The following is a 112113-nucleotide window of genomic DNA, read 5'->3' as shown; positions in this document are numbered from 1 at the left end:
GTCGAGGCCTATTTCGCTCTCGGGTGAGTAGAGCTGAGGACGGCTCGGCCTCTTGCACGGCCAGGGAAGGCCCGGCGGCCGCGCGGCGCCGTCCGGGCGCCGAAGTAGCGTCAGCCGGCCATCGGGTAACCAACAGGACGCCCTCTCGGTCCCGGGGACTCAACGGCGTAGTGGGTTTGTCGCCGACGCCAATTCAGGGTGATCGGAGCGCCGCTGTTGACTTTCGATGAACAGCGCCGTCACCTCTGCGCCCGATGATCTACGGAAGTGATCCGAGCTCCCAGTCCGAGGGCCACGGCTTGCTCAATGTCAGCTGCTCGACCGGTTTTCGCTGGTAGTCCTGGTGCGGGCCGTCTGGGCTCCACCCGTCGAGAAACGGTCGCAAGTCGTCGACGCCAGGCTCGATATCGAACGCTATGTTGGCAAGAGAGGTCGGACCCGTCGTGGGGTCGAGTCGGTTGGCCAGCTCCCGGCCGACGATGCACCAGTTGCGCAGGTTCGTCGCCGAGTGCGGGTCGTTCGCGTGCTCCGCGGCAGCGGCGGTGTCGTCGAGGATGGTGCAGATTTCACGCAGGGCCTGGGCATTGCGCCATGCGTCCAGCGCCGCGACCATGGTTCTGCGCTGCAGCATTGCTTGTGCCTGCGGCCTCGCAGCAGCGGTGATTTGTCCCCATTGTCGACGCTCCTCCATTCGTTTGCGATTCGCCTCAGCCATGTGTGCTTGATGTTTCCGGTAGTTGTCCTCTGCCGTGCGCGCCGCTTCCTCGTGGCTGGCTTTGATTTCGGCGATGATCGAGCGGATTCGTCGTTCGAGTGGTGAACGCTTCTGGTCCTGCCACGTGTGGGTGTTCGTAGACCCTTGGTACGCGCCGATCTTCAGTCGGAGCTTTCCTGTAGGCGTCGTCTCGCTACGTGGACTTGATCTCCCAGTAGTCAGCAGGGCGGCCGAAGGAGTTGAGATGCTCCTCGGTGAGTGTCAGCTCCCATTTCTCGGTGCCGATGCGGTAGCCCAGTTTGGCATGCTCACCGCGACGAGTCAGTCGAACTTCTTGATCGTGTTTGGCTGCTGCGACATTGAAATCGATCAGGAACTGCATCGCCCGCTCCCGCTGTCCGTTGCTGACTTGCAGCGCTGCCGGATTGTCGATCAGCAGTTGGCGCAGATCCTGCGGCGGAACCTTCTTGTTCTCCGCCTTCGACTTTCGTGCCTGTTGTCGTATCCGGTACCAATCGATCTCGTTGTGCTCATCGGTGGCCAGCAGGCGTACGACGATGTCACCCTCTGATCGACCGGTGTAACGGAGCGCCTGGCCCTCCGGGACGAGTCCTCGTCGCCGCGCGGCGTTTACGGCACCCCGATAGGCGTCCCGCGTCTTCTCGTCCGGTTCCACGATCCGTACGGTCCTGTCCGCTGCTTTGTCCAGCCGATTGATCAGTCGCTCCGCATTCTCGGAATCGCTGGGGGGTACCAGCTCGACGGTCGATCGTTCTCGGGATGGTAGCCATGCCTGAGGTAGTACTTACCGGCGTCGGTGATGCGGGCCGCGAAGAATCCCTTGCGCTTCGAGATCGTGACCAGGCCGCGGGACTGTAGTGCTTGGGCCGAGACTCGGAGGTGTGTCTGCTCCGGGCTGCTCAGGTCGTCGCCGTCGGCAATCCGCTCCAGGAGATCGCCTTGCCGGTCATTGAGTTGGTCGCTTCGCCGCGTCATCTGACTATGGTGCGCGGCCAGGCTTCCCGACGTTCGGAACTTCGCTGGACCGGCCCGGGGTCGCGGGATGACGAAGCGATGCCGACCGTAAGGTTGGTCGACGCAACCAGGCGTAGTGGTGAGTCCTCTGGATCTGGTACCACGAACGGCTAGTGCCGCTGGACCTACCGGTGTCGCCGAGCGCAGGGTTGCCGCGGTGATCGGGATCACCGCGGCAGTCGCGAGCGCAAGGTCGTTGGCCCAGTGAGGCGGATCGGACGGTGATGAGCTAGTTGATCGGCTGAGGACCCTTCGACCACCAGGGCGCGACCTGATGACTACCCAAGCCTGTTGTGCTGTTGAGGAACTCGAACAGTTCGTACTCCCTCTCCGGGTTGTATGAGTCTGGCGAGGAGGGGACGAGACGATCGATCTCGACATACCCACCCCGCAGGTCTGCCTCCGGGATGGGGGTGTTTGCCGTGGCAATCGCACTGAGGTGGGTCGCCGATCGCTTGGGCGTTGACACCCCGGGGACGACCCGCATCGCGGGAAGAAGATACTTCCAGCCGAATCGCTCGATCGCACTGCGGTCGCGCGCGAGTCCGGTGCCGGGCATCATCCCCGGGTCGTAGCAGATCGCGTCGATGCGCTGGGGGGCACGCCTGGCGAGTTCGTGTACCCAGTACAAAGTTCCGAGTTTGCTGGTGGAGTAGGCGCGGATGCCGTCGCCGGCCCGGGGCTTGGCCAGCATCTCGGGCGCCTCCCACCGTGGCGCGGCGACCATGCCATAGGAGCGCCGAAACTTGCCGTAGTGGGTTCCCGATCCGATGCACAGAATCCGGGTCGGTGCGGTCAAGACATCGCTCAGCAACCCGACCAGTACGTGCGGTCCGACGAGGTTGGTGCCGAAGGTCAGTTCGTAGCCGTCGGCTGTAGCCGAGTCGGTGGAACCGGTCTGAATTCCGGCATTCAGGACAAGGCTCCGCAGTGGCGGAATCGACTGCGCCGCAACGAGCTTCTTGATCCTGCTGCCTGCGTCGTGAACGCTGTCGAGGTCTGCTTGATCGCAGACGACGTAGTGGAAGTTGGCCGGATCGCCGACGAGCGTACGAAGCTCATCGGCGCGCGCCTGGGAGCGCGCGGTGGCGACGACGGTCCAGTCGGGAGTAGTGGCGAGCATGTGGGCCATTGTCAGACCTAGGCCAGATGTAGCTCCGGTCAGCAACATTGTGGCACCATTAGTTGTCGGGTCCAATTTGTTCCCCTTCATTTTTGTTGCCTCGTCCAAGTCTGGGCGTTCGAATTCTAGCGAGAGGTTTGGTGCCTCTTGACAGTCTGCACAGGTTGCCTTCGCAATTTTGCGTGACCTGAATCACATTGTCATCTTTGAATTCAGCATCCTAAACTCAACGCAAGTGGGGCAGGGAGGCTCCCGGGGGGTTCATGATTTTCGACTCCTCGTGCTTGAGTGCACATCGACGTGCCGATGGTATAAATTCGTTCTACTATTCCGCATCTTCATGCTGGAATTGTTGCGTAGGGGGATGCTGTAATGTTCAACCCTTTTGATTCCGACGATCCGAGCACTCTAGTAGAATTGATAAACACTCGTGCCGATCGAGATGCTGATCGTGTTGCGTACCGATTCTTGGAACCTTGCGGCGACGGTGTATTCGACTCCGCTGAGGTGACTTTCCGGCAACTGCGTGCACTGGTTGCGGCGGCGGCGGCAACCATTGCCGACCGTAGCGCCCCCGGGGCTCGGGTGGTGCTGCTGGCTGCCCCTGGCCTCGACTATATTGTTTCATTCTTTGGGTGCATATATGCAGGTAGAGTGCCTGTTCCGGCGTATCCGCCGACGTCGGCGCGGCACCTTCCTCGGCTCTTCGCGGTCGTGCGATCGGCGAGAGCGCAGCTGTTGATCTGCGACCAGCTCTTCTACGAAAACCGTCTAAGGGTTGTCCCGTAAGTCTGAGTTGTTGACGGCGAGAGGTCCACCGGCCAGGAATCAATAGGCGTGGGCGAGGTTGGCCAGAGTCGCTACCCCAGCCATCGCGACACCCACCCCGTCACCACGTAAGCGGCAGTCGCGCCGGACCTTCCAGGTCTTCATCCGGGCGAAGGCATGCTCGACACGGGCACGGACTTTACGGTGAGACTGTTGTGAGCCTGTTTCCATTCCGGCAGCTCGACACCGGGTGAGCGGCGGTGCGGGATGATCAGACCGGTGCCCTGGTAGCCGCCATCAGCGATCACCACCGCGTTACGGCAGGTGTGGGCGGCACCGGACTCGGTCCAGGCTCGGCAGTCGTTGTGGTTACCCGGCAACGGTTTTCCGAGCGCGACGACCAGTTCGGTGTCGGCGTCGATGACGACCTGGTGGTTGGTGGAGTACCGGTAGTTCTTGCTCTGGGCGGCGAGGTTGTGATCACGGGTCGGGGCCAGGGTTCCGTCCACGATCAACACCGCACCACGCGGGAACCGGGCGCGGGACCGTAGCGCCAACGCCGGTCCCAGGTCTTCGATCACCCGGGCCGCCGCTGATTTCGATATCCCGAACACCGCCGCGAGTTGACGCATCGTGAGGTTGGTCCGCCAGTAGGTGGCCACCAGCAGCACCCGGTCTTCGAAACACAACCCCCAGGGCCTGCCCCGCAACGGCCGATCAGCGCCTTCGCGCCGCAGCCGGGTGATCAGGCGAGCGAACGTGCGTGGCCGCAGCCCGGAGAACAACTCCACCATCACCGGGTCAGCCGCCGAGATCACCACCGGTGACACGATACCCGTTGCCACTCAACAACTTACGGGACATCCCTTAGGCCCTGGCACTGCTACCGGAGTGTGATGCAGCTGGTCCACGGCGCACGGCTGATGCTGATCCGGCCGTGATCGGCGCCAGCGGCGAAGCTGAGTCCGCGGGTAGAGAACCGCGCGCAGCGCCGCCACCGCCCGAGCGCACCGGACATATGTTGATGCGCCCCCGGACTTTTCTCCGCAGAGACGGTGTGTGAATAGGGTTGTGTTGCAATCGGAGTGGGCGACCTGCGTGGGTTGATTTTGCTGTGAGCTGCTGGTCTCGATGCCCTGACCCGCAGGGGAACGACGAACCGCCACGGGTCGGTTCAGACTTTCTTCACCACGCTGGACTTCAACTGCATCGGACCGATGCCGTCCACCTTGCAGTCGATGTCGTGATCGCCGACGCCCTGCACCAGGCGGATATTGCGCACCTTGGTGCCCGCCTTGATGCCAGTCGGGCTGCCTTTGACTTTGAGCGTCTTTACCACGGTCACGGTGTCGCCGTCGGCGAGCACATTGCCGACGGCGTCGCGGATCACGTCGTCCGCCGTATCGGCCGCGGCGGCGGGGGCCCATTCGTTGGCGCACTCGGGGCACACCAGCAGGGCGCCGAGCTCGTAGGTGTATTCGCAGGAGCACGTGGGACAGGGCGGGAGCGAGTCGCTCATGAGGATCCTTCGAGTTGGTGGGTGATCAAGCGGCGGAGAGGAATTCGACGAGTACGCGGTTGATCTCGTCGGGCCGTTCGAGATAGCCGTAGTGCCCGCAGCGTTCGATCTCGGCGTAGCGGGCGCCCGGGATCGCCACGGCGTGTTCACCGCCTCGGTGCTGTCCTCGGAGACCACTGCCGCGGCGACCGGCGTGGTCGGCGTGGTCCCGGACGTCGAATTGGTTCGCCACGGACACGGAATGTGATAGTCCCCACGCGGCAGACGATATTCGCCGCTCATGACCCTGTCCCCACCGAGCCGATCGGCATCGGTTGAGTCGCCCGGCGCATGCAATCACCATTTGGTGCGAGTGTTGGCGAGTCGGCCGAGTAGATGACTCGCGACGCCGAACTTCTGCGGGACTCGGTCGATCATGGACCTGTGTTGCGCGGATGTCACTGCGCGAGAGTGTAGGTAGAAGTTTGCGTACGCGCGATACCTGTGTCAGGCGGTGCGGGAATCTCGACCAACTTTCAAGCATGCGTTGGCAATCGGGAGCGCCGGACTTTCCGGGCACCGGGCATGTAGATCGTGCTGGACGACACACTAGACGCTGGCACGGCGGCGATATTGAGTGAAGAACTTTCGGTCAACATGTTCGGCTGCTCGCGACTATGTGCCCAAATACAAAGGACCAAATACTCTATTTGCCTGAAAGTTGCGGTGGTGGGATCGGGGTCCGTGAAACGCTTCGCACCTCACAATGGGAGGTTTCCGTTGGCTATTGTAAGACCGTTCGGTCTGATTTGTTGCGGATCCGATTCCGTCATTGATGACCCGTTGTCGACGTTTGGGCGACTGCGGTCCGGTACCGGAGGCCGATGGCGCTGCAGCGATGACAGGCCGGCCGCAGCGGGTGTCGGCGCAGATATTGGTTCCGGGATGTTCCCTGCTGTCGAAGCGATTTCGGAGACGGTCACGACGACGTGGCTTCTCGACGTCGGTATCGGACGTGGGCGGTGACGGCGCGGGCCGATCTGTATGTCATCGCCCGGCTCGACATCGGAGATGCCGCAGTCGATGTCTACTGCTGCGAGGTCTATTTCAACCAGGCCGTCGACGGAACTCTCTGCGGCCGCACCAGCGCAAGCTGGTCCAGGACACTGCAACTGGGACCGGACGTGTCGGCCGACCTCGACGGGCTCGACCGGGCAATGGCCGCTGCCAGGTATTTCCGTACCAGTAGCTGGCGTGTGCGGGTCACGGCCAGTGGTGCAGTGCGCTACTTCGCAGACGCAACAGCTGGCCTTCGATCAGCTGTGGACGGCCCCGTTGCCTCGGCTCGCGATGCCCCCGCGTAACGGTGTGGCAGTCCGGAGATGCGCTTTGTGGACCGGTCACGGGTGAATGAACCGAGCCGGAATCCCAGATGTGAGGTCGAGGTATCGACAGCTCGGGTCATTCCGGCCGCCGGCCGATACCGTCGACAGTAGTTCGGGGCGCACAGGTGCGAGCCGCCTTTGATGACGCAGCGACCTGTGTTCGATCGAGCATGATCGCGGCTGCTGACTTCGGTGCCACCGCACGGCTCTTCGGGGACGCAGCAGGCGGGTCCGTCCTAACCCGGTGATGAGGACGGCTCCACCGGCCACGCCGAGACCACCGGCAACGACGGAACCGCCGCCGATCGCGGCCAAACCAGAAGTAGCGACCGCTCACGGATCACCGAGAACAAGCACCCCGTACGCTCCGGCAATTGCTGGTGCGGCAAGGCCGCCGGTCAGGATGCCGAGTCCGAGGCCGGCCGTGATGTTCGAGGCTGCCTGCACATCATGATCGTCGGTCTGGGACGGACTGCGCGAGCCTCTCGGCTCGTTGCCTGATGTTGCCTGGCGGCGAGTTTCGATGCCGTCGCTGGCATGGCTTCTCCCTTCGAACGGTGGTCGAGCGTGTTACGCCGGGGATGTGTGGAAGGGAAACCTCGGAAATCCGTCTCTCGATGTCGGCCGCGCCAGCCGCCAACCCAGCAGACACACGATGGCGCCGAGCAGCCCGAAGACCGGTTGCAGCCAGTTGAACTGCCCTATCACCAATGGTTGGACCAGGACCCAGCCCAGCAGCAGCAGGCCGCTGCCGATACCGGCGAGCGTGGCGCGCGGGTGTGACCGTAGGGCGAGTATCGCGGTCACCGTCATCGGCATGCCGACGATCGCAGCCAGTAGTAGCCCAGCCAAGGCCGGGCTGTTCAGCGGTAGACGGGCGATGATCTCGTCGCCTAGATCGACGCCGCCGCCGATCAAGCCGACGGCGCCGGCGAAGGCCCAGAATGCGATGAAACCTGCGGTTCCCACCAGGGACGCGCGACGAGCGCGCTGGAGCCGTCGTTGTTCAAAGGTGGACATGTGTTGCTCCCGTTGTTGATTGGTCCAGGCCGGTTGTGGAGGGGCAAGGCCCAGGAAGGTGATGCGCGCTGGCGCCATCCCCAGCGCAAACAGCAGCACCGCGAGCGTGCAGTAGAGCGCGAAAGCTGTGGCGACCAGTGGGCTGCCGTAGTCGTGTGCCCACAGCGGTGGCCGGGCACCGCAGCCAAGAGCTGCGCACACGCCACCGCAATGGCGGGATGCGCCAGCGGTGCCGCTGCAGGGTCCGGCGCCCAGGGATCACGCTGTGATGACATATGCCGAGTCTCGTCGGCCGAGGCCGCCCCTGTCAGAGTCGCACTGCTGTTCCTGACGGGACCAAAGTAGGCCAGGACGCGGGCCGGGGTGTTCGCGGATCCGGCCGTGGGACGCCTGTGCGGCCGCACAGCGACGGTGCGGCCGAAGCGGCAATCGCATTTGTGATGCATGGGCAGCCCTCGCGCCTCGCGGGCCTCCAGGTGTCGGCGATTGAGGGATTGTCGCTGGTGAACCTCAATAGTGGTCGCACCGGATCTGTCTCAGCCGAAGAGATCTCGGCGCTGCGTGGTCGCCGTTCGGGACGATCACCGATGTTGCCGCCTCGTCGGCAGAGCGATCCACAGCGAACATGATGTTCGATCGCCAGGTCGAGCACCGATGGGTATCCGACACCCTGGAGTCGGGCGCTCGGCATCGACCGAGGTGCCGGGATCTGGGTCAACCTGGGACCGCTGGGGCAGGGGCTGGGTGTCGACTCGATCGGCCGGTCGTCGGCTGGCGGCGCAGGTCGGGTGGTCACTGATCGGCTCCTTCAGCGGCCGGCAGGTATTTGGTCCAGTCGACTCGAGCTAGCAAGACGACACCGATGAGCACAGCGAGCTGAATCGCGATTCCGTAGGGCGAGGTGAGCGAGGAGGTCGGTGTCGCACCGAGACTTCGCTCGGCGAGTACGGCCACGCCCATGTAAAACGAGAAGCTGACCACTGCCGTAGGCGCCCCACAGCCTCGAAAACGGATAGGCCGCTCAACGACAGAAGCTGACGTTCGCCGGACGCGGTAGGCGGCAGATGAGTGTGTTTACCCGGCAGACGACAACGAGGCGCGAACTGGCCGACACGCGCCCGAACTCTGTCCAGTAGGGTCGAGACGGTGGGCAGCGGTAGCCGTTATGAGGAATATGAAGCTGACCTATGGGAACGATTGGCTGCGCTGCTGCCCTCGACGGAGGATGCCGAGAACTTCCGCGACTGCCGCGAATCGGGACATCAGGAGGCCGGGCTGTGGATCTTGATGCAACGGCTTCTCGAGCATCGAGTTCCGGTCAGCGATCGAACGCGCGCCGAGATCGAAGTGCTTGCCGAGCATTGGGGTGAACGATGGGCTCGGCATGACGAAATCACCGCGTGTGTCAGGGATTCCGCTGATGAAGGTTCCCTAAGACTGCTGCCCGATGATTGCTCGACCCCGGTCGACTCAGCTCAGCTCGGTATCCCGGACTCAGCCCTGACGGGCTTGCTCGTCGTCCCGTGGCTCGAATGCATGCGATGTGGCCGCGTGCTGGCACGGGTCCACGCGCGGGAGCCGTGGGGAGACTCGAGTTATCTGGCGGCTCACTACATCGTTTGGCATCGCGCTTCGAACGATGAACTCGAGATTTTCGACGAACCCGACCTGCATAATGCCTTCGAATTGCTTTTGGGCTGTAAGTGATCTGGCCATCGCCCTGAACTCGGCATGAGCGCGCAGGGCGGATAGCGCGGGCTGAGGGGCGGCGCTATTGCGTCAATTGTTCAGGGCCAGAGCAGCTTCGGTGCTGCCAACGCGGCAGAATGATAGGTCGGTAGAACAGCCTCGGCAGGGTATGCCTCGACCAGCTGCGCTTCTTTCAACTCGTGCCACAGCCGAGAACTCAGGTAGTCGGACAGTTTCGCCTCCTCCACACCGACCTCGGTCTCGACGATACAGCCAGGACGCTGGATTCGCCGCCGCGTGTTTCCCTGGTCGCGGGTTGGTGATGTCCAGTCAGAGGGACAGCAGCTGGGACTGCGGGGTCGTGGTCGCGTGTGGTGGTGATCTGGACGGCGGCCCCGGCGCGGTGGAAACTCCGATCCGACGTGGGCGCCGAGGGTTGTCAGCGTTCCTCGGGGGATGATGGTGCCGTGCCCTCCTGACCCACCGACCGAGGAGTGCGTGGTCCGGCTCGATAGGTGCAGACATGAGCTACAGTTCCGACTCCGGGAATGGGTTCGGGCGACCAACGGCGGGAATCGAATTCGGCGCCGTGGCTGCTTTCGCCGCCGCGTGGGAAGCCGATGTCCAGCCGCCGCTCATCGCCGACTATCTGCCCGGCGCACGCCTGGATGCGCTGATCGAACTGATCCGGATCGACCTGCGGCATCGGTGGCTGCGCCGCCCGGCCGCGACCCACCCCGACGAACCGGTCGCGGCAACACTCAAGCCCAAGCCGCTGCGCGAATACTGTTCCGACTTTCCCGAGCTGACGCGGGATCGAATTCCGGCCAGTCTGGTGTACGACGAGTTCGTGATCCGCCGCCACAGCGGCGAATGCGTGGATCTGGGCGAATATCTGCGGGAGTACCCCGAGCAGGCGGCGCAGCTGCGCGAGCTGCTCAACGCCGACGACGAAGACCAAAGCACCCGGCGCGGCGGCCCGGAACTTGCCGCCGAGATCTCTGTCGATTCGATCACCTCGTCGGGGGATGCGACCCGCACTGCCGCCGACCCCCGCACCGCCCACGACACGACCGGAACCCAGGCCACCAGACTGGACCGTATCGTGATCGGCGATCGCATCGATGATTTCGACCTGCTCACGGCGCTGGGCCCAGCGCCATCACATCGAGCACAATGCGACGCCGATCTTCGAACGGCTGAGCCTCCCGGCGCAGCACGCGGCACGATTCACCGCAGCCATGTCGAACGCGGTGTTCTTCCCGTTGGGCATCGCCCTGGTGCTGTACATGGCGCGGAATCTGCTCATCGTCCCGCGCGGCCTGCTACGGGGCCGGGAATACGACCCGCGGGTGCTGGCCCCGGCACGATCGGATGCCCTGTTGTTCGGCGATCGTGCTGTGCTGGTGTCGTTTTCGCTGTGGACTCTGGCGGCGATCATCATCCCGCTCGTGATGCACTTCACGACCAAAGAGCTCACCGGGGAGGCGCTGCTGCACTACCTGGGCGGAGCAGTGGTCTGCGGTGCGATGGCCGTGGCCTACCCATTCTTCCTGGTGACGTTCTACATCGTGCGCTGTATCTATCCGATGCTGCTCCCACACGGCGACATCACGGCGGTCGATGCGCTGCACCCCGCGGACTCGATCGCCGGTGCACCGTGTATCTCGCCGTGGCGGCGGGGTGCCGCTGCTGGCGATTGCCGGGGTGACCTTGCTTCCGCCGGACGACATGCCGTTGGTGCTCCTTGCCGTGTGGGTGTTGTGCGTCGGCGCGGTCCTTGCCTTCATCGTCGTGTATGTGCTGTTCCGGGCGATCGAGGCCGATCTGAGGGCGCTGCGACGTGTGGTGGATCCGGTCGGCGGACAGCGGGAGCCGAACGCTGCCAGTCGACTGTGAGCGCACACGGTCGGGGACTCTTACCACCTCGATGGTCACGTGATGCTGTGCAACGGCAGCGGATTCGACATCGGCTGCCGGTTGGGTGGGGCCCAGGCCCAACCCCGGCAGCCGCCGGGCACCCGGAAACGGTGCGTGCCCGCCCGATACGTGGCCACCAGCAGCCGCTGGCGATCCGAGCGCCGCAGCTCCTCGGGCAATCCGGCCGGCGCCGTGCGCCATGGCTACGTCGGTGAACCCTCGACGTCGTTCATCGGTGAATCCTGACGTCGGTCTGAACGACCAGGATGCTGTAGCGGTGAAATCTGACGTCAATGTTGTCGCTAGAGGCGAATCGCCGTACGGACGAGGTCGGCGACGGCTTTGGATCTGCTGTGTGGTGGCCAGGCGATGACGGTCGTGACGGCCGGTGCGTCCGGCACCGGCACGGTGGCGTGATCGTCGCGTAGCTGGGCGCGGAGCGACTCCGGCACGACCGCGCAGGCCCGTCCGAGCGTGATCAGCTGGGTCAACTGGGTGTGGTCGCGAACCTGCGGGCCGGGGCCGTCCGGATAACTTCCATCCCGTCGGGGCCAGCGCGGCAGGGGCAGGTCGGTCAGGGCGTTGACCTCGGCCATCGATATGTGGGGTCGGCCGGCGAGGGGATGCCCCGCGGGCAGGACCACGATCTGCTGCTCGGTGTGCAGGTCCTCGGTGTCGAATCCGGTCGTCATGTCGTAGGGCCGGTGGAGCAGAGCAACGTCGGCACTCCCGTTGCGTAGCAGTCTTTCCGGTTCGCCGGGTCCGCAGAGCACCATCTCGACTGCGACAGCGCAGGGATCGGCGGCGTAGGCGTCCAGCAGCTTCGACAACAGTTCGCTGGAGGCTCCCGCCTTGGTGGCCAGCACGACACCGGGCAGGTCGTCAGCGGCGCGGCGAGTGCGGCGCTCGGCGGCTTCGACCGCTTCGAGAGCGATCCGGGCCTCCCGCAGCAGCACCGACCCGGCCTCGGTCAACCTGATCGCGCGAGTATTGCGGTGCAGCAGAACGACTCCGAGTCGCCGTTCGAGCTGCTGGATCGCCCGCGACAGCGGTGGTTGCGCCATCGTGAGTCGTTGTGCCGCCCGCCCGAAGTGCAACTCCTCGGCGACCGCGACGAAGTATCGCAACTCCCGCGTCTCCACCAGGTGATCGTATCCGGCGCTCACAGCGACCAATACCCTGGCGGTATCGCCGCCCACCCACTCGGTCTTGGACGCATCACCCGAGTCCGCAACATGATCAACGGCATGAGTGAACCGACGATCGCGCTGGTGACCGGCGCGAACAAAGGAATCGGATACGAGATCGCGGCGGGCCTTGGCGCCCTCGGCTGGCGAATCGGTGTGGGCGCGAGGGATCGACAACGCCGCGACACCGCGGTGGAGAAACTGCGCGCGGCCGGGACCGACGCCTTCGGCGTGCCGCTCGACGTGGACGACGACGCGAGTGTCCTCGCCGCGGCTCAGCTGATCGCCGACCATGCCGGAGGGCTCGACGTCCTGGTCAACAATGCCGCGATCACCGGCGGTATGCCACAGACGCCCACAACGGTCGATCCCGCGACCGTGCGAGCCGTCGTGGAAACCAACGTGATCGGCGTCATACGGGTCACCAACGCGATGCTGCCCATGCTGCGCGGCTCGGCGTCACCGCGCATCGTCAACATGTCCAGCAGCGTGGGCTCGCTCGCCCTGCAGACCACGCCCGGCATCGACATGGGCCCGGTTCCCGCCGCGTACTCGGCATCGAAGACCTTCCTGAACGCCGTCACCATCCACTACGCCAAGGAACTGAGCGACACCAACATCCTGATCAACTCCGGCTGCCCAGGTTTCACCGCCACCGACCTCAACGGCTTCCGAGGCGTCCGTACGCCACAACAGGGCGCGGCGATCGCGATTCACCTCGCGACCCTGCCCGATGACGGACCGACTGGCAGATTCTTCGACGACGCCGGAACAGTGCCCTGGTGACGGGCACACCGATGCGAACCACCAACTCGCGGGCGAGGCCACATGATGGACGCGTTCCCGAATGTCCTTGCCGTCGGCCAGGCACGTGCGGGCGACGAGGGTTCCCAGTGGGCGGGACTGTATCGGTCAATTGTCCAATTTGCCGGGCATCGGGGCCGCTCGGCAACTACGGTGCCGCGCATGTCTCGCACTTACCGCATACTCGCGGCCGCCGCCCTGGCCGCTGTCCCACTCGCCGCGGCAGCGCCGGCTCCGGCGGCTCCGGTCGTGAACAAGGTCGTGGTCATCGGTATCGACGGCACACTGTGGAGTGAGGTGTCGGCGGCCGATGCCCCCAACCTCGACCGCCTGGCCGCAGAGGGCACTCTGGCACGCACCTCCATCGCCCCGCACACCACCATGTCGTGTGTCTCGTGGGCGACGGCGCTGACCGGCGTGTGGGATGACAAGCACGGGATTCAGGACAATGGATCCACCTGCAACGCAGGACCTTTCGCGCAGTATCCGACGGTGTTCACGCAGGTGGAGCGGGAGCGTCCGTCGTTGTCGACGGCCTCCATCGGAACCTGGGACAAGATCGGCATGATCGCGCGCACCGGCAGCCCGCAGGCCGACCGGGTGGCCGTCACGCAGATCGATCCCACCGGTGCGGGCGTCTGTGAGACCACCGCCGATTCCAATGCCACCGCGCAGGTTGTCTCGGCCATCACCGAGGACGGGACCGATCTGCTGTTCACGCACCTCGATCAGGTGGACATCGTGGGACACACGCTGCGCGGAATCTGGCCGCAGGCGTATCGCGATGCCATCGGCCGCGCGGACGACCTGGTCGGGAAGATCACTGCCGCGGTGGACGCGCGGGCGGCTTCGCATGCGAACGAGCGGTGGACGATTCTGGTCACCACCGACCACGGGCACAAGCCGGATGGTGGGCATGGTGGGCAGAGCGCCTACGAGACGGCCAGTTTCGTGATCGCGCGCGGAGCGGGGTTCGCGGCGGGAACGCAGAACAACGGGTACACCCTCGCCGACATCACACCGACCGTTCTGGATCTGCTCGATATCCCGGCTCCCGCGAATCTCGACGGCGAGTCGATGTTGACCGGCGGCTCGGGCAACCCGGCAGCACCGGCGCCGAATACGCCACCGGTCGACTCCGGGATCACCGGTTCCTCGTCCGGTTCGGCGCAGGCGGCCATGGTGGCGAATCCGTTGTGCCTCCTGGGGAGCGGATCAGCGAGCGGTTCGTCGGAGAGATGATGCGTTGATGCGGTCGAGATAGCATCGGTATCTGCGGATATGAGGGGTACCGGTGACCGTTGATCGCTCGGCCGAGCTGTGTTCTGCCGGGCGGTGCCACACCCGCACCTGACTTTCAGCCTAGGTATGGCGTACGGCGCCCCTCTAGGTAGTGAGTCAGCCGGAGTCGCTGCGTGTGGTGCATGTCGAGGCTGTCCAGTTCGGCGGGGGCTACGAATCGCAGTTCGGTGGACTCGTCGGAGATGGTGAGGTCGCCGCCGGTGATACGGGCTTGGAAGCACACGTTGAACTGGCGTCGAACCTCGCCGTCGCTGTAGGCGATTACGTGCCGTGGATCGGTGTAAGTACCGACGAGCCCGGTGATCTCGATGTCGAGGCCGGTTTCTTCCTTGACTTCTCGCACGGCGCAGCCGGGGAGGCTGTCGGTCATCTCCATGCCGCCGCCGGGCAGTGCCCATAGGCCGCTGTCTGCGCGCCGCTGTAGCAGGATGCGGCCTATCTCGTCGCATACGACGGCGGACGCCGCGACGACTAGACTGTTCGGTTCTGGTGCGGTGGGGTCGTCATAGAACTCGGTGCGCGTCACTGCTCAGCCTTTCACCGGTCGGCCGGTTTGCCAGACCGCGTCGAAACTGTCGGTGTAGGTGTCGAACAGGCCACCGTCGACGGTACGGCGCAGATGCCAGACGGGCGCACCGTATGCGTTCGCGCCCCACACGTGGGCATTGACATACATTTCGTCGTCGGCGCGGAAGATGCTGTTGTAGAGCGTCGTGGCGTGGGTCCGCAGCTCGACGCCGGGCGTTGCTTGCAGGGCCCGGTAGTGCATCAGGGCCAGACGGCAGCGGGATTCGATGCCGTGCCCGAATTTCTCTTCCCTGCCCCGTTGTTGGACGTTGGCGCTGTCGGCGTCACCCACGGCGATCCGTATTGCGCAGCCCGCTTCGGCACGTTCGGCCAGCAGGTCGTTGAGCCGCGGGTATGCCTCGTGGAGGAAGACTGCCGCGTAGACCAGGATGTCGATGCGGTCGCGCGCCGGCGTAAGCAGATTGACGAACATCGACGCCGAGACATCTGCTCTCCGGTCGTAGAGGGCAACGAGTTCGGGGCTGACGGCGCGGGCTGTACGCGCCTGTTGCAGGGCGGGCCACAGAGCGTGGACGTCCTCGCCCAAGCACTCGGCAGCTTGGATTGCGGTGTGCCGCCGGGGGACTCGACCGAGATTCACCCAGCGTTCGACGGATTTCGGGTCCACATTCGTCGCCTCAGCCAGTTTTGCGTGTGTCCATCCTCGCGCGGCTATCGCGGCGCGCAACCGCTCGTTCGACATAGGGACGTTGTACACCCATCGGGACGTCCTGAAGTGGGAAACGTAGGAGGTTCCGTCGTCCCGGCGATCAGCGAGACGCTGATGCCAGCCCCGCCGCCGAGTCGAGAAATCCCCGGCGGCGGGAGCAGCCACCGACGAGGGGAAGTTACTGTGTGGAGAAGGACTACCGGGCAACGGCCAACGGTTGATGAGATACAGGCGAGGCTCGCTCGTGAGGCTGCTCGTGCCGCGATCGCCCAGGACGACGAGCAGACCGGCCGCAACACCGTGATCGTGCACTCGGCACCGCTGGTGCGGTTCTCAATCGACCAGGCACGCAAGGAAGTCCAAGCTCATCGCGGCTGTGACCGCGGCATCTGCCCGCGATCAATGTCCTGGTCGGCGCGGGCCTGATGAGGCTGGATCGTCGTGTCGGGTACTGAGCACGAGCCGGGCACTGTCCCGGCGGCACGGTCGGCAGTGGTCGACGCAATGCGCGAGGTAATCCAGGCCGACCGACCCCGGGTCGCAGGCTGGCTCAACACCTGGCACCCCGTCGACGAGACCGGACACGTCGGACCCGCCTTCGCTGTGGGGCCGCACCCCGGCCACGATCTGTACTCCGACATAGCGGGCGCGCTGGCCGCAGTGGCCGAACTGACCGTGCCGGGCCCGGCAGCGCTCGACGTGATCGGAGTCGACGCGCTCCTCACGCCCGCGCTGCAGCGCCTCCTCGAGATCGCCGAGCGCGTAGCTCGCGACAGCGGTGCCACAGCTGTCGACGTCGCTCACGTCGAGATCGCGCTCGACCGGCGTCGACCCGAATCACGACCCTGACCGCCGCCCGGCCGATCACCGCCGGAGAAAGTGTCCCATTCACCGCTCATTCTGCCTTCCCTGGCGATCGAGGTGTGTGCGAGCATGCCGCGGTGGCTGGTGGAACCGATAATTGGCCGGTCGTCGACCTGGCAGACCTCCTCGATGTGCTCGATCTCGCCGAGATCGCGCCCGGACGATTCCGGGCGAGGAACGTGACTTCGACGCTGCCGACCACGTTGGGCAGTCAGACGCTGGCGCAGGCGGTGGTCGCGGCCGAGCGGACGGTGCCGCAGATGGCGGTGCAGTCGCTGCACGGTGTGTTCCCGCGTGGTGGGTACGCCGATCGGGAGGTCGACGTGGATGTCGAGGTCGTCCAGTCGGGGCGGGCGCTGGCCACCGTGCAGGTGTCGTTCCGGCAGGACGGGCGCGAGCACGCCCGGGTGCTGGCCATGCTCAGCGTCGACGAGCCGGACTTCCTCGCACACGATGCCGCACTGCCGCCCGGGGTGCCGGGTCCGGAGGAATGTGCCGACCTGCCGTGTGCGCTGCTGCCGTGGGAGGTCCGGACGCCCGGTGGGGCGGACGCGCTGGCGCTCGACCTCGCGGGCCCACCGTCGCTGGATGTGTGGATGCGCTGCGACAAGGCTCCCGATCTGCCTGTGTTCTCGCGGGCGCTGCTGGCCCATGGCAGTGAGGGATTCCTGGGCCCGGTCAGCTTGCGACCGTATCCGCAGGCGGAGATCGCGCGGCGCGGTGGCCGGGGCAAGTCGGCCATGCTCACCCAGACGGTCACCTTCCATCGGCCGTTCACCGTGCACGACTGGTTGCTGTTGCGCTGCGAGAGCCCTTTCGCGGGCGCGGGACGCATGTACGCGCGGATTCAGATATTCACACCCGCAGGAGAATTGGTGGCTTCGGTGGATGCGCAGGGCCTGATGCGCGCGCACGAATACTCGTCGAGAACCCACGACTGAGTGTTCCGGGGCCGACGTCGCTCGAGATCGCCGTCTGCGAGCGATCGCGCGTCGGCGGGGTTCACCGCCCGACGATATGGCTTCGGCCTGTGAGTGGAGTGCCCAGCGTTCGAGGCGGGGATGAACGTCGAGCGGGCACGGAGTTGGCACGGCGGCAACGCCCCGAAAGCGACCGGTCGGTTGTAAGCCATTGGGGTGGAAGGGATTCGGGCAATCCAATCGCACGGCCACCGCGAATACCCTGTGATCGCTTCCACCCCCGGCAGGAACGGAGTCGCGGCATGCTTGGAATTCTGTTGCAACTGGCGGTATTGGCGGTTTTCGTAGGCGTCGCGGTGGGGATCTTCGTGCTGGGGGATCGGGTGCGGCCCGTATCATGGCGGCACGACGACGATTCCGGCGCTGGTTCGATGATGCTGGACATGGTCAATATGTTCTTCGCCGCCATCGTGGCGTTCGTCGTGGTGATTCTGTGGCAGCAGTTCGACACCTCTTATGCGCACACGGTGTCAGAGGCCAAAGCCCTGGTGAGCGTGTACGAGTCCGCGAACGGTATGCCCGAGCCGGATCGTGAGGAGATCCAAACCCTGGTGGCCGCCTACACCCGGCAGGTGATCGACGAGGAGTGGCAGGTCATGGACGAACAGCGCCGACTGAGCCCGGCCACGCAGGCAACGCTGGATGATCTGCGGGAGGTGGTGAGTTCCGTTCCTACCGACACCTCGGACGCGAAGGCGGCCCAGGACGAGACCGCCACTGCCGTCGCTGCGATCACCGAGGCCCGCTTCGACCGCGGCCTGGACGCCGGCTATCGGTTGCCCGGTTTCCTCTACATCGCCTTGTGGTTCGCCACTGCCATGCTGTTGTTCGGCACCGTGTTCTCCGGTGTTGTGGTCACCAAACGCAGCATCCTCATGACCGGGTTGTTCGGTCTGGTGATCGGTGCGGTCATTGTGGCTGTCTATCAACTGGATCGGCCGTTCGCAGGCGGCAATCACGTCGCCAAGGACGCCTACGAACTCGCGCTCGCGCGCTTCCAGCACCTTGCCGCGGAACCGTCCTCCGGCGGCGATATTCCTCGTTGACCGGGTCGATCAGTACCGAGCGTTTGGAGGCACGGTGGGCGGAAAACTAAGAGCAGTACGAGGATTCGCGCCGGTGTCGGTAGCTGCGGCTCTGCTCGCCGTCCACGCACCGCTCGCTGCGGCTGATCCGGGAATACCGACGATCGACCAGATCATCAGCGGCAGTGCGGCTCCGGGCACCGTGGCCACCCCGGTCGACGGGCAATCCGGCGGGCTGGAGCTGGGGCTCGGCACCGGCAGCAGCGACGCGAGTGGGCCAGGCTGGTCGTCGGCGCCGACCGGCAGCTCGGCGGGGACGGTCCCGAATCCGGCGACCGGGCAAGCTCTCGGTCTCGGCTCGAGTACTCCCAGCGGCATCGATGCCGCCCCCGCGATGATCGATCCAACCGCCGAGGATCCCTGGGCATCCGATCCCGCGCCTGGTACGGCACTGACGACGCCGGTCGCAGGCCAGGGCACGCTCGGCGGCCTGCTGCTCCCCGACCCCGACCTTGTGTTTCCCGCCTGTGTCGGCAGCGCGGCTGTCGGCAGCGCCGCGCTGGGGTCTGGGATCATCACCGGAAGCGGCATGGGCTCCAGCCTGATCGGCCTCGGTTCCAGCGGAAGCGTCGGTTCGGGCTCGGCAGGTGCGGGCAGTGTGGCGGTCGGCAGCGCCGCGACCGGCAGCGCCCTGCTGACCTGCATGCTGTTGCTACCCGCCCCGAGTCTGCCGGAACCCGGTATCCCCCTGATCATTCCACCGGCAGTGGTGGCACCGGCCGTCGTGCCTATCCCGGTGCGACTGCCCGAGGTGAACCCATCGGTCCCCGCAGCGATCCCGCCGCCGCTGCCACCGCCCCCGGTCGAATTCGCCGCACCAGTTCGGTCACCCCCGGCACTTCCGCTCACCGCGCTGCAGGTCATGACGGTCATGATCATCACGATCATCGCAGGCGCGCGTGCTCGCCTGCACGGCAGGAAGTAGCCGTCGAACCCGGCCACTGGACCACGTCCACTATTGTCGGTGGCCCACCGCGCACTTCACCACCTGGAGTTGGGGACTTCCCAGGCTACGAAACAACCTGGGAGCTCAGGTAGCTCAGGAGGATTTGGGCGTCGTCGCCGTAGTCGATGTGGGCGTCGGAGGCGTAGAAGTTGGCCATGTCCACGCCTTGGCGGCCCAGTTGGACGAGCTCATCGACGGTGTCGGGATCGGCGATGCTGAGCAGGGTTCGGGTGGTCGCGTGGAGGTCGGCTCGGATGCCGGCGGCGACGGGGCCGAGTACGGAGCCGGTGAGGTCGGCACCGGTGGCGGCCAAGGTGGCCAGGTCGGCGGCGGCGGCGACAGGGTCGTTGCGGTCGAGGGATTCGACCGCGCGCCACAGGATTTCCTGCATTTGGCCCGCCTGGTCGGCGATGCTCAGAAGATCGATGTGCATGAGGGCGTCGGCGATGACGCTGACGCCCGCGCTCCGACCAGAGGGGTCGACGGCGGCGGCTGCGCGGATGACCTGGGCGACCAGGACTCGGTCCACCCCCGCGGCCGCTTGGACCAACGGGGTCAGGGCAAGATTGAGGGCACGCGCGCTCTGGTGCGCACCGCGAATGTCGCCCGCCGCGAGGAACTCCGGGAGGCTGGTGAGGTTGTCGAGAATGGTAGGCAGGTTCGCCGCGGTGGCGGTCCAGCCGGCGCCCATGGTGACGGCTTGTGCGATCAGGCTGCTGGGATCGGCCGTGGCGGGGACGAAGTTCGCGATCGGTGTGGGATCACCGCTCAAGACCCTGCCCAGCACGGCGAGGAACGGGGAGGTGGCGGCATCGAGGGAGCAGTACAGGTCACCGTCGGTACACAGCGTGCGAACCCGTGTGGTCAACGCACCGAAATCCCGGCTCCGCGTTCCGGCTATGCCGTGGCCGGGTTGCGGATTGCCCAGGGAGAGAGTGGTATTCGGATCGCGATGCGGATCGGCCAGTAGTCCGACGCCGATCACTCGCTCGGCACCGATGGGACCGTCGCCATTGCCGATCTCGGTGGCGAGATCGCCGATGCCGTCCGCGCCCTGGCTGTAGCCGGCGAGGACGACCCGCGTCGAGCTGCACAGGCCACGCAGCATCTGGCGCAAGCGCGATTCCAGGGTGCTCAGGGACTCCGCGTAGCTCATACCCTGGTCGAAAGCGCTTGCGGCATAGGGGGCGTAGAGCACCGTGATGTCGCGGCCGAACTGCCGTTGCAGGCCGTCGCCGACGGGCCGGAGCATGCCGACGGGCACCTCGGGATCGGCGTCCAGCGTGGTTTCCCAGGTCCCCGGCCCGAGAATTGCGGTGTACGGGGTGCAGGGCTGCGCGCCGGGTGTTTCCGCCCGTGCGACGCCGACCGCCGCAGTCCCGACCGCGACGACGGCGGCAACCAACGTCGTCGCGGCGGATCTCGACAACCTGTTCATCGTCCAATTCCTCTGTCGCCGAAGGGGAGTCGTGACGATACGGCAGGTGCTGAGTAGCGCCGGACCGTCGTGGCCAATTGTCGCCACTCGCTGTCGGTTTCGTCGACACTTTCAGATACAGTTTCATTTCAGATTTGGTGCCAGGGGCACCGGTCCGCCCGATTCGCATCCCGAATGTGCCTGGCGCAGCCCGCAACAGCGCTGCCGTCCGAACCGTTACTCGCCGGTATGTCTCGCCGATCTGGGTGGTCGCACAGGTGTGGCAGTGTCGTCGGGATGTGTCGATGGCAGAGCTCGGAGTCGCCTGCCGTCCGTTGGGGAAGGAACACTGCCTGTGGATGACACCCATGTCTCCAGTCGGCTCGCGCCGCATGCGCCGTCGTACTCCGGCCTGGGTGCTGGTTGCCCGGTGCAGGGGCTCGTCTACGCGCCCGAGTTCGCTGCCGATCCGCACGGGAACTACCGCGCCATGCGCGAAAGGTACGGGACGATAGCGCCGATCGAGCTGTCGCCGGATGTCCCGGCCAATCTGGTGCTCGGGTATCGCACCGCGGTGCGAATCCTCAACGATCCCGACAACTTTCCCGCGGATCCACGAATGTGGCAGGACAGCATCCCCGAGGACTGTCCGGTGCGGCCGATGATGCAGTGGTATCCGAACGCGCTGCGTAACTCCGGATCGGTCCACGCCCGCTATCGGCAGGCCTACGTCGCCGCGATCGACTCTATCGACCATCATGCCCTCCACGCGACCGTGGAGCAGATCGCGATCTCACTGATCAATTCGTTCTGTGGCGCGGGTTCCGCGGATGTCTTGACGCAGTACGCCTTTCCGCTGGTATTCGAGACGCTCAACCGGGTGGTCGGCTGCACTCCGGAGCTGGGACGGCGGGTCGCCACCGGGATGGCCGCGCTGTTCGACACCGTGAACGCGGCCTGGGGTATGGAGCATTTGTCCGCGGCGCTGATCGAGCTGATCACCCTGCGCCGCGACGAACCGGGCGACGACCTGACCTCGCGGCTGGCCCACCACGCGGCCGGACTCGACGACGAAGAGATGCTGTACAACCTGATCAGCTTCTACGGCGCCGGTATCGAGCCGATGCAGAACCTCATCAGCAATGCGCTGCTGCTCATCCTGACCGACTCCCGATTCGGCGGCGGGGTGATCGCGGGCAGTCTGTCCACGCGCGACGCGCTGGACGAGGTGTTGTTCCTCGACCCGCCGATGGCGAACTTCTGCACCACCTATCCGCGGCAGCCGGTCATGATCGACGACGTGTGGCTGCCCGCCAACCAGCCTGTGGTGATCAGCCTTTCCGCGTGCAACAACGACCCGTCGATCGCCCAGGGCGACCGCAACGGCAACCGATCCCATCTTGCCTGGGGCGCCGGCCCGCACGCCTGCCCCGCTCGATCGGTCGCGTATCAGATCGCGCAGGACGCGCTCGACCAACTGCTCGACGTCCTGCCGGACCTGACCCTGGCCGTGCCCGCGGAGGAGATCGCCTGGCGGCCGGGCCCTTTCCACCGCGCGATGACGACGCTGCCGGTCAACTTCCCGCCGTCCGCGCCCCTGTTCGTCCCCTGAGCGCCCCGGCCGCGAGGTAAGTTGCCCACCACGCGGCCGAAACCGGCTGCGGCACTATCGATCACGGGCCGCAGTCCCTGATATGGAGGAGAATGTCATGGAACCGATCGTGCTGGATCCGACCGGTGCCGACATCCAAGGTGAGTCGGCACGCATTCAGCAGCGCGGCCCGGTGACGCTGGTCGAGCTGCCCGGCGGCGTGCCCGCCTGGTCGGTCACCGATCAGGCCGTGCTCCGGAGCCTGCTCGCCGACCCTCGGGTGTCGAAAGATCCCAGACAGCACTGGATGTCGTTCATCAACGGCGAGATCACCGAGGCGTGGCCGCTGCTGCCCTGGGTCGCGGTGGACAACATGTTCACCGCCTACGGCGCCGATCACCGTAGGCTGCGCCGACTGGTCTCCCCGGCATTCAGCCACCGTCGCAGCACCGCGCTACGGCCGCGGATCGCCGAGATCACCGAGAGCCTGCTCGACGCGCTGGCCGCCACCCCTGCCGGCGAGCCGGTCGATCTGCGCACCGGCTTCGCCTACCCGGTTCCGATCCGGGTCATCACCGAGCTGCTCGGTGTGCCCGAAGAGCTGGGGCCCGCGCTGCACAAGTGCGTCGACGGCTTCTTCGACGGCTCGTTCACCGCCGAACAGGCACAGGCCAACTACCTCGAAATGTATCGACTGGTGAGCGAACTCGTCGCCTTCCGTCGCCGGCATCCCGGCGATGACGTCACCAGCGTGCTGATCGCCACCCGCGACGAGGACCACGACTCCACGCTGTCCGAGAAGGAGCTCGTCGACACGTTGATGCTGGTCATCAACGCCGGTCACGAGACGACGGTCAATCTGCTCGACCAGGCGATCGTCGCCCTGCTCACCCATCCCGAGCAGCGTGCCGCGGTCGCCGCAGGTGAGGTGTCGTGGGCGGACGTGGTGGAGGAGACGCTGCGCTTCCAGGCGCCCGTGGCGCACCTGCCGCTGCGGTACGCGGTCGAGGACATCGACGTCGCTGGTGGGTATCGGATCGGCAAGGGCGAGGCCATCCTGGCCTCCTACGCCGGCGCCAGCCGTGACCCGAAAGTGCACGGCGCCGACACCGCCGAGTTCGACCCCACCCGTGCCACCCGCGAGCAGCATCTCGCCTTCGGCCACGGGGCGCACCACTGCATCGGCGCATCGCTGGCCCGCCTCGAGGCCGCCGTTGCGCTGCCCGCACTGTTCGACCGGTTCCCGGAGATGAGACTGGCCACGAGTCCGGACGAGTTGGCGCCGGTGCAGAGTTTCATCTCCAACGGGCACACCGGTATTCCGGTGTATCTGCACGCACACTAGTTCGAATTCGCCGCCTCCGCGCAGTCCTGCCGGAGGCGGCGAGTAGCCGACTACGCGTGACAAACTCGCGTTCACAGGCGCAGGCTGACGAGAGCACAACACCAGTTGGAGGTGCACTCATGACATCGACCACGACGCCGGCTCCCCGCACGGAACCTCCCACGTCGCAGATCCGCTACTCGCAGGATTTCCCCGCCGAGCACCGCCGTTTCGTGGAGAAATCGATCGAAAGCATGATCGAACGTTCCTCCGCGGAGACCGCCCGCAGGCGCGCCGACGCCGCCGAACGGGCCGCGATCTCGCGGGCGCTCTACGCCCCGCTGATACGACTGGCGCAACAGGATCCCGACACGGCGGACATGCTGCGAAAAGCGGACGAAACCCCGGTTCCGTTCGACGAGGATCTGGCACACCCGCAGCGCACCGACTCGCGCGGGAACCACCCGGAAACAACGGCAACGCTCGATGTCCGCGCAGGCGCCCAGATCTTCGGGATCCCGTATCACTTCGAATGGGCGTGGCACGACCCGGCAGGCGGCAGACCGTTCAAGATCGTTGTCGATCGCGACAACGGCCGCGTAGCCATCGACGGCCGCGCGGGTCCGAAGATCGGCGGCGCCGAGGATTTCGTGAGCGCGCGCGCCGGATTCGGGGTCACGCTGGAGACCGACCACGTGGTCTCCGTGATGGGTCGCGCGTACCGCACGACCGACGACCACTACACGGTCGGCGCCGGGTTCGGCGGCGACGCCACCGCCGAGGGCGGTACCGATCTCACGGTTTTCGAGAACGGCAACTTCATCGCCTCCGCCGTCGACAAACGCTGGCGCAAGCGGGTCAGCAATGAGGTCGACGTCTACAGCAGCGGCGGATTCGGCCCCGGGGCGGTCATCGACGTGCTCTGGACGATGCGCCCGGGCAACACGTACACGTTCAACGTCGGTGCGTGGGTCTATGCCGATCGGAACGACGGCCTCGGTAACACGTGGAGTCAATCCGACATTATCGCGAACCTCATCTTCATGAGCGTGTTCCGATAGCGTCGCGTCGGCCGAACGCTCGCCCAGATCTAGAACACGTTCTACACTCCGGCCATGGACCTTGTCGCGATCGAGGAGATCAAGCGCCTCAAGCACCGCTACTTCCGCACACTCGACCTGAAGCTGTGGGACGAGTTCGCGGACTGCCTCGCCGAGGACGTCTCCGCGCGCTATGGGACCCAGGCGATGGCCGAGCCGCTGCATTTCGACAATCGGGCCGATGTCGTGGCGTTCATGGAGAAGAACCTCGGGCCCGGGATCGTCACGGTCCACATCGCCAACCATCCCGAGATCGAGGTCGACGGCGATACCGCGACGGGTTCCTGGGCGTTCGAGGACACAGTCCTCGTGCCGGGCGCGAAAGTTCAGATCCGTGGGGGCGGATACTATTCCGACACCTATCGTCGCGACCTGGACGGTGTGTGGCGGATCGCCTCGACACGGTACGAGCGTATCTACGAGGCGTCGACCTCGCTGGAGGACCTCCCGAGCTTCACACTGCTCGCCAACCGCTGGGATCCTTCGCTCGAGCACTGACCACCGGCGGACCGGTCGAGCTAGCGCTGTTCCGTGAACGCCCGCCGCGACTCCTCGTGCAGGATCGCGAGGAGTTCCTCTTCCAGTGCGACGAATTCGGGGGCGGTGATCGTGGACAACTCGCGCGGTCGCGGCAGGTCGATGCGCAGTTCGTGACGCACGGTGGCCGGGCGCGCCGACAGGACGATCACGCGGTCCGACAGGTACACCGCCTCACGGACATCGTGAGTGATCATCAGGACCATCCAGCGGTAGCGCTGCCAGACCTCTTGTAGCCACGACTGCATCTCGGTGCGAGTCAGTGAGTCGAGCGCGCCGAAGGGTTCGTCGAGCAGCAGCAGTTCGCGCTCCTGGACGACGGTCCGCAGTAGCGCGGCCCGTTGTCGCATCCCGCCCGACAGCTGGGACGGGCGGGCGTCCTCGAAACCGGACAGGCCGAAGACCGGGAACAGTGCGCGGGCGCGGCGCCGGGCCTCCGCTTTCGGGACACCCTGGACACGCAGGCCCAGGATGGTGTTGTCGAGGACGGTTCGCCAGGGGAACAGCAGGTCCTTCTGCGGCATGTAGGCGCAATGCGATGCGGTGTCCTCACCGTCGGCCGCACGAAACCCGACGCTGCCGGAGTCGGGGGATTCGAGTCCGGCCAGCATGTTGAACACGGTGCTCTTGCCGCACCCACTCGGCCCGATGACGGTGACGAACTCGCCCGATCGAACGGTGAACGACACCCCGCCCAGCACCGCGAGGTCCGGGCTGCGCCGACCGGGCTGCGGGAACGACTTGGTGAGATGGTCGACGACGATGCGGTCGCCCCTGTCGTCAGTCACGTCGGCTCCTGTTCTGCGCCCGCGACCACGGCGCGACGAGGCGTTCGATCGCGAATGTCGACAGGTAGAGCGTGATGCTGAGCAGCGCCGTGACCAGCACCGCCGCCAGCACCAGGTCGGTGCGGAACGAATTCTTCTGCAGGCTCATATAGATGCCGAGACCGGCGCTCGCGCCGACATACTCGGCGAACACCGCGCCGACGACCGCATAGGTGATCCCGATCCGCAGCGCCGTGAAGAACCGTGGCAGCGCGGACGGCAGTCGCACATAGCGGGACTCCTGCAGCCGGGAGGCGCCCATGCTCCGCAGCAGCGCGCCCGCGTCCCGGTCGGCCGCGGCGAATCCCTCGATCAGGCCGATGGCCATGGGGAAGAAGGTGACCAGCGCGACCACCAGGATCTTCGGCAGGAGACCGAACCCGAACCAGATGATCATCAACGGTGCGATCGCGACGATCGGCACGGTCTGCGACGCGACGAACAGCGGTACCAACGCACGCCGCAGCCAGGGGGAGAAATCGACGATCACCGCCAGTACCCACGCCAGAGTCAGCGACACCGCGAACCCGGCCAGCGTCACCTGCAAGGTGGCGGCCGCATGGGAACCGATCTCGTCCCGGTGCGCCCAACCCTGCTGGACGACCCGCAGCGGTGACGGCAGCACCTGCGGGCGGACACCACTGCTCGTGACGTAGACCTGCCAGATCGCGACGAGCACCGCCACCGTGACGAACGACGGCACCGCCCAGCGGAGCCCTGCCCAGCGATCCGTCCCGCCGTCGTCGCCGGTGGGGGCCGGCGGCGACGCGGCTACGGACAGCTCACCGGTCGGCGAGGTACTCATTGGTGAAATAGGTCGACCAGTCGGGTTCGGTGGTCAGCGGCTTGCCATCGGGGCCGGTCAGCAGACCGCTCCGGTACAGGAAGCCGGAATTCGCCGACCACTGCTGCACCGTCTGGGTGCCCACGTTGCCCTGCGCATCCTTCATGAACTGCGCGGCCAGCATGCGCTGGCTCTCGAAGACCAGCGACTCGTCGGTGAACGAGCCCGGATTGGCATTGATGAGATCCTGGGCCGCCGCGTCCGGATTGTCCGCGGCGAACTGGTAGCCACGTTGCAGCGCCTGCACGAATTTCGCGGCGCGGTCCGGGTTCTCGGCCAGCCAGCCCTCGTTGGCGTCGATCACGATCGCGTAGGCGTCCGGGAAACCGAAGTCGGTGTACCGGAAGTACCGCATCGGGGTGCCGTGGTGTTCGGCCTCGATCCCCTCCCACGCCAGATACGAGACGGTGAAGTCCGCCTTGCCGGAGTAGACCGCTTCGTACGCCGACGAACCGAGCACCACCGAGGTGAAATCGCCGGTGCCGCCGTCGTTGCGGATGACCTGCTGGAGTGCCTCTCGCTCGCCCGGGTCGCCGAAACCGGCGTAGGTCTTGCCGTCGAGGTTCTTCGGGCTCGCGAGGTCGGCGCGATCGGCACGCACCCCGATGCCCGTCGCCCAGTGCTGCAGCGGGGCGAGCACCGACTTGACCTGCGCACCCGACGCGCGGGCGAAGGTCGACGAATTGTGGGTACTGATCCCGAATTCCGCGTTCCCGGCATCGACCATCGTGTCGACCGAGGTGTTGTTGTACGGCAGGACCTGCACATCCAGACCGGCGTCGGCGAAGTAGCCGCGCTGCAACGCGACGTAGAGGCCGGCATGGTTGGTGTTCGGCGTCCAATCCAGCGCGAACCGGATGGTGTGATCGGAGCCGCCGCCCGAACCGCAGGCGGTGAGCAGCGACAGGGTCGCGACGACGGTTGCCATGACCGCGAGTGCGCGGCGTAGACGCCCGCTCATGCGGCAGGCCAGGGCTGCGGATGCAGGGCGGTGTCCCAGAACATCAACTCGTAGCGCACGGCGAGGACGAATGCCTTCTCCATCGCCGCCCGCTCCTGCTCGGTCGCCGACTCGGCGGCGGCGTCGACCAGCGATCGAGCCGTGGCCGCGGCCTGCTGGAACTCCGCCGCGCCGTAGGTGGCGACCCACTGGGCATACGGGTGGGCGGGGTCCGCCGCGATCACCTTCGCGGCGCTCTCGGCCAGGTCGCGTCCCACTTCGGCGTAGATCCAGAAGCAGGGCAGCGCGGCCGCCGCGGCGACGGCGTAGGAGTCGGTCGCGGCGGCGGCGATCAGGTACGAGACATAGGCCAGGCAGGTCTGCGAATGCTCCGGCTCACCCTGCTGCGGGGGCAGCGCTCCACCGGTGAGCAGTTGGTCGTGCATGGCCGACTCGACAGCGGCGGCGTTCGCGGACGAGGTCGCCCAGAAGGCCGCGGTCTGCGGGTCCGGCGACTTGGCGGCGAGAATCGCCAGCGCCTTCGAGTACCCGGTGAGATACAGCGAATCCTGCTCGATGTAGGTGCGGAACACCTCGAGCGGCAATGTGCCCTCGCCGAGGTGCCGCAGGAATTCCAGGTCGTCGATCGCACTCCGCAGGACTTTGGTCCGGTCCCAGAGTTGATCGGTGAACAGGCCGGTATTTGTGGTGTGGGCGCGCAACACCGTGACATCCCTTCGTCAGCATTACCTGAACAGGTTCAGCGGGTCTGTTCTCAGCCTCGCGGTCGCGAGACACCCCGTGTCAGAACTCGACCGACACTAGCAGCGACCGCCGACACGCGGACGACGCCCGGTTCCGTGCGGAGCCCCGGTCACGGTGGTAAGTGTTCGGCCGCGGATCGGCACCCAGTAACTTGGCTGCCAAGGAAGCCGTCTTCCGCACCCGTCGGACCCGCCGATCGAAGAGAGCTGATCAATGTCGACCTCTACCGCGCGTGCACACATCGGTGTCACCGGCCTGGCCGTGATGGGCAGCAACATCGCCCGCAACTTCGCCAGGCACGGCTACACCGTCGCGCTGCACAACCGTTCCGTGGCCAAGACCGACGCGCTGCTGGCCGAGCACGGCGGTGACGGCGATTTCGTCCGCACCGAGACCGTCGAGGAGTTCGTCGCCGCGCTGGAGAAGCCGCGGCGAGTACTGATCATGGTCAAGGCGGGCGACGCGACCGATACCGTCATCGAGGAGCTCGCCGCCGTGATGGAGCCGGGCGACATCATCATCGACGGCGGCAATGCCCTCTACACCGACACCATCCGTCGCGAGGCCGCATTGCGCGAGCGCGGCCTGAACTTCGTCGGGGCGGGCATCTCCGGTGGCGAGGAGGGCGCGCTCAACGGTCCCGCGATCATGCCGGGTGGACCGAAGGAGTCCTACGAGTCGCTCGGCCCGTTGCTGGAGTCGATCGCGGCGCAGGTCGACGGCACACCGTGCTGCACCCACATCGGCCCCGACGGTTCCGGGCACTTCGTCAAGATGGTGCACAACGGCATCGAATACGCCGACATGCAGCTGATCGGCGAGGCCTACCACCTGTTCCGGGACGCGCTCGGTTTCGACGCCGGGCAGATCGCGGATGTGTTCACGCAGTGGAACTCCGGGGACCTGGAGAGCTACCTGGTCGAGATCACCGCCGAGGTGCTCGCGCAGATCGACGCGAAGACCGGCAAGCCGCTGGTCGACGTCATCGTCGACGCGGCCGAACAGAAGGGCACCGGCCGCTGGACGGTCAAGTCCGCGCTCGATCTCGGTGTGCCGGTGACCGGCATCGCGGAGGCGGTCTTCGCCAGGGCGCTGTCCGGTTCCCGCGCCCAGCGCAAAGCCGCGGTGGGTCTCGCCTCGGGCGCACTCGCCGACAAGCCCACCGATGTCGAGCAGTTCACCGAGGACATCCGGCAGGCGCTCTACGCGTCCAAGGTCGTCGCCTACGCACAGGGCTTCGACCAGATCGCCGCGGGCAGCACCGAGTACGGCTGGGATCTGCACCCCGGCGATCTGGCGACGATCTGGCGCGGCGGCTGCATCATCCGGGCTCGGTTCCTGAACCGGATCAAGGAAGCCTACGAGCAGGACCCCACCCTGCCGAGCTTGATCCTCGCCCCCTACTTCCGTGAGGCGATCGAGACCGCGATCGATAGCTGGCGGCGCGTGGTGTCCACCGCCACCCTGCTCGGGATCCCGGTCCCGGCGTTCGCGTCCTCGCTGTCCTACTACGACGCACTGCGCGCAGAGCGCCTGCCTGCCGCGCTGACCCAGGGCCAGCGCGATTTCTTCGGCGCACATACCTACGAGCGCATCGATGCCGAGGGCAAATTCCACACGCTGTGGAGCGGGGACCGCAGCGAGGTGGCCGCGGACTGAGCTCCACCTCGGCGGCCGGCGTTGCCTGTGTCATCGAGGTAGTCCGCGGCTTCGGTCGACAGACAGGAGATCACTCCAGCCCGAACATGTTTCGGGCTGGAGTGATCTGGTCACTGGCGCTCTTCGAGCCCGACGGCTTCTCGCAGCCGATCCGCGGCAGCTCGGAGTTCGGGATCGCTGGACGCGGAGGAAGTCAGCAGTGCGGCCAACGCGTCGGCGATGACATTGAGTTTCTCCTGCGCGGACTCGCTCGCGCGGCGGCCGGCGTTTTCGAGCAGCACCACCAACAGCAGGGTGAAGACGCTCGCAACAGTGTGGATGGCAACCTGCCAGGTTTTGAGATCCGTCCACCACGGCAAACTGATCAGCCACGCGGCGACGATTCCGGCGCAGAGGAAGAAGAACGGAGCCTGACTCACGCGCAGCTCGGCCTGCTCGACGAACCGGTCGAAGGGCGACCGGCGATCACGTCCACCACGGCTGCGCGCGGCTTCGCTGCGGCGCTCCATCACCGGAGTCTAATCGCATCGCACCCCGGTCGCATCCAAGCCGACGTCGCGGTCGGACATCCCTTTATCTGTTCACATGGACAGATAAAGGGCGTAGTGTTCTGAGAGGTGAACGGCAGCACCGTGGCAATGCACATGAGCGACGGGATCGTCGATGCGCCGACGTCGCTGATCTTCGCGGGGATCGCGGCAGTGGGGCTCGGGTTCGCGGGCTGGCGAGCGCGGGCTGAACTCGATGAGCGCGCGGCGCCGATGGCCGGGCTGGTGGCCGCGTTCATCTTCGCGGTGCAGATGGTGAACTTCCCGATCCTGCCCGGTGTGAGTGGGCACCTGCTGGGCGGGGCGCTGGCCGCCATTCTGGTCGGGCCCTACCTCGGGGCGTTGTGCGTGGCGATCGTGCTGGTCGTCCAGGCGCTGCTGTTCGCCGACGGCGGGCTGACCGCACTCGGCACCAACATCACGAACATGGCCCTGATCGGTGTCGGTGCGGGATACTTCGTCGCCCGGGCCGGGATAGTGCTGCTCCGCAGGCGGAGCGACACGGGGATGGGTGTTGTGGCATTCGTCGCCGCGCTTATCGGAACCCTGTGTGCCGCCCTGGGTTTCGTCGTCGAGTACGCGATCGGCGGGGCCGCCGGTTCGACGGTCGGGGCGGTCGCGGGGTACATGTTCGTCACCCACACGCTGATCGGGATCGGTGAAGGCATCATCACCGCGATCACCGTGGTGGCGGTGGTGAACGCACGACCGGACCTGGTCTACGTGCTGCGTGCGGCGGAATCAGTATCCGCCGCAGCATCTCCCGCTCGCGCGCGGGTGTCGTTCACCGGTTTCCTGTGGGCGTTCGCCGCGGCCGCGGTGCTCGTCGCGGGCGTGCTGTCCTATGCCGCGAGTTCACAGCCCGACGGGCTCGACGCCACCACCCAGCGCGGGTGCACCATGGTCGAGGTGAATGGCACCGAGGAACTGCATGGTGAGTGCATCGCCCAGAGCGCCGAGGAACACCGGTTCGCCGGTTCACCGCTGGCGGACTACGCGATCGGCGGCAACAGCGATCTGGCCGGTCTGGCGGGCATCGTCGGTGTCGCGGCCGCCTTCGCCGTGCTGTTCGCCGTGGTCCGCACGATCCGGATCGGGCGAAGCGCAACGCGCCCGGCGGCCCGTGCGGGTGAGGTCGCGGCGCGGTCGGATGCGGAGCCGGAGTAGGTGAGCGGCCCGGTCCACCGGCTGTATCTGGCAGGGAGTTCACCGGCGCATCGGGCGCCGGCCGAGGTGAAGATCGTCTGTGCGGTGGTCGCGGTGTTCGCGGTCGTGGCGACACCGCGGGAGTTGTTGTGGCCGTTCGGCTGCTATGCCTTGGGCTTGGTCGCGCTGTGGCGGTGGTGGAGAATCCCGTTGCGCTGGATTGCGCCACGCCTGCTCATCGAGTTGCCGTTCGTCGTGCTGGCGATCCTGCTGCCCTTCGCCGCCGGGGAACCCCGCACCGAGGTCCTCGGGCTGTCGCTGTCGGTGACCGGCCTCTACGCCGCGTGGGGGATCATCGCGAAAGGCACTATCGGCGTGGGTATCTCACTGACCTTGGCCGCGACGACGAGCGTGCGCTCCCTGCCCGAAGGGCTGACGCGGCTCCGCGTGCCGGGCACGATCGTCATGATCGTGGTGCTGATGCTGCGCTATGTCGACGTGCTGGTGGCCGAGGCGGCGCGAATGCGGCTGGCGCGGATCTCGCGCGGCGACGACCCGCGCACACTGCGCCAAGCCGGTGCGACCGCACGCGGCGCCGGCACCCTGTTCCTGCGGTCCTACGAACGCGGCGAACGGGTTCACCTGGCGATGCTGTCGCGCGGATTCGTCGGCGCCGTACCCGATGTCGGCACCCCGCCTGCCACCCGCAGGCAATGGCTGCTCGGCTGCCTACCGGCGGCCGCCGCGATCGCTGTCTGCGCCGGTGCTTGGATGGTGCGGTGACCGAACCGACGACCCCGGCGGTGCGTGTGGTCGACCTGGCCTTCGCCTATCCCGACGGGACCGGCGCGCTGAACGGGGTGAATCTGCAGATCGCACCGGGGGAGCGGGTGGGTGTCCTCGGGCCCAACGGAGCAGGCAAGTCCACGCTGATGCTGCACCTGAACGGGGTGCTCACCGCCACCTCGGGGGAGGTGCACATCGGCGGTGTGCGGCTGGACCGCGACAGTGTCCGCGCCATCCGGCAACGGGTCGGGGTGGTGTTCCAGGACCCCGACGACCAGCTGTTCATGCCGACCGTGGAACAGGACGTCGCGTTCGGGCCCGCCAACTTCGGTGTCCGCGGCGAGGCCCTCGCCGAACGCGTGCGCGAGGCGCTCGACGCGGTGGGGATGACCGATCGGGCCGGCCGCTCACCGGCGCACCTGTCGCTCGGGGAACGCCGCCGGGCCGCGCTGGCCACGGTGCTGTCGTGCCGGCCGGAGGTTCTCGTCCTCGACGAACCGGCTGCCAACCTCGATCCGCTGGCCCGCCGCGAACTGGCCGAGATCCTGCTGTCGCTGCCCACCACCATGCTCGTGGTGACCCACGATCTGCCCTACGCGCAACGGATCTGCGATCGGGTCGTCATTCTCGACGCGGGCGAAGTCGTCGCCAACGGCCCCACCGCGGACATCCTCGGCGATGCCGCGCTGCTCGCCGAACACCGGCTCAGCTGAGCGTTCGTACTCCGCTCGACCATCGCGTCGGCGGGTTGCCGAGGAGTAGCCTGATCGGTGGGTTCATCCCTCGACGAACCGAGACTGCGATGCACGAAATGGCGATCACCCAGAGTGTCATCGACGCCGTCTGCGAACACGCGGCGGGAGCGCGGGTGCACAGCGTGCTCCTGGAAGTGGGCGTGCTGTGCGCGATCGTTCCGGAGGCGATGCAGTTCTGCTTCGAACTCGCCGCCGAGGGAACACTCGCCGAGGGCGCGCGCCTCGAGATCGACGCGGTACCCGGCCGTGCGGCCTGCCGAAGTTGTGGCGCCGAGTTCACTGTGCTCGAACCGATCGCCCTGTGCGAGTGCGGCAGCGCCGATGTCGAGATCAGAGCCGGGCACGAACTCCGAATCCGCTCGATGGAAGTGAGCCGAGAATGTGCGCAACCTGTGGATGCGGCGACGACGCCGCCGCGGTGATCACCCTCCCGCACGAGCACGAGTACGAGCACGAGCACGAGCACGAGCCGCACCGGCACAGCCATGGTCACGGCGGCGATCACGTACACCTGCCGGTGACCGAGACCATCACCCTCGAACAGAAGGTCCTGGCCAAGAACGACCTATTGGCCCAGCGCAACCGTGACTGGCTCGCCGCCCGCGACATCCTGGCGCTGAACATGACCAGCTCACCCGGTGCGGGCAAGACCACGCTGCTCGAACGCACGATCCGCGAGTTCACCGAGCAGCCGATCGCGGTGATCGAGGGCGACCAGGCGACCTTGCTCGACGCCGAGCGGATCGGGGCGACGGGCTGCCGGGTCGTGCAGATCAATACCGGCGCCGGCTGTCACCTCGACGCCGACATGACCTTCCGTGCGCTCGAGTCACTGGACCCCGAGCCCGGCACGCTGCTGTTCGTCGAGAACGTCGGCAACCTGGTATGCCCGGCATTGTTCGACCTCGGCGAGCGCGGCAAAGTCGTGGTTATCTCGGTGACCGAGGGCACCGACAAGCCGCTGAAGTATCCGCACATGTTCGCCGCGGCGTCCCTGGTCCTCGTCAACAAGATCGACCTGCTGCCCTATGTCGACTTCGACCTGGATAAATGCCGGGAGTACGCGACTGTGATCAACCCGCACGCGCAGGTCCTGCCACTGTCGGTGACCAGCGGTGACGGTATGGCGCAGTGGTTCGACTGGCTCCGGCTGCAGCGCTCAGCAACTATTGATGATCACTCACCGGCGACATAGACTGACGTGATCAGGATCACGTCGTAGGCTCCCGTAAGCCTGCGATTACCCGCTTCAGAAAGTGGCACAGCCCATGCCCACCCAGGAAGCAATCAAAGCAGAACAGGCCCTGATCCACGTTCTGTGGATCAACGCAGGCCTCGGTTGTGACGGTGATTCGGTCGCGCTGACAGCCGCGACACAGCCCAGTATCGAGGAGATCGCCCTCGGCGCGCTTCCCGGGCTCCCGCAGATCGCGGTGCACTGGCCGTTGATCGATTTCGAATGCGGTCCCGCCGGCGGCGCCGACGATTTCCTCGAATGGTTCTTCAAAGCCGACCGCGGGGAACTCGAGCCGTTCGTGCTCGTCGTGGAAGGCTCCATTCCGAACGAACAACTCCACGACGAGGGCTACTGGTGTGGCTTCGGCAACAATCCCGCCACCGGTCAGCCGATGACGACCAGTGAGTGGCTCGATCGGCTGGCCCCGAAGGCCACCGCGGTGGTCGCGGTCGGTACCTGTGCCACCTACGGTGGCATCCACGCCATGGCGGGTAACCCCACCGGTGCGATGGGTGTGCCGGACTACCTCGGCTGGGACTGGAAATCCAAAGCCGGAATCCCGATCGTGTGCGTACCCGGTTGCCCGGTCCACCCGGACAACATGTCCGAAACACTGACCTACCTGCTCTACATGGCGACCGGACAGGCGCCGATGATCCCGCTCGACGAGGCGCTGCGCCCGAAATGGTTGTTCGGCGCCACCGTCCACGAAGGCTGTGATCGGGCAGGCTACTACGAGGAAGGCGACTTCGCCGACGAGTACGGCTCCCCGAAATGCATTGTGAAACTGGGATGTTGGGGCCCGGTGGTCAAATGCAACGTCCCCAAGCGGGGCTGGATCAACGGCGTCGGTGGCTGCCCGAATGTGGGCGGCATCTGCATCGGCTGCACCATGCCGGGATTCCCGGACAAATTCATGCCGTTCATGGACGAGCCACCCGGCGGGAAGATCTCCGCGACGGCGTCAGGGCTGTACGGGTCGGTGATCCGCAGCCTGCGCCACATCACCGGACGAACGGTGGACAAGGAGCCGCGTTGGCGGCACAAGGGCGAGAAGCTGGAATCCGGCGCCACCCGCACCTGGTAGGAGGCGATTGGAATGACTGCCATCATCCCCGAGCCGTCACACAAGAGGATCGATCCCGACAGCCTCGTCGAAATGGCCTGGGACCCGATCACCCGCATCGTCGGCAGCCTGGGAATCTATACCAAGATCGATTTCGAGAATCGTGAAGTGGTCGAGTGTCACAGCACCTCGTCCATTTTCCGCGGCTACTCGATCTTCATGCGAGGCAAGGATCCCCGCGACGCGCATTTCATCACCAGCCGCATCTGCGGTATCTGCGGCGACAATCACGCCACCTGTTCGTGCTACACCCAGAACATGGCCTACGGGGTGAAACCGCCGCACCTGGGCGAGTGGATCGTCAATCTCGGTGAGGCCGCGGAATACATGTTCGACCACAACATCTTCCAGGAGAATCTGGTCGGCGTGGATTTCTGCGAGAAGATGGTCGCCGAGACCAACCCCGGTGTGCTCGCCCAGGCGGAGAAGACTCCGGCACCGCATTCGGCCGAGCACGGTTATCGCACCGTCGCCGACATCATGCGCGCGCTCAATCCGTTCACCGGCGAGTTCTACCGGGAAGCGCTGCAGGTCAGCCGCTACACCCGCGAGATGTTCTGCCTGATGGAGGGCAGGCACGTGCACCCGTCGACGCTGTATCCGGGCGGTGTGGGAACCGTCGCGACGATCCAGCTGATGACCGACTACATGACGCGCCTGATGCGCTACGTCGAATTCATGAAGAAGGTCGTGCCGATGCACGACGACCTCTTCGACTTCTTCTACGAGGCGCTTCCCGGCTACGAACAGGTCGGATTGCGGCGCACGCTGCTGGGTTGCTGGGGCTCGTTCCAGGACCCGGAGGTGTGCAATTTCGAGTACAAGGACATGGAAGAGTGGGGCAGGCGGATGTTCGTCACGCCCGGGGTGGTCGTCGACGGAAAACTGGTGACCACTTCCCTGGTCGATATCAATCTCGGCATCCGAATCCTGTTGGGCAGTTCGTATTACGACGACTGGACCGACCAGGAGATGTTCGTGAAGACCGACCCGCTCGGCAATGCGATCGACCGGCGTCACCCCTGGAACCAGCACACCAACCCCAAGCCGCAGAAGCGCGACATGGACGACAAGTACAGCTGGGTGATGTCGCCGCGCTGGTTCGACGGCACCGACCATCTCGCGCTCGACACCGGCGGCGGCCCGTTGGCCCGGCTGTGGTCGACGGCGCTGGCCGGACTCGTCGACATCGGCTACGTGAAGTCGACCGGGCACAGTGTGCAGATCAACCTGCCGAAGACCGCGTTGAAGGGCCCGGTCAGCTTCGAATGGACGATCCCCACGTTCGGCAGCAACACCATCGAACGCAATCGCGCCCGCACCTACTTCCAGGCCTACGCCGCGGCCAGTGCGCTGCACTTCGCGGAAAGGGCGCTCGCGGAGATCAGAGCGGGGCGGACCAAGACGTGGGAGCACTTCGAGGTGCCGGAGGAGGGCATCGGCTGCGGGTTCACCGAGGCGGTACGCGGTGTGCTGTCCCATCACATGGTGATCAGGGACGGCAAGATCGCCAACTACCACCCGTATCCGCCGACGCCGTGGAATGCCAACCCCCGCGACAGTTTCGGCACGCCGGGTCCGTACGAGGACGCGGTGCAGGGCCAGCCGATCTTCGAGGAGAACGACCGCGAGAATTTCAAGGGCATCGACATCATGCGCACCGTGCGCAGTTTCGATCCCTGCCTGCCGTGCGGCGTGCACATGTACCTCGGCAACGGCAAGACGCTGGAGAAACTCCACTCGCCCACCCAGACACTCACCGGGGAGTAACGGTGATGCCGGATCGGCCGGGGGAGCACGACGAGGCAGCGATCGACCAAGACCGATGGCGCGGCGCAGGCGAGCGGATCGAGACCCTGCTCGACGCGAGTTCGGCGGGTGGTGTCGTCGCTCGTGAGCGTGCCGAGCAACTGGTGCGCGAGGTCGCCGACCTCTACGGCGCCGGGTTGGCACGGGTCCTCGCGCTCGTCGGCGACGATGTGCGCGATCGGCTCGCCGCCGACGATCTCGTCGCGAGCCTGCTGCTGGTGCACGGCCTGCACCCGCACGACGTGGAGACCCGCGTCCGCGCGGCACTCGACAGTGTGCGTCCGTACCTGGGGTCCCATGGTGGCGATGTCGAACTGCTCGGCGTGGCCGACGGCATCGTGCGCCTCGAATTGTCCGGCAGCTGCCGCACCTGCCCCTCGTCCTCGGTGACCCTGGAACTGGCGGTGGAGGACGCGGTGCGCGCCGCGGCGCCGGAGATCGAGTCCATCGAAGTGGCTGCCGCGCAACCGGAGTCGACCGACGCCCTGATCTCCCCCGACTCACTGTTCGCGCGGGTACATGCCGAGGCCCGTCCGGTGGCCGAGCACCACGGGAGCTGGATCGCCGTCCCGGAGCTGGGTGAGCTCGGTCCCGGCGAGGTCGGCGGCTTCGTCATCGGCGGGCACGCGGTGCTCGCCTGCCGGGTCGGTGACGAGCTGTTCGTCTACCGCGACCACTGCCCGTCGTGTGACAACTCCCTGGCCGGTGCCGCGCTGGAGCGGCGGGTCGGATTTCCGGTCGGTGACGCGGTCCTGCGCTGCCCGACCTGCCGAGCGCACTACGACGCCGTCCACGCCGGTGCCCGGGTCGACGGCGAGGGCCATCTGGAACCGCTGCCGGTGCTGGTGCGCGCAGGCGAACTGTCGGTGGCCGTCCCGGTGGGGGTGGCCGGGTGAGTTCTCCGCTGGGGGTGCTGCGGCGCCTCACCGTCGACCGTCAGCCCGCCGTGCCGGCGGGCGAACGGTGCGAGATGTGTGCGGAGTCCATCGCCGCCGAGCACCAGCACGTGGTGAATATCGAAGGACGTCAGCTGCTGTGCGTATGCCGGGGCTGCTACCTGCTGTTCACCGACCAGAAGGCCACCCTGCGGTACCGGGCGGTGCCCGACCGGTACCTGCGCTTCCCGGCGTTCACCCTCAGCCACGGCGAGTGGGACGCGCTCGAGATCCCGGTCGGTCTGGCGTTCTTCTTCGAGAATTCCGCGCTGGGCCGTACCGTCGCGTTCTATCCGGGACCGATGGGCGCCACCGAATCCGAACTGCCCCTGGACCAGTGGCGCACGGTGCTCGACCGGCACCCGGAGATCGACGTGGCCGTCCCCGATGTCGAGGCGCTGATGATCCGGGTCCCCGAGCGCGGCACCGCCGGCGCCGCCTGCCTGCTGCTGCCCATCGACGCCTGCTACGAATTCGTCGGCCGGATGCGGTTGCTGTGGCGCGGATTCGACGGCGGCCAGGACGTGCATCGGTATCTGGACGAGTTCTTCGCCGCGGTGTCGGCGCGCGCCCGGCCGGGTGGTGTGTGATGTGTCCGGCCTACTCGACGACCTTCGCGGTGCTCGGCATCGCACCCGAGCCGTACGCCGTGACGCCGACCCTGACGGCCCGCGTCGGGATCGCGGCGCTCGGCGAGGAACCGGTGCACGCCATCGCGTTACGCGCGCAGGTGCGGATCGAACCGCACCGGCGCGGCTACACCGACGAGGAGAGCGCGGGCCTGGTCGATCTGTTCGGGCCACGCGAGCGCTGGCGCGACACTCAGCGTTCCTTCCTCTGGATGCACTGCGCCACCATGGTTCCCGGATTCCACGGCGGCGCCCAGGTCGACCTGCCGATGCCGGTCACCTACGACTTGGAGGTGAGCGGGTCCAAGTATCTGCATGCCCTGCGCGAGGGGACCGTACCCCTGATCTTCCTGTTCAGTGGCACCGTGTTCATCCGCGGCAGCACAGGTTTCGCGGTGCAGCAGATACCCTGGGACCGCGAGGACAAGTTCGCGATGCCGGTCTCGGTGTGGGACGACCTGATGGCCGCGCACTTCCCGAACTCGGGCTGGCTGCGCCTGCGCCGCGACACCCTCGACGCGATCGCCGCCTACAAATCCAGCCACGGACTGCTCGGCTTCGACGACGCGGTGACCCGCCTGCTCGACACCGTCGAGGACAGCTCATGAATACCGAGCCGACGAGAGCACAGGCCAGGGCACGCGCGGTCGCCGACGCGGTGCTCTACGAGGGCTACCTGCTGTACCCGTACCGGTCGAACTCGCCCAAGAACCAGTCGCGCTGGCAGTTCGGCGTCCTCGGCCCCGCCGGTGCCGCCGCGACCGGCATCGGTGAGGATGCGGAACTGTCGGCCCAATGCCTGCTCGACCCAGGCGAGCACGCCTCGATCACCCTGACCGTCCGGTTCCTGCAACTACAGCGCCGCACGGTCGAGGACATCGGGGGAGCCCCGGTCACCGAGCTCGTCACCGGCGGCCGATCGTGGATCAGCTGGGACGAGGCGGTCGAATGCGAGCAGCGGATTGGTCCGCTGCGGCTGACCGATTCGACGGAGCGCCTGTCGATTCCGGCCGGAACCGATCACGAGGCGATCCCCGGTACCGACGGCGCACCGGCCGGGCGGCTGGCCCGGCGGCGCGAGCACCTCGACGGTGAGGTCCACCTGACGGTGGAACCCGACGGGCGATGGACGCGGGTGAGCATCACTCTGCGCAACACCGGTGCCCCCGCCGCCGACCAGCACGAGGCCATCGCCCGCTCCCTGATCGGCGCGCACGTCATCGCCGACATCGACGACGGCCGGTTCGTCTCGCTGCTCGAACCCCCGCCCGACGCCGCAGCCGCCGTGGCCCGCTGTGTCCAGCACCGCTGTTTCCCGGTGCTGGCCGGACCGTCCGGCGACGACAGCATCGTGCTGATCTCCCCGATCATCCTCTACGACCACCCCGAGATCGCCGAGCAGAGCGAAGGGCCGCTGTTCGACTCCACCGAGATCGACGAGATCCTCACCCTGCGCGTGATGACGATGACCGATCAGGAGAAGGCCGACGCCCGGGCGACCGACCAGCGGGCCGCCCAGATCATCGACCGCTGCGACGGCATGACCCCGGAGGCCCTACAGCAGTTGCACGGGGTCCTGCGGGATCCGCATGCCGAACCGGCCGCCCTGATTCCGGAGGTGCCCGACGGCGTCGACTGGTGGGACCCGGTGGCCGACACCGCCGTTCGGCCCGATGTCGACGCGGTCATGGTCGGTGCGGTACGGGTACGCAACGGCACCCGGGTCCGTCTGCATCCGTCGCGGCGCGCCGATGCCCACGACCTGTTCTACGACGGCAGGATCGCCCGGGTCGTCACGGTGCACTCCGATGTCGACGGGCAGGCTCACGTCGGCGTGGTCGTCGAGGACGACCCCGCCGCCGACCTGCACGAATGGTACGGCCGCTACCTGTATTTCGCCCCGGAGGAGATCGAACCACTCGACAGCCAACGAGAATGAGAGAAGGGGTCAGTCATGGCCATCATAGGAATGATCGCGGTCGGGCTCGCGGCGGTGGTCGCCGCCGGCGCCGCGGTACTCGGCGTCCGCTCGATACCGGATATGCAGCGCTATCTGAAGATACGCAGGATGTGAGGTGACGGCACGGGTGCTCGTCGCCGGGATCGGCAACATCTTCCTCGGCGACGACGGTTTCGGGCCCGAAGTGGTGCGGCGACTTCCGCCGCACGGTGAGACCGTGCGGGTGGTCGACTACGGCATCCGCGGCATGCACCTGGCCTATGACCTGCTCGACCCCTGGGACGCGCTGGTGCTCGTCGACGCGATCCCCGATCGCGGCGCGCCCGGCGCGCTGTCGGTCTTCCACGCCGAACCCGATGCCACCGGCGCGGCGCAACTCGACGCGCACGCCATGAACCCCGACGCCGTGTTCGCGAGCGTGCGCGCTCTGGGCGGGACCCTGCCGCCGACCGTCGTCGTCGGCTGCCAGGTCCGCTCGGTCGAGGAGGGCATCGGACTGTCCGAACCGGTCCTCGCCGCGGTCGACCCGGCGGTGGCCGCGGTGTCCGAGGTGCTCACGCGACTGTCCGCAGGTGCGCAAGAGCCCGGCGCCGACCCGCGCGAGGCGCTCGCGCCGTCGAACCGATCGGAGGGGTGAACCATGTGCCTCGGTATTCCCGGACAGGTCGTGGAGATCCTCGACGGCTACCACGGGCAGCTCGCCCTGGTCACGGTCTCCGGCGAGGACCGCAAGGTGAACATCGGTCTGCTGGACGAGGACCCGGTTCACCCCGGCGACTGGGTGATCATCCACATGGGTCTGGCGGTCGAGAAGACCGACGAGGCCGGCGCCGCCACCGCACTGGCCGGGTTGAACCTGCTCGGACGAGGCGAACAGTCGTGACCGCCGACCGGCAACGCCGTCACCTCGTGGTCCGCGGGGTGGTGCAGGGCGTCGGCTTCCGGCCCTTCGTCTACACCACCGCCGCGGAACTGTCGCTGTCCGGGTCGGTGGCCAACGACAGCTCCGGGGTGATCATCCAGATCGAAGGCGCCACCGCCGATCTGGACGAGTTCGCGCGACGACTGCGCGACCACCCACCGCCGCTGGCCGTTGTCGAATCGGTGGAGCAGAGGACCGTGGCGCTCCTCGGCGGCACCGGATTCCGCATCGCCGACACCAGCCGCGACGGCGGCGGCCGCACCCTGGCCTCACCCGACGTCGCGATCTGCGCCGAGTGCGCCGCCGAACTGGCCGATCCCACCGACCGCCGCTACCGCCACCCCTTCATCAACTGCACCAACTGCGGCCCCCGGTTCACCATCATCGCCGAACTGCCCTACGACCGGCCCAGCACCTCGATGGCCGACTTCCCGATGTGCCGGCGCTGCGCCGTCGAGTACGCCGACCCGGCCGACCGGCGCTTCCACGCCCAACCCATCGCCTGCCCCGACTGCGGCCCCCGCCTGACCTACACCGGGCCGGGTGACCCGGTGGAGTCGGCGCGAAACCTGTTGCGCGAGGGCGGAATTCTCGCCGTGAAGGGCATCGGCGGCTACCACCTCGCCTGCGACGCCTCCAACGAGGACGCCGTGGCCACCCTGCGCCGCCGGAAACGACGCGGCGACAAACCCTTCGCCGTCATGGTTGCCGACCTGACCACCGCGCGCACGATCGCCGAGGTCGACGACAGCGCCGCCGCATTGCTCAGCGGCCCCCAACGGCCGATTGTCCTGCTGCCTCGTGGCGCCGACCCGCTTGCCCCCTCGATCGCGCCACGCAACCCCGATCTCGGTGTGCTGCTCGCCTACACGCCACTGCACCTGCTGCTGTTCGGGCTCCCCGGCGACCCGCCCGGCCCGCGGGTATTGGTGATGACTTCGGGCAATCTCGGCGGCGAACCGATCTGCTTCGACGACGCCGATGCCCGCACCCGTCTCGCCGACCTCGCCGACGGCCGGCTCTCCCACGATCGCCGCATCCTCACCCCGTGCGACGACTCGGTGGTGCGCGTCGTCGACGGCATCGAACTGCCCCTGCGCCGCTCGCGCGGCTACGCGCCCCTCCCGCTGACCCTGCCCGTCCCGGTACCGCCGATGCTCGCCGTCGGCGCGGACCTGAAGAACACCTGCGCGGTGGGCGACGGCCGCTACGCGTGGCTCAGCCAGCACATCGGCGACATGGACGACCTGGACACCCTGCGCGCCTTCGGCTTCGCCGCCGAGCACCTCGCGGAACTGACCGGGGTCCGACCCACCCAGCTCGTCGCCGACGCGCACCCCCGCTACCGATCCACCGCCTGGGCGCGCACCCACGCCGAAGGCCGTCCGGTACACACCGTCCAGCATCACCACGCGCACATCGCCGCGGTCATGGGCGAACACGGACTCGGCGTCTCGGACACGGTCACCGGGATCGCGTTCGACGGCACCGGATTCGGACCCGACGGAGCCATCTGGGGCGGTGAAGTCCTGGCCGCAGGCTACAAGGGCTACCGGCGGCTCGCGCACCTGAAATATGTGCCGCTGGCGGGCGGGGACGTCAGTGTGCACCGGCCCTACCGGATGGCGCTGGCGCATCTGTGGTCCGCGGGACTGGACTGGTCGGACACGATCGCCTCGGTCGCCGCCTGCCCCGCCGATGAACGAGCGGTGCTGGCACACCAATTCGGCTCCGGCTTCGGATGTACTCCGACCTCGAGCATGGGACGGCTCTTCGACGCCGTGTCCTCGCTGGCCGGAGTCCGCCACACTGTCGACTACGAGGCGCAGGCCGCGATCGAACTGGAGGCCGTCGCGCGTTCGGCCGACCCCGGCGCCCGCGCTTACCGGTTCGGCCTCGATCACACCGCCGACCCGGCCGTGATCGACCCGGCACCGGTCGTGGCCGCCGTGGTCACCGACGCCGCGCACGGCGTCCCGGCGGCCGTGATCGCCGCCTGCTTCCATCACGCCGTGGCCGCGCTGGTCCTCGACCTCGCCCTGGATTTCGCATCGCCCCCGACGACCGTCGCGCTCTCGGGTGGGGTGTTCCAGAACGCGCTGCTGCTCTCGGCAGCACGCACTCTGTTGCGCGACAACGGGTTCCCTGTCATCACCCATCGTCGACTGCCGCCCAACGACGGTGGTCTCGCGTTCGGGCAACTACTCGCCGCCGGTGCGGGTTGAGCGAAAGGAGAGCAGCGATGTGCCTGGCAGTCCCGGGAAAGGTGCTCAGCTTGCACGAACGCGACGGCACCATGATGTCGGTCGTCGACTTCGGCGGCGTGCACAAAGACGTGTGCCTGGAATACATTCCGGACGCGGCGATCGGCGACTACGTGGTGGTCCACGTGGGCTTCGCCATCCAGCGCCTCGACGAGGAATCGGCGTTGCGCACACTGGCCGAATTCGAGCACCTCGGTGTGCTCAACGAGGAGTTCGGCGACGGGTTCGCCCTCGCCGCCAAACAATCCGGGCTCCCCGATCCCACGGCAGAACCGGCAGCGACCGACTCCGGCGCCGGCGACGACACGGAGGTGACGTCATGAAGTATCTCGACGAATTCAGCAACCCCGACCTGGCGAAGAACTTGCTCGACCAGATCCGCGCGGCCACCTCCCAGCGGTGGGCCATCATGGAAGTCTGTGGCGGACAGACTCATTCGATCATCCGCCACGGCATCGACCAGCTGCTGCCGAACGAGATCGAGATGATCCACGGCCCCGGCTGCCCCGTGTGCGTCACCCCGCTCGAGGTGATCGACAAGGCGCTCGAGATCGCCGCGCAGCCCGGGGTGATCTTCTGTTCCTTCGGCGACATGCTCCGGGTCCCGGGAAGCGAACGCGATCTGTTCCGGGTCAAGAGCGAGGGCGGTGACGTGCGGGTGGTGTATTCGCCCCTGGACGCGCTGACCATCGCCCGGCAGAACCCCGACCGGCAGGTGGTGTTCTTCGGTATCGGCTTCGAGACCACCGCACCGGCCAACGCGATGACCGTCTATCAGGCCAAACGGCTGGGCATCGAGAACTTCTCGCTGCTGGTCTCGCACGTGCTCGTCCCGCCCGCCATCGCCGCGATCATGGAATCGCCGACCTGCCGGGTCCAGGGCTTCCTGGCCGCCGGGCACGTCTGCAGCGTGATGGGCACCGAGGAGTATCCGCCGCTGGCCGACAAGTACGGGGTGCCGATGGTGGTCACCGGCTTCGAGCCCCTCGACATCCTGGAAGGCATCCGGCGCACCGTGACCCAGCTCGAGAGCGGCAGGCACGAACTCGAGAACGCCTATCCGCGCGCGGTCCGCGCCGAAGGCAACCCGGCCGCGAAGACGATGCTCGCCGACGTCTTCGAGGTCACCGACCGCGCCTGGCGCGGGATCGGGGTGATCCCGAACAGCGGCTGGCGGCTCTCGGAACGCTACCTCGCCTACGACGCCGAGCACCGGTTCGCGGTCACCGACCTGCACACCGCGGAGTCCTCGATCTGCCGCTCCGGCGAGGTGCTGCAGGGGCTGATCAAGCCGCACGAATGCGCCGCTTTCGGCAAGCAGTGCACACCGCGGAACCCGTTGGGGGCCACCATGGTCTCCTCCGAAGGCGCCTGCGCGGCCTACTACCTGTACCGGCGCCTCGACCTGCCCGCGGAGGTGGCTCATGCGTGAGGACAACGCGGCGGCCGGGCTCGACATGGACAGCTGGGTGTGCCCCATGCCGCTGCGCGACTCACCGAACATCGTGATGGGTCACGGTGGCGGGGGAGCGATGTCGGGTGAGCTGATCGAGCACCTGTTCCTGCCCGCGTTCGGCTCCGCCGCCGAGGCGGGCATGGGTGATTCGGCGGTGCTCACCCTCGGCGGCGTGCGGCTGGCGTTCTCGACCGACTCCTTCGTCGTGAAACCCCTGGCGTTCCCGGGTGGGTCGATCGGGGACCTGGCCGTCAACGGCACCGTCAACGACCTGGCCATGGCGGGCGCGCGGCCGATGGTGCTGTCCACGGCGTTCATCCTCGAAGAAGGCACCGCGCTCGCCGAGATCGCCCGGGTCGCCGAGGCCGTCGGCACCGCCGCCCTCGCGGCGGGCGTCAAGCTGGTCACCGGCGACACCAAGGTGGTCGACTCCGGCCACGGCGACGGCATCTTTATCAACACCGCGGGCATCGGCATCGTCGACGAGGGTGTCGACATCCGTCCGCAGCGGGCCCGTCCCGGTGATGTCGTACTCGTCAGCGGTGACATCGGGGTGCACGGCGTCGCGGTGATGAGCTGCCGTGAAGGTCTCGAGTTCGGCACCACCGTGTGCAGTGACACGGCGCCGCTCAACGGCCTGGTCGCCGCGATGCTGGCCACCGGCGCCGACGTGCACGTGCTGCGCGACCCGACCCGCGGCGGGGTCGCGGCGACGCTCAACGAGATCGCCGGCGTCGCGAAAATCGGTGTGGCACTGGATGAACGGAAGTTGCCCGTGCCCGACGCGGTCCGCGACGCGTGTGGGCTGCTCGGGCTCGATCCGATGTATGTGGCCAACGAGGGCAAGCTGATCGCCTTCGTCACCCCCGACGACGCCGACCGAGTGCTCGCGGCCATGCGGGCCCACCCGCTGGGTGCCCGAGCCGAAGCCATCGGGGTGTGCGTCGAGGACCATCCCGGCATGGTGGTCGCCCGCACCGCCCTGGGCGGCACCCGGGTGGTGGATCTGCCCGCCGGAGAACAACTGCCACGGATCTGCTGACAGGAGGCGCGATCATCGACGGGACCGAGATGTTCGCCCGCTACGCCTACGCGCCCAACCAGCTCGGCTACTGCGGTCCCGCCGATGCGCGGGCGTTGCACAACGGGTCATCCGCCGACATCCGCGCACTGGCGCGGCAGTTCTCCGGGGCCTGGCCCTACCTGCGGGCCATGTCGCGACTGACCGGCATCACCGATCCGCTCGACCGTCGCCTCGTCGAGTCCTATTGGCTCGGTGGCGGGATCGGCGCCGACCTCGACGCCGACGCGTTCACCACCGAACTGCTCGCGATCATCGGTCCGATGGCCGGGCACTACTGGTCGTACCTGAACGCCGACCTCGCCGAGGAAGCCGCCGCCAACCACGGATTCCACGTCTTCGGCGTGTATCCGTGGACCCGGCTGCTCGGCCGCGGCGCCGACGAACACCCGATCCGTATCCTGGACAGCTGTCGCATCACCTGGGGCACCGTGGTGGCCCGCGACGGCGGCGCCGCGTCGGTCCGCTGTCGGCGGTTGGTGCTGGACGGTCCGCTGCTGCGGTTGTCCGCCCCGGCGCTGCAGCGCGCCGAGGTGGACGACCAGCACCTCGCGACCGAGGTGACTGTCGGCGACCAGGTGGCGGTGCACTGGGGGCGCGTGTGCGGCCGCCTCGATGCCGGGCAGGCGCGGGCGCTGGCCATCAGTACCGCTCGACAACTACAGGTAACCAATCGACGGTTGACCGACACCCTGCGAAACGTTCGACCCTAGCCCGATACGGGATGTCAGGGGTGCACGAGATTGCGGTAGTTCTCGAGGATGCGGCGGATGGATGACGTCACCGGCAGATCACCGTCGAGTGGTGCCCAGACGTAACGGGCATGGACGGAGAGCCGGATCGGCTCGGTCGCCGCGACATCCACAGCGAAATGCAAGCGGCGGACCGGGCGGGCGTCGGGGGACAGGTAGTCGAAATCCCCGACATGGTGCCGAATCCCGGTGACGGCCAGGCCCGTTTCCTCGTGCACGCCCCGGACGACCGCCTCGGCGAGGGGTTCCCTCGGCAGCACCGTGGTACCGGGAAGCTTCAGCGTGGCCTTGATCGGGCCGGTGTCGTGGCGTGCGAGTAGTAGGACCTGTCCACCGCGATCGATGATCACGCCGACCCGTGGTGCGGTACCGTCGATTTCAGCTCGACGCGACAGTTCCTCGAACTCCAACTCGGATACCACCAGGACTCACCGACTTTCGACTCCGACACCGATCACCACCGCCGCCGGATTCGACGACTGTGGTCGGTGATTACCGTACGTCTCGCGCACCAAGGGCGTGGGCGAATCAGGACGCAAGATTGCGAAGTCGTGACCGAGCCCACGCACTCGGATCCGGCCCGAATGAGATCCTGCGCACGAACGAGCGCCGTTCGGCCCGAGTTCATCCGCGCCTGCGGCTGCGCAGGTGCGCCGAGAGGCGTTGGCGTCTTGGCGTGCGATCCGGGTGGGCGCTGGGTTGGTGACGTCCTGTCCTATCCGTCGACGACCGTGATCTTGGCCTGATCGGGATCGACCTGCGGGTCCGAGGGATTCGCATCGGACTTCACCGTGAGGCGCGACTTGTCGATGCCGTCGGCCTCGAGCTCGGCCGCGATGTTGTCACCGCGGGCTTCGGCCAGAGATTTGGCGGTGGCCACATTCGAATCCTGGGCGTAGGTCGTGATTTCTATCTTGGTGTCGTTCCCCTGCAAGGCGGCCGCAACCGCTGTGAGGGTGACGGTGTCGGTCGTGCCGAGGTCGGAACTGCCCGGGGCGAAGGAGATCGGGGCGGCAACCAAGATCGTGTTGATCGCATCCTGAACCGTTTGCTGCACGTTCTCGCGCAGGGAACTCACCGCCGCGGACGCCGTTGCGGCGATGCTGCTCTGCAGAGTGTCGACCTGGGCGGTCGGGGTGGTTGTCGGCGTGGATGTGGTGTCGTCGGAGTTACACGCCGCGGTCATCAGCACAACCGCCGCGATCGACGCTATCCCATAGACACTGCTCTCGAGCTTCACTGGAATCTCCTGGTCTGTGAATGTCGGACAGCGGGTCGTGCTCACTTCGATGACGCCGAAGCCTGGCTCGGCGGCTTGATCGGCGTGCCGACCCGTCCCATCGTCGCTGCGGCGACCTCAGCGTCGATCGACAGCACCGGGCCCAGAACTGGAGTCGATCCCATGGGCGAATCGTGCACCGCCTCCAGTCCGCGCGCTTCACCCGAATCGGGTGAATCCAGAGGGCCGGCGTTTCGGTCGCTTGTCGGCGCACATACCTACGAGCGCGTCGACGCTGAGGACAAATTCCACACCGCCGGCCGTTCTCCCGAGGGCCTGCCGGTGGGAGTGCATCTCATCGGACCGATGTTCGAGGACCGCACCGTCTTGCGGCTGGCCGAACTTCTCGAGCAGGAGATCGGCGGCTTCCGACCGGTATTTCCGTAGATTGCACCGCCCGACCTGGAGAAAGTCCACTACGAGGTGTGCCGGGTTGTCAGCGATCCGATTCGGGAGCGCGGCGTCGGGTATGCGCGACATGGTGTCGCCGTGCTCGGGTGGCATCGCTGACACCCGTAAGAGGAGGTCGAGTTGGATATCGAACGAGGTAACACCAAGCATGGACCCGCTCACGACGAGGAGCTGGCCGAGGAGCTGGACAGGGCTCTCCGAGGTACGGGTCGTGTCGAGGACTGGCGAGAACCGGAACCGCTCTCCGACGACGACACCGAGACCGACATCCGCTCCGACTACCGCAAACGCGGGTTCCCCGACCCTGCTGCCGCGCAGTCTCCTCCGGCCGCGCAGGCGAAGGTCGACGGCGATGATCGCAGGTCAGCACCACTGATCGAAATACGCGGGCTCACCGACCTGCCGAACGCCGTCGTCGCCGCGGCCTTTCAGACCGCGGCGCGCGTGCGCCACGCACGGGTGTTTCATCCGCGGGGAATTCGCCTCGCCGGGCGGTTCCGGCCCACGCAGAAGTACGAGCCGTGGTTCGGTGCGGGCGATCGGGCGGTGATCGCGCGACTGTCGAAGGGACTCGGTAGTCCGGTCGGGGTGCCCGATGTCCTCGGGTTGGCCTTTCGGGTGCTGGACCGCGACGATCACCCGTGGGACTTCGCCTTGGCGACCACCGGTCGCGGCACCCTCGGCCGATTCGTCTTCACCCCTGCGCGCGGCTGGTCCACCGCCTGTTTCGGCTCGCTGCTGCCGTACCGGTTCGGCGACGCGTCACCGGCGTGGCTGTTCGCCGAGCCGCTGGACGCCGAGGCTCTGCCGAACACGGCATCCTTGCAAGCAGTCGGTGACTACCTCGACGGCCAGGTGATTCGCTACACCCTCACCGCTGACGGGCTCGGCAGTCCCGCCGAGACCATCGGTGAGCTGGATCTGCGCCGCGCCGAACCGGGTGAGCACCGCACCGACTTCTTCGACCCGGTCCTGAACCATCCCGCCGAGGTGGCCCTGGTCCCGAACGTGGTCAACCGGATCCGCGAGAGCGCCTACACCGGAAGCCGGCGCGGTCGGGATGACGAGGGGTCACAGCCGCCTGCCTGAGCGGAACGTGGCGTAGGCGACGATGCGGTCGCGGAACCACCCGCCGGAATCCCTGGACATCGGATGGCCGACGCCTACCAGCGAAGTTCGCCGGCCTCGTCCTGGAGGGTCCCGGTGGGTCCGTCCGCGCCGATCGTCGCCAGCCGCACAACGGTTCCGGCGCTTTCCTCGACAGGCCGCCCACCTCCCATGCCCAGGGCCGCCGTCATGTCGGTGTCGGTGAAGCCGGGCTCCAACGCATTGAACTTGATGCCGGGCTCGGCCTTGGCGTACTGCACCATGAGCATGGTCGCGGCCGACTTGGACGCCGCGTAGAGCGTCGCAGGCAGCCCGAACTCCGGCCTGTCGGGATTGGTCACCGCCCAGAACGATCCGGCGCTGCTGGAGACCGTGACGACGACAGGATGCTGCGACGTGCGCAGCAGCGGGAGTGCCGCCTCCGTGACCCGGACGACGCCGACAGCGTTGGTGTCGAACACACGCAGAGCCGTCGGGCCGTCGACGATCCCGCCGCCGGAGATACCCGCATTGTGAATCAGCACGTCCAGACGACCCTCGACCGAGCCGATGGTCGCCAACGCCGCCGTCACCGACGCGTCGTCGGTCACGTCGAGCTGGACGAACCGCGCACCCAGCTCGGCCGCGGCCTTCTCACCGCGCTCGACGTCGCGGGCCCCGATGTAGACGGTGTGACCGAGGTGGATCAGTTGTCTGGCGGTCTCGTAGCCGATGCCCTTGTTGGCTCCGGTGATCAGCGTGACGGTCATAGTGCTTCCCTTCCGATATCCATTGCCCGGGTGGGCATCAAGGACGCTATGGGCGACCGCTCCCGCCAGGCAGCGCCCCTTCGGTCCCAGGGTGTGACAGGGCCCCTTTGTACCGGCGCCTGAGCTCTACGCTGGTGCCATGACGAACCGGCCGAACACCTTGGGCGAGTACCTCCGTGCACGCCGCGGACTCGTGACGCCGCAACAGGCCGGCATTCCCGAACTCGGCGTGCGGCGGGTGCCCGGCCTGCGACGGGAAGAAGTCGCCATGCTGGCCGGCATCAGCGCCGACTACTACCTACGCCTCGAGCGCGGCCGCGACCGCAACCCCTCGACACAGGTCCTCGAGTCGATCGCGCGAGTGCTGCGTCTCGACGACGACCACATCGCGTACCTCATGACGCTGGCGGCCGACAAGCCCCGCCGGAGCCGACGACGTCCCCGCAAGGAGACCGTGCCGCCCGGCATGGTGCAGCTCTTGGCATCCCTGGCGCAGCCTGCCTACATCGAGGGGCGCTACTTCGACATCCTGGCCTCCAACTCGCTGGCCGCAGCGCTCTCGCCCCGCTTCACCGTCGGCGGCAATCAGCTCAGGGACATGTTCCTCGACCCAGCCGAGCAGGCCCTGTACCCCGACTGGAAGAACTCCACGCAGTGCCTCATCGCCAACCTGCGCCAGTCCGTCGGCACCGATATCGACGACCCGCGCTTCATCGAGCTCGCCGGCGAGCTCTCACTCGCGAGCCCTCGGTTCCGCGAGCTGTGGGCCCGGCACGACGTGAAGGGACAGTACGGATCGCCCATGCGATTCGACCACCCTCAGGTCGGTGAGTTGACGCTCAACCGGGAGCGGCTCAGCATCGGTGAGGCCGACGACCTCAAACTCGTCGTCTTCCACCCCGACCCCGACACCGTGCATGCCGACAAACTTGCCCTGCTGGCGTCCGCGGCCCTGCCCCCATCGACCACCAGCCACCATCGCGAACCATCAAGCGCGTGACACTGCGTTGTCGAGGACTCCGTGGAGGGTATGGGCGAAAGCCTCCGGTTGGCCCGGGTAGCCGGACTCGGGGCCGGTGAAGCCGCCGTGATGGCTGGGGAAGAGGACCGGCTGCTGACCGAGTCGGTCGGCGAGCGCCGTCGAGGTGCGTTCGGTGACCGTCCCCGTCGACTCCTCGCCGTAGCCGATGACGATCCGGGGCGGTGCCGCGACGAGAGCGGCGATGTCGGCGCGGTAGTCGAGGACCGGCCGGGACCGCTCCGACAGCAGCGGGTGGCCGCGGGAACCGTCGTCCTCGGCCGGCAGGCCGAACATCGCGGGATCCGTGGCGGGCGCCGCGAAATAGTCGTCGGTGAATTCGCCGTGCCAGGATGTCATCGCGATGAAGGCCGCCATGCCCGCGCCGAAGCCGTTCGCCGCATAGGCGTCGCGATACCCGGCCGCCGCACGGTCGGCCGCCGCGGCATCGGGGAGCACGGACAGCAGCGGCGGTTCATGCGCCACCAAGGTGGTCACGTCATCGGGGTGGGCGCTCACGAGCGCGAGCGCGACGATGGCCCCGCCGCTACTGGCGAAGATCTCGACCGGGCCGGAGCCGAGGACCTCGATGACGGCGTGGACATCCTCGGCGTGGACGGTGGGGACGTTGTCGACCTGGTCGTCGGTGCGGACGCTGCGGCCGAGTCCGCGCGGGTCGTAGGTGACGACCGTGCGATCGGGGAAATGCGAGGCGAGGGCGGTAAATCCGCTCGCGTGCATCGGGAGCCCGATCATGAGCAGTGGCGGCCGCCCATCGGCGGTCGGGAGTGGACCCTGGACGTCGTAGGTGAGCGTTGCGCCGGGGGTTTCGAGCTTGTGTGTCGTCATGCTGGTACCGACGTGTCCGGAGGCGAGAATTCATCGGCGGGTGGCGGATCGGTCGGTTCCCGGAATCAAAGAATGGGTCTGCCGCCGGTGACCGCGAGCCTGGCACCGGAGATGTAGCTCCCGTCGTCGGCCGCGAGCAGGACATAGGCCGGCGCGAGCTCGGCCGGCTGTCCTGCCCTGCCCAGCGGGGTGTCGTCACCGAACTTCGCGACCTTCTCCGGCGGCATGGTGGACGGAATCAGCGGCGTCCAGATCGGGCCGGGCGCCACACTGTTCACCCGGATGCCTTTGTCGCCCAACAGCTGCGCGAGGCTCGCGGACAGATTCGCGATCGCCGCTTTGGTGGCGGCGTACGGTGTCAGGGTCGGATTGGGCATGTCGGAATTGACCGAGGAACTGCCGATGATCGACGACCCGGGGCGCATATGCGGATTTGCCGTCAGTTTTCCCGAGCCGCGGTAGCTGCTCTCCCCGCAGTCCGGAACCGGTGACATCTGCGCCTGGACGCCGGGAACTTTCTGCTGCTGTTCGGGAAATCCCGTGATCGAAGCCCTCCGTTGGTCGACTGCCGTCCTTGGGCGATACCGCGATTTGCCGCTGGTAAACAGCGGGGGTGTGCACCGGCAAGTCGCCGGACCGCCCGGAGTCGGTCACGCAACCAAAGTTGCGGGAACCTGATTGAAGACGATGGCAGCGTCTATTGCTTCGGTAAGTGCAAACGGTTAGGGAGAGGAGATAGGTAGAGATGAACTCCATGGATCCTGATCCAGACAAAACCCCCGACCTGGAACCAGGAGGTGGTGTTGCACCCGGATCGACCCCACCGGAATCTGCCCAGACATCGGGATTGTCGGCTCCGGAGCCGCGCACCAGCCGCCATTTTCCGCCGACCGGTGTTGCCGCGATTGTCGTGGCGGTGCTGTTCGTGGCCCTCTTCCTGGCGGTCGCGGTGGGACTGGTGCTCGCGATGTGAGATCGATCCGGCATGCGATCCTGAGCAGGATACGATGCTCGAGCGTTGCTGGAGACCGAAGTTCCTTCGCGAAGAGACTGAATCTCGTTATGGAGGGTTCCGCATGCGTGTCGTTTCCGTCCTCGCAACACTGACAGGGGCAACCGCGATATGGCTGACACTGTTGTCGGCACCGGCCATGGCCGAGGTCGCCGCCCGTGCCGACACCGAGACGCTGGTGTCCTTCGAATTCGGCCCAGGCGGAGCCCGCAGTGAGTGTCACAGCGGAAAATTCCTGTGCGAGCCGAGCGAATTCAAATGCGACAACGACAGATGCGTGCAGAAACAATGGCTGTGCGACGGTGACGACGACTGCGGTGACGGATCCGATGAGCGGAACTGCCAGTAGAACCGGCTGTCCCCGGTGGTGTGCCGGCGAACGAACTATGCGCCGTCGTTGCCTTCGCGCAGGGAATGGATCATGCTCCGCAGGCTCCGGAACGCATCCGACTGCTCGGTCTCGGTCATGCGCGCCAGCATCCTGGCCTCGACGGATCGGACCGCTGCGCTCGCCTTCTCGAGGCTGCGTCGGCCGCGAGGGGTGAGCCGCGTGGGAAGCGCCTTCCCGACGGGTGCCTCCGCGGGCCTGGTCACGTAGCCGTCTCGTTCCAGGGTCTGGAGCAGTACGTTCATCGTCTGCCGGGTCACGAACGCGCCTCGCGCGAGCTCGGAGTTCGACAAGCCCGGTCGTTGAGCCAGCAGTTCGAGGCAGGAGTAGTGCGTCACGCTCATCCCGAGCGGCCGCAGCACCTCCTCCATGGCTGCGCGCAGGGCGCTCGACGCCTCTTTCAGCAGGTAGCCCAGTGACGTCTCCAGGTCGACGCCGACACCGTCTTGACTCATGTCAGTATTCTGACATAGGTTGCCTGTGTCAGAAAGCTGACACGAAGACAAGGAGCATCATCATGCCCGTCACCGGCCCCGACTTCATCTCGCTCCAAGCGCGTGACCTCGACGCTTCGCAGGCGTTCTACGAGCAGTACCTCGGCCTTGTCCGCGCGCAGGCCGGACCGCCGCACGCTGTCGTCTTCGAGACGAAGCCGATCGCGTTCGCACTCCGCGACATCGTTCCCGGCACCGATCTGGCCTCCACCGCTCAGCCCGGCATCGGTACCGCGATCTGGCTCCACGCCACAGACGTCCAGGCCATTCACGATGCGCTGGTCGCCGACGGGCACACCATCGTCTCCGCACCGATCGACGGCCCCTTCGGTCGGACATTCACCTTCGCCGACCCCGACGGCTACCGGATCACGCTCCACGACCGCGCCTGACGCCGTCGGATCACCCGGGGGGATGGAGCCGCCCCGAACTTATCCGAGTTCTTCGGCGAGCCCGATGAGCAGACCTTCGGGACCACGGATGTAGCAGAGCCGATAGGCTTCCTCGTACTGAACCACTTCGCTGCTGACGAGCTGCGCGCCGTGCTTGCCGAGGCGAGCGAGCGTCTCGTCGATGTCGTCCACGGTGAACATGACGCGCAGGTAGCCCACAGTGTTCACCGGAGCGTTCTGCGGACCGGCGAGCACATCTGGCACGAGGAAGCGCGAGAGCTCGAGTCGGCCGTGGCCGTCAGGCGTGCGCATCATGGCGATCTCGACGCGCTGGCCGCCGAGGCCGGTCACGCGTCCGGCCCAGTCACCTTCCACCATGGCTCGACCCTCGAGTTCGAGGCCGAGCTCACCGAAGAACTCGATCGCAGCCGCAAGGTCTTCCACGACGATGCCGACGTTGTTCATCCTGACTGGCATGGGGTCATCCTAGAGAACCCAGCGGTCGGGTGACCGGTGACGAACCTCGTCGAACCGGCATCTGCTCGTCATTCGCGATCAACCAGCCGGCGAATCCGTCAGGGCGGCAGCGACTTCGGCGGCAGCGCGTTCGCCGGACTCGATGGGGGAAGCTGCCGGGCATCTCCCTCCCGGCTCTTCGCGGGATAGCGGCGTGCCCGTGTCGGCGGGCTGGGGAGGGCACCCGAATTCGCGCGCTGCGCTGCTTCCTGCCGATTGCCAGCTCACTCCCAGCCGAGACCGAGCGTGCCCGAAGGAACGGCCGCAACCATGGGCGGTGTCGAAAGTTGAACACCCGAAGGGCGCACACGCCCATCGGCCGGATTCGAAGGAGAACTCCGTGAAAGTCCTCGCGACCACGGCGGCGAAGGTGGTCATCGCCGGCGGTGTCGCCGCCGCACTGATCGGACTCGGCGCCGGAGCCGCCAGTGCCCAGCCGCACGACAGCCCCGACCCGGGACGTCCGGGCCCCGCTCACCAAGAACCACAGGCCGGACATCAGCAGGGCCCACAGCGGCACGGCTTCTGGTTCCTCGACCGCTGGGTGCCGTTGCCCTGGTGACCGGACCGGCCGTTCACCGACCACGGTGAACGGCCGCTCCGTCGATACACCGCATCGCCCGCCTCGGCCGACCAGGACCAGCTTCCGTACTCCGAAGGTTCGAAACTGAGGACGAGGGCGGGTTGCGGATTGTCCAGGCGCACGTTGATCCCCAGCCGCTCGTGTCGTTGCTCGCGCGGAACGGACGGGCTGCGGAGCTCGACGCCTTCTACCGTGGCGAGGCCGACGCACGAGAGTCGGCCGTTTCCTCGAAACGGGCCAGCTCGGGTCGCTTGGCGACACGGCCGTCGCCGGAGGAACGTCCCGTCAGGCGGCGAAGCAGCCATGGGCCGAGAAAGGTTGCCAGCCAACGTAACTCGGTGCCGACCTGTGCTGCTGGATGTCGCTGGGGCAGAGGCGGGGACAGTGGCGTGGTCCAGCTGTCGTCGGATCCGGGCAGCTGCAGTGCCTGGGCCAGGGCATCGGCGATGCGCTGGTGCCCCAACGGGCTGGCATGCAAGCGGTCCGAGGACCACAGGCGGGGATCGGTGACTACCGCGTGATCGCAGGTTTCTGCCACGACCACACCAGGGCGCGCGGCGGCCTCGCGGATCACGGCGTTGAGCGCGACGGTGCGGGCGGCGATGGGGCGGGCGAGGGGCGTGATGCGGGTGATATCGGGAAAGGTCAGCGTCGCCACTGTCGCACCGTGGGCGGTCAATGCCTCGAACATCGCTTCGAGATGCCGACCCACCGCATCGGCGTCGAAATCCGGTCGCAGGAGATCGTTCATGCCGGCGATCACGGTGGCGACGTCGGGTCGCAGCGCCACCGCGGCATCGAGCTGATCGTGGCGAATCTGGCTCGCGAGCTTGCCGCGCACGGCGAGATTGGCGTAGAGCAGCGACGGGTTCGCTCGCGCCATCGACGCCGCGAGCCGGTCGGCCAGTCCGATGACGCCGGTTCGGTCGTCGCCGTCGCCTACACCTTCACTCTGGCTGTCGCCCAATGCGACATACCGTGCGAAGACGGGCGCGCTGTGCTGGTCGCTCACGCGGAGGTCTTGCCTTCGATAGCCTCCCGCGCTTCCTGCTGGATTCGCGGGTACTCCTCGGCCATCCGGGCGGCGAGCGCCTGGGCAGCCGAAAGCGGCCGCACCATCACCGTGAACGCATCGATTTTGCCGTCGGCGTCGAAGTGCAGGAAATCGCAGCCCGACAGCTGCAATCCGTCCACGGTGGCCTCGAACACCAGCGCGTGATCACGACCGTCGGCGGCGGCGATCTCCCGCACGTACCGGAAGTTCTCGAAGACCCGCAACACCGCACGCAGGATCGCCGCTGTCACCGGCTTGCCCGGATACGGCGCGAAGGCGACGGGACTGGTGAACACCACATTGTCGGCCAGCAACGCTTCCATAGCGTTCTGGTCCCGGGCCTCCACCGCGGTTCGGAAAGGGTGCACCGTGCCTCCTAGACAAATAATTGACTAATTTCCGTCGACGCTAGCGCTGACAAGAGCAGGTGTCCAGGGATTCCACTAGTCAACTTTAGTAGTGTCGATGCTGCTAGGGTGGTCGGATGGCGTTACGACACGCGGTGCTCGCCGCCCTGCTCGAGGGAGAGGCGTCCGGCTACGACCTTGCCAAGGAGTTCGATGCCTCGGTGGCGAACTTCTGGATGGCGACCCCGCAACAGCTGTACAAAGAGCTCGAGCGCATGACCGCCGACGGCCTCATCGAAGCGCGGGTGGTCGAGCAGGAAAAGCGCCCGAACAAGCGGCTGCACTCCATCACCGACACCGGCCGCCGCGCCTTGCACGCCTTCGTCGCCGATCCCACCAAGCCCACCGTCATCCGCGACGAGATGCTGGTGAAGGTTCAGGGGATGGAGGCCGTCGACGAGTCGGCCGTCGAGGCTGTCCTCATCGAACGCCTTGGCTGGGCACAGGCCAAACTCGCTCGATACGAGCGGCTCCGTGCGCGCCTGCTCGACGGCCGAAGCGAACACGCCTATCTGAGCGAGGCCGCGCGCATCGGCTCCTACTTGACCCTGCTGCGCGGAATCTCCTTCGAGCAGGAGAACATTCGCTGGTCCGAGTTCAGCCTGAGCGCCATCCGGCAGCGACGAGCGTCGGCGGCGAACAGTCCGGCCGCCGATCCGCGGCCTTGAACTGACCACACCAAGTCGGTGACTTGGAATATTGGCTGTTTCGGTCCGCGGGGATATCGCCACGTCGTAGCCTCGGTGCGTGAAATATGCAGCGGTGGTTCGATGCGGGGTCGTCGCGCTCGTCGTGATGGCGACCGGTGGGTTGCCGAGTACCGCCTCGGCTGATCCGGTCGCGCAGTTTTTGGAGATCGAGCGGAACGCCGTCGCCCGCGCGCAGTGCGGGGAAGGTTCGCTGCCGGAAACCGGTGTGCAGGGCGAGGTTCCGTTGGCCGACCGCAACAGCGGGCGCAGCCGGCAGGGGTATCGCTGCAATCTGACATTGGTCGGCCAGTATCAGGGACAGGGGGCGGGCATCGTCAGCCCGACCTACGAGCACTGCTCCTACACCGGGTCCAACTGGCCGATGGGTTTCCTCTCCGACCATCCCGGCGTTCAGGTGCTCGATGCCTCCGATCCGGCGAATCCGAGGTTGTCGACCACTCTCACCGAACCGGCGATGCAGGGCGGCACGTGGGAATCGCTGAAGGTGAACCACGAACGCGGGCTGCTCGCCGCGACCGGTGTCGGGATCGGCTACGGCGCAGGCTATTTCTCGATCTACGACATCTCCGAGGACTGCGCGCACCCGCGACTGCTCAACAGCGGCCCGGGTTCGCAGCTGACGATGCCGCTGCCGATCACCACGCACGAGGGCGGATTCTCACCCGACGGCCGAACCTATTGGGCGGCAGGCACTCTGCCACCCGGATTGCTGCACGCGATCGATGTCAGCGACCCGGGCAATCCGCGCGTGATCTGGACTGGATCGACGGGCCTGTCCAATCACGGGTTCGGCATCAGCCCCGACGGAAACCGCATGTATGTGTCGACCCTGGCCGGTATCACGGTGCTCGACATCAGTGCGGTGCAACGCCGCGACCCCAATCCTGTTGTGCCGCATATCTCCCATCGGTTCTGGCTCGACGGCCAGTTCACCCAGCACACGATTCCGATCACCAAGGACGGCGAGCCGTTCATCCTGACCGTCGACGAGGCGGGCTCGGGCGGAGTCAAGATCATGGATCTTGCCGACGAACGCAATATCCGCCTGGTGAACACCATCAAGCTCGAGATCAATCTGCCCGAGAATGCCGACCGGTGGGCGCAGTCGGCGCAGGGGGAGGGGCTGTTCGGGTACGACGCGCACTACTGTTCGGTGGATCGGGCCGAAGATCCCACCACGCTGGCGTGTGGCTGGATTCAGTCCGGCATCAGGGTTTTCGACATTCGTGACCTGCGCGATGTCCGCGAGATCGCCTATTACAACCCGCCAGGGCAGGTCGGCAAGAAGCAGGAGTTGGTCAATTCCCTGCACGCCGATACCCATCCGATCCTGATGGTGCCACCGCTGACCGGAACCATTGCCGTCGGCCGTGCGCTGCTCGAAGGCGCCATCTCGGCGGGCGACCTCACCAGCGACCGGGCGAAACTCATCGGCGCCGATCTATCGGCGGACTGGTGCTTCTCGCCCCCGGAGTTCCACGGTTCACAACTGTGGGTCAGCTGCATGGACAACGGATTCATGGTGCTCGACCTGGACGACTCGGTGTTCCCGCCGCGATGACACGCGCAACGGTATCGGCTGTCGCCCTTGTCCTTTCGCTGCTGCTCGGCGTCGGCGTCGGCGCGCTGTGGTCGCCGCGTTCGGAGTCGCCTGCGACCACGGTATTGACGTCGACGGAGATCGGTTTCGCCCAGGACATGGCCGCCCACCATGAACAAGCGATCGTGCTGTGCGACGCGGTGACCACCAACGTCGATCCGGCTGTCACCGCGCTGTGCGCGCAGATCCGCACCACCCAGCTGAACGAGATCGGTGTACTGCGCGGCTGGTTGCAGCTGCTCGACCAGCCGCAGGCCGCCGCGGTGCCGATGGCGTGGATGGGCGCCGGTCACCAGCACGGGCCGGGTGCGCTGATGCCGGGGATGGCGACCTGGGCCGAGGTCGACGAACTGCGCAGACTGTCGGATCCACGCACTGCGGAGGTTCGCTTGCTTGAGTTGATGATTCGCCATCATCGAGGCGGGATCGACATGGCCAACTATGCCGCGCTGCACGCCTCGTCGATGTCGGTGATCCAGGTCGCCGGGCAGATGGCCAACGAGCAGAGCGGCGAGTTGTCGGCGATGTCGGTACTGCTGGCCCGTCGCGACGGTCAGGCGCTGCCCTATCCGTGAGTGCCGGGCTCGGCCGAGATCGCGGCGAGCAGGAGCGTTCGCGCCTGCGGCCAGTCGACGAGACCGGCCGAGGCGATCGGCAGCGGCGCCATGACGACCAGGCCCCGCATCGTGGCCACGCACGTCAGGATCCAGTCGGCGAAGTCGGGCCGGGTAGCCAGGTCGGGCAGGGCCTGCTCGACCATCGCGATGGCCAGCGCGTGCGCGGTGTCGACGCCCGCGGCGATGTGCTCGCGTAGATCGGCATCGGTGCGTGCGGCGAGCAGCAATTCGGTGATGACGTGGGCGATGGGGAGATTGTGGATCTCCCACAGCATGTCGAGCGCTTCTGCGTACCGCTGCGGTCCGGCGTCGGGTAGCGCGCGCATTCTCTCCTGGGCCTGCTCGGACAACCCCACCGCGAGCTGCAGCAGCGCGGCCTCCACCAGCGCGGTCTTGGTGGGGAAATGATGCTGCAGTGCGCCTTGGCTCACCCCGGCCCTGCGAGCGACCGCGCGGACGGAGGTGCCCGCGTATCCACATTCCTCCAGGGTCGCCACGGTCGCGTCGAGGATCGCCTCGCGCGCCACGGTGTGCTTGGCCGCGCGAGTCACCGCAAGCGCTCCGGAATGAACTCCATACCCGCGAGCATAGGTAATCCCGCGACACCGATTCATCGGCTCACCGTGGATTTCCGATACGCGGACGATATGTGGTCGGCCCTACGGTGTGGGCCATGTGTCAACAGCCCCAAACGTCCATGCCCCCAGCACCATTCGTCACCGCAGGCGCAGTTGGGAAGGGAACTCGGTGAAGACCATCCTCAAGCTCGCGGCCGGCCTGATAGTGGGAATGGCGATACTCATCGGCGGCGTCGTCGGCCTCACCCAGGACGAAGTGACCTGCGGGGGAACAACGATGAGTGCAGGTGATCTGTGTGAGGAGACCTCACGCAGCGGGAAAACGACCATGAGCGATTACGAAGACCAGCGCTCCGACGGCCAGACCGGCAAATGGATCGCCGTCGGACTCGGCTCGCTCATCATCGTCGTTTTCGGTCTCGGCGTGATTGGCACGCTGACCACGGACCGGCAGTCGCGGTCGCAGCGAACACCGCGCTGACTCACGGAGTCGGTTGATCGGCGCGAGAACTCAGGCCCGTCGCCGTGGGAAGTTGCACCGTGACGCACAGCCCGCCTGCCGGACGGGGAGTGAGGGTGAGGGTTCCGGAGTGTGCTCGGGTGATGCTGTCGACGATCGCCAGGCCGAGCCCGACCCCGGAGTGATGGGTGCGGATGCGTTCGTTGCCGCGCTGAAACGGCTCGGCCAGAGTGGACACGAGCTGCGGGGTGAGCGGGATCCCGGTGTTCTCGACGGTAAGTATCACCGTCCCGGGGGCAACGCTGGTCGTGACCCACACGGCGCCCCGGCTCGGCAGGTTGTGGACGATCGCGTTGTGCACGAGGTTCGTCGTCATCTGCAGCAGCAGGGCGTGCGAGCCGATGGTGGGGGCCATGTCGCCGGAGGTTTCGAGGGTGATGCCGTGTTCCTCCGCGAGGGAAAGCAGCGTTTCGGTGGCTTCTTCCGCGAGGAGCGACAGGTCGACGGGTTCTCGGGTGAAGGATCGTTGATCGGCGCGGCTGAGCAGGAGCAAGGCTTCGGTGAGGTCGATCGCCCGGGTGTTGACGGCATGCAGCCGGTCGACGAGTTCGCCGGTGTCGCGGCTGCGATCGTCGCGGGCCACGTCGAGAAGTGTCTTCGTGATCGCCAGCGGGGTGCGCAGTTCGTGGGAGGCGTTGGCGGCGAATCGCTGTTCTTCGGCGACGTGTGCCTCGAGCCGGGCCAGCATGGTGTCGAAGACGTCGGCGAGTTCACGGAACTCGTCCCGGCGGCCCGGCAGCCGGATGCGGTGGGACAGTGAGCCGTTCGCCGCCAGGCGGGCGGCGGCGGTGATGCGCGACAGCGGCGTGAGCATCCGGCCGGCGAGAATCCAGCCTCCGGCGAGACCGAATGCCAGCAGAAACGCCAATACCACGGTCACGAATGGCGCGAAGGCGCGCAGCAGGCTGCCCCGGTCGATCCAGAAGTCACCGGTGGCGGTCTGGATCCAGCCGTCGGGGAGGTAATACAGGTAGAAGACGAACACGGCGGCGATCAGCAAGGTGCCGACGAGCATGATGAAACCGGCGTAGCTGAGGGTGAGTTTGAGGCGAACGCTCAATCCGGGCGCTCTATCCACGGTCTGCTCCGTCCCGCCCGGTGGTGATGCGGTATCCGACTCCGGCGACGGTAGCGATGATCCAGGGCTCGCCGAGACGTTTGCGCAGGGCCGAGACGGTGATCCGCACCGCGTTGGTGAACGGGTCCGCGTTCTCGTCCCACGCCCGCTCCAGGAGTTCTTCGGCGCTGACGACACCGCCCTCGGCGGCGACGAGGACTTCGAGCACCGCGAACTGCTTGCGGGTCAACGCCACGAAGTGGCCGTCGCGGAAGACCTCGCGACGGAACGGATCCAGCCGCAGGTCCGCGATCTCCCGTACCGGTGGTCTGCTGTGGGCGCGCCTGCGGTCGAGTGCCCTGAGCCGGAGAACGAGTTCACGCAGATCGAACGGTTTGGTGAGGTAGTCGTCGGCGCCGAGTTCGAACCCGCTCGCCTTGTCGTCGAGCCGGTCGGCGGCGGTGAGCATCAGGATCGGCATGCCGCTGCCGGAGGCGACGATGTGTTCGGCGATCTCGTCACCGGAGGGGCCGGGGATGTCGCGGTCGAGGACGGCGATGTCGTAGGTGTTGATGCTCAGCAGTTCCAGGGCGGTGTCACCGTCACCGGCGGTGTCGGCGGCGATCGCGGCCAGGCGCAGGCCATCACGGATGGCTTCGGCCAGAAAGGGTTCGTCCTCGACGATCAGTACGCGCATAGACTCTCGACTCTCCCCGACGGGCACTATCGTCGGCGTATCGAAAACTGGATACGTGCGGGCAACAGCTCGTTGCCTTGACTGAAGGTATGAACCCTAGCGGACCAGCACCGACAGTCACTCCTCGTTTCCGGCCGATCATCTTCACCGCCCTTGTCCTCGTCGGCGCGGCGGCGGCCGGCGTCCTCGTCTACCAGTCGCAGGACTTCTCGGCCGCGCGGTCCATCGGCCTTCCTGTCGGTGACCGTCCACCGCCCGGCGCGACCGTCTTCGACGACGAGGACGCGTCCGTCGCCAACCTCGACCCCGACCTGCTCGATGCCCTGCGCCGGGCTGCCACGGATGCGGCCGACGACGGAATCCGATTCGTGGTCAACAGCGGGTGGCGCTCCGCGCGGTACCAGGAACAACTACTGCGTGAAGCGGTGTCGAAGTACGGCTCGCGCGCCGAAGCCGCCCGATGGGTGGCCACCCCCGACACCTCGGCGCACGTGTCCGGGGACGCGGTCGACATCGGGCCGATCGACGCCGCGGCATGGCTGGCCGAACACGGCGCCGGGTACGGGCTGTGCCAGGTCTATATCAACGAGCCCTGGCACTACGAACTGCGCGCCGACGCAGGCGAATACGGCTGCCCGCCCCGGTACGCCGACCCCACCGAAGATCCGAGGATGCAGCAGTGATCAGCACGCTCGATGCGGACCTGCCCACCGCCCCTCGGGTCGACCGGAATCCGCCGACGCAGTTCGCGTTCCGATTCAGCGTTCTCTATTTCGGCATGTTCTGCCTGCTCAACAGCTATATCCCGTTCGCGCTGTTCGGCATCCTCAGCCAGTGGACCCGCAGGTACACCGGGCCGTGGAACATGTCCCTGACCGACCCCGTCACCGGTTGGGTGGGCAGAACGGTCTTCGGGGTCGACGCGGTGCAGCACGCGGACTCCGGCGCCGGGGATCAGGCGGCTGTCTGGGTGCTGGTGTTCTGCCTCCTGATAGTCGCGACGGTGGGCACCGCCGTGTGGACGGCGTTCGACCGTCGCACCTCCCACCCCCGGCTGTCGGCCTGGTTCACGCTGTTTCTGCGGGTGTGCCTGGGCGGGCAGATGCTGGGGTTCGGGTTCGCCAAGCTGATTCCCACCCAGATGCCGGGCCCGACGCTGGCACAGCTGTTGCAGCCCTACGGCGAAATGAGCCCGGCCTCGGTGCTGTGGCTGCAGGTCGGCAGCTCCTATCCGTACGAGATGACGCTCGGCGCGGTGGAAGTCGTGGCCGGGCTGCTGTTGTTCGTGCCGCGGACCGCGGTACTCGGTGCGGCAGTGAGCTTGGCAAGCACGGCGCAAATACTGGTGCTGAACATGACGTTCGACATCCCGGAAAAACTGCTCGCCGCGCACCTGCTGCTGATCAGTCTGGTGCTGCTTGCCCCATACCTGCGACGACTCGTGAATGTGTTCGTGCTGGACCGCGCGTGTGAACCGCTGACCCAGCCCCCGCTGTTCACCGACAACCGGAAAAACCGCATCGCACTGTGGATTCAGGTGGCCCTCGGACTCTGGATCGCGGTGGGTAGTGGCTATGACCGGTGGGTGGTCTGGCAAGAACAGTACGGTGCGGCCAGCCCCAAGTCCGAACTGTACGGAATCTGGGAAGTGCGCGGCTTCACCCTCGACGGGCTGTCGGTACCGCCGCTGACGACGGACGAGAATCGTTGGCAGCGACTAGTTTTCGATGACCCAGGGCAAGCGACATACCAGCGGATGAACGGTGAACTGGTGCTGGTGCAAGCCGCCTTCCGCCCTGCCGGACAGCTGGAACTGACCACGATGGCCAATGGGGAGGTCGGGCGCCCCTTCGCGACGCTGACCACCGAGCAACCCACACCGGACCGGCTGTCACTGCACGGGACACTGAACGACCGCTCGGTCACGATCACCCTGGACCGGGTGGACCCCAGCGCATTCACTCTGCGCAGCCGCGGATTCCACTGGGTGCAGGACTACCCGTACTTCCGGTAGCCGAATGTGACCACATCGAGGTCGAATTTCCTGTGCCGCCAACGCTATACGAGCTGCGTCACACTTCGAATTGCAGGGCGGGTGGCCCCGTAATGTCAGTGCGATGAACGGGTATCTGCTGGCCGCGGGCCTGACCGCCGCGGTGGTGTCGGCGATCCACATCATCGCCGGACACGTCGATCCGGTGCGGCCGCTGCTGGCCAGCTCGATGGCCGACGTCCCGAAGCGAACCATGCACGCGGTGTGGCACATGGTGAGCGTCGACCTCGTCGCCACCGCGGCGACGCTGCTCGCGTTGGCGTGGTGGCAGCCGGCGGGGACCGAGCTGGTCGCGATGCTGACCGCCGCCCGGTTCGCGGCGTACACGGTCGTTTTCCTGGTGATCGCGTCGCGCCTGCCGGGTCGCGCGCCGTTGCTGCGCCTTCCGCAGTGGCTCCTGCTGGCACCGGTGGCGATTCTGGCCGGGCTCGGGGGTTGATGAACGGTCACGGCATCGATTCGAGCTGCTGCTCGAGATTACGCAGGGTGCGGTGGATGTTCTTGCGCTGGAACTCCACGAAGGTGTCGCCACCGGTGGCGACCCGGTCGAAGACCTGAACCACCGCATCCGGCCACCGCTCGCGATCGTCGTGCCAGGTCTCGGTGACCCGAGTGCCACCGTTCTCCGGCGCGAATCGGTAATCCCAGGTGGCGATCCCGCCGCGCAACCACGGCCGCCGGACGCCGATCGCGTCGACCCGGAACGCGAACCGCTGCCCCGGATCCGCCGCGATCACCACGCAGCGAGTCACCCAGCGCGCAGCGCCCCGCTTGTTGAACCCCTCGAATTCCATTCCGACATACGAGGATTCGCGCTCCTGCGCGACCTTCGCGCCGCGGTTCTCCGGACTCCACCGGCCCATCAGGGTCGGATCGCTGAGCGGGCGGTATACCGACGGCGGGTCGGTCACGGTCGAACGATCAACCGGAATCCCAGATGTGAGGTCGAGGTGTCGACAGCTTGGGCCATTCTGGCCGCAGGCCGGTACCGCCGGCAATAGTTCGGGGCGCACAGGTGTGAGCCGCCTTTGATGACGCGACGGCCGATATTCGAGTGATCACGGCTGCTCTCTTCCGCGCCGCCGCGCGGATCCTCGGGGACACAGCAGGAATGGGCCGGGCGCTTGTGCTCGGTGTACCAATCCCGGGTCCATTCCCAGACATTGCCGATCATGTCCGACAGTCCATAACCGTTGGGCGGGAAAGATCCGGTGGGCGAGGTCCCTTCATAACGGTCGATTCGCGTGTTGTGGTGGGGGAATTCGCCGTGCCAGGTATTGGCCATCAGGGTGTTACCGGGTTCGAATTCGTCGCCCCAGGCGAATTCGGCGCCGTCGAGCCCACCGCGGCAGGCGTATTCCCATTCGGCTTCGGTCGGAATTTCTTTGCGGGCCCATACTGCATATGCCGCGACGTCGTCCCAAGCGATATGCACCACCGGATGGTCGGGTCGCTTCTTGATGGACGTGCCAGGGCCCTGTGGATGTCGCCAGTTCGCGCCGGGAACCCAATGCCACCATTGATAGGGCTGGTCAAGGCGCACACGGTGATCCGGCTGAATGAACACCGACGAGCCCGCGACCAGTTGGTCCGGGTCGGCATCGGGGTAGTCGGCCGCGGTCGGGGCGCGCTCGGCGACCGTGACATAACGGGTACGGGAGACGAACCGGGCGAATTCGGCATTTGTCACCGGATGCGAGTCGATCCAGAATCCGGGGACCGAGACCCGGTGCGCCGGTGCTTCCTCGGGGTAATGGTTGTCCGAGCCCATGGTGAAGGTGCCGCCCTCGATCCATACCAGGTGTTCCTGCCGAGGGCGATCACTGTGCAGTGGTTGCTCGCCGGGGATCCTGTTCATATCGTTGCCCTTCCGATGACCGGCGGATATCGCGGGAGACAGTCCGAGCTTCGCTGTCACGACACTGTAATCCCTCACCAGGCAAGGGTGAACTTTCGATCATGATCGCGGTATCCACCGAGTGCCCGGTGTAATGTCGGTCGGGTTCGCAGGACCGGCCATATCCGAAGGCCTGCAGGGAACTCGCCGCGATTCCTCTCAGCGAGGAGCGCCGCGGATTCGCCGCGCATCGGTATTCCCTCTGTGAGGAGTCTGCCCCATGGCTATTCCATTCCGCGGTGTTGTCAATCTCGACATCCGTGATTCGGTCCCGGATTGGGGCCCCTATCAGCAGCCGAAGGCGGCGCCGGGCTCGCCGAACATCGTCTACATCGTGCTCGACGACGTCGGGTTCGGCGCGATGAGCTGCTACGGCGGCCCGATCGAGACGCCGAACATCGATCGGATCGCGGCGAAAGGTCTGCGCTACAGCCAGTGGCACACCACCGCACTGTGTTCGCCGACCCGCTCCTGCCTGCTCACCGGCCGTAATCACACCACCAACGGAATGGCCTGTATCAGCGAGTGCGCGGTCGGATTTCCGGGGGCGAACGGTCATATCCCACCGGAGTGCGCCACCCTCGCCGAGGTTCTGGTCGAGCAGGGCTACAGCACGGCGATGGTCGGCAAATGGCATCTGTGCGCCGAGGACGAGATGAACCTGGCGTCCACCAAACGCAACTGGCCGATCGGTCGCGGTTTCGAGCGGTTCTACGGTTTCCTCGGCGCCGAGACCAACCAGTGGTATCCGGATCTGATCCACGACAACCATCCGGTCGAGCAGCCGTCGATGCCCGAGGACGGCTACCACTTCAGCGTCGACATCACCGACCGGGCCATCGAATACATCGACGACGTCAAAGCGATCGCTCCCGAGCGTCCGGTCTTCCTCTACTACGCCCCGGGCTGCGCGCACGCGCCGCATCACGCGCCGCGCGAATGGGCCGACCGCTACCGGGGCAGGTTCGACGCGGGCTACGAGGTGATGCGCGCCGAGATTCTCGAGCGGCAGAAGCAGATGGGCCTGGTCCCGCAGAACACCGAGCTGCCACCCCTCAACCCGATCGGCACGCCCGAGACCCGCAGCGGGCCCGACGGCGAGCCGTTCCCGCCGCTGGACTACACCCGGCCCTGGGACACCCTCTCCGGTGACGAACAGCGGCTGTTCTCCCGCATGGCCGAGGTGTATGCGGGTTTCCTGTCCCATTGCGACGATCAGATCGGCCGCTTGCTCGACTACTTGGAGCGGATCGAGGAACCCGACAACACGATCATCATCGTCGTCTCCGACAACGGGGCCAGCGGTGAAGGCGGGTCGGACGGCTCTGTCAACGAGAACAAGATCGCCAACGGCGTCCCGGACGATCTGGCCGAGAACATGGCCAAACTCGACGAGTTGGGCAGCCCGACGACCTACAACCACTACCCGAACGGGTGGGCGATGGCCTTCAACGCCCCGTTCAAGATGTGGAAGCGGTACTCGTTCAACGGCGGCACCTGCGATCCGTGCGTGATCTCCTGGCCGGCCGGAATCTCTGCCCACGGCGAGACTCGCGATCAATACCATCACGCCGTCGACCTGGTGCCGACGCTGCTGGACTGCCTCGATGTCGACCTGCCCGACATGGTGAAGGGACATGCTCAGGTGCCGCTCCAAGGGGTGAGTATGCGCTACAGCTTCGACGCGCCCAACATCCCGACCGCCAAGCACACGCAGTTCTACTCCATGCTCGGCGGGCGCGGGATCTGGCACGACGGCTGGAAGGCGGTCACCACGCACCCCACCCTCAGCGGCTGGAGTCACTTCCCCGACGACACCTGGGAGCTCTACCACACCGAGGTGGACCGCGCCGAGATGCACGACCTCGCCGCCGAGGAGCCAGGCAGACTGGCCGAACTCATCGGCCTGTGGTTCTACGAGGCGGGGACCAACCAGGCGTTCCCGCTCGACGACCGTTCCGCCGTGGAAATCCTCACCACCCCGCGCCCGCAGCTCGCGCCACCGCGCCACCGCTACGTCTACCGTCCCGGCGGCGCGGAGGTACCCGAGGCGGTGGCGGTCAACATCCGCAACCGCTCGTACTCGATCGGCGCGCTCGTCGATCTGCCCGAACCGGGCGCCGCCGGTGTCCTGTTCTCCCACGGCGGCCGTTTCGGCGGGCACGCGCTGTATGTCAAGGACAACCGGTTGCACTATGTGTACAACTTCCTCGGCAGCGAGGAACAGCGTATCGATGCGACCGAGGACCTGCCGACCGGCGAGAACCTGATCTTGGCGGCGTCCTTCGACAAGGACGGCGAGGACCCGCCCGGCACCGCCCACGGGCTCCTGAGCCTCTACTACGGCGACCGGAAGGTCGGTGAAGGCCGAATCCGCACCCAGCCCGGCAAATTCAGCCTCACCGGGGAGGGACTCAATACGGGACGCGACAGCGGCGAAGCCGTCACCCAGGACTATCCCGGAACGCGACCGTGGTCGTTCACCGGCGGAACCCTGCACCGGGTGGCTGTCGACGTGAGCGGTGAACCGTTCATCGATCTCGAACGCGAAGCCGTCGCGATGCTGTCGCGCGAGTAGCGGCACCGAGGTCAGCCGTGGCCGTCCTCGCCAGGGTGGTCCGAACCCGCCGCGTGCGCGCAGGCCTTGCCCAGCTCGTCTTCGTCTTTGTCGGGCTGGGCGCAGGCTTCGCCGTCACGCGGATAGCGTGGGGCCCTCGCGTGGCCAGTGCCCAGGTGATCGACACGCTCCTGGCGATCGGGCTCGGTGTCCTCGGTGCGGTGGCGGTCATCTTCTCGCTGCTGTTCCTCGTAGTGCAGTGGGTGACAACCGCTTTCACGCCGCGGTTGATGCTGTTCCGCGACGACCCGATCGTCTGGCGGACCTTCGGCTTCGCCCTCGGACTTGCCGTATTCTGTGTCACCGCCGCCCTGGCCATCGGCAAACAACCCGAGGTCTCGGCGGGCGTGCCGCTCCTGGCGATGGTGCTGGTGCTGGTACAGATCGCCCTGTTGCGAACATTGCAGTTGCGGGCCTTTTCCGCCATTCAATTGGCTCCGGCGCTGGGCGCGATCGCCGCCCGCGGGCGAAAGGTGCTCGGCGCCGCGTACCCTGAGCACGGCGAGGTCTCGCCGGCTCGATCCCCACTCCTGCCGCCACACATGTCGGTTGTCTGGCAGCACCCTCCCATGGTGCTGCAACGGGTCGAGGTCGACCGGCTGATCGATGTGGCGACTGCAGCGAACGCGGTCATCGTCGTGTGGCAGAGTCCTGGTGCCACACTGCATCGCGGCAGTCGTGTCGCCGATGTCTACGGCGGGAAGCTGTCCGAAGCCAGTGTGCTGCAGGGGCTGATCGTCGGCAACGAACGGACTTTCGACCAGGACCCTCTGCTCGCGTTCCGGCTGCTGGCCGATATCGCGCTGCGCGCAGTGTCTTCGGCGGTGAACGACCCGGCGACCGCGGTCCAAGCCTTCGACGAGCTGGGGGATCTGCTCGGATCTGTCGCTGCGACACGGCTCGATCCGTTGCGCCGCACCGACCACAACGGCGTCGAACGGCTGGTCATCGACCTGCCGGGATGGGAGGAGTTCCTCCGCACAGGTGTCGACGACATCATGTACGCCGCCAACGCGCCGATGGTCGTCACGGCCCTCCGGGACATGCTGCGCCGGGTCCGAGACCGCGCTGATCCCGACCGCACCGAACTGATCGACCAGCGGCTGACCTGGCTCGACGACAGGGTCACCGAGCGCAACCTCACCTGAGCCCGCGGCGAGCACCGCAGCGGAGGCGCTCGCCGGTCGAGCAGCGATTCGGCGGTGCTGCCGGTGACCTACTTGGTGGTCGTCTTGCGCGCTCGCCCGCGACGCGCGGCCTTGGCTGGAGCAGCCGGCCGCGATTCCGATGTCGCGTCGGCATCGGCGGCCGGATCGTCGTGCCAGCTGATCTCGATCTCGATTTCGGTCTTGTCGCCGTCGACTTCGATCTCGAGCTCCCATCGGAGACGGTCGGCAACGACGATCTCGAGCGAGTCGTCATTTGCTGTCAGTTCCACGTCGGGGCCCCGTGCGATGGCCTGTCCGATCGCGATGAGGCGCTCGGATACCTCTTTGCGGGACAGCTCGGCGTTCCTCTTGATCTCCAACTTCGGCACGACGACTCCTGACCTGGGTTCGGTATGGCCGGCTTGCTGCTCGGACCATCTTCCTCGGTACAACTCGGACTTCGCGCTGCCTGCCGGTGCCTGTGTCGTCAAGATCGGCTGGTCACGCTATTCCACCATTGACCGCCCGTGCCTGTCACCGATCGTGATTCACCCGTTGTCCTGCTCGGGTGCGGTTCGCAAGAACTCGAGACGCTGGTCCTGTGGTGAAGCGTCGGGGAGATCGGGGACACCGGGCTTCACCCGTTTCGGGGGATGTGCCTGGCCGCCAGGCTGCCAGGGTTGGGAGCGAGCAGAAGTTGTCACAGTGAAGGAGGATCGTGAATTCCTCACCCGGATCCGACGAGCCCCTCGACGCGACCGAGCGCGAGGAACTTCAGTGCCTGCGACGGGAGCTGGCAGCGCTCCGCGCCGAACGCAGGGAGGAGGAGCCTCCGGCCGCGGCTTCTTCGGGTGGCCCTGCACGGGCGTCCGGTCACCGGATGTTGCGCTGGACGGGCTCGGCTGTGCTGCTGGTGTTGGTCGCGGTCCTGTCCTTCTCCGCGGTTCTCGCCCGCTACACCCACAATGAGCTCCTCGATACCGACCGCTATGTCCAGAAGATGGCGGCGCTGGGGTCGAATCCGGTTCTGCAGGCAGAACTCACCGATCAGATCACCGATGAGATCGTGACCCGCCTCGACATCGAGGCCGTCACTACCGACGCACTGCTGTCGATCATCGACAACGCTCCTCGCGTGCCACCCGCCGTGGTCGGGTTGGCGCCGGTGATCGCGGATCAGGCGGAGTCCTTCGTGCACCGGACGGTCGAATCGTTCGTGTCCTCCGACCAATTCGAAGCCTTGTGGATCCAGGCCAACCGGCAGGCGCATCAAGCGCTGGTAGCCGTGCTGACCGGGGAGACCCGGCCCGCCGTCCAGATCAGCGACCAGGGCACGGTCAGCATCTCGCTGGCCCCGATCATCGACCGAGTCCGCGCCGCGCTGATCGATCGGGGGTTCGCGTTCGCGGACAAGATCCCCACGATCGACGATTCGTTCGTGCTGTTCGAATCGCCGGAACTCGTCAAGGCGCAACGGGTGACCTCGGCGATGGAGAAGGCCTCTGGGGTGCTGCCCTGGTTGGCTCTGCTGGTGGCCGCAGGTGCTGTCTGGGCGGCCCCGAGAGGCGCGCGCCGACGCGCCATCTCGCTGGTCGGGGTCAGCATCGCGGTCGCGATGGCGCTGCTGGCGATGACGATCACCCTTGGCCGGTCGCTGTACCTGGGGGCCGTGCCGGCGGAGGCGCTCTCCTCGCAGGCGGCCGCGGTGCTGATAGATACCATGCTGGTCCCGCTGCGCACCATCCTGCGGGCGGTTTTCGCGCTGGCGGTGGTGATCGCGCTCGTCGGCTACCTCACCGGATCGTCCCGGTCCGCGGTCGCGGTCCGCGGCGCCTGCAGGAAGGCGCTCGACGCGATGCGCGTGCCGAAGGACGGGCGGGCCCCGTATCCGATCGAGTCCGCGGTCGCGCAGTTCCGTATTCCGCTACGGGTTGTCATCGTCGCGATCGCGGTGACGACCCTCGTATTCTGGCCGTACCCGTCGGGCGCGGTGGTGGTGGTGACCGTGTTCGCCGCGCTGGTGGCCCTGCTGGTGGTGGAACTGGTGGCCCGGCCCGCGCTGGTCGAACGCGACTCGCCAGTTGGAGCGGCGGCAGTGGTCACCCGGAAAGAGTGAGCACTGCCCTTGCCTCGGAGCCTACGGTGCGCTCAGGGCATCTTCGCGCTCATTGCTGGTTCAGCGGAATCACCAGTCCTCGTGTCGACGGACATCTCGGCACCGACGGTGCGCAGGGGAGCGCCGACGTGATGCAGGTGTTGCAGCGCCTCGCGGTATGAGGAGATCAGGCCGGTTTCGTGGTAGGGCACGCCGATTTCGGCGCAGTAGTCGCGGACGATCGGCTGGGCGTGCCGCAGGTTCGGTGTCGGCATGCTCGGGAAAAGGTGGTGTTCGATCTGATAGTTGAGCCCGCCGAGGGCGAGGTCGGTCAACGCGCCGCCCCGGACGTTGCGGGAGGTCAGGACCTGGCGACGCAGGTAATCGGGGCGGTCGTTGCCGGTCAAGGTCGGCATGCCCTTGTGGTTCGGGGCGAAAATGCAGCCCATGTACAGGCCGAACAGGCCCTGGTGGACAGCGAAGAACACGAGGGCTTTATCGGCGGGCAGCACCGCGAACAGTGCGGCCAGGTAGACGGCGAAGTGGCCGAAAAGCAGTGCGCCTTCCCATGCGCGGTGTTTGACCGACCGATTTCGGAGCGCTCGCACGCCGGCCACATGGAGGTTCAGGCCTTCCAGCAGCAGGAGGGGGAAGAACAGGAACGCCTGCGCCCTCCCGATGAGACGAGGCAGCCCGCGGCTCGACCGTGCCTGCTGTTGCGACCAGACCAGAATGTCGGGCGCGACATCGGGGTCGAGTTCCTCGTGGTTCGGGTTGGCGTGATGGCGGGTGTGCTTGTCCTGCCACCAGCCGTAGCCGAGGCCGATGCCCGCGTTGCCGACGAGTCGTCCCACGAGCTCCGTCGGCTGCCGTAGCCGGAAGACCTGACGGTGTGCGACATCATGCATGACCAGGGCGATCTGAGCGAACGTCACTGCCATGAACCCCGCGACCAGCAGCGTCCACCACGAATCGCCGACGAGGACGAACGCCGCCCAGCCTGCCACGAACGCGACCCCGACGAGGCCCAGCCGGACGGCGTAATAGCCGGGCCGCCGGTTCATCAGCCCCGCGTCGGAAATCCGGCGCAACAGACGGGCGTAATCACCATCGGCGCCACGCCGCGGCGACGGTGGAGAAGACTCGGGGACCAGAGCAGATGTCGTCATGACTCCGAAGCTAACGACGAGAATCTCGTTGCTCGTAATCCCTTGGTATGGCATGGCATCACACTGTGGTGTGATGCCGGATGCCCGCCGCGGTTGTGGGTACCCGCGTCAGCGTGCCTTGTGGACCGGGTGCGGGGTCCAAGTTCCGTCGAGAGCTTCGGCGCGCAGCGTAGAGGCGCATGGTGATACCGACCGGGCCGCTGGGCGCCGGTAGCCAGTTCGATTCGTGGTCAGGCCCCGGGTTCTTGCGGGAGACGTGGATGTCGAGCGATCCATCCGGATTGTGCTGCAAAGGATCTCGGTCGCCGATAGCGAATCGGTCGCGTTCGATAGGGACCTGGAACCCTTCGGCGTCGTACATGGTGATCGACCAGAATGCCGCGGCCGTTGTCAGTTTCCCCGCGTCGAAAGTGGATCACGTAGTCGGTGTCGCCGACGAGTGGGTCCCCGTCGGCGTCGGTGGCCGGCAGCGGCGGCGCCTGCTTCGATCGCTTCGAGGTCCCCGGCGGAGAACCGGGTCTCGTCGAAGTCCTGGCCTGGCGTGATGCCCAGCAGTGCGATGCGCGCGAGCTGGGAGAAGTCGCAGTGGTTCGGTCTCGGTGACCAGGGCGGGGTCCGGGGCGAACCGTGTCGTGTCGGCCAGTTCGGTGATCCGCAGTCCGTCCTGGAACTTGTTGACCGCCGCGTAGTCGGCGGGCCCGTTGGTTTGGGTTCGACCGATCATCCAGGCATGGAAGGTGGGGCGTGAATCACCGGGACTCCGGCGGGCAGGTCGCCGCTGTATCCCGGCCCCACGATGATGAAGTCTTGTTCGGCGGTGCCGGTTGTCTGTTTGCCGGGGTAGGCGAACACATCGGTCCATGCGTCCAGGATCGGAGCATGAAGTACCGGTCACCGCTGTCGGGAACATGGACACGCACCGGACCGCGGGTCAAATCCAGCCACGCCGATGAATACAGCGTGTCGAAATTCGGCCGCACGACCGCACGAAAGTCGACATCCGGAAACTCGCGGATGTGGTGGAACTGGTTCGGAGGTCCGAAACCCGGGGTGGAGCCGACCGGTGAGTTGGTCTGCTGCTGACGGGTGACATCCATCGTCACCAGCGAGTACAGGTAGACATACGCTTCGTAGCTCAGAGTTTGCAGATCACCGGACAATACGCTCACGACGCCTCCGTTGTCGATCCGCAATCCTGTCGGGATTCAGCTGTTTTCCGAAGGTATCAGGGATGTGCAACGACGCAGTGACATGGAGTTGCTGTTCATTTCCTCGGCTGCGAACCTCCCTCGCGAGATCTGGCCGGATCCGCCAGGCCGGCGCCGGTGACGAGGGGAAGGTCGAGCGTCGTCCGGATGCCCGGCGGGGCGGCGACGACGGCGGGGATGGCGTTGACCAGACGCATGGCGGTGCCGACGAGGCTGGCATGGTTGTGATCGCCATTGTCGCTGAACATGGCCAGGTCCAGTGTGTAGTGCGGCTCGCCGGTGATCTCGACGCGATAGGAACCGCCGGTGCGGGCGGGCTGCGGCCAGTCGGGGGCGAGGTCGGCACGCAGGCGGGTGACGTGCTCGAGCACGGTCACGGCCCGGTCTCCGACCATGCCCCGCACTTCGAAACGCAGGGCGGCTGCGGTGCCCGCGGCGATGGTGCCCGAGTCGATGTCGAATGTCTCCGGCGCAGGCAGTCGCTCGAAACTCTGTGTGACACTGTCGAGTTCGATGTCGAGTCCAGTCGCGAGCTGGCGCACCACGCTGCCCCACGCCAGCGACAGCACCCCGGGTTGCAGCAGCAGGGGAGTCTCGTCCATCGGGCGACCGAAGCCCATGATGTCGAACATGACCGCCGGATTGTCGTAGGTCGAGTAGTCGACGATCTCGAGGCAGCGGACCTGGTCGACGTAACGGCAGGTGCCCAGCAATGCCAGCGGCAACAGATCATTGGCGAAACCGGGATCGATGCCGTTGACGAACAGCGAGGAATTGCCCTGCGCCGCCGCTTCTTCCACCGGTTCGAGAAGATTCTCGGGAAGAACCTCCCACGGGTACTGGAGGAACACCGGTGCGCTGGCCACCACATTGATACCGGCGGCGAGCAGCATGCGCAGGTCGGCCAGCGCCTCCATCAGCCGGTTGTCGGTCATGGCGGTATAGACCACGCAGTCCGGACGCAGCGCCAGGATTTCCGCGGTATCGGTGGTGGCGTGCACGCCGGTCGGCGTGGATGTTCCGGCGAGGTCGGCAGCGTCGCGGCCGGCTTTGGCGGGCCCGGAGACATGCACGCCGACGAGATCGAGCCGAGGATCGGCCAGCACCCCCGCCAGGGCGTGCCGTCCGACATTGCCTGTGCCCCAATGCACTACGCGGTGAACCATGGTGTCGTCCTCACAGATCGGAAAGGGGGATGGCGAGATTGGGCGCGATGAGCCCGCCGTCGACCTCGAGCACCTTCCCGGTGAGGAAAGAACCCGCGGGGGAGGCGAGAAACAGTGCGGCCGTGGCGATATCGGTCGGCTCGCCGAGGCGCTGCAGCGGGGTCGCCCGCTCCATCTCGGCGCGCATCTGCTCATTGCCTGCGACGATTTCCAGCGCCGAGGTCAGAATCGACCCCGGTGCGATGGCATTGACCCGGATCCGTGGGCTCAGATCCATCGCGGCACTGCGGGTGTAATGCGCCAGGGCCGCCTTGGCGGTGGCGTACGCGGCGAAAGCGCGGCCCGGCAGCCTGCCCATCGTCGAGGTGATGTTGATGATCGATCCGCTGCCCGCTGTCGCGAGCATCTTCGGCACCGCGGCCCGCACCAGGGCGTGCGCTGTGCCGACGTTGAACGCGAAGGCTTCGGCGAGGTCGTCGGGGGAGGTGTCCAGCAGCGGCCTCGGCAGCGCCCCACCCACGTTGTTGACGACGATGTCCAGGCGGCCGAACCGCTCGACCGCGGCCCCGGCCAGCGCGGTGACCGCGTCCGGATCGGCGAGGTCGGCCACCACGACGAGCGCCTGCCGACCGGTCGCCTCCACCTGCTCGGCGACCTGCCGCAGATCGGCCTCGGTGCGCGCGGCGATCACCACGTCGGCGCCTGCCTCGGCGAAACCGGTGGCTATCGCGGCGCCGAGGCCGCGTCCCGCGCCGGTCACGACGGCTACCCGGCCGTCCAGCCGGAAGTGGTCGAGAATCATGCTCACCCCTTGTGTCGAGTATTCGACTAATATGTGGCGAATAGTCGAAGCAGTGTAGGGCGGGCCGCACCCGCAGACAAGGGGCGTCATGCCGGAATCCGCCTCGCCTCCGACGCGCCGGGTCATCGAGGTGATGGAGCTGCTGACCCGCAGCGACCGAGCGCTGACCGCATCGGAGATCGCGGCCGCGCTCTCGCTCGCCCGCGCGACCATCACCGCAGTACTCACCGAACTCACCGACGCGGGCTGGGTGCACCGCGACCGCGATCGCCGTTTCGGCCCCGGCCCCGCGCTCGCCGCGCTGTCCACCGCCGACCCCGAGAGCCCGAATGCCGCGGTGAGTGCCGAGCTGAGAGCACTGGCCGTGGCCGCACAGTGCGGCGTGACGCTGAGCCGAATCGCCGACGGCCGGCTCACCGTGGTGGCCAAGGAGTATGCGCTGGGCGCGCGCATCGTCCCCGGACTCGCTGTGGGACAGTCCATTCCACTGGCCTATCCGGCGGGCGCTGCGGTGATGCCGTGGCGGGGCGAGTCCGAACGCAGCGCGTGGCTGGCGACAGCGACCGGTCCGGCGCGGCGGAGCGCTCCCGCGCTGTTGCGGTTCGTCAGCACCCACGGCTGCGCGGTGTTCCGCCCGGACTCCGACGACGCCGGTCTGGTGGACGTGCTCGCGGAACTGCTCGGTGCGGTGGGGTCCGAGGTGGTCCAGCCGGAACTACGCGCGCGGGTACTTCGCCAGCTGGCGCGTCTCACCGCGCGCCCCTATCGCGAAGCCGACCTCACCAGCGCGGAGTCGCTGCCCGTCAGCTACCTGTCGGCACCGGTGTTCGACAGCTCCGCGGCGCCCTACGAGGTCCAGATCGGTCCGCTGCGCTCCGCGGTCAGCCACACCGACCGTGCGCGGTATGTCGAAACCATCCGGCAGGGTGCGGAAGCAATTTCCATGGCTTACGAGCGGCGCGGGTAGCGGTACAGGTCGGTCATCAGGGCGTTTTCCGGTCGTGGAAAGCGGGGAGGGCAGGGATGAGGGTGTCGGCGTAGGCGCGAATCCGTTGTGGCGGGAAGGCTTCGGGATCGGCCAGGACCAGGCGGCCCGCTTCCCAGAACAGCGCGTACAGGGTGCGGGCGGTGAGTTCGACATCGAGGGTCGGGAGCCGTTCGGGTGGGCACGACTCCCGGACGAAGGTGGCGAGTGCGGCGATGAAGGCCTGCCGTCCCCGCTCCAGTCGACCGCGGAAGGTGGGGGTGCTGGCGTCCGCGATGAGGAAGATGGCGCGCCAGCGATCGGGTGCGGCCTGCACGGCGGCGAGGAAGTATTCGAGACTCTCCGAGGTCGCCGCGACCGGATCACCGGCGGCGGCCAGCGGCACGACCTCGGCCATCTGCGCCAGCGCCGCGGTTTCCTCCCGATCGAGTGAGGCGCGCAGCAACTGGTCGGAATCGTCGAACAATCCGTAGACGACGGGGCGGCTGACGTCGGCTTCCTTGGCGACGGTGTCGATGGACACCTTGTGCACGCCCTGCTCGACGATGACGCGCAAGACCGCGTCGAGCAGTTGTTCGCGCCGCTGTTCGGGTGCCATTCGCGGTGCGTAGGCGCGGTTTCGCCGTTCGGCCATGGTCGCGGTCCGCCTTTCCGTTTCGGGGGCCTGCTTGACATTCGGCAGTTCCACCGCAAATACTACACATAATGTAGCTACAGAGAGTGTAGCTTTCTTCGGAGGTGGCAATGACCCGTCGGTACTGCATCATCGGGGCCGGTTACACCGGATTGGCGGTGGCGAAGGCCTACACGGATCTGGGTTTGGACTATGACCATGTCGAGGCCACGGCGGCAATCGGTGGCAACTGGTCGCATGGGGTGTACGACTCCACGTACCTGATCAGTTCCAAGGGCGTCACCGAATACCCGGACTACCCGATGCCGGAGGGCTACCCGGACTTCCCCAGCGCGGCGCAGATGCGCGACTACCTGCGCAGCTTCGCAGCCGAGTTCGGACTGGACCACCGCATCGAGTTCGACACCCTGGTGACCGATGTCGCGCCGCTCGACGAGGCCGGCCTGGCCGGCTGGCGGGTCGAATTCGCCGATGGCACGGCACGTGAGTACGACGGTGTCGTGGTCGCCAACGGCCACTACTGGGATGTCGACATCCCGTCCTATCCGGGCGAATTCACCGGCAAACAGATCCACTCCAAGGACTACAAGCGCCCCGCCGACCTCGACGGCCCGCGCGTCCTCGTGGTCGGCGCGGGCAACTCCGGCTGCGACCTGGCTGTCGAGGCCGCAGTGACCTTCGGCAACGCCGAGATCTCGCTGCGCCGCAGCTACTGGTTCATCCCGAAATACGTCCTGGGGATTCCGAGCGGAAACTTCGATGTCGGTTCGGTGCCGGTGCCGCGGCTGGTGCAGGAAGCCATCTTCCGGTCGCTCGTCACCATCGGCATGGGCAGGTACGAGAGCTTCGGACTGGCCAAGCCCCAGCACCGGATCTTCGATCAGGATCTCGTGGTCAACCAGCAGCTCCCGTATTTCCTCAAGCACGGCCGGATCACCGTCCGGCCGGAAATCGCGCGCTTCGACGGCCGCACCGTGCATTTCACCGACGGCACGAGCGCCGGCTACGACACCATCGTCTGGGCGACCGGGTTCAAGACCACCTTCCCGTTCTTGCGCGACGGTCTGCTCGAATGGCAGAACGGGCAACCACGACTGGTGTCGCACACCTTCGCGCCCGGCCTGGCGAACCTGTATTTCGCCGGGCTGGTCGCGCCGCGCTCGGGTGCGGGCATGTTGCTGATGAACAGCTCCCGGCTGCTCGCCGAGGCCGCACTGCTCCAGCAGCGGCTGCGCACGCCGGTCGGCGATCTCTACGCGCGGATCTCCGAGCCGTCCGCCGAAATCCTCGCGGGCGGACCGGAATTGCGTTGGGAGGTGTTGCGCGGCCGATGGCTGGTGCGCGCGCTGGACCGACTGCTGACGGCGCGCGCCCTGCTGCCGAGTCCCGCCGATCTCACCCGGGCGGTACCGCGGCCGACCGCGTCCGCCGAGATCGCGCCACGGCGTCGCCGGCTGCGCCCGATCCTTGCCGCCGCTCGGCTCATCGCCTGACCCCGAAACCATGACGCCACACCAGGAGTTCACCATGCCACCCAAGAATCGTTCGCCCCGCATCGTCGCGGTCGGCAGCCCGTTGACGCTGCCGTGCGGGGTGACCCTGCCCAACCGGATCGCCAAGGCCGCCATGAGCGAACAGCTCGGGGACATCACCGGCGCGCCCAGCGCGACGCTGACCCGGCTCTACAGCGCCTGGGGACGTGGCGGCGCGGGTCTGCTGATCACCGGCAATGTCATGATCGACCGCCGCGCCTACGTCGAGCCCCGCAACGTGACGCTCGAGGACGATCGCCATCTCGAGGCCGTCGCCAACTGGGCGCGAGCGGGATCCCGCGAAGGTTCGGTCATGGTCATGCAGATCAACCACCCCGGGCGGGTCGCGGTCGGACCACTGCACCGCCGCCCTGTCGGCCCCTCGGCGCTGCGGCCGCAGGCGCTCGGCTTCAACCTGCGCAAGCCACGTGCCCTGAGCCTCGACGACATCGCCGATCTGCGCCGCCGCTACACATGCACCGCCGAACTCGCGGTGGCAGCGGGCTTTTCCGGTGTGCAGGTGCACGCCGCCCACGGATATCTGCTGTCGCAGTTCCTCTCACCCGTCGCCAACCAGCGATCCGACCGCTACGGCGGTAGCCCCGAGAACCGTCGCCGGCTGCTGCTGGAAGTCGTGGCCGACGTGCGACAGGCGATCGGGCCAGAGGCCATTGTCTCGGTGAAGCTCAACTCGGCCGACTTCCAGCGCGGGGGATTGGCCGAAGCAGAATCCCTCGATGTCGCCCTCGCGCTCGAACAGGCAGGCATCGACCTGCTGGAGATCTCCGGCGGAAACTACGAAGCACCCGCCATGACCGGTGTCGTGCAAGACAGCACCCGGGAACGCGAAGCGTACTTCCTGCGCTACGCGCGAGAACTGCGAGCCCGCTCGGCGATGCCGCTCATGCTCACCGGCGGAATTCGCACCCGTGCCCTCATCGACGAGGTGCTCGCCGACGGCGCGGTCGACATGATCGGGCTGGGTCGCCCGTTCGCCGTGCGGCCCGACATCGCCGCGGACCTGCTGACAGGTGCCGGGCAACCGCAGCACCTGCCCACCGCACCGCGCATCCCCCTCGCGGCCGCCACTCCGGTCAATTCCTACCTCCAGCTCGCCTGGCACGCGGCGAATTTCCGGCGCATCGCAGCGGGGGACAAGCAGGTGACCGGCCCCGGCGCCGTCCGCACCCTCGCCACCGCGGGCACCACCGTGACCGCGCGCGCACTCACCCAGTTCTGACTTCCGAGGAGAACCCATGTCGCTACCCACCCCCACTGCGAGCACGAGGGCCGTCATCACCGGAGCGTCGTCCGGAATCGGAGCCGCACTCGCCGAAGGCCTCGCCCAGCGCGGATTTTCACTGATCCTGGTGGCGCGCCGGGAGGATCGGCTGCGCGAGCTGGCCGACCGGCTCGCGGCGCGCCACGGTGTCGAATCCGAGGTCCGCGCCGTCGACCTGGCCGACCGCGGCGAACGCGCGAAACTGTGCGACGAGCTCGCCGGACGCGACATCGCCGTGCTCTGCAACAACGCCGGATTCGCCACCTACGGTGAACTCGCCACCGCCGACCCGCTTCGTGAACGCAGACAGGTCGAGGTGAATACCGTTGCCGTGCACGACCTCACGCTCGCTGTGCTGCCCGGCATGGTCGAGCGCGGCACCGGCGCGATTCTCATCACCGGCTCCACCGCGGGCAATCAGCCCGGCCCGAACAACGCCACCTACGCCGCGTCCAAGGCTTTCGCCAACACCCTGGCCGAATCGCTGCACGGCGAGCTGGCCGGTTCCGGGGTGCAGTGCACGCTGCTCGCGCCCGGGCCGGTGCGCACCGAATACGCCGAGGTCGCCGAAGTTCCCGAGCTCGATCGCATGGTCCCCGCTCCGCTGTGGGTGAGCGCGGAACAGGCTGCGGCGCAGGCGATCGCGGGTATGGATGCGGGTAGGCGCCGGGTGGTGCCCGGTCTGTTCGCCAAAGTACAGACCGTCGGCGGCCAGTACACCCCGCGCGCGCTCGTCGGACCGCTGCTGCGCGCCGTCTACCGAAAGGTCAAGTAGCCATGGGCTGGGAACCCGCCCTCCGCACCGTCGGACGCTCCCTGAGCACCGACCTGCGCCGCGTGCTCACGATGGGTGACCCGCGCCGGAGCCTCTACCGCGACGCCCACTACTTCAGCGCGACCGTCGAGATCGATCCGGATCGGATGCGACAGTGGCTGCCCACTGGCGTCCGGTTGACCGAGCCCGCGCGCGCCGACCTGTTCACCGCGTTCTTTCCCGACAACAACTTCGAGTCGCAGCGCTACCACGAGGCCGGGCTGTTCGTGCACGTCAAAACCGTGCAGGGCACCGGAATCCATTGCCCCTGGATGATTCTCGACGACGATGTCGCGTTGATCATCGGCCGGGAACTACTCGGCTACCCGAAGAAACTGGGTCAGATCGACTGGACCGTCACCGATACCGAGATCCGCGCGGAGGCCACCCGCCGTGGGCACAAGCTGCTCAGCATGAGTGGCTCGCTCGGCGCGATCCTGACCGATCCACCGCCGATCCTGGCCCGCCCGCACCGCAATGTGGTCGGCCTCGCCGGTGTCTTCCCGTCCTGGCTGGTGGGTTTCACCCCGCGTGAGCGCGTTGTCGAGGTCCGCCGAATCGACGACTTCCAGCTGACGGTGCAGGGTTCCGAACGCGATCCCCTCGACCAGATGGGCATCGGCCGCGTGCTCGAAGCCAGGCTACATCGGGTCGACCTGCTCGGCGTGTGGGCGCCCCCGATCCCGCTCCGGCCACTCACCCCGCTCTTCACGGCCAGCCGCCTGCGGCCCCGGACCCTGTGATCGCCGCGTTCCCGACTGTTCCCACCAGGAGCCACACATGAGCATCGCCGACCGGCTCGCCACCGAGCCCCTCGCCATCCCACGGCCGGCCATCACCGCGCCGTTCGCTCGAATCGACACCTTCGACAAGGCGCTGACCGCCCCCGGCGGCTTCGGGCCGCGCCTTCGCGCCGCGCGCATCGCCGCACTGGAATTCCGCCGGGAGTTCGCCGCCACCGGCCGACCCGACTCGGTACGTACCTGCGACCTGATCTCACTGCCGTATCCCACCCGCTACGGACTGTTCCGGGCGGCCGTGAGCCCGGCGCCGTTCGTCACCATCAGCAACCGCATGCTGATCGTGCGCTGGACCGACTCCGACGGCACCCGGCGCACCCTGCTGTTCGAACCCAGCGATCACGAACTCGATTCCTACACGCCCTATTTCGCCGAACTCCAGCGGTACACGCCGGGTCCGGTGCGCAACCTGTTCGTCACCGAGCACTCCGATGTGCTCACCGCCTGTCGCCGCGCCGGGGTCGATCCGGCCGAGGTCGACTATCTCGCCTTCGACCACCTGCACACGCAAGACGTCCGGCGGTGGCTGGGCACCACCCGATCGCAGCCCGACATCAGCCCGAACGAGCCGGTGGTGGCAGCATTCCCGAACGCCAGGCTGCTCGCGCAACGGGATGAACTGGAAGCGATGGCGGATCTGCACCCATACCAGCGGCCCTGGTATCAGCCCACCACGTTCGTGGACCTACCGCAGGAGAAGATCGTGCCGCTGGACGGCAGCGTACTGCTCGGGCCCGGCGTCGCGCTGCTGTCCACACCCGGACACGCGATGGGCAATCAGTCTCTGGTGCTCAATACCGATACCGGGATCTGGGCGGTCAGCGAGAACGCGATCGCCACCGAATGCCTCACCCCGGAGAACTCCCGCATCCCAGGTCTGGCGCGGACGGCGAAGTCCTGGGGGCATGAGGTCGTGCTCAATGCGAACACCATCGAGACGACCTACGAGCAATACAACTCGATGGTCATCGAGAAGACCATCGTGGATGTGTCGCAGCAGGACTCGCGGTTCCTGCAGTTCTTCCCGTCCAGCGAGCTGACCGGTGCGCTGCTCAATCCCGGCACGGCACCCACGTTCAGCCACCGCGCGATCCGACACGACTGACCCAGGGCGGACTCCATGACCACCACGGCCGGCTCCGGCTTCTTCGCTCGACTGCTCGATCCAGCGCAGCGCAGCGATCCGTATCCGCTCTACGCCGACATGCGTGCGCACGGGCCGACCCGACTCGGCCGGACGCCGGTCGTGGTGCTGTCGTCCCACCGGGACTGTACGGCCGTGCTCCGGCACAAGTCGGCGAGTGTGGAACGCCACCACGCCTCGATTCCGCTGGGGCCCACTCCCGTTCACGATCTCGCCGGGGAGCACGCGGGTGCCCTGACCGGCACCGCGTCGATGCTGTTCCGGGACGCGCCCGACCACACCCGGCTACGTCGTCTGGTAGCCAAGGCGTTCACCCCTGCCGTGGTGCGCACCCTCGAACCGCGCATCACCGAGATCGCCGATGCCGCCCTCGACCGCGCGGCCGAACGCGGACACCTCGACATCGTCGCCGATCTCGCCTACCCACTGCCGATCACGGTCATCTGCGAACTGCTCGGCGTCCCACTCGACGACGAACCGCTGTTGCGGCAGTGGTCGATGCTGCTGGCGCGCAGCCTCGACCCGATCTCGGCGACTGTCACCGCAGGCCGCCCCGATCCCGCGCAGATCGCCGGCGCGAGCAACGAACTCCACGACTACTTCGAACAACTCGTCCGCCGTCGCACCCGATCAGGCGAGGATCTGGTGTCCGCATTGATCGCGGCGGAGGAATCCGACGACTCGCTCACCCACGACGAACTCATCTCGACCTGCGTCCTGCTGCTCATCGCCGGGCACGAAACGACAGTCAACCTGATCGCCAACACCACCCTTGCCCTGCTGCGCCATCGCCACCACCTCGCGATCCTCGGCGTCGCAGCGCCCTTCGCCGCGGCGGTGATCGAAGAGAGCCTGCGTTACGACCCGCCGGTGCAGCTGGTGCCGCGCATCGTCCGCGAACCCATCGAACTTCCCGAAATCGAGCTGGCGGCAGGTGATCTCGCGATCATGCTCATCGCCGCGGCCAACCACGACCCCGCGGTCTTCCCCGACCCGACCCGGTTCGACCCGGCCCGCGCCCACCGCCACCTCGCCTTCGGCCTCGGCCAGCACTTCTGCCTCGGCGCACCCTTGGCCCGCTTGGAAACCTCCGTCGCCATCACCCGATTCGCCCGCCGCGTCCACAACCCACGCCTGGCCGTCGACCCGCCGGTCTACCGAGACCACATCACCCTGCGCGGCCCGGCGGCCATGCCGGTCACATTCACCGATATCGCATAACCCGCCGACATGGGACAGGTCGGCCGGTGAGATCCGTGGTGACGGACCGGCTGGGGAGAGCAGATCGAGGTCAGTGCGCGAGTTTGAGTCCTACGACGCCGGCGACGATCATCGTCAGGAACACGATCTTCAGTACCGCGACGGGCTCGTCACCGGTGGCCATGGCGTAGGCCACGGTGAGGACCGCGCCGATCCCGACCCAGACCGCGTAGGCAGTGCCGACGGGAAGTTCGCGCATCGCGAAGGCCAGGCCGGCCATGCTGGCCGCCAGGGCGGTGAAGAACACCGCAGAGGGCCCCAGCCGGGTGAAACCTTCGGTCTTGCCCAGTGCGGTGGCCCACACGGCTTCCAGGAATCCGGACACGACGAGCAGAATCCACGACATGACAGCCCTCCTCGGGCCGTCTTGTCGCACTCCGGGTACGGCACCCCTCGTCCGGAAGCCCTCCTCCCGGGCTCGATTTCACTGTGGCACGCCCGCTACCGGGCGGCAAGCGATGGTGCCTGACCTCACCACCTCGTCGTCACGGCAGGTCGGCGAAGCGCACGTCCTCGGCCACGGCGGTCGCATGGAGGCCGTCGGCGCCCGGCTGGATGGCTGTCAAGCGTGCTCCGAGCGGCAGCCGCTGCAGCGGCACGACGAAGGTCAGGGTTCGGCGCAGCATCGTCAGCGAGAGTGTCGGTCCGCCGATAGCGGGCTGGACCGAGACCGGCGTGACCTCGATGCCGTCGTCGGTCGGTGCGACAGTGACGAAGACTGTCGCGGGCACCGCCATCCCGGCCACCGGGAAGGTCCCGGTGACGCGCAGCCCGTCCGGGCTGTCGGAGATCGATTCCACGCCCGACGGCGCGAATCCCCGCACGACGTCGTAGGGAACGACGGCCGTCGCCGTCGCCGTGGCCGCGACAAGGTTCGACGTGCGGTTGCCGAGCACGTCGCTCAGCGGCGCGGACACGTCGGTCAGCACGACATCGAGGTCGTGGACGGAAATGTTCTCCCCAGTCCAGTCACCGACCCGGATGTCGATTTCCGGATAGTTGCCGTCGGCGGCCTGGGTCAGAAACGGAAACCCGCGGATATCGACGTCCGGCCGGTGCGGAAGGTCGTACTCGGCCGCCACCTTGCGGCCGATCTCGTTCTGCACCAACACGACTGCGACCCGATCGCCGACGATCAGCCCGATCGCCGACACGACGATCAGTATCAGCACTGTGCGCATACGCTCACCCTCTCGGCCATCCCACCATCATGCTGTGCGTCGGGGCCTTGTGGGCGGCGGCAGGCGGGGTCCGGCCCGCTGGTTACCTTCGGCCAGAGTGGTTATGTCCGGTGTAACGGGCCCTCGCGGGCGCGATCGACTACAGGGACGAGAGAGTGACCATGCTTGTGCGAAAGACAGTCGTGGCGACGGGGTTGATTGTGGCCGTGCTCGGTGGGGCCGCGGGCTGCGGTGAGGTGGAGAAGGCGGTCAACAAGGGTGGTGACACCCGGTGTAGCGAGTACACCGCGCAGGACTCGGCCAAGAAGCACACGACGGTGACCAAGTTCCTCGAAGAGGAGCGCGGGGACGACGCGTCGATCGACCAGAACACCGTCGACCTGGCGGTCGCGGCCATCAACCTGATGTGCAGCGCCCAGGCGAATCCGGATACCCCGATCCGGGAAGCGGATCTGACCGGAGTACTGGTGCCGAAATAGAGCGCGAGCCCGCCTAGGACGTGCCTGAGCGGGCCCGATAGGACCTTGTCCGTTCCCGGTTCAGGTTGAATCCGGCGGTCGGCCTGTCTTCGTGTCCGGGTCGACCTGGTCGGCGCGCTCCCATTCCTTGTCCAGGTCGGCTCGCGACTCGGCCGCGTCGTTGCGGTGCACGTGAGCCTGCTGGGCAAGCTGGTCGGCCTGCGCGGCTTTGGCCTCGGCTTCGGCCTTGGCCGCGCGGCTCTTGGCGGCGATTTCCTCCGCCCGTGCCTGGCGCTGACCGACTTCGAATTCCTGTTCCGCCGCGCGGTCACGGATGCCCTCGGCCTCGGCCCGCTGATGTTCACGCTGTTTGCGCATCAGCAGCCACGCGCCGACGAGCACAACGATTACCGCCACGACGACGATGATCACGATCACACTGGTGGTGCTCATCCTTCTTCTCCTTGCACCCCTCCTCCAATCCTAACGCCGCTCGACCACCGCCGAACTGGGAAAATAGCCGCCGGCTGGGGCGGAGAGGATCTCGACGCATCCGTCCGTGCCGTTCACCCGGATGCGCTGCCCGTCGCGGATCAGTTCGGTGGCGTGCTCCACGCCGACGACGGCGGGCAGCCCGTATTCGCGGGCGATCACCGCACCATGGGTCATCAGGCCGCCGACTTCGGTCACCAGGCCCGCGATCGCGACGAACAGCGGGGTCCAGCTCGGATCGGTGTAGGCGGTGACCAGGATGTCGCCCGATTCGAGGTCGGCCTCGGCGATATCCGACACGACGCGGGCGCGACCCTCGATCGTCCCGGCGGACACCGCCATGCCGGGCAGCGCACTCGGTGGTAGATCGGCGCGCCGATACGACCCGGTCAAGGTCTCCCCGTCGGAGGTGAGCACCCGCGGCGGGGTGAGCGCCTGATACGCGCGGAACGCGTCCCTGCGTTCGTCGAGGAGCTCCGCACTCGCCCGATGGGTGCGGGTCACCTCACCGAGCTCGTCGAATGTCAGAAAGAAGAGGTCCTCGGGCTCGCGGAGTACTCCGGCCTCGACGAGACGCGCGGCTTCGCCCAGCAGGGCCTGCTTGTAGACGAAATAGCGGCTGACCATGCTGTATTTCGGATACTCCCGATAGCCGGAGAACGTGCGGACCCGATCGATCATCCGCTCGGTCTCTTCGGCCTTCCGGTCTCCGTCCGGCAGGGCGCGGAGTCGTTGCAGGAGCTGTTGTTTCGTCTGCTCGGCGTCGCGCAGTCCGTCCTCGAAGCGCTGTCTGCCCGCGCCGGGCCCGAAGTTCCTGATATTGCCGAGGATCGTCGGTACGAGTGTGGTGGGGCTTTCGCTCCAGCGTGGCCGGGTGATATCGATTTCGCCGACGCAGCGCATGCCGTATGCGTCGAGGAAGTCCTCGATCGCGGCGCGTGCCTGTGGACCGCCTCGGCGTTCAGCCAGGTCGTCCAAGAAGTCGCCCCCGGTCAGACCTTCCTTTTCGACCTGCTGCAGGTAGGCGACCGCCTCCGGATGCGGGCGGATCGCATCGGCGACGTCCAGCAGCGCGAAGCCCATCTCCGAGGTCACGTTCCCGGGAATCGACTGGGTGAGCGCATCGGCCGCGTTCTTCTCGCCCAGCCATTCCTGCAGCTGATCGTTGAGCCACCACGTGGCGTCCATGGCGGCCGTGATCACCTGTAACCCGCGCGGGGTGAACAGGACCCGCTGCAGCTCCTGGATATCGGCCAGGATGAAGTCGACCAGCGCCGGTCCGGACCGGGTCCGGATATCGCGTTTCAGGGTCGCGAGGGAGGACTCGCTGGTCGCGATCAGCTCGGCGACCAGGTCGGGATCGGCCTCGATCGGAGCAGGTGCGGCGGAGGCCGATGGTTGGGCGGAATCCTCGTCCGGGACCTGAGGGACGAAGTCACCGCGGTCGATCAGGGTCTGCAGCGCGTCCCCGATCAGCGGATCGGACTTGCCGAGCCCTTCGATCAGGCCCGCGCCTTTCGCTGGAGACGACAGCAGCGCGGTGACATCGACGAACAATCGTCCACCCGCGGTACGCATGGGCGCCCGGCTCGTCAGCTGCCACAACGAGATCCCCAGCGGCTTCATGGCATCGGTCATCATCTGCTGATGACCGACCGAAACGTAGACGCGATTCTCGTCGTCGGCGGCCGCGGGAATCGGGAACAGCGTGGTGATCGGCCTGCTCTGCACGATGCGGAAACCCTCGCTGTCCAGGCACCATTCGATGTCCTGGGGGCTGCCGAAATGCGCTTCGATGCGGCGGCCGAGCCGCGCAAGCTCGAGTACCTCGGCCTCGGACAGCACCGGATCGTTTCGGCGCTCCTCGGCGATCTCGCGCACCTGCGTTCCGCCGGTCGGCACCGGCTCGACGGCGAGCTTCTTGGTGGCGATCGTTGCGCCGATGATGTCGCCGTGGCGAACCCGGTAGACGTCGGCGTTCACGAGGCCGGAAACGAGCGCCTCACCGAGACCGAAGCCCGCGTCGATGGAAAGGACCGTCCGATCGGAGGTGACGGGGTCGGCCGTGACCAGGATGCCCGCGGCGCGGGGAAACACCATCCGCTGTACGACAACGGCCATCCGAATCATCCTGTGGTCGAACCCGTTTCGCAGACGATAGGTGACGGCTCGCTCGGTGAACAGCGAGCCCCAGCACCGGCTGACGTGCTCGAGGATCGCCTCCGGCCCCACGATGTTCAGCGCGGTGTCCTGCTGGCCTGCGAAGGACGCGGTAGGCAGATCCTCGGCCGTCGCACTGGAACGGACAGCGTAGGCGCCCTCCGCACCGAGCCGGGCGTGCGCGCCGATGATCTCGGCCGCCACATCATCGGGAATGACGAGCTCTTCGATCGTTCGTCGGATCTGCGCGCTCAGCACGCGGATGGCTTCGCGGTCCTCCGGTTCGAGACGGGACAGCTCGTCGAGCTGGTCGTCGAGCGACGCTGCCACGGTCCGCGCGTAGGCATCTGTCGTCACGCAGAACCCGTCCGGCACCTCGACACCGTCGATGCGCGACAGCTCACCGAGGTTCGCGCCCTTGCCGCCGACGATCGCGACCTGAGTCCGGTCGACCTCCCCGAAATCCCGCACATAGTCCATCCCCGCTACTCCTGACCTGGTGGTTTCGGTTTTCGCGAGCGATTATGGACCACAATTCGACGCCTCATGAGGGCCCGGAATCGTGTATACAGTAGAAGGGGGAAGGGAACGAAGCATCGCACGATGGCGGGCTTCGGGTTTCACCGGTGAATCTCGGTACATCTCGGTCGGCTCAGGATCAGACAGGGGTGATCTCGGATGCGCTGTGTCGTGTTCGGCGCCACCGGATACCTCGGTGGCCGACTCGTTCCCGACCTGCTGGATGCCGGGCACACGGTCCGGGTCCTGGCCAGGGACCCGGGCAAACTCACCGAGGCGGCATGGCGCGACCGGGTCGAGGTGGTGCGCGGCGATGTCACCCGCGTCGAGGACGTACGCGCCGCGCTGGACGGTCAGGAAGTCCTCTACTATCTCGTCCACTCCCTGGCCCGCGCGGATTTCGAGAACGTGGATCGCGAGGCGGCGAGCCTGGTCGCGGCCGAAGCCGACCGCGCGGGACTGACCAGGCTGGTGTATCTGGGCGGCATCACTCCCACCGGCCAGAAGCTGTCACGACACCTCGCCTCGCGCGCCGAGGTAGGGGAGATCCTGCTCCGCGCGCCGACCCCCGCCGTGGTGTTGCGCGCGGCGGTGATCATCGGTTCCGGATCCGCCAGTTTCGAGATGCTGCGGTACCTGACCGAGCGGCTGCCCGTCATGGTGACGCCGCGCTGGGTGCGCAGCCGGATCCAGCCCATCGCGGTGCGGGACGTGCTGCACTATCTGGTGCGCGCGGCCGACCTGCCCGGTCAGGTGAACGACGCCTTCGACATCGGCGGTCCCGATGTACTCACCTACGAGGGCATGATGCGGGGCTATGCCGTCGCGGCGGGCCTGCCACGCCGGGTGATCGTGCCCGTGCCGGTGCTGACCCCGTGGCTGTCGTCCCAGTGGGTCAATCTGGTCACCCCGGTACCGCGCGCCATCGCCGTACCGCTGATGGAATCGCTCATCAACGATGTCGTGTGCGCGGACCATCGCATCGCCGACTACATCCCGGACCCATCGGACGGGCTCACCTCCTATTCCGGCGCGGTGAAGCTGGCGCTGCACCGCATCCGCGATCTGGACGTCCCCACCCGATGGTCGGACGCCGGCCTGCCCGACGCACCGTCGGACCCCTTGCCCACCGATCCCGACTGGTCCGGCGGATCGCTGTACAGCGATGTGCGGGAACGGGATACGAGCGCCGACCCGGCTACCCTGTGGGCGGTCCTCGAAGCCGTCGGCGGCGAACACGGGTGGTACTCGTTCCCCCTGGCCTGGGCATTGCGCGGGTGGATCGATCGTGTGCTCGGCGGTGTCGGCCTGCGCCGCGGTAGGCGCGACCCGCACCGCCTGCACGTGGGCGAAGCGCTGGACTGGTGGCGCGTCGAACACCTCGAGCGTGGCCGGCTGCTGCGGTTGCGCGCGGAGATGCGGGTGCCAGGGCGTGGCTGGCTCGAACTGTCGGTTACCCCGTCCGTCGACGGCGGCGCCCATTACCGGCAGCGGGCCCTGTTCGAACCACACGGTCTGGCCGGGCACCTCTACTGGAAGGCGCTCAGCCCCTTCCACGCGGCCATCTTCGGCGGGATGGCCCGCAACATCACCGGGGCCGCCGAGTGAACTCGGGACGAAGAGGGCGGTTCAGGGGATCGCGGGTACCTGCTCGGCGGGCAGGGGCGGAGGTGGCGGGGTGCCGTCGCCGAAGGGGCGGCCGCCGAGTTCCTCGCGGTGATGCGGGGTGAGCCAGTTCGACAGATCCGGGCCTGCGGGGATGATGCCGGTGGGGTTGATGTCGCGGTGCACCACGTAGTAGTGCTCCTTGATCTGCCCGAAGTCGATGGTGTCGCCGAAGCCGGGGGTCTGGAACAGGTCGCGGGCGTAGGCCCACAGCACCGGCATCTCGCTGAGTTTGCTGCGGTTGGTCTTGAAATGGCCGTGATAGACGGGGTCGAAGCGGGCCAGCGTGGTGAACAGGCGCACGTCGGCCTCGGTGATGGTGTCGCCGACCAGGTAGCGCTGGGTGCTCAGCCGCTCGGTGAGCCGGTCGAGGGCGGCGAAGAGCCGGGTGTAGGCGGCGTCGTAGGCATCCTGCGCGCCGGCGAAACCGCAGCGGTAGACACCGTTGTTGACCTCGCGGAAGACCTCGGCGTTGATCTCGTCGATGTGGTCGCGCAGCGGTTCGGGATACAGCTGCGGTGCGCCGGGCCGGTGGTAGGCGGTCCATTCGGTGGAGAAGTCGAGGGTGATCTGGGCGTAGTCGTTGGTGACGACCTGCCCGGTCGGGATGTCGACCACCGCGGGCACGGTGATGCCGCGCGGATAGTCCGGGAACCGGGCCAGATAGGCGTCACGCAGCCGGTGGATGCCCAGCACCGGATCGACCTCGCCCGGGTCCAGGTCGAAGGTCCAACTGAGCTTGTCGTGGGTGGGCCCGCACAGGCCGAGCGACAGCACCGGTTCGAGCCCGAGCAATCTGCGCACGATCAGGGTGCGGTTGGCCCACGGGCAGGCCCTGGCCGCGACGAGCCGGTAGCGGCCGGGTTCGACGGGGTAGCCGTCGCGGCCGTCGGCGGTGATCCGCGTGGTGATGTAGTTGGTGTCGCGGCGGAACTCACCGGCCTCGACGTAGGTTCCCGCATCGGCATCGCTCACCTCCTCAGTCTTGCAGATCCACCTGCCGGTGCGCCGTGCGCTGACCGATTCCCGGGGTGTAGCCGAGGGTCTGCCGGAGGCTGTCGGGACCCAGACCCCGGGACAGGCCGAGAACCAGTGCGGCGCAGCCGATTCCGGAAAGGACGAGGCTGGCGGTGAACAGGGCGGGATAACCGGCCAGCTCGCCGACGATGCCCGCTGCCATGCCCGCCACACCTTGGACGACGACGACGGCGCAGGCGAGCAGGGTGTAGTCGCTGCCTGCGTGGTCGGGTTCGGAGGCGTCCATCATGAGGGCGAACACGGCGACGGTGGCGGCGCCGCCGAAGACGTGTTCGGCCAGGCCGGCGGTGACGAGGAGTTCGAAACCGCCGAGGCCGAGGGCGGCGACCAGATACAGCGCGATGCTCGCGGTCTGGGTGACACCGCCGATCAGCAGCGCACTACGCCGGCCGTAGCGATAGGCCAGCCAGCCGCCGAAGGCCGCGCCCGCCAGGGCGCCCGCCGAGGAGAGGACGCCCTTGATCACCGCGATCTGGCCGAGGTCGAGACCGGCGTCGGACAGGAAGGGGCCGGTGAGCGCCGAGGCCATCGAATCGCCGAACTTGAACGCACCGATCAGCGCGATGAAGGTGAGGATGCCGGGGCGGCGCAGCCGAGTCCACCAGGCGCCGAGCAGGTGCGCCGGGTGCGGGCGCGGCGGTCGGTCGGTGACCGGTTCGCGCAGCAGCCACACCGGAACCGTGGTCAGCACGATCAGTAATGCCATGGCGAGGAACAACATTCGCCAACCGGACACGGCGAACATCCACAGCAGGGCGCCACCGCCGACGATCATGCCGATGCGGTAGGCGCCGACCTGGATACCGTTGCCGAGTCCGCGCTGGCGCGGACCCAGCAGGCGCACGGCGAGACCGTCGGTGGCCACGTCCTGCGTCGCCGAGAGCAGGTTCACCACCACGATGCCGACGAACAGCCAGCGCAACGACGACGACAGGTCCAGACTGGCGAGAACCATGGCGACCGCGGCCGCGGACAATTGCAGCACCAGCAGCCAGGTGCGCCGGGTGCCGTAGCGGTCGACGTAGGGCGCCCACAGGAACTTCAGCGCCCACGGCAGGAACAGCACACCCGAGGCGCTGATCGCCACCAGTGAGTACCCCGATTCGCGCAGCACCACTGGCAGCGCCTGGGTGAAGAAGCCGAACGGCAGGCCCTGCGCGAAGTACAGCGCCGACAGCAGAACCAGCGTGGACGTCGTGATCACACCCGGTCGGGTGGCGGTGCTCATGGGGACATCGTCGCAGAGCACACCCGCCCCGCACCCTTTGCGATCCCGCTGCGCGCAACCAGTGAACGCGCAGGCCGACGGCGTCATGGTGGGGTCATGACATCCACCGAGACGAAACGCGTGGCCGATTCCGAACTGGATGACGTCTTCCGCCCGATCTTCGACCGCATCGCCGAGGGCGCCGTCGCCCGCGAAACCGACCGGGAACTCGCCCACACCGAGATCGCCGCCCTGCGCGCTGCCCGGTTCGGCGCGCTGCGCGTTCCGGTGGAGTTCGGCGGCTACGGCGCGACAGTGCGCCAGCTGTTCGGACTGCTCATCGATCTTGCCGCCGCCGAATCGAACCTGCCGCAAGCCCTGCGCGTGCACTTCTCGTTCGTCGAGGACCAGCTGCTCGCCGAACCGGGCCCGGTACGGGAACAGTGGTTACGCGCGGTGACGGAGGGCACCCTGGTGGGCAACGCCATCACCGAACCCGGTGTCGGCGCGGTCGACCGGTACCGCACCCGGCTCACCCGCGACGGCGAGCACTGGCGGCTCGACGGCACCAAGTTCTACAGCACCGGCTCCCTGTACGCCGACCACATCCTCGTGGCCGCCGACCGCGACGGCGAGCGAGTAGGCGTCCTGGTCGGCGCCGGCGCCGAAGGCGTGCGCCAGCACGACGACTGGGACGGCTTCGGGCAGCGGCTCACCGCCAGCGGCACCACCGAATTCACCGCCGTGCGGGTCACCGAGGAACAGATCCTCGGCCCCGGCTACGGCGTGCCAGGCCCCACCTACGCGACCGCGTATCTGCAGCTGGTCCAGCTGGCGGTACTCGCGGGTATCGCCCGGCGCGCCGAAAGCGATGTGCGGGACTGGGTCTCGCGACGCACGCGCGGCTACACCCACTCCGCCGCCGACCTGCCGCGCCGCGATCCGCTGGTACAGCAGGTGATCGGCAAGCTGTCGGCGGCCGCGTTCTCCGCCCGCGCGACCGTGCTCGCGGTGGCCGATCTTCTCGACGAGGTGCTCGCCGCGGGAGCGAAGGACGACGCCGCGCTCACCGCGGTCGAACTTGCCGCAGCGCAAGCCCAGCTCGCGGTGATCGACACCGTGCTGCCCGCGACGAGCCTGCTGTTCGAGGTGGGCGGTGCGTCCATCGTGTCCGAAGGTCTGCGCCTGGACCGGCACTGGCGCAACGCGCGCACCATCTCCGTGCACAATCCCGCCATCCAGAAGGCCAGGGCGGTGGGCGATCACCTGCTCAACGGCACCGACCTGCCGTTCGGCTGGAGTGCGGGCGAACGGGTCCCGGCCGGAGAGCAGGCGCGATGACCCGCCGGATCCGGTTCAACGCCTTCGACATGAACTGTGTGGCCCACCAGTCGCCCGGGCTGTGGCGTCACCCCGACGACCAGTCGCACCGCTACAAGGAGCTGAGCTACTGGACCGAGCTCGCGCAGCTGCTCGAACGCGGTCGCTTCGACGGCATCTTCATCGCCGACGTCCTCGGCATCTACGACGCCTACGGCAGCAACGACATCGCCGCGCTGCGCCAGGGCGCCCAGGTGCCGGTGGCCGATCCGCTGCTGCTGGTGACGGCGATGGCCGCGGTCACCGAGCACCTCGGCTTCGGCATCACCACCGGCACCGGCTTCGAGCATCCGTTCCCGTTCGCCCGGCGCCTGTCCACCCTCGACCACCTCACCGACGGCCGGATCGGCTGGAACGTGGTGACCGGCTATCTGCCCTCGGCCGCCCGCAATCTCGGCGCCGACGACCAGCTCGACCACGACGACCGCTACGACCAGGCCGACGAGTACCTCGAAGTGCTCTACAAGCTCTGGGAGGGCTCGTGGGAGGACGACGCCGTGGTGCGCGACGCCGAGCGCGGCGTCTACGTCGATCCGGCCAAGGTGCACCACATCGGCCATCGTGGTCGGCATTTCACCGTGCCCGGCATCCACCTGTCCGAGCCGTCACCGCAGCGCACTCCGGTGATCTACCAGGCGGGCGCCTCGCCGCGCGGTGTCCGCTTCGCCGCCGAGAACGCCGAGGCCATCTTCGTGGCCGCGCCGTCGAAACGCGTGCTCACCCAGACCGTTTCGCGGATCAGGGACGCGCTCGAGGAAGCAGGCCGCGACCGGTACTCGGCCCGGATCTACGCGCTGGCCACCATCGTCACCGATGCCACCGACGAGGCCGCACGCGCCAAACACGAGGAGTACCTGTCCTACGCGAGCGTGGAGGGCGGGCTGGTGTTCATGTCCGGCTGGATGGGCATCGACCTGTCGCGCTACGACCTCGACGACCCCATCGGCGAGGTGCACAGCAACGCCATCCAGTCGGCGGTGGCCGCGTTCCAGGAATTCGACGACGACGGCCGCGAATGGACCGTGCGCGACATCGGCCGCTGGGCCGGCATCGGCGGCATGGGCCCGGTGTTCGTCGGTTCGGGGGAGACCGTCGCCGATCAGCTCCAGGAATGGGTGGACGAGACCGACCTGGACGGGTTCAACCTGGCCTACGCGATCACGCCCGGCACATTCGAAGACATTGTGCGGCATGTGGTTCCGGTGCTGACCGCACGCGGTGTCTACGCCGCCGAATACGAGCGGGGCACGCTGCGGCACGCGCTGTTCGGGGCGGGGGACCGGCTCCCCGACGACCATCGCGGGGCGAATTACCGTGTGGGCGGCCCGAATTCGACAGTCCTACCGGAATCGGAGTCCCGGCCGGGCACGATCGCGGCCATCGATTCCCACTGATCGCAACCCTGCTGCGTGGGCGCGGAAACGATCATCATTCCGATATGACATCGCAGAATCCCGTTTCACGTTCCCCGCGTTCGGCCGCGATCGTCGGCGCCGGACAGACCGGCGTCACCGCGGCGCTAGGTCTGCTCGACGCCGGCTTCGAGGTCACGCTCTACAGCGACCGCGACCAGCCTGCCCTCCGCAACGACGTCCCCGCCACCGGCACAGCCCTGGAATTCGGTGTGGCACAACAGGCCGAGCTGGCACTCGGCTTGGACACCTACACCGCCAGGGCGCCCCGTCACACCGGTCTCAGCGTCCGCATCGCCGACCCCGACCGCAACGAACTGATCGCCTTCGACGGGGTGTTCGACGGCTACGTCGGCGTCGCGGTCGACACCAGGCTCAAGGCCGACGATCGGCTCACCGCCTTCCGCGAGCGCGGTGGCCGCTTCGTCGTCGAGCAGGTCACCCCGGAAACCCTCGACGGCGTTGCCGCCCAACATGATCTGACCCTGGTCGCGACCGGTCGCGGCGGCCTGTCCGACCTGTTCCCGATCGACACCGCCCGCACCGTCTACGACGCGCCGCAGCGCTCGCTGCTCACCGTCACGGTGACGGGTCTGGGTCACGACCCGAGCGTGTTCGCCCACCGCAGTGCCGCGGGCGGCGCGCACAGCGGATTCTCCATCTTCGCCGATCAGGGCGAGGGCTGGTGGGGTCCCTACCTGCACAAGGACGCCGGGCCGAGCTGGGCCTTCCTCGGCTGGGCCCGGCCGGGCAGCGATTGGGAGCGCCGCTTCGGCGCGGCCGATTCGACGGCCTCGGCGCACCGCATCGTGACCGAGCTCTACCGCGACTACATCGACTGGGATCTGCCGGAAGTCCTGGCCACCCAGGTGATCGAGGACGACCCGCACTCGTGGCTGAAGGGCGCCGTCCGGCCGGTGGTGCGCGCCGGCGTGGGCCGCACCGCGAACGGTCACCCGGTGGCCTCCCTCGGCGACACCTCCGTCGCCTACGACCCGATCGCGGGGCAGGGCGCGCAGAGCGGCCTGGTCCAGGCGCAGCGCCTGGTCGCCGCGGCCGCGGTGCACGACGGCGCCTTCGACGAGACCTGGATCGCCGCGCGCTACGCCGAATTCCTGGCCGCGCGCAGCGATTCCGCCGCGAAGGTGACGCGGCTGTTCCTCAGTGATCCGGAGTTCGCCGACATCGGCGGGCAGTTCTTCGCCGCGGCGGCGGTGGAGCCGCGGTTCGCGAGCGCGCTGGTGGGGCTGCTGCACCATCCGCAGCCGTTCCTCGGCATCGAGACCGTCGAGCAGGCGGGCGCCTACATCGAGGAGGTCACCGGGCTGCCCGCGGCCGAGGTCCTGGCCCGGTTCCAGCCCGCGGGCAGGTTCGCGCGGTCGGAGTACGGGGGTGCGCTCACCCGCGCCTGAGCGGTCCGGATCTTGCCGTTGTCACCGCCGCGAGGGTCGTTGCCTCGCGGCGGTGAACCGGCTACTCGAGTTCGCCGATGTTCCCGATGACGCGGTTCAGCTGGGCGCGGCCGTCGGACAGGTTGTAGGTGACGCACGCGATGGCGAGTTCGCCTGCTGCGATCTTCGCGGCGATGGTGCTCGACCGCTGGGTGAGCAGCATCGCGGTCTCCTCCACGTGCCGGGCCTCGAGCTCGTCGACGGTGCTGAGTCCCTCGCGGCGGCCGAGCAGAATCGAGGGGGTGACCCGCTCCACGATGCTGCGGATGAACCCGCCAGGCACGGCGCCGGAATCCAGGGCGTCGATCGTCGCACGGACGGCGCCGCAGCTGTCGTGTCCGAGGACGACGATCAGCGGCACGCCCAGCACGTCGACGCCGTACTCGATCGATCCGAGCACCGAACCGTCGACGACGTGACCGGCGGTGCGGACGACGAACATGTCGCCGAGGCCGCGGTCGAAGATGATCTCGGCGGCGACCCGGGAGTCACCACAACCGAACAGGATCGCCGACGGATGCTGCCCAGCGGTCAGTTCGGCACGGTCGGCTGCGCCCTGGTTGGGATGCTGCAGCCTGCCTTCGACGAAGCGATCGTTTCCATCGCGGAGTGTCTTCCAAGCGGTAACGGGACTGGTATGCGGCATATGTCCAGTTTTACACGGTCTCGCCGCGACGTCGGTCCGCCACCTCGGTCGTGTCGCCGCGCCGAACCTCCTGTGCCAGGGGGCCACAGCGAACATCGAACCGGGCGCGAACGGTGTCCAGGGAGTGTCGCAGATGTTCGCGGTCGCGGCGGTGCGTGAGCGCGAACCGTGCCCCGGCCGCCAGGCGACGTGGCAAGGGATACCAGCGGTCGAGGTCGAGTCCGCAATCGCGAAATACCGAGCCAGGAACGCTGTCGTAGATGAGGCCGACGTTGTACTGGGTGACTGCGAACAGCGCGTACGGGAAAACCGTTCTGGACTTGCTCAGCAGCTCCGGCGCGTCGATTTCGTAGAGCGGAGTGTCGCCGAGTCTGTCCAAGAACATCAGGTGCGTCAGGAAATAGCCGATCATCGAGGTCAGATACAAGGTGGCAGACCGTGGCTGTATCGACAGGACCGCGCCGCCGCTGGACACGTAGGGCTCGTAGGGGAAATCGTGCCGCATGACGTAACCGGTGCAATTCACTATCCAGCTGCCCGGCGGGATCGTGGTCGTCGCACCGCTGCGGAAGACCAGTCGTGTCTCGTCGTGGTCGTCGACGGCATCGACGAGATAGTCCATGACCACCGCACGCAACCCCGCGGTGATCGTCTCGGTCTCCGATTCCGAGAGCAGTCCGAACAGGAAGTTGCCGGTCTCCGGGGTCACCCAGGTGCCGAATGTCGTGCGGTGCCAGTCCCACATGGCCGCCTCGTTGGTTCCGTCGAAACGGCGGGTGGATTCTCTGAGGAGACCACTGGGCAGCTCACCGGCCCACCATCTTCGGCCACCGGTGGGAAAGAACCGGTCGCGGTTGTGGAAGAACGTGCCCGACCCGGCCACGAGATTCACCTCTCGGCCGGGGTATTCCCTGATGAGGTCGTGCGCGGTGTCCATCGCGGTTTTGCCGCCGCCGACAACCCACACCGGGGCATCACTGTTGCGGATGTCGTCGCCGTGCAGATCGCAGAAGTCGGGCGACACCGACCGCACTCGCGTGCTGGAGACAGCGAACGGTTCGTTCGGGGTGATGCGGAACCCGTAGGCCTTGATCAGCCGCTTCGCCTCGACCACCACGGTCGCGCCGTCCGCGGACTCGCAGGTGATCCGGACGATGCCCTCGGTCTCGTCGTGCGAGACCATGGTCCATCCGAAGAGTTCGTCGACCTGGACCCGCTGCTTGATCGTGTCGAAGCAGTACCCGAGATGGGAGAGAACCTCCGGTTTCGACGCCAGGTACGAGCGTTCCCGCCCGAGGGTCCAGGCGATATTTCCCGCGGTGAACATGCCGTGCGGCTGGTGCAATCGCACATACGGGTAGATGTCGGCCCACATCCCCCCGACCTGGTTTCTGCTGTCGACCAGAACGACCTTCTGGTCACGTGCGAGGTACCGGCCGGCGACCCACAAGGCATTCAGCCCGGTGATGCCCGCCCCCACAATGCACACATCGCAAGTCTTTGTCGTCATTCGGGACATGGCCTGGACCTTTCCTCGCAGCATGCCGAATTCGTGCAACGGACTTATTGTCCGGCGATGCTGCGGGACGGATCAGCGTAGTCCGCTACGTGTCACTTGCCGGCGTCGCCGCTGCAGGACGCGCTCGCATACGGACCGGTGGCGGTCTGCTCGGCAAGAATGTCGTCGCCCACCAGGATCCGGCAGGTGATCTCGCCGCCGTCGGCACCGGCCGAGGCGGTGACGGTGACGGCCTTGACGATTCCGTCGACGGTGACCTCCTTGGTCCAGGGCAAGGTGACGTCGGTGTCCTGGGCGACGTCCCCGCCGCGACCGGAGTAGGTGATCGAACTCGCCTGGCCGGTCCCGTCGACCTGGTAGGTGACGGCGACGGTGCGGTTGATCTCCTTGTCGACCTCGTTCACCGCGGTACCGACGAGGGCGATGCAGGCACCGATACCGAGCACCATGAACAGCAGGACTCCACCGAGCACCCATGGCCAGACCTTGCGCTTCTTGGGCGGGGGCCCATAGCTGCCCTGGGGGTAGCCGCCCTGCGGATAACCGCGTTGCGGATAACCGCCCTGCGGGTACGGAGTGCCGCCCGGTGGCGGACCGGTCGGCGGCTGCCAGCCAGGTGGCTGTCGACGGTGGGGCTCTTGCGGCGATCCGGGAGGCTGGTGGCCAGATTCATCCGACATGTGAGCTCCTTTGCTCGGCGACGTGCGGTTCTGCACCATAAGGTGAGACCTGAGTCACAAGTTCGATCGTACTGTGCGTCTTTTTCGGTCGGAAGAGACGGACCGGCGCACGATCATCGCCGCGAACGTTCTGCCGCCGGACCGGACATGACGTCGCGGCGGGGCCGGGGGGATCGCCCAGCCCCGCATCGACGGTCTCGATCTCAGGCACGCACCGGAGTCCACTGATCGGCGGGTCACGCGTGCTGGGGTCGGCGCCACGAGCTGCCGAGTGCGCGCAGCGTGGCGCCGGTGGAGGTGCCCTGCGGCAGCCAGGCGCGGGCGGCGAAGGTACAGGCCACGAACAGCAGTGGCATGGCCCATTGTCCGGACCGGCACCGACGGCCAGGTGGGAGGTGGCGGCTCCGCCGTAGACGAAAACCAGTCCGGCATAAGCCCATTCCTTCGTGCGCGGATGGTCGGGGGTGACGATCGCCGCGAGCGCACCGGCCTTGGCGACACCGAGAATGGTCGCGAAGTAGAGGGGGTAGCCGAGGTGGTCGAATGCCTCGCGCACGTAGGAGATCCGGGCGAGATCCCAATACGCGTCGACCGCGGTCTCGGCAGGACGGCGCCGACGGGTACCCGGCGCGCGAGTTTCAGGCTGCGGGAACGGAGTGTCGAGGTGGCGTGAAAAGACATGTGGTATCGGTCCTTTGGAGGTTGATGGAGTGTCAGGCGGCAGGAATGACCGCGGTGTCGACCGCGGCGCGATGAAGGACAGCTGCGGCCCGGACTCGCCGCCCTCCTCGGCGACGACGGCGGCGAACTCGGCGCGCACCGATTCGAACCCGGCGGCGACGGTGCCCTGTACTTCGATCGCATTCACAGTGGTGTTCGCTTCGATAGCGACCCAGCGGCGCTGATCGGCTGCCGCTGCGGATCGTGTTCTGTTGCACTGACGTTCGCCGCGAACACAACGTGACCGCCACGGCGAAATCCGTTGGTCGCGGGGGGTGGAGTCACACTTCGCGCCGCCGGTTCGTCATCGGCACAAGACGAGATCGAGGAGGACTCCGTGCACGAAGCGCAATTCCTGGCCGACCGGTTCGAAGAACACCGCACCCACCTGCGTGCGGTGGCCCACCGGATGCTCGGCTCGCTCACCGACGCCGACGATGCGGTCCAGGAGGCGTGGCTGCGGCTGGCACGCACCGACACCACCGAAGTCGGCAATCTCGGCGGGTGGCTGACCCGCGGTGGTCGGGCGGGTCTGCCTGGACATGCTGCGCTCACGCAAGAGCCGCCACGAAGAGCCGCTGGAGGCCGATCACCTGCCCGACCCGGTAATCAGCAGCGAGGCCACACCCGCCCCGGAACACGAAGCGCTGCTGGCCGATTCGGTCGGCCTCGCGCTGCTGGTGGTGCTGGAATCGCTGAGCCCGGCCGAACGGCTGGCGTTCGTCCTGCACGAGATGCCCTACGACCAGATCGCGCCCATCGTGGATCGCACCCCGCAGACCGCCAAGAAGCTGGCCAGCCAGGCCAGGCGCCGGGTCAAGGGCGCGACCCCGGGTGCCGACCCCGACCTGCCGCGTCAGCGCCGCGTCGTCGACGCGTTCCTGCTGGCCGCGCGCGGGGGAGACTTCGGTGAACTGCTCCGCATGCTCGACCCCGACGTGGTGTTGCGCGCCGACGCGGGCGAGGCGATGCGGGTCATCCGTGGCGCCACGTCGGTGGCCGGACAAGCCGAAACGTTCCAGCGGATGGCCACTGTCTGCACCAGCCGCCCCGCGATCGTCAACGGCGGAGCCGGGCTGGTGGACACCCTCGACGGCGACCCGTTCTCGATCATGAGCTTCACCGTCGTCGGCGACCGCATCACCGCCATCGACATCCTGTCCGACCGGGACCGGCTCGGCCGGCTCGACCTGACCGCCGTCCTCGGGTAGCCGCCCGGCGATCGTTCCATTCATCCAAGACCGGCGGGGGCCGCCCGGCCTACCGTCGGACCATGACAGCAACACATTCCCCCACCGGAAAATCAGTCGACGATCAACTCCTTGCCGTGCTCGACGAGTGGCAGGCCGCGATCGTCGCCAACGACGCGGACCGTATCGGCTCGTTCATGACCGACGAGTGGGTGATGGTGTCCGAGAACGGCGTCACCACCGCGGCTCAGTTCCTGGCATTCGTCCGGTCGGGCGACCTCACGCACTCGGCGATGGCGCGCGTCGGCGATGCGCGAATCCGCTACTACGACCGGATCGCGCTGTTGACGACCCGCGTCGTCAACACCGCCCACTATCTGGGTACACGGTTCGACGCCGACGAATGGACCACCGACGCCTTCGTCCACGACGACGGCGGATGGCGGTGCCTGCTGACCCAGATCACCGCCACGAAGGTTCCTACCGATAGCCCCGCCTGATCAGGTACGCAGCCCCAGCCTCGAACCCCGCGGGGCTGAGCTGCTCGAATCCGAAGGCATCGGCGAGCCGGTTGGTCGTGTTGAACGAGGCACAGACGGCGAGCGCGTCCCTGACCTGCTGGTGCGACACACCGACGGCCAGCACCTGCCGCATGTCCTCCGCGGTCACTGTCCCTGCTTCTGCGAGGGCGGTGAGCCCGGCAGAGTACAGACGGGCGGACTGCCCGACCGCTGCCGCTATCACCAGTTCGAAGAGCTGGTCCTCGCTGAATCCCGACTCCCGCGCCGCGGCGAAGTCCGCATCGGTGATCGCGGCGGGTCGCGTGGTGACCTTGTCGACCACCGTGTGTAAAGGCGGGGCGACATCATTGTTGTCGAAAGCGCGCTGTCGTTGATCCGGTGAGGTCGCACCCTCTCCATGGAGAATACGGTCGACCAGAACGCGGAGCATGGCTTGTTTCGTGTCCTCGTGCCGCATGCTGTCGCTCACCTGTCCAACGATAGGCGCGGCGCAAGTCGCTGCGTGTTTCCCGGCTCGCGGCGCGCTGCGATCGCTATCGTGCAGGGGTTCGGGCAAGGCTCTGACGGGAGTGAGTGCGGTGAAGCAGCTGACCAGGTCCGGCGATGCGGTGCGGTTGGCGCCCCCTACATTCGGCAGTTTCCTGCGCTGGTTGCGCGATGATCGCCGAATGTCGCGCGAGCGGCTGGCGATGTCGGCGGGAGTCAGTGCCAGCTACGTGACTCATCTGGAGTGGGGCGACCGGGACCATCCGGCGCGCGCGGTCGTCGAGGCATTGGCGGACTGCCTGGATCGGGCCCGGACGCTACGGGTGACCGAGCGCAGGCATCTGTTCGACCTGGCTGGGATACCGATCGCGGCGACTCCCACGATCGGCCAGTTGCGTGCAGGCATCGGCGACGATGCGCTCCGCAGCCTCGACGCGCATCGCGGCGGGATGGCGGGATACTTCGACTCCCGCGGCAATATCCTGGCGCTCAACTCGGCCGCGCGCACGATGCTGCCGGGACTGTGCGAGGGCGGCAACGGGTTTCACTGGTTGTTCGGCGACCAGCTGGCACGGCAGGTTGTCGTGAACTGGGACGACGTCGCGCGGATGTCGGTGAGCGGACTGCGCGGTCGAATCGGCGCCGTCGGCCAGGCCGGATGGCCCGAGCGCCTGCTCGGCGAGCTGGGGACATACCCGGAGTTCTGCGCGCTGTGGGGCGAAGGCGAGGTGACGTTCCCGACGGGGCTGTCGCCGATTCGACTCCGTGACCCGGTGACCGGGCGATCGGTCGACGTTACCGTGCAGGTTTTCGACGTCGACGTCGTCGACCACCCGGGGTGGGTGCGAATTTTCCTCGGCACGTAACGCGACCACGCTCTTACTCTGCTCAGTGGCGGTACCGAAGGGAGTCATTGCCGGTGACCCGCGGTCGGATCACAGCGATGCCACCGAGTCGTAGAGTTCAGCAACTGAACGAACCGTTTCGAGCGCCGCTCGAGTCGGCAGAGTACGACTGATGCGCAGCGCCGCAACGAAGTTCGGCAGCGAATTGTGCACCGGTGGATCGTTGGTCGAGTCACAGGGGAACAAATGAATTCCACGCGCGGGCTCGATCCAGAGGGTAGCGACACGGCCCCTGCGTCCCGGCGCCGGGGATTCCCCCTCGGCGGGGCGATCGGCGCGCTGGTACTGGTATGGCTGTCGCTGACACCGTCACTGCTGCCAAGGGGCCCGCTGTTCCAGGGAGTCGTCACCGGCGCGGCGGCGGCCATCGGATACGGACTCGGCCTCGCGGCCGCTGCGCTGGTGTGGTGGATGCTGCAACGAGAGCCGGGGCCCACGCCCGCCGTGGTCCGCTGGGGATTGGGAATCGTCGCGGTAGTCGGCACGGTCACCGTCCTGGCCTGGTACGCCGATTGGCAGAGCGATCTGCGTTCGCTCATGGGGGTGAGCGGCCTTGCCTGGCATGCTTACCCGATCATCGTGGCGATCAGCGCCGTTGTCTTCGCGGTATTGCTCGCCGTGTCGAGGTTGTGCTGGGCGCTGTCGCGCTGGGTCGGTGGGCTACTGGGGCGGGTGCTGCCCCCTCGCGTCGCCGCCGTGCTGGGTGGGGTGGTCGTGGCGGTGGTGGCTGTCGCCGCGATCAACGGGGTGGTGGCCGACGTGGCGATGTCGGTGCTCAACGAGACGTTCAAGGCTGTCAATCAGGAGGATTCGGCGGATACCGAAGAACCCGTCGTCCCGGAGCGCTCCGGCGGCCCCGGATCGCTGGTGAGCTGGGACTCGCTCGGTAGGCAGGGACGGATCTTCGTCGCCAACGGTCCGACCCCCCGCGACCTGACGGTCTTCAGCGGCAAACCCGCGCGGGAACCGATCCGCGTCTACACCGGACTCGATTCCGCCGAGAACATCAGGGCCGAAGCGGATCTCGCGGTGGCCGAGCTGCGGCGAGCCGGCGGATTCGACCGGGCTGTGCTCGGTGTGGCGACAACGACCGGCACCGGCTGGATCAACGAACCGACCGCGTCGGCACTGGAGTACCTCGCCAACGGTGACAGCGCCCTGGTGAGCATGCAGTACTCCTACCTGCCGAGCTGGCTGTCGTTCGTCGTCGACCAGGAACGGGCCAGGCAGGCCGGTCAGGCCTTGTTCGAGGCGGTACACGCCGAGTGGGACACCCTGCCCGAGGATCGACGACCCCAACTGGTCGTCTTCGGCGAGAGCCTCGGCTCCTTCGGCGGCGAGGCCGCCTTCGCCGGTATCCAGGACATGGCCGCCCGCACCGACGGCGTCCTGTTCGTCGGCCCCACCGCGACCAACCCCGTGTGGCGCGACGCCACCGCGCGCCGCGATCCCGGCTCGCCGCAATGGCTGCCGATCTACCGCGACGGACACACCGTGCGATTCATCGCCGGCGCACCGGATCTCGCCCGCCCCGACAGCGCGTGGGGATCACCCAGAGTGGTCTACCTCCAGCACGCGTCCGACCCGATCACCTGGTGGACACCGCAGCTGCTGTTCCAGAAACCCGATTGGCTCAGGGAGGAACGCGGTCCCGACGTCCTGCCGAGCACGCGCTGGATCCCGGTGGTGACGTTCCTGCAGGTGTCGGCAGACATGGCCGTCTCGACCGATGTGCCCGACGGACACGGGCACACCTTCCACGCCGACATCGCCGATGCCTGGGCCGCGATCCTGCCACCCGCCGACTGGACCCCGGCCGACACCGAGCGCTTGCGAGCGGTCTTGCGCGGCACCGAATGAACGCCGCGAAATAGCGCCGGTGAAATCCCACTGGTCGGCAAGGTTCTAAGACACAATGTCGCCATGCGGACATTTGCCGGGATGTTGCACGCGGTTATCGCCGGGGTTCTGGTTGTCGCGGCCGGGCCCGGTGTCGCGGCCGCTGTGCCCACCGGCAGTGCCGATCAGGGTCAGCTGCTGCCCTGGCCGGTGCACGGGCCGGAGGGGGTGCAGGCGGCGGGGGCGGCGCTGGCGGACGGCATCACCGGAACGGTGCTGTGGTCACGGGAGGCGCACACCCCGGTTCCGATCGCCAGCATCACGAAGGTGATGACGGCGCTGGTCGTGATCGTCGCCGGTGATCTCGAGCGGCCGGTGACCGTGCCGCAGGAAGCGATGGGCTACTGCGGCAAGCACAACGGGAGCACCGCCGGGCTGGCGCCCGGTGAGGTGCTCACCGCGCGGCAGCTCCTGTACGGGCTGATGCTGCCTTCCGGCTGCGACGCCGCCTACGCGCTGGCCGAGGCCTACGGGCCCGGCCAGGACGGCTTCATCGCCAGGATGAACGACACCGCGCGTGTCATGGGCTTGGGCGGAACACATTTCACCGACCCCAGCGGTTTGCCGAACCCGACCGACGACTCCACCCATTCCACACCGGTGGATCTCGTGGCGCTGGGCGTGCGGGCGATGAGCCTGCCGGTGTTCCGTGACATCGTCGGTTCGCGGACCTTCCACGTTCCCGCCGGACCGGGTAACCGCGAGCACCACTGGAATTCGACGAACCGGCTGCTGCACGAGTATCCCGGCACCCTCGGCATCAAAACCGGGAACACCGACGCCGCGGGACACTGCCTGCTGTTCGAAACGATCCGGGCGGGAATTCCGCTGATCGGTGTGGTGCTGCACAGCTCACCCCACAGCAGTGTGACGGCGAAAGAAGACGCCGAGCGGATGCTGAACTGGGCCTACGACCCGATCCTGAACGTTCTGCAGCCCGTACGCTGATTGCCGCGGCTACCCCGGCTCATCAGGTTTCGTCTCGGGGACGGCACGAGGGGTCGTGCGCGGTGAACAGTCGGGTCAGGGCCGTTTCCATGGCGCGTTTGCCGGTCGGGCTCAAGGCCGCGAGGAACTCGTCCTGGACCTGTTCCAGTTCGGCGAACGCCTCTTTCAGTGTGCGGAGACCCTTCGGGGTCGGTACCACGACGTGGGTGCGCCGGTCGTCGCCACGCTCGCGGGCTGCCATGCCCGTGCGCTCCAAGCGGTCGATCACAGCGACCATGGTCGTGCGGTCGAGGCCGGTGACCCGGGACAGATCCTGCTGGGAGAACACGCCCGTGCCGGCGTAGGACAGCACACGAAAGTCCTTGCCGCGCAGGCCGTAACGGTCCAGCGACTGCTCCACGGCGTCGCGGGCCGCATCGCCGACCCGGAACAGCATGAAGATCGGCGCCCGGGTGATCTGTTCCACTGCCGTCGTCTCTCGCATCAGCCCATCTTAGTCACGTACGCTGATCGTCAGCGCTGCTGATGATTGGAGCTCGTTGTGCCCGATGCCAGAGTCGCCAAGGTCACCCTCGTTGTCCTTGGCCTGATCACCATGACGCCGGTGCTGGCACTTGTCACGCCGGCCGCCCTGGAGTACTACGGACTGACTCAACTGGCCCCGATGGAGGAGGCCCTGCTGCGGCACCGCGGCGTGATGCAACTGGTCTTGGGAGCCGCGCTGGTCTGGGCGGCGTTCGTCCCGGCGGTTCAGGTGCCGGTGGCGCTGGCCGCGATCACCACCAAGACGACGAATCTGGTACTGACGCTGTCGGATTCGACCACCCGACCGGACGCCCCGCTGTTCAGCACCATGTTCGACTCGCTGGCCGTGCTGTTGCTGATCGGCCTGATCGTGCTGCGGCTGCGCCCGACAGCGAGCCGAGCGGGGATCTGACAGATAGCCGCGCGCTCACCGTCCCGCTGCGGTGAGCTGGTGGTCCGCTTCGAGCAGCATCCACCCGCTCAACTGCACCGAGAGATCGCGGCTCAGGTTCACCGACGACTCGGCGGACGAGTCCGCGAGCTGGAGAAAGGTGCCCGGATACTCCCGGACCGTGACAGCACGGGTCCAGTCGGTACCGAACAGCGGTAGCCCGTCCACCTCGGCGCGGTGTTCCCAGGCTGCCCGCGCGGACGCGTGCACGATGTCCGCGGCGGTGGTGTCGCCCAGTGACAGTGCGGCTTCGGCGAGATACCGCGCGAGGATACCCATGAACAGCCCGGAATCGCCCCCGGCGGTCGCTGTGATCACCCCGGCGTCGGTGAGCTCGTCCGCGACCGCGGCGACGAGCGCGGTCGCCCGGTCGCGGTGGCTCGATTCGCCTGTGCGCAGCGCCAATTCGGCTTCCAGCCCGATGGTCACGCCCTGACAGTAGGTGTGCACGGTCCGGTTCACCCTGCCGCCGGGCTCGTGGACACCGTCGAGAATCAAGCCGCTGTGCGCATCGCGCAGACGGGTGTGCAGGAACTCGGCGAGGTCCCCGGCGCGGGAAACCTCGCCGAGCCGAGCCCACGCGATACCGGTCGGGCCGATCGAGGGGGTGTTGTAGTAGTCGTCGCCGAAACGCCACGGCACCGCGCCGACGGCCGGGTTCCAGCCGTCGATCAACTCCGCCCGCAGTTCCTCGACGGCGTCGCCGAACCGGATGTCGAGCAGCCGGTCGGCACGGTCGAGCGCCAGCGCCAGCCACGCCATGTCGTCGTAGTACCGGTTGGTCCAGCCCGTGATATTGCGGGTTCGGATACCGCGGGCGATCGCGACGACCCGGTCGATGCGTTCGGGAGTGCGGGCGCGGCACGCGGCATCGACCGCACAGTCGAGCAGCTGAGCCTGCCACCAGTAGCACCAGCGTACGAACGACTGTTCCGCCGCCGACGCCGGCCACACGAGCGCGCCCAGCTTCCGCTGTGACAGCCCCCAGAGCGGGCGCACATGCCGCTTTACGATCGCCTGTTCGGCCAGGTCCGCCCGCTGCCCGGAGTCCGTGGGGCCGGTGGACAACGCCCGCGTGATGGCACCCGCCCGCCCCGGCTGTTCCAGCGCGGAGTACGCGATCGCGGCTCCGGCCGCGAACAGCGCACTGCGTCGGCTGATGCCCTCGTGCCGGCCATCCATCTGCTCGAGCTCCTCTTACTGGATAACGACATCGGAGCCGAGAACCGTACCGCCGGAGTCCGGTCCCGGAATGACCAACACTTGAACTACTCAGGTTTGCCGCGAAAACGTTGCCGGAACCCAGTCGGCGTCGAGCGCATCATGGAGGGTATGGACGACGCGGACCAGGACGCCCACCGGGCGAACCGTCGCCATCGACCTGGACGCGTGAGATCGTAGCCCGGTGGCTGGACAACGGAGTTTCGACGAGCTGGTGGCAGAGGCTGCCGCGGCGTCGGTCGACGGCTGGGAGTTCTCCTGGCTGAACGGGCGGGCGACCGAGGAACGGCCGTCGTGGGGCTATCAGCGGCTGATCGGGGAGCGCCTCGCCGTCGCCGAAGCGGCGCTGGACATCCAGACCGGTGGCGGTGAAGTGCTGGCAGGCGTCGCGCGGCTGCCTGCGGTCACCGCGGCGACCGAGGCATGGCCGCCGAATGTCGCCAAGGCGACGGCACTGCTGCGGCCGCGCGGTGTCGTTGTCGTGGTCGACGACGACGAACCGCCACTCCCGTTCGCCGATGCGGCCTTCGACCTGGTGATCAGCCGCCACCCGGTCGCGGTGCAGTGGACCGAGATCGCCCGCGTGCTCGAACCGGGAGGCACCTATCTCGCCCAGCACGTCGGCCCGGCGAGTGTGTTCGAACTCTGCGAGTACTTCCTCGGCCCGCAACCGCAGGCGGTGCGCAGCCGCCGTCACCCCGACACCGCCCGCGCGGACGCCGAAGCCGCAGGTCTCGAGGTTGTCGACCTGCGAGCGGAGCGACTGCGCATGGAGTTCCGCGACATCGGCGCGGTGATCTACTTCCTGCGCAAGGTCATCTGGATCG

119 protein-coding genes, 5 pseudogenes and 2 riboswitches (1 of these 126 cut by a window edge) are annotated in these 112113 nt (G+C 67.2%); of the genes and pseudogenes, 71 read left to right on the top strand and 53 right to left on the bottom strand.

Going from position 1 to position 112113, the window contains the following annotated elements; all coding sequences use genetic code 11:
• Positions 1–259: 259 nt before the first annotated feature.
• From IEY60_RS17485 to IEY60_RS17470, 4 genes are all read right to left on the bottom strand, one after another.
• Positions 260–715 carry a hypothetical protein gene (locus IEY60_RS17485; RefSeq protein WP_189029300.1) on the bottom strand — a complete coding sequence of 152 codons (456 nt, stop codon included), beginning with the start codon at positions 713–715 and terminating at the stop codon, positions 260–262.
• Positions 716–908: 193 nt separating this feature from the next.
• Positions 909–1391 (bottom strand): hypothetical protein, encoded by a 483-nt coding sequence (locus IEY60_RS17480; RefSeq protein WP_189029298.1) that lies wholly within the window; start codon positions 1389–1391, stop codon positions 909–911.
• A gap of 41 nt (positions 1392–1432) precedes the next feature.
• Entirely contained in the window at positions 1433–1711 is a 279-nt protein-coding gene (locus IEY60_RS17475; RefSeq protein ID WP_189029296.1) for a hypothetical protein, read from the bottom strand.
• A 268-nt stretch (positions 1712–1979) separates the two neighbouring features.
• Complete coding sequence (locus tag IEY60_RS17470) at positions 1980–2921, bottom strand: SDR family NAD(P)-dependent oxidoreductase (protein ID WP_268241480.1); 942 nt, start codon at positions 2919–2921, stop codon at positions 1980–1982.
• A gap of 324 nt (positions 2922–3245) precedes the next feature.
• Here IEY60_RS17470 and IEY60_RS36540 point away from each other — a divergent pair, with 324 nt between their 5' ends.
• Positions 3246–3662 (top strand): AMP-binding protein, encoded by a 417-nt coding sequence (locus IEY60_RS36540; RefSeq protein WP_189029292.1) that lies wholly within the window; start codon positions 3246–3248, stop codon positions 3660–3662.
• 39 nt (positions 3663–3701) lie between these two features.
• Here the strand turns inward: IEY60_RS36540 and IEY60_RS17460 are convergent.
• From IEY60_RS17460 to IEY60_RS17450, 3 genes and pseudogenes are all read right to left on the bottom strand, one after another.
• Positions 3702–4435, bottom strand: a pseudogene (locus IEY60_RS17460) (transposase).
• 380 nt (positions 4436–4815) lie between these two features.
• Positions 4816–5160 (bottom strand): zinc ribbon domain-containing protein YjdM, encoded by a 345-nt coding sequence (locus IEY60_RS17455; protein ID WP_189029291.1) that lies wholly within the window; start codon positions 5158–5160, stop codon positions 4816–4818.
• 25 nt (positions 5161–5185) lie between these two features.
• Positions 5186–5308 (bottom strand): annotated as a pseudogene (locus IEY60_RS17450) (alpha/beta fold hydrolase); the annotation flags it as partial.
• Positions 5309–6161: 853 nt separating this feature from the next.
• On the opposite strand from IEY60_RS17450, the gene IEY60_RS17445 reads away from it, so the two are divergent.
• The gene (locus tag IEY60_RS17445) at positions 6162–6503 is read left to right on the top strand and encodes a hypothetical protein (protein ID WP_189029289.1); all 342 of its coding nucleotides are present in this window, start codon (positions 6162–6164) and stop codon (positions 6501–6503) included.
• Positions 6504–7094: 591 nt separating this feature from the next.
• Here IEY60_RS17445 and IEY60_RS17435 read toward each other — a convergent pair.
• Positions 7095–7745: a hypothetical protein gene (locus tag IEY60_RS17435; RefSeq protein WP_189029287.1), complete on the bottom strand. Its 651-nt coding sequence runs from the start codon at positions 7743–7745 to the stop codon at positions 7095–7097.
• Positions 7746–8690: 945 nt separating this feature from the next.
• On the opposite strand from IEY60_RS17435, the gene IEY60_RS17430 reads away from it, so the two are divergent.
• The 3 genes from IEY60_RS17430 (at position 8691) to IEY60_RS17420 (ending at position 11132) form a co-directional block, all read left to right on the top strand.
• Positions 8691–9251 carry a hypothetical protein gene (locus IEY60_RS17430; protein ID WP_189029285.1) on the top strand — a complete coding sequence of 187 codons (561 nt, stop codon included), beginning with the start codon at positions 8691–8693 and terminating at the stop codon, positions 9249–9251.
• Positions 9252–9756: 505 nt separating this feature from the next.
• The gene (locus IEY60_RS17425; protein ID WP_189029283.1) at positions 9757–10944 is read left to right on the top strand and encodes a hypothetical protein; all 1188 of its coding nucleotides are present in this window, start codon (positions 9757–9759) and stop codon (positions 10942–10944) included.
• Complete coding sequence (locus tag IEY60_RS17420; protein WP_189029281.1) at positions 10917–11132, top strand: hypothetical protein; 216 nt, start codon at positions 10917–10919, stop codon at positions 11130–11132. Before IEY60_RS17425 ends, IEY60_RS17420 begins: the two co-directional genes overlap by 28 nt.
• Positions 11133–11455: 323 nt before the next feature.
• On the opposite strand, the gene IEY60_RS17415 is transcribed toward IEY60_RS17420, so the two are convergent.
• Positions 11456–12295, bottom strand: a complete 840-nt coding sequence (locus IEY60_RS17415) for a LysR family transcriptional regulator (protein WP_189029280.1) — start codon at positions 12293–12295, stop codon at positions 11456–11458.
• Positions 12296–12400: 105 nt separating this feature from the next.
• Here IEY60_RS17415 and IEY60_RS17410 point away from each other — a divergent pair, with 105 nt between their 5' ends.
• Positions 12401–13126 carry an SDR family oxidoreductase gene (locus tag IEY60_RS17410; protein ID WP_189029278.1) on the top strand — a complete coding sequence of 242 codons (726 nt, stop codon included), beginning with the start codon at positions 12401–12403 and terminating at the stop codon, positions 13124–13126.
• A gap of 180 nt (positions 13127–13306) precedes the next feature.
• Positions 13307–14386 carry an alkaline phosphatase family protein gene (locus IEY60_RS17405; RefSeq protein WP_229739906.1) on the top strand — a complete coding sequence of 360 codons (1080 nt, stop codon included), beginning with the start codon at positions 13307–13309 and terminating at the stop codon, positions 14384–14386.
• Positions 14387–14501: 115 nt separating this feature from the next.
• Here the strand turns inward: IEY60_RS17405 and IEY60_RS17400 are convergent, their stop codons facing one another.
• The gene (locus IEY60_RS17400) at positions 14502–14972 is read right to left on the bottom strand and encodes an NUDIX hydrolase (RefSeq protein WP_189029276.1); all 471 of its coding nucleotides are present in this window, start codon (positions 14970–14972) and stop codon (positions 14502–14504) included.
• 3 nt (positions 14973–14975) lie between these two features.
• Positions 14976–15716: a DUF5919 domain-containing protein gene (locus IEY60_RS17395; RefSeq protein ID WP_189029274.1), complete on the bottom strand. Its 741-nt coding sequence runs from the start codon at positions 15714–15716 to the stop codon at positions 14976–14978.
• 471 nt (positions 15717–16187) lie between these two features.
• Between IEY60_RS17395 and IEY60_RS17390 the strand changes: the two genes are divergently transcribed.
• From IEY60_RS17390 to IEY60_RS17375, 4 genes are all read left to right on the top strand, one after another.
• Complete coding sequence (locus IEY60_RS17390) at positions 16188–16532, top strand: hypothetical protein (RefSeq protein WP_189029272.1); 345 nt, start codon at positions 16188–16190, stop codon at positions 16530–16532.
• Positions 16533–16624: 92 nt separating this feature from the next.
• Positions 16625–17488, top strand: coding sequence for an acyl-CoA thioesterase (locus tag IEY60_RS17385; RefSeq protein WP_189029270.1), 864 nt, complete (start codon positions 16625–16627; stop codon positions 17486–17488).
• Positions 17489–17577: 89 nt separating this feature from the next.
• Complete coding sequence (locus IEY60_RS17380) at positions 17578–18573, top strand: bestrophin-like domain (RefSeq protein WP_229739905.1); 996 nt, start codon at positions 17578–17580, stop codon at positions 18571–18573.
• Positions 18574–18646: 73 nt separating this feature from the next.
• Positions 18647–19537: a hypothetical protein gene (locus IEY60_RS17375; RefSeq protein WP_189029268.1), complete on the top strand. Its 891-nt coding sequence runs from the start codon at positions 18647–18649 to the stop codon at positions 19535–19537.
• A gap of 85 nt (positions 19538–19622) precedes the next feature.
• Here the strand turns inward: IEY60_RS17375 and IEY60_RS17370 are convergent, their stop codons facing one another.
• Positions 19623–20996 carry a cutinase family protein gene (locus IEY60_RS17370; protein ID WP_189029266.1) on the bottom strand — a complete coding sequence of 458 codons (1374 nt, stop codon included), beginning with the start codon at positions 20994–20996 and terminating at the stop codon, positions 19623–19625.
• Positions 20997–21387: 391 nt separating this feature from the next.
• On the opposite strand from IEY60_RS17370, the gene IEY60_RS17365 reads away from it, so the two are divergent.
• The 4 genes from IEY60_RS17365 to IEY60_RS17350 all read left to right on the top strand — a co-directional run bounded on the left by IEY60_RS17365 (position 21388) and on the right by IEY60_RS17350 (position 25488).
• On the top strand, positions 21388–22587 hold the full coding sequence (locus IEY60_RS17365) for a cytochrome P450 family protein (RefSeq protein WP_189029505.1): 1200 nt from the start codon (positions 21388–21390) through the stop codon (positions 22585–22587).
• A 97-nt stretch (positions 22588–22684) separates the two neighbouring features.
• A complete protein-coding gene (locus tag IEY60_RS17360) occupies positions 22685–23911 on the top strand; it encodes a cytochrome P450 family protein (RefSeq protein ID WP_229739904.1) in 1227 nt (408 codons plus the stop codon).
• A 119-nt stretch (positions 23912–24030) separates the two neighbouring features.
• Entirely contained in the window at positions 24031–24951 is a 921-nt protein-coding gene (locus tag IEY60_RS17355; protein ID WP_189029262.1) for a hypothetical protein, read from the top strand.
• A gap of 54 nt (positions 24952–25005) precedes the next feature.
• A complete protein-coding gene (locus tag IEY60_RS17350) occupies positions 25006–25488 on the top strand; it encodes a nuclear transport factor 2 family protein (protein ID WP_189029260.1) in 483 nt (160 codons plus the stop codon).
• Between the two features lie 20 nt (positions 25489–25508).
• Here the strand turns inward: IEY60_RS17350 and IEY60_RS17345 are convergent, their stop codons facing one another.
• From IEY60_RS17345 to IEY60_RS17330, 4 genes are all read right to left on the bottom strand, one after another.
• Positions 25509–26315 (bottom strand): ABC transporter ATP-binding protein, encoded by an 807-nt coding sequence (locus tag IEY60_RS17345; RefSeq protein ID WP_189029258.1) that lies wholly within the window; start codon positions 26313–26315, stop codon positions 25509–25511.
• Complete coding sequence (locus tag IEY60_RS17340; RefSeq protein ID WP_189029256.1) at positions 26308–27159, bottom strand: ABC transporter permease; 852 nt, start codon at positions 27157–27159, stop codon at positions 26308–26310. Before IEY60_RS17340 ends, IEY60_RS17345 begins: the two co-directional genes overlap by 8 nt.
• The gene (locus tag IEY60_RS17335) at positions 27137–28159 is read right to left on the bottom strand and encodes an ABC transporter substrate-binding protein (RefSeq protein ID WP_189029254.1); all 1023 of its coding nucleotides are present in this window, start codon (positions 28157–28159) and stop codon (positions 27137–27139) included. The genes IEY60_RS17340 and IEY60_RS17335 overlap by 23 nt, the downstream gene beginning before the upstream one ends.
• Positions 28156–28863, bottom strand: a complete 708-nt coding sequence (locus IEY60_RS17330; protein WP_189029252.1) for a TenA family protein — start codon at positions 28861–28863, stop codon at positions 28156–28158. The genes IEY60_RS17335 and IEY60_RS17330 overlap by 4 nt, the downstream gene beginning before the upstream one ends.
• Positions 28854–28950, bottom strand: a riboswitch (TPP riboswitch). Its footprint overlaps the gene before it by 10 nt.
• Positions 28951–29116: 166 nt before the next feature.
• On the opposite strand from IEY60_RS17330, the gene gnd reads away from it, so the two are divergent.
• Positions 29117–30562, top strand: coding sequence for an NADP-dependent phosphogluconate dehydrogenase (gene gnd, locus IEY60_RS17325; protein WP_189029250.1), 1446 nt, complete (start codon positions 29117–29119; stop codon positions 30560–30562).
• A gap of 110 nt (positions 30563–30672) precedes the next feature.
• On the opposite strand, the gene IEY60_RS17320 is transcribed toward gnd, so the two are convergent.
• Positions 30673–31071 (bottom strand): low affinity iron permease family protein, encoded by a 399-nt coding sequence (locus tag IEY60_RS17320; protein WP_189029503.1) that lies wholly within the window; start codon positions 31069–31071, stop codon positions 30673–30675.
• 108 nt (positions 31072–31179) lie between these two features.
• On the opposite strand from IEY60_RS17320, the pseudogene IEY60_RS35845 reads away from it, so the two are divergent.
• The 20 genes and pseudogenes from IEY60_RS35845 to IEY60_RS17230 all read left to right on the top strand — a co-directional run.
• Positions 31180–31866: pseudogene (locus tag IEY60_RS35845) on the top strand (energy-coupling factor ABC transporter permease); the annotation flags it as partial.
• Between the two features lie 21 nt (positions 31867–31887).
• Positions 31888–32277, top strand: a complete 390-nt coding sequence (locus IEY60_RS35840; RefSeq protein WP_373291729.1) for a PDGLE domain-containing protein — start codon at positions 31888–31890, stop codon at positions 32275–32277.
• Entirely contained in the window at positions 32278–33039 is a 762-nt protein-coding gene (gene cbiQ / locus IEY60_RS17310; protein ID WP_189029247.1) for a cobalt ECF transporter T component CbiQ, read from the top strand.
• Positions 33036–33755 carry an energy-coupling factor ABC transporter ATP-binding protein gene (locus IEY60_RS17305; protein WP_229739903.1) on the top strand — a complete coding sequence of 240 codons (720 nt, stop codon included), beginning with the start codon at positions 33036–33038 and terminating at the stop codon, positions 33753–33755. The genes cbiQ and IEY60_RS17305 overlap by 4 nt, the downstream gene beginning before the upstream one ends.
• An 89-nt stretch (positions 33756–33844) precedes the next feature.
• A complete protein-coding gene (locus IEY60_RS17300; RefSeq protein WP_189029243.1) occupies positions 33845–34219 on the top strand; it encodes a hydrogenase maturation nickel metallochaperone HypA/HybF in 375 nt (124 codons plus the stop codon).
• Positions 34177–34992, top strand: a complete 816-nt coding sequence (gene hypB / locus IEY60_RS17295; RefSeq protein WP_189029241.1) for a hydrogenase nickel incorporation protein HypB — start codon at positions 34177–34179, stop codon at positions 34990–34992. Before IEY60_RS17300 ends, hypB begins: the two co-directional genes overlap by 43 nt.
• Positions 34993–35065: 73 nt before the next feature.
• Positions 35066–36121 carry an NADH-quinone oxidoreductase subunit B family protein gene (locus IEY60_RS17290; RefSeq protein ID WP_189029239.1) on the top strand — a complete coding sequence of 352 codons (1056 nt, stop codon included), beginning with the start codon at positions 35066–35068 and terminating at the stop codon, positions 36119–36121.
• 12 nt (positions 36122–36133) lie between these two features.
• Positions 36134–37930, top strand: a complete 1797-nt coding sequence (locus tag IEY60_RS17285; RefSeq protein ID WP_189029237.1) for a nickel-dependent hydrogenase large subunit — start codon at positions 36134–36136, stop codon at positions 37928–37930.
• Between the two features lie 5 nt (positions 37931–37935).
• Positions 37936–38865 carry a NifU family protein gene (locus IEY60_RS17280; RefSeq protein ID WP_189029234.1) on the top strand — a complete coding sequence of 310 codons (930 nt, stop codon included), beginning with the start codon at positions 37936–37938 and terminating at the stop codon, positions 38863–38865.
• Positions 38862–39494: a DUF5947 family protein gene (locus IEY60_RS17275; protein ID WP_189029232.1), complete on the top strand. Its 633-nt coding sequence runs from the start codon at positions 38862–38864 to the stop codon at positions 39492–39494. The genes IEY60_RS17280 and IEY60_RS17275 overlap by 4 nt, the downstream gene beginning before the upstream one ends.
• A complete protein-coding gene (locus IEY60_RS17270) occupies positions 39494–40141 on the top strand; it encodes a DUF6084 family protein (protein WP_189029230.1) in 648 nt (215 codons plus the stop codon). The genes IEY60_RS17275 and IEY60_RS17270 overlap by 1 nt, the downstream gene beginning before the upstream one ends.
• A complete protein-coding gene (locus tag IEY60_RS17265) occupies positions 40138–41472 on the top strand; it encodes a hypothetical protein (RefSeq protein ID WP_189029228.1) in 1335 nt (444 codons plus the stop codon). Before IEY60_RS17270 ends, IEY60_RS17265 begins: the two co-directional genes overlap by 4 nt.
• Before the next feature lie 15 nt (positions 41473–41487).
• On the top strand, positions 41488–41607 hold the full coding sequence (locus tag IEY60_RS36530) for a DUF6893 family small protein (RefSeq protein WP_373291722.1): 120 nt from the start codon (positions 41488–41490) through the stop codon (positions 41605–41607).
• A 1-nt stretch (position 41608) separates the two neighbouring features.
• Positions 41609–42130 carry a hydrogenase maturation protease gene (locus IEY60_RS17260; RefSeq protein WP_189029226.1) on the top strand — a complete coding sequence of 174 codons (522 nt, stop codon included), beginning with the start codon at positions 41609–41611 and terminating at the stop codon, positions 42128–42130.
• A gap of 3 nt (positions 42131–42133) precedes the next feature.
• Positions 42134–42376 (top strand): HypC/HybG/HupF family hydrogenase formation chaperone, encoded by a 243-nt coding sequence (locus IEY60_RS17255; RefSeq protein ID WP_189029224.1) that lies wholly within the window; start codon positions 42134–42136, stop codon positions 42374–42376.
• Positions 42373–44640, top strand: a complete 2268-nt coding sequence (gene hypF / locus IEY60_RS17250) for a carbamoyltransferase HypF (protein ID WP_189029222.1) — start codon at positions 42373–42375, stop codon at positions 44638–44640. Before IEY60_RS17255 ends, hypF begins: the two co-directional genes overlap by 4 nt.
• Before the next feature lie 17 nt (positions 44641–44657).
• Entirely contained in the window at positions 44658–45002 is a 345-nt protein-coding gene (locus tag IEY60_RS17245) for a HypC/HybG/HupF family hydrogenase formation chaperone (protein ID WP_063002942.1), read from the top strand.
• Entirely contained in the window at positions 44999–46111 is a 1113-nt protein-coding gene (gene hypD / locus IEY60_RS17240; protein ID WP_189029220.1) for a hydrogenase formation protein HypD, read from the top strand. The genes IEY60_RS17245 and hypD overlap by 4 nt, the downstream gene beginning before the upstream one ends.
• Positions 46104–47177, top strand: a complete 1074-nt coding sequence (gene hypE / locus IEY60_RS17235; RefSeq protein WP_189029218.1) for a hydrogenase expression/formation protein HypE — start codon at positions 46104–46106, stop codon at positions 47175–47177. Before hypD ends, hypE begins: the two co-directional genes overlap by 8 nt.
• A 29-nt stretch (positions 47178–47206) precedes the next feature.
• Positions 47207–47929 (top strand): DUF6390 family protein, encoded by a 723-nt coding sequence (locus tag IEY60_RS17230; protein ID WP_189029216.1) that lies wholly within the window; start codon positions 47207–47209, stop codon positions 47927–47929.
• Positions 47930–47943: 14 nt separating this feature from the next.
• Here the strand turns inward: IEY60_RS17230 and IEY60_RS17225 are convergent, their stop codons facing one another.
• The 3 genes from IEY60_RS17225 to IEY60_RS36240 all read right to left on the bottom strand — a co-directional run bounded on the left by IEY60_RS17225 (position 47944) and on the right by IEY60_RS36240 (position 49372).
• Positions 47944–48390 (bottom strand): NUDIX hydrolase, encoded by a 447-nt coding sequence (locus tag IEY60_RS17225; RefSeq protein WP_189029214.1) that lies wholly within the window; start codon positions 48388–48390, stop codon positions 47944–47946.
• A gap of 293 nt (positions 48391–48683) precedes the next feature.
• Positions 48684–49208, bottom strand: a complete 525-nt coding sequence (locus tag IEY60_RS17220; protein WP_189029212.1) for an OmpA family protein — start codon at positions 49206–49208, stop codon at positions 48684–48686.
• Between the two features lie 41 nt (positions 49209–49249).
• Positions 49250–49372: a hypothetical protein gene (locus IEY60_RS36240; protein ID WP_268241479.1), complete on the bottom strand. Its 123-nt coding sequence runs from the start codon at positions 49370–49372 to the stop codon at positions 49250–49252.
• On the opposite strand from IEY60_RS36240, the gene IEY60_RS35835 reads away from it, so the two are divergent.
• Both IEY60_RS35835 and IEY60_RS17210 read left to right on the top strand, forming a co-directional pair.
• Positions 49371–49634 (top strand): hypothetical protein, encoded by a 264-nt coding sequence (locus IEY60_RS35835; protein ID WP_229739902.1) that lies wholly within the window; start codon positions 49371–49373, stop codon positions 49632–49634. The two genes, IEY60_RS36240 and IEY60_RS35835, sit on opposite strands and share 2 nt — an antisense overlap.
• 144 nt (positions 49635–49778) lie before the next feature.
• Positions 49779–50747 (top strand): hypothetical protein, encoded by a 969-nt coding sequence (locus IEY60_RS17210; protein WP_229739901.1) that lies wholly within the window; start codon positions 49779–49781, stop codon positions 50745–50747.
• Between the two features lie 74 nt (positions 50748–50821).
• Here the strand turns inward: IEY60_RS17210 and IEY60_RS17205 are convergent, their stop codons facing one another.
• Positions 50822–51514: an SDR family NAD(P)-dependent oxidoreductase gene (locus IEY60_RS17205; RefSeq protein ID WP_189029208.1), complete on the bottom strand. Its 693-nt coding sequence runs from the start codon at positions 51512–51514 to the stop codon at positions 50822–50824.
• Positions 51515–51653: 139 nt separating this feature from the next.
• Between IEY60_RS17205 and IEY60_RS17200 the strand changes: the two genes are divergently transcribed.
• On the top strand, positions 51654–52514 hold the full coding sequence (locus IEY60_RS17200) for a helix-turn-helix domain-containing protein (RefSeq protein WP_189029205.1): 861 nt from the start codon (positions 51654–51656) through the stop codon (positions 52512–52514).
• On the opposite strand, the gene IEY60_RS17195 is transcribed toward IEY60_RS17200, so the two are convergent.
• Together IEY60_RS17195 and IEY60_RS17190 are read right to left on the bottom strand one after the other, a co-directional pair.
• Positions 52503–53381 (bottom strand): alpha/beta fold hydrolase, encoded by an 879-nt coding sequence (locus IEY60_RS17195; RefSeq protein WP_189029203.1) that lies wholly within the window; start codon positions 53379–53381, stop codon positions 52503–52505. The two genes, IEY60_RS17200 and IEY60_RS17195, sit on opposite strands and share 12 nt — an antisense overlap.
• Positions 53382–53446: 65 nt before the next feature.
• On the bottom strand, positions 53447–53875 hold the full coding sequence (locus IEY60_RS17190) for an SDR family oxidoreductase (protein ID WP_189029201.1): 429 nt from the start codon (positions 53873–53875) through the stop codon (positions 53447–53449).
• A gap of 251 nt (positions 53876–54126) precedes the next feature.
• Here IEY60_RS17190 and IEY60_RS17185 point away from each other — a divergent pair, with 251 nt between their 5' ends.
• Positions 54127–54354, top strand: a complete 228-nt coding sequence (locus IEY60_RS17185) for a DUF6480 family protein (RefSeq protein ID WP_189029199.1) — start codon at positions 54127–54129, stop codon at positions 54352–54354.
• Positions 54355–54777: 423 nt separating this feature from the next.
• Here the strand turns inward: IEY60_RS17185 and IEY60_RS17180 are convergent, their stop codons facing one another.
• The gene (locus IEY60_RS17180) at positions 54778–55236 is read right to left on the bottom strand and encodes a MarR family winged helix-turn-helix transcriptional regulator (protein ID WP_189029197.1); all 459 of its coding nucleotides are present in this window, start codon (positions 55234–55236) and stop codon (positions 54778–54780) included.
• A gap of 62 nt (positions 55237–55298) precedes the next feature.
• Between IEY60_RS17180 and IEY60_RS17175 the strand changes: the two genes are divergently transcribed.
• Complete coding sequence (locus IEY60_RS17175; protein WP_189029195.1) at positions 55299–55667, top strand: VOC family protein; 369 nt, start codon at positions 55299–55301, stop codon at positions 55665–55667.
• 39 nt (positions 55668–55706) lie between these two features.
• On the opposite strand, the gene IEY60_RS17170 is transcribed toward IEY60_RS17175, so the two are convergent.
• A complete protein-coding gene (locus IEY60_RS17170) occupies positions 55707–56144 on the bottom strand; it encodes a VOC family protein (RefSeq protein ID WP_189029192.1) in 438 nt (145 codons plus the stop codon).
• A gap of 379 nt (positions 56145–56523) precedes the next feature.
• Here IEY60_RS17170 and IEY60_RS17165 point away from each other — a divergent pair, with 379 nt between their 5' ends.
• Positions 56524–56745, top strand: a complete 222-nt coding sequence (locus tag IEY60_RS17165; RefSeq protein WP_189029188.1) for a hypothetical protein — start codon at positions 56524–56526, stop codon at positions 56743–56745.
• 208 nt (positions 56746–56953) lie between these two features.
• Here IEY60_RS17165 and IEY60_RS17160 read toward each other — a convergent pair whose 3' ends face one another.
• Positions 56954–57778, bottom strand: coding sequence for an SGNH/GDSL hydrolase family protein (locus tag IEY60_RS17160; protein ID WP_189029186.1), 825 nt, complete (start codon positions 57776–57778; stop codon positions 56954–56956).
• Complete coding sequence (locus IEY60_RS17155; RefSeq protein WP_189029184.1) at positions 57775–58188, bottom strand: nuclear transport factor 2 family protein; 414 nt, start codon at positions 58186–58188, stop codon at positions 57775–57777. Before IEY60_RS17155 ends, IEY60_RS17160 begins: the two co-directional genes overlap by 4 nt.
• A gap of 116 nt (positions 58189–58304) precedes the next feature.
• Here IEY60_RS17155 and IEY60_RS17150 point away from each other — a divergent pair, with 116 nt between their 5' ends.
• The 3 genes from IEY60_RS17150 (at position 58305) to IEY60_RS17140 (ending at position 61112) form a co-directional block, all read left to right on the top strand.
• A complete protein-coding gene (locus IEY60_RS17150; RefSeq protein ID WP_189029182.1) occupies positions 58305–58895 on the top strand; it encodes a PadR family transcriptional regulator in 591 nt (196 codons plus the stop codon).
• Positions 58896–59022: 127 nt separating this feature from the next.
• Positions 59023–60498 carry an LVIVD repeat-containing protein gene (locus IEY60_RS17145; protein WP_189029499.1) on the top strand — a complete coding sequence of 492 codons (1476 nt, stop codon included), beginning with the start codon at positions 59023–59025 and terminating at the stop codon, positions 60496–60498.
• Positions 60495–61112, top strand: a complete 618-nt coding sequence (locus IEY60_RS17140) for a DUF305 domain-containing protein (protein ID WP_189029180.1) — start codon at positions 60495–60497, stop codon at positions 61110–61112. The genes IEY60_RS17145 and IEY60_RS17140 overlap by 4 nt, the downstream gene beginning before the upstream one ends.
• Here the strand turns inward: IEY60_RS17140 and IEY60_RS17135 are convergent.
• On the bottom strand, positions 61103–61705 hold the full coding sequence (locus IEY60_RS17135) for a TetR/AcrR family transcriptional regulator (protein WP_189029177.1): 603 nt from the start codon (positions 61703–61705) through the stop codon (positions 61103–61105). The two genes, IEY60_RS17140 and IEY60_RS17135, sit on opposite strands and share 10 nt — an antisense overlap.
• Positions 61706–61901: 196 nt before the next feature.
• On the opposite strand from IEY60_RS17135, the gene IEY60_RS17130 reads away from it, so the two are divergent.
• Positions 61902–62213 carry a hypothetical protein gene (locus tag IEY60_RS17130; protein ID WP_189029175.1) on the top strand — a complete coding sequence of 104 codons (312 nt, stop codon included), beginning with the start codon at positions 61902–61904 and terminating at the stop codon, positions 62211–62213.
• A 1-nt stretch (position 62214) separates the two neighbouring features.
• On the opposite strand, the gene IEY60_RS17125 is transcribed toward IEY60_RS17130, so the two are convergent.
• Positions 62215–63330 (bottom strand): sensor histidine kinase, encoded by a 1116-nt coding sequence (locus IEY60_RS17125; RefSeq protein WP_189029174.1) that lies wholly within the window; start codon positions 63328–63330, stop codon positions 62215–62217.
• Positions 63323–64006, bottom strand: a complete 684-nt coding sequence (locus IEY60_RS17120) for a response regulator transcription factor (protein WP_189029171.1) — start codon at positions 64004–64006, stop codon at positions 63323–63325. The genes IEY60_RS17125 and IEY60_RS17120 overlap by 8 nt, the downstream gene beginning before the upstream one ends.
• 89 nt (positions 64007–64095) lie before the next feature.
• Between IEY60_RS17120 and IEY60_RS17115 the strand changes: the two genes are divergently transcribed.
• The 3 genes from IEY60_RS17115 (at position 64096) to IEY60_RS17105 (ending at position 66498) form a co-directional block, all read left to right on the top strand.
• A complete protein-coding gene (locus IEY60_RS17115; RefSeq protein ID WP_189029169.1) occupies positions 64096–64689 on the top strand; it encodes a M15 family metallopeptidase in 594 nt (197 codons plus the stop codon).
• Positions 64686–66020: a DoxX family protein gene (locus tag IEY60_RS17110; protein WP_373291721.1), complete on the top strand. Its 1335-nt coding sequence runs from the start codon at positions 64686–64688 to the stop codon at positions 66018–66020. Before IEY60_RS17115 ends, IEY60_RS17110 begins: the two co-directional genes overlap by 4 nt.
• Positions 66021–66123: 103 nt before the next feature.
• The gene (locus IEY60_RS17105; protein WP_189029167.1) at positions 66124–66498 is read left to right on the top strand and encodes a hypothetical protein; all 375 of its coding nucleotides are present in this window, start codon (positions 66124–66126) and stop codon (positions 66496–66498) included.
• Between the two features lie 7 nt (positions 66499–66505).
• On the opposite strand, the gene IEY60_RS17100 is transcribed toward IEY60_RS17105, so the two are convergent.
• Together IEY60_RS17100 and IEY60_RS17095 are read right to left on the bottom strand one after the other, a co-directional pair.
• Entirely contained in the window at positions 66506–66970 is a 465-nt protein-coding gene (locus IEY60_RS17100; RefSeq protein ID WP_229739900.1) for an SRPBCC family protein, read from the bottom strand.
• Positions 66967–67917, bottom strand: coding sequence for a formylglycine-generating enzyme family protein (locus IEY60_RS17095; RefSeq protein ID WP_189029165.1), 951 nt, complete (start codon positions 67915–67917; stop codon positions 66967–66969). Before IEY60_RS17095 ends, IEY60_RS17100 begins: the two co-directional genes overlap by 4 nt.
• Positions 67918–68176: 259 nt before the next feature.
• On the opposite strand from IEY60_RS17095, the gene IEY60_RS17090 reads away from it, so the two are divergent.
• Both IEY60_RS17090 and IEY60_RS17085 read left to right on the top strand, forming a co-directional pair.
• Complete coding sequence (locus IEY60_RS17090; RefSeq protein ID WP_189029163.1) at positions 68177–70534, top strand: arylsulfatase; 2358 nt, start codon at positions 68177–68179, stop codon at positions 70532–70534.
• A 17-nt stretch (positions 70535–70551) separates the two neighbouring features.
• On the top strand, positions 70552–71721 hold the full coding sequence (locus IEY60_RS17085) for a DUF2254 family protein (protein ID WP_189029161.1): 1170 nt from the start codon (positions 70552–70554) through the stop codon (positions 71719–71721).
• A gap of 68 nt (positions 71722–71789) precedes the next feature.
• Here the strand turns inward: IEY60_RS17085 and IEY60_RS17080 are convergent, their stop codons facing one another.
• On the bottom strand, positions 71790–72110 hold the full coding sequence (locus IEY60_RS17080; protein ID WP_189029159.1) for an amphi-Trp domain-containing protein: 321 nt from the start codon (positions 72108–72110) through the stop codon (positions 71790–71792).
• A gap of 329 nt (positions 72111–72439) precedes the next feature.
• Here IEY60_RS17080 and IEY60_RS17075 point away from each other — a divergent pair, with 329 nt between their 5' ends.
• Positions 72440–73837: a hypothetical protein gene (locus IEY60_RS17075; RefSeq protein WP_189029157.1), complete on the top strand. Its 1398-nt coding sequence runs from the start codon at positions 72440–72442 to the stop codon at positions 73835–73837.
• 32 nt (positions 73838–73869) lie between these two features.
• Here IEY60_RS17075 and IEY60_RS17070 read toward each other — a convergent pair whose 3' ends face one another.
• From IEY60_RS17070 to IEY60_RS17050, 5 genes and pseudogenes are all read right to left on the bottom strand, one after another.
• Entirely contained in the window at positions 73870–74985 is a 1116-nt protein-coding gene (locus IEY60_RS17070) for a fatty acid desaturase family protein (RefSeq protein ID WP_189029155.1), read from the bottom strand.
• Positions 74986–75043: 58 nt separating this feature from the next.
• Complete coding sequence (locus IEY60_RS35830; protein WP_229739899.1) at positions 75044–75346, bottom strand: DUF1214 domain-containing protein; 303 nt, start codon at positions 75344–75346, stop codon at positions 75044–75046.
• A gap of 54 nt (positions 75347–75400) precedes the next feature.
• Positions 75401–76082, bottom strand: a pseudogene (locus tag IEY60_RS35825) (DUF1254 domain-containing protein).
• A gap of 167 nt (positions 76083–76249) precedes the next feature.
• Complete coding sequence (locus IEY60_RS17055; RefSeq protein ID WP_189029151.1) at positions 76250–77359, bottom strand: NAD(P)H-dependent amine dehydrogenase family protein; 1110 nt, start codon at positions 77357–77359, stop codon at positions 76250–76252.
• A 10-nt stretch (positions 77360–77369) separates the two neighbouring features.
• A complete protein-coding gene (locus tag IEY60_RS17050; RefSeq protein ID WP_189029148.1) occupies positions 77370–78161 on the bottom strand; it encodes an SDR family oxidoreductase in 792 nt (263 codons plus the stop codon).
• An 88-nt stretch (positions 78162–78249) separates the two neighbouring features.
• Here IEY60_RS17050 and IEY60_RS17045 point away from each other — a divergent pair, with 88 nt between their 5' ends.
• Positions 78250–79128, top strand: a complete 879-nt coding sequence (locus IEY60_RS17045) for a helix-turn-helix domain-containing protein (protein WP_189029146.1) — start codon at positions 78250–78252, stop codon at positions 79126–79128.
• Positions 79129–79144: 16 nt separating this feature from the next.
• On the opposite strand, the gene IEY60_RS17040 is transcribed toward IEY60_RS17045, so the two are convergent.
• The gene (locus tag IEY60_RS17040; protein ID WP_189029144.1) at positions 79145–79744 is read right to left on the bottom strand and encodes a TetR/AcrR family transcriptional regulator; all 600 of its coding nucleotides are present in this window, start codon (positions 79742–79744) and stop codon (positions 79145–79147) included.
• Between the two features lie 146 nt (positions 79745–79890).
• On the opposite strand from IEY60_RS17040, the gene IEY60_RS17035 reads away from it, so the two are divergent.
• The 6 genes from IEY60_RS17035 to IEY60_RS17010 are packed head-to-tail and all read left to right on the top strand — an operon-like array spanning position 79891 to position 86573.
• A complete protein-coding gene (locus IEY60_RS17035; RefSeq protein WP_189029142.1) occupies positions 79891–81273 on the top strand; it encodes a flavin-containing monooxygenase in 1383 nt (460 codons plus the stop codon).
• Between the two features lie 34 nt (positions 81274–81307).
• On the top strand, positions 81308–82552 hold the full coding sequence (locus IEY60_RS17030) for an NADH:flavin oxidoreductase/NADH oxidase family protein (protein WP_189029140.1): 1245 nt from the start codon (positions 81308–81310) through the stop codon (positions 82550–82552).
• Positions 82553–82568: 16 nt separating this feature from the next.
• A complete protein-coding gene (locus IEY60_RS17025; protein ID WP_189029138.1) occupies positions 82569–83369 on the top strand; it encodes an SDR family NAD(P)-dependent oxidoreductase in 801 nt (266 codons plus the stop codon).
• A 2-nt stretch (positions 83370–83371) separates the two neighbouring features.
• A complete protein-coding gene (locus IEY60_RS17020; protein ID WP_189029136.1) occupies positions 83372–84151 on the top strand; it encodes an acetoacetate decarboxylase family protein in 780 nt (259 codons plus the stop codon).
• Positions 84152–84188: 37 nt separating this feature from the next.
• Complete coding sequence (locus IEY60_RS17015) at positions 84189–85313, top strand: MBL fold metallo-hydrolase (RefSeq protein ID WP_229739898.1); 1125 nt, start codon at positions 84189–84191, stop codon at positions 85311–85313.
• A gap of 15 nt (positions 85314–85328) precedes the next feature.
• On the top strand, positions 85329–86573 hold the full coding sequence (locus IEY60_RS17010) for a cytochrome P450 (protein ID WP_189029134.1): 1245 nt from the start codon (positions 85329–85331) through the stop codon (positions 86571–86573).
• Between the two features lie 70 nt (positions 86574–86643).
• Here the strand turns inward: IEY60_RS17010 and IEY60_RS17005 are convergent, their stop codons facing one another.
• Positions 86644–86958, bottom strand: a complete 315-nt coding sequence (locus tag IEY60_RS17005) for a DMT family transporter (protein ID WP_189029131.1) — start codon at positions 86956–86958, stop codon at positions 86644–86646.
• Between the two features lie 10 nt (positions 86959–86968).
• A riboswitch (guanidine-III (ykkC-III) riboswitch) is annotated at positions 86969–87035 on the bottom strand.
• A gap of 62 nt (positions 87036–87097) precedes the next feature.
• Positions 87098–87793 carry an LmeA family phospholipid-binding protein gene (locus tag IEY60_RS17000; RefSeq protein ID WP_189029129.1) on the bottom strand — a complete coding sequence of 232 codons (696 nt, stop codon included), beginning with the start codon at positions 87791–87793 and terminating at the stop codon, positions 87098–87100.
• A gap of 161 nt (positions 87794–87954) precedes the next feature.
• Here IEY60_RS17000 and IEY60_RS16995 point away from each other — a divergent pair, with 161 nt between their 5' ends.
• The gene (locus tag IEY60_RS16995; RefSeq protein ID WP_189029491.1) at positions 87955–88272 is read left to right on the top strand and encodes a hypothetical protein; all 318 of its coding nucleotides are present in this window, start codon (positions 87955–87957) and stop codon (positions 88270–88272) included.
• Positions 88273–88332: 60 nt separating this feature from the next.
• Here IEY60_RS16995 and IEY60_RS16990 read toward each other — a convergent pair whose 3' ends face one another.
• Together IEY60_RS16990 and rph are read right to left on the bottom strand one after the other, a co-directional pair.
• Entirely contained in the window at positions 88333–88704 is a 372-nt protein-coding gene (locus IEY60_RS16990; protein WP_189029127.1) for a hypothetical protein, read from the bottom strand.
• Positions 88705–88734: 30 nt separating this feature from the next.
• Positions 88735–91383, bottom strand: a complete 2649-nt coding sequence (gene rph / locus IEY60_RS16985; RefSeq protein WP_189029125.1) for a rifamycin-inactivating phosphotransferase — start codon at positions 91381–91383, stop codon at positions 88735–88737.
• A gap of 198 nt (positions 91384–91581) precedes the next feature.
• On the opposite strand from rph, the gene IEY60_RS16980 reads away from it, so the two are divergent.
• Complete coding sequence (locus IEY60_RS16980; RefSeq protein WP_189029123.1) at positions 91582–93030, top strand: SDR family oxidoreductase; 1449 nt, start codon at positions 91582–91584, stop codon at positions 93028–93030.
• Between the two features lie 21 nt (positions 93031–93051).
• On the opposite strand, the gene IEY60_RS16975 is transcribed toward IEY60_RS16980, so the two are convergent.
• Complete coding sequence (locus IEY60_RS16975; RefSeq protein WP_189029121.1) at positions 93052–94062, bottom strand: glutathione S-transferase family protein; 1011 nt, start codon at positions 94060–94062, stop codon at positions 93052–93054.
• A gap of 4 nt (positions 94063–94066) precedes the next feature.
• A complete protein-coding gene (locus tag IEY60_RS16970; protein WP_189029119.1) occupies positions 94067–95353 on the bottom strand; it encodes an MFS transporter in 1287 nt (428 codons plus the stop codon).
• 96 nt (positions 95354–95449) lie between these two features.
• Here IEY60_RS16970 and IEY60_RS16965 point away from each other — a divergent pair, with 96 nt between their 5' ends.
• The 3 genes from IEY60_RS16965 to IEY60_RS16955 are packed head-to-tail and all read left to right on the top strand — an operon-like array spanning position 95450 to position 99536.
• A complete protein-coding gene (locus IEY60_RS16965; protein WP_189029117.1) occupies positions 95450–96673 on the top strand; it encodes an acyl-CoA dehydrogenase family protein in 1224 nt (407 codons plus the stop codon).
• Positions 96670–98106 carry an LLM class flavin-dependent oxidoreductase gene (locus tag IEY60_RS16960; RefSeq protein WP_189029115.1) on the top strand — a complete coding sequence of 479 codons (1437 nt, stop codon included), beginning with the start codon at positions 96670–96672 and terminating at the stop codon, positions 98104–98106. Before IEY60_RS16965 ends, IEY60_RS16960 begins: the two co-directional genes overlap by 4 nt.
• A gap of 44 nt (positions 98107–98150) precedes the next feature.
• Entirely contained in the window at positions 98151–99536 is a 1386-nt protein-coding gene (locus tag IEY60_RS16955) for a styrene monooxygenase/indole monooxygenase family protein (RefSeq protein WP_189029113.1), read from the top strand.
• 61 nt (positions 99537–99597) lie between these two features.
• On the opposite strand, the gene IEY60_RS16950 is transcribed toward IEY60_RS16955, so the two are convergent.
• The 4 genes from IEY60_RS16950 to IEY60_RS35820 all read right to left on the bottom strand — a co-directional run bounded on the left by IEY60_RS16950 (position 99598) and on the right by IEY60_RS35820 (position 103288).
• On the bottom strand, positions 99598–100221 hold the full coding sequence (locus IEY60_RS16950; protein ID WP_189029111.1) for a carbonic anhydrase: 624 nt from the start codon (positions 100219–100221) through the stop codon (positions 99598–99600).
• Positions 100222–100231: 10 nt separating this feature from the next.
• Entirely contained in the window at positions 100232–101740 is a 1509-nt protein-coding gene (locus tag IEY60_RS16945) for an FAD-dependent oxidoreductase (protein ID WP_189029109.1), read from the bottom strand.
• A gap of 92 nt (positions 101741–101832) precedes the next feature.
• Positions 101833–102420 carry an MmpS family transport accessory protein gene (locus IEY60_RS16940; RefSeq protein ID WP_189029107.1) on the bottom strand — a complete coding sequence of 196 codons (588 nt, stop codon included), beginning with the start codon at positions 102418–102420 and terminating at the stop codon, positions 101833–101835.
• A complete protein-coding gene (locus IEY60_RS35820) occupies positions 102410–103288 on the bottom strand; it encodes a DoxX family protein (protein ID WP_229739896.1) in 879 nt (292 codons plus the stop codon). Before IEY60_RS35820 ends, IEY60_RS16940 begins: the two co-directional genes overlap by 11 nt.
• A 189-nt stretch (positions 103289–103477) precedes the next feature.
• Between IEY60_RS35820 and IEY60_RS16930 the strand changes: the two are divergent.
• A pseudogene (locus tag IEY60_RS16930) lies at positions 103478–104351 on the top strand (sigma-70 family RNA polymerase sigma factor).
• Positions 104352–104413: 62 nt separating this feature from the next.
• Positions 104414–104830 carry a nuclear transport factor 2 family protein gene (locus IEY60_RS16925; RefSeq protein WP_189029105.1) on the top strand — a complete coding sequence of 139 codons (417 nt, stop codon included), beginning with the start codon at positions 104414–104416 and terminating at the stop codon, positions 104828–104830.
• Here IEY60_RS16925 and IEY60_RS16920 read toward each other — a convergent pair.
• On the bottom strand, positions 104811–105320 hold the full coding sequence (locus IEY60_RS16920) for a carboxymuconolactone decarboxylase family protein (protein ID WP_189029103.1): 510 nt from the start codon (positions 105318–105320) through the stop codon (positions 104811–104813). The genes IEY60_RS16925 and IEY60_RS16920 overlap by 20 nt on opposite strands.
• 100 nt (positions 105321–105420) lie before the next feature.
• Between IEY60_RS16920 and IEY60_RS16915 the strand changes: the two genes are divergently transcribed.
• Positions 105421–106203, top strand: coding sequence for an MmyB family transcriptional regulator (locus tag IEY60_RS16915; RefSeq protein WP_189029101.1), 783 nt, complete (start codon positions 105421–105423; stop codon positions 106201–106203).
• A 69-nt stretch (positions 106204–106272) separates the two neighbouring features.
• On the opposite strand, the gene IEY60_RS36235 is transcribed toward IEY60_RS16915, so the two are convergent.
• Entirely contained in the window at positions 106273–106395 is a 123-nt protein-coding gene (locus tag IEY60_RS36235; RefSeq protein ID WP_268241478.1) for a hypothetical protein, read from the bottom strand.
• Between the two features lie 33 nt (positions 106396–106428).
• Between IEY60_RS36235 and IEY60_RS16910 the strand changes: the two genes are divergently transcribed.
• Both IEY60_RS16910 and IEY60_RS16905 read left to right on the top strand, forming a co-directional pair.
• Positions 106429–108102 carry an alpha/beta hydrolase gene (locus IEY60_RS16910; RefSeq protein WP_229739895.1) on the top strand — a complete coding sequence of 558 codons (1674 nt, stop codon included), beginning with the start codon at positions 106429–106431 and terminating at the stop codon, positions 108100–108102.
• Between the two features lie 63 nt (positions 108103–108165).
• The gene (locus IEY60_RS16905; RefSeq protein ID WP_229739894.1) at positions 108166–109089 is read left to right on the top strand and encodes a D-alanyl-D-alanine carboxypeptidase family protein; all 924 of its coding nucleotides are present in this window, start codon (positions 108166–108168) and stop codon (positions 109087–109089) included.
• A gap of 22 nt (positions 109090–109111) precedes the next feature.
• Here IEY60_RS16905 and IEY60_RS16900 read toward each other — a convergent pair whose 3' ends face one another.
• Positions 109112–109573 carry a MarR family winged helix-turn-helix transcriptional regulator gene (locus tag IEY60_RS16900; protein ID WP_189029099.1) on the bottom strand — a complete coding sequence of 154 codons (462 nt, stop codon included), beginning with the start codon at positions 109571–109573 and terminating at the stop codon, positions 109112–109114.
• 57 nt (positions 109574–109630) lie between these two features.
• Between IEY60_RS16900 and IEY60_RS16895 the strand changes: the two genes are divergently transcribed.
• The gene (locus tag IEY60_RS16895; RefSeq protein ID WP_189029098.1) at positions 109631–110026 is read left to right on the top strand and encodes a hypothetical protein; all 396 of its coding nucleotides are present in this window, start codon (positions 109631–109633) and stop codon (positions 110024–110026) included.
• 15 nt (positions 110027–110041) lie between these two features.
• On the opposite strand, the gene IEY60_RS16890 is transcribed toward IEY60_RS16895, so the two are convergent.
• Positions 110042–111247 (bottom strand): glycoside hydrolase family 76 protein, encoded by a 1206-nt coding sequence (locus IEY60_RS16890; protein WP_189029096.1) that lies wholly within the window; start codon positions 111245–111247, stop codon positions 110042–110044.
• A 223-nt stretch (positions 111248–111470) separates the two neighbouring features.
• Here IEY60_RS16890 and IEY60_RS16885 point away from each other — a divergent pair, with 223 nt between their 5' ends.
• On the top strand, positions 111471–112113 hold the 5' portion of the coding sequence (locus IEY60_RS16885; protein ID WP_189029094.1) for a class I SAM-dependent methyltransferase. Its footprint extends 131 nt past the window's final position; the window shows 643 of its 774 coding nt (coding positions 1–643); its start codon is at positions 111471–111473; its stop codon lies beyond the right edge, outside the window.

Origin of the sequence: Nocardia rhizosphaerihabitans (assembly GCF_014646295.1) — a bacterium.
GTDB lineage: Bacteria > Actinomycetota > Actinomycetes > Mycobacteriales > Mycobacteriaceae > Nocardia > Nocardia rhizosphaerihabitans.
This window is presented reverse-complemented; position numbering and strand designations above follow the sequence as displayed.

Excerpts from the sequence above, each read along its gene's own strand:
- IEY60_RS17455 (WP_189029291.1), bottom strand. The coding sequence starts at position 5,160 with ATGAGCGACTCGCTCCCGCCCTGTCCCACGTGCTCCTGCGAATACACC.
- IEY60_RS17025 (WP_189029138.1), top strand. The coding sequence starts at position 82,569 with ATGTCGCTACCCACCCCCACTGCGAGCACGAGGGCCGTCATCACCGGA.
- IEY60_RS17485 (WP_189029300.1), bottom strand. The coding sequence starts at position 715 with ATGGCTGAGGCGAATCGCAAACGAATGGAGGAGCGTCGACAATGGGGA.
- IEY60_RS17395 (WP_189029274.1), bottom strand. The coding sequence starts at position 15,716 with ATGTCGAACGAGCGGTTGCGCGCCGCGATAGCCGCGCGAGGATGGACA.
- IEY60_RS16990 (WP_189029127.1), bottom strand. The coding sequence starts at position 88,704 with ATGAGCACCACCAGTGTGATCGTGATCATCGTCGTCGTGGCGGTAATC.
- IEY60_RS17070 (WP_189029155.1), bottom strand. The coding sequence starts at position 74,985 with ATGACGACATCTGCTCTGGTCCCCGAGTCTTCTCCACCGTCGCCGCGG.
- IEY60_RS17140 (WP_189029180.1), top strand. The coding sequence starts at position 60,495 with ATGACACGCGCAACGGTATCGGCTGTCGCCCTTGTCCTTTCGCTGCTG.
- IEY60_RS17120 (WP_189029171.1), bottom strand. The coding sequence starts at position 64,006 with ATGCGCGTACTGATCGTCGAGGACGAACCCTTTCTGGCCGAAGCCATC.
- IEY60_RS17245 (WP_063002942.1), top strand. The coding sequence starts at position 44,658 with ATGTGCCTGGCAGTCCCGGGAAAGGTGCTCAGCTTGCACGAACGCGAC.
- IEY60_RS17410 (WP_189029278.1), top strand. The coding sequence starts at position 12,401 with ATGAGTGAACCGACGATCGCGCTGGTGACCGGCGCGAACAAAGGAATC.
- IEY60_RS17300 (WP_189029243.1), top strand. The coding sequence starts at position 33,845 with ATGCACGAAATGGCGATCACCCAGAGTGTCATCGACGCCGTCTGCGAA.
- IEY60_RS16960 (WP_189029115.1), top strand. The coding sequence starts at position 96,670 with ATGACCCGCCGGATCCGGTTCAACGCCTTCGACATGAACTGTGTGGCC.
- IEY60_RS17185 (WP_189029199.1), top strand. The coding sequence starts at position 54,127 with ATGAACTCCATGGATCCTGATCCAGACAAAACCCCCGACCTGGAACCA.
- hypD (WP_189029220.1), top strand. The coding sequence starts at position 44,999 with ATGAAGTATCTCGACGAATTCAGCAACCCCGACCTGGCGAAGAACTTG.
- IEY60_RS17190 (WP_189029201.1), bottom strand. The coding sequence starts at position 53,875 with ATGTCACCGGTTCCGGACTGCGGGGAGAGCAGCTACCGCGGCTCGGGA.
- IEY60_RS17175 (WP_189029195.1), top strand. The coding sequence starts at position 55,299 with ATGCCCGTCACCGGCCCCGACTTCATCTCGCTCCAAGCGCGTGACCTC.
- IEY60_RS17015 (WP_229739898.1), top strand. The coding sequence starts at position 84,189 with ATGAGCATCGCCGACCGGCTCGCCACCGAGCCCCTCGCCATCCCACGG.
- IEY60_RS16955 (WP_189029113.1), top strand. The coding sequence starts at position 98,151 with ATGACATCGCAGAATCCCGTTTCACGTTCCCCGCGTTCGGCCGCGATC.
- gnd (WP_189029250.1), top strand. The coding sequence starts at position 29,117 with ATGTCGACCTCTACCGCGCGTGCACACATCGGTGTCACCGGCCTGGCC.
- IEY60_RS17105 (WP_189029167.1), top strand. The coding sequence starts at position 66,124 with ATGAACGGGTATCTGCTGGCCGCGGGCCTGACCGCCGCGGTGGTGTCG.
- IEY60_RS17470 (WP_268241480.1), bottom strand. The coding sequence starts at position 2,921 with ATGTTGCTGACCGGAGCTACATCTGGCCTAGGTCTGACAATGGCCCAC.
- IEY60_RS17390 (WP_189029272.1), top strand. The coding sequence starts at position 16,188 with ATGCGCGAGGTAATCCAGGCCGACCGACCCCGGGTCGCAGGCTGGCTC.
- IEY60_RS17255 (WP_189029224.1), top strand. The coding sequence starts at position 42,134 with ATGTGCCTCGGTATTCCCGGACAGGTCGTGGAGATCCTCGACGGCTAC.
- IEY60_RS16980 (WP_189029123.1), top strand. The coding sequence starts at position 91,582 with ATGCGCTGTGTCGTGTTCGGCGCCACCGGATACCTCGGTGGCCGACTC.
- IEY60_RS16905 (WP_229739894.1), top strand. The coding sequence starts at position 108,166 with ATGCGGACATTTGCCGGGATGTTGCACGCGGTTATCGCCGGGGTTCTG.
- IEY60_RS17045 (WP_189029146.1), top strand. The coding sequence starts at position 78,250 with ATGCCGGAATCCGCCTCGCCTCCGACGCGCCGGGTCATCGAGGTGATG.
- IEY60_RS17170 (WP_189029192.1), bottom strand. The coding sequence starts at position 56,144 with ATGCCAGTCAGGATGAACAACGTCGGCATCGTCGTGGAAGACCTTGCG.
- IEY60_RS17230 (WP_189029216.1), top strand. The coding sequence starts at position 47,207 with ATGTTCGCCCGCTACGCCTACGCGCCCAACCAGCTCGGCTACTGCGGT.
- IEY60_RS16900 (WP_189029099.1), bottom strand. The coding sequence starts at position 109,573 with ATGCGAGAGACGACGGCAGTGGAACAGATCACCCGGGCGCCGATCTTC.
- IEY60_RS36530 (WP_373291722.1), top strand. The coding sequence starts at position 41,488 with ATGGCCATCATAGGAATGATCGCGGTCGGGCTCGCGGCGGTGGTCGCC.
- IEY60_RS17205 (WP_189029208.1), bottom strand. The coding sequence starts at position 51,514 with ATGACCGTCACGCTGATCACCGGAGCCAACAAGGGCATCGGCTACGAG.
- IEY60_RS17350 (WP_189029260.1), top strand. The coding sequence starts at position 25,006 with ATGGACCTTGTCGCGATCGAGGAGATCAAGCGCCTCAAGCACCGCTAC.
- IEY60_RS17270 (WP_189029230.1), top strand. The coding sequence starts at position 39,494 with ATGTGTCCGGCCTACTCGACGACCTTCGCGGTGCTCGGCATCGCACCC.
- IEY60_RS17335 (WP_189029254.1), bottom strand. The coding sequence starts at position 28,159 with ATGAGCGGGCGTCTACGCCGCGCACTCGCGGTCATGGCAACCGTCGTC.
- IEY60_RS16950 (WP_189029111.1), bottom strand. The coding sequence starts at position 100,221 with ATGCCGCATACCAGTCCCGTTACCGCTTGGAAGACACTCCGCGATGGA.
- IEY60_RS17355 (WP_189029262.1), top strand. The coding sequence starts at position 24,031 with ATGACATCGACCACGACGCCGGCTCCCCGCACGGAACCTCCCACGTCG.
- IEY60_RS17285 (WP_189029237.1), top strand. The coding sequence starts at position 36,134 with ATGACTGCCATCATCCCCGAGCCGTCACACAAGAGGATCGATCCCGAC.
- IEY60_RS17020 (WP_189029136.1), top strand. The coding sequence starts at position 83,372 with ATGGGCTGGGAACCCGCCCTCCGCACCGTCGGACGCTCCCTGAGCACC.
- IEY60_RS35835 (WP_229739902.1), top strand. The coding sequence starts at position 49,371 with ATGGGCGAATCGTGCACCGCCTCCAGTCCGCGCGCTTCACCCGAATCG.
- hypE (WP_189029218.1), top strand. The coding sequence starts at position 46,104 with ATGCGTGAGGACAACGCGGCGGCCGGGCTCGACATGGACAGCTGGGTG.
- IEY60_RS17095 (WP_189029165.1), bottom strand. The coding sequence starts at position 67,917 with ATGAACAGGATCCCCGGCGAGCAACCACTGCACAGTGATCGCCCTCGG.
- IEY60_RS17280 (WP_189029234.1), top strand. The coding sequence starts at position 37,936 with ATGCCGGATCGGCCGGGGGAGCACGACGAGGCAGCGATCGACCAAGAC.
- IEY60_RS17050 (WP_189029148.1), bottom strand. The coding sequence starts at position 78,161 with ATGATTCTCGACCACTTCCGGCTGGACGGCCGGGTAGCCGTCGTGACC.
- IEY60_RS16995 (WP_189029491.1), top strand. The coding sequence starts at position 87,955 with ATGCTTGTGCGAAAGACAGTCGTGGCGACGGGGTTGATTGTGGCCGTG.
- IEY60_RS16925 (WP_189029105.1), top strand. The coding sequence starts at position 104,414 with ATGACAGCAACACATTCCCCCACCGGAAAATCAGTCGACGATCAACTC.
- IEY60_RS16910 (WP_229739895.1), top strand. The coding sequence starts at position 106,429 with ATGAATTCCACGCGCGGGCTCGATCCAGAGGGTAGCGACACGGCCCCT.
- IEY60_RS17000 (WP_189029129.1), bottom strand. The coding sequence starts at position 87,793 with ATGCGCACAGTGCTGATACTGATCGTCGTGTCGGCGATCGGGCTGATC.
- IEY60_RS17090 (WP_189029163.1), top strand. The coding sequence starts at position 68,177 with ATGGCTATTCCATTCCGCGGTGTTGTCAATCTCGACATCCGTGATTCG.
- IEY60_RS17030 (WP_189029140.1), top strand. The coding sequence starts at position 81,308 with ATGCCACCCAAGAATCGTTCGCCCCGCATCGTCGCGGTCGGCAGCCCG.
- IEY60_RS16940 (WP_189029107.1), bottom strand. The coding sequence starts at position 102,420 with ATGTCGGATGAATCTGGCCACCAGCCTCCCGGATCGCCGCAAGAGCCC.
- IEY60_RS17320 (WP_189029503.1), bottom strand. The coding sequence starts at position 31,071 with ATGGAGCGCCGCAGCGAAGCCGCGCGCAGCCGTGGTGGACGTGATCGC.
- IEY60_RS17405 (WP_229739906.1), top strand. The coding sequence starts at position 13,307 with ATGTCTCGCACTTACCGCATACTCGCGGCCGCCGCCCTGGCCGCTGTC.
- IEY60_RS17145 (WP_189029499.1), top strand. The coding sequence starts at position 59,023 with ATGGCGACCGGTGGGTTGCCGAGTACCGCCTCGGCTGATCCGGTCGCG.
- IEY60_RS16945 (WP_189029109.1), bottom strand. The coding sequence starts at position 101,740 with ATGTCCCGAATGACGACAAAGACTTGCGATGTGTGCATTGTGGGGGCG.
- IEY60_RS35830 (WP_229739899.1), bottom strand. The coding sequence starts at position 75,346 with ATGTACGACGCCGAAGGGTTCCAGGTCCCTATCGAACGCGACCGATTC.
- IEY60_RS36540 (WP_189029292.1), top strand. The coding sequence starts at position 3,246 with ATGTTCAACCCTTTTGATTCCGACGATCCGAGCACTCTAGTAGAATTG.
- IEY60_RS17150 (WP_189029182.1), top strand. The coding sequence starts at position 58,305 with ATGGCGTTACGACACGCGGTGCTCGCCGCCCTGCTCGAGGGAGAGGCG.
- IEY60_RS17200 (WP_189029205.1), top strand. The coding sequence starts at position 51,654 with ATGACGAACCGGCCGAACACCTTGGGCGAGTACCTCCGTGCACGCCGC.
- IEY60_RS17035 (WP_189029142.1), top strand. The coding sequence starts at position 79,891 with ATGACCCGTCGGTACTGCATCATCGGGGCCGGTTACACCGGATTGGCG.
- IEY60_RS17370 (WP_189029266.1), bottom strand. The coding sequence starts at position 20,996 with ATGAACAGGTTGTCGAGATCCGCCGCGACGACGTTGGTTGCCGCCGTC.
- IEY60_RS36240 (WP_268241479.1), bottom strand. The coding sequence starts at position 49,372 with ATGGGATCGACTCCAGTTCTGGGCCCGGTGCTGTCGATCGACGCTGAG.
- IEY60_RS17360 (WP_229739904.1), top strand. The coding sequence starts at position 22,685 with ATGGAACCGATCGTGCTGGATCCGACCGGTGCCGACATCCAAGGTGAG.
- IEY60_RS16890 (WP_189029096.1), bottom strand. The coding sequence starts at position 111,247 with ATGGATGGCCGGCACGAGGGCATCAGCCGACGCAGTGCGCTGTTCGCG.
- IEY60_RS17290 (WP_189029239.1), top strand. The coding sequence starts at position 35,066 with ATGCCCACCCAGGAAGCAATCAAAGCAGAACAGGCCCTGATCCACGTT.
- IEY60_RS17425 (WP_189029283.1), top strand. The coding sequence starts at position 9,757 with ATGAGCTACAGTTCCGACTCCGGGAATGGGTTCGGGCGACCAACGGCG.
- IEY60_RS17005 (WP_189029131.1), bottom strand. The coding sequence starts at position 86,958 with ATGTCGTGGATTCTGCTCGTCGTGTCCGGATTCCTGGAAGCCGTGTGG.
- IEY60_RS17055 (WP_189029151.1), bottom strand. The coding sequence starts at position 77,359 with ATGGTTCACCGCGTAGTGCATTGGGGCACAGGCAATGTCGGACGGCAC.
- IEY60_RS16965 (WP_189029117.1), top strand. The coding sequence starts at position 95,450 with ATGACATCCACCGAGACGAAACGCGTGGCCGATTCCGAACTGGATGAC.
- IEY60_RS17340 (WP_189029256.1), bottom strand. The coding sequence starts at position 27,159 with ATGAGTACCTCGCCGACCGGTGAGCTGTCCGTAGCCGCGTCGCCGCCG.
- hypB (WP_189029241.1), top strand. The coding sequence starts at position 34,177 with ATGTGCGCAACCTGTGGATGCGGCGACGACGCCGCCGCGGTGATCACC.
- IEY60_RS17195 (WP_189029203.1), bottom strand. The coding sequence starts at position 53,381 with ATGACGACACACAAGCTCGAAACCCCCGGCGCAACGCTCACCTACGAC.
- IEY60_RS17265 (WP_189029228.1), top strand. The coding sequence starts at position 40,138 with ATGAATACCGAGCCGACGAGAGCACAGGCCAGGGCACGCGCGGTCGCC.
- IEY60_RS17475 (WP_189029296.1), bottom strand. The coding sequence starts at position 1,711 with ATGACGCGGCGAAGCGACCAACTCAATGACCGGCAAGGCGATCTCCTG.
- IEY60_RS17115 (WP_189029169.1), top strand. The coding sequence starts at position 64,096 with ATGAACCCTAGCGGACCAGCACCGACAGTCACTCCTCGTTTCCGGCCG.
- rph (WP_189029125.1), bottom strand. The coding sequence starts at position 91,383 with ATGGACTATGTGCGGGATTTCGGGGAGGTCGACCGGACTCAGGTCGCG.
- IEY60_RS17040 (WP_189029144.1), bottom strand. The coding sequence starts at position 79,744 with ATGGCACCCGAACAGCGGCGCGAACAACTGCTCGACGCGGTCTTGCGC.
- IEY60_RS17010 (WP_189029134.1), top strand. The coding sequence starts at position 85,329 with ATGACCACCACGGCCGGCTCCGGCTTCTTCGCTCGACTGCTCGATCCA.
- IEY60_RS16970 (WP_189029119.1), bottom strand. The coding sequence starts at position 95,353 with ATGAGCACCGCCACCCGACCGGGTGTGATCACGACGTCCACGCTGGTT.
- IEY60_RS17180 (WP_189029197.1), bottom strand. The coding sequence starts at position 55,236 with ATGAGTCAAGACGGTGTCGGCGTCGACCTGGAGACGTCACTGGGCTAC.